At 45.0% G+C, this 115,343-nt stretch carries 106 protein-coding genes, 11 tRNA genes, 6 rRNA genes and 2 riboswitches (1 of these 125 running past the window's edge); of the genes, 79 read left to right on the top strand and 44 right to left on the bottom strand.

Annotation, left to right across the window (positions count from 1 at the left end; all coding sequences use genetic code 11):
- Positions 1-71: 71 nt before the first annotated feature.
- The 34 genes from ACF3OH_RS13535 (at position 72) to rrf (ACF3OH_RS13370) (ending at position 27,537) form a co-directional block, all read left to right on the top strand.
- A complete protein-coding gene (locus ACF3OH_RS13535; RefSeq protein WP_392455124.1) occupies positions 72-464 on the top strand; it encodes a hypothetical protein in 393 nt (130 codons plus the stop codon).
- A 19-nt stretch (positions 465-483) separates the two neighbouring features.
- Positions 484-1,842 carry a tRNA lysidine(34) synthetase TilS gene (gene tilS, locus ACF3OH_RS13530; protein WP_204591037.1) on the top strand — a complete coding sequence of 453 codons (1,359 nt, stop codon included), beginning with the start codon at positions 484-486 and terminating at the stop codon, positions 1,840-1,842.
- Positions 1,836-2,378 (top strand): hypoxanthine phosphoribosyltransferase, encoded by a 543-nt coding sequence (gene hpt, locus ACF3OH_RS13525; protein ID WP_204591035.1) that lies wholly within the window; start codon positions 1,836-1,838, stop codon positions 2,376-2,378. The genes tilS and hpt overlap by 7 nt, the downstream gene beginning before the upstream one ends.
- A gap of 177 nt (positions 2,379-2,555) precedes the next feature.
- Positions 2,556-4,532, top strand: coding sequence for an ATP-dependent zinc metalloprotease FtsH (ftsH, locus tag ACF3OH_RS13520; RefSeq protein ID WP_392455121.1), 1,977 nt, complete (start codon positions 2,556-2,558; stop codon positions 4,530-4,532).
- Between the two features lie 87 nt (positions 4,533-4,619).
- Positions 4,620-5,405, top strand: a complete 786-nt coding sequence (locus tag ACF3OH_RS13515) for a type III pantothenate kinase (RefSeq protein WP_204591031.1) — start codon at positions 4,620-4,622, stop codon at positions 5,403-5,405.
- A complete protein-coding gene (gene hslO, locus ACF3OH_RS13510; RefSeq protein ID WP_392455118.1) occupies positions 5,398-6,285 on the top strand; it encodes an Hsp33 family molecular chaperone HslO in 888 nt (295 codons plus the stop codon). Before ACF3OH_RS13515 ends, hslO begins: the two co-directional genes overlap by 8 nt.
- Positions 6,263-7,189, top strand: coding sequence for a peptidyl-prolyl cis-trans isomerase (locus ACF3OH_RS13505; RefSeq protein ID WP_392455116.1), 927 nt, complete (start codon positions 6,263-6,265; stop codon positions 7,187-7,189). Before hslO ends, ACF3OH_RS13505 begins: the two co-directional genes overlap by 23 nt.
- 71 nt (positions 7,190-7,260) lie before the next feature.
- A complete protein-coding gene (gene cysK, locus ACF3OH_RS13500; RefSeq protein WP_204591025.1) occupies positions 7,261-8,187 on the top strand; it encodes a cysteine synthase A in 927 nt (308 codons plus the stop codon).
- 108 nt (positions 8,188-8,295) lie between these two features.
- Entirely contained in the window at positions 8,296-9,708 is a 1,413-nt protein-coding gene (locus ACF3OH_RS13495) for an anthranilate synthase component I family protein (RefSeq protein ID WP_392456784.1), read from the top strand.
- Positions 9,705-10,295 carry an aminodeoxychorismate/anthranilate synthase component II gene (gene pabA / locus ACF3OH_RS13490; protein WP_204591023.1) on the top strand — a complete coding sequence of 197 codons (591 nt, stop codon included), beginning with the start codon at positions 9,705-9,707 and terminating at the stop codon, positions 10,293-10,295. Before ACF3OH_RS13495 ends, pabA begins: the two co-directional genes overlap by 4 nt.
- Positions 10,295-11,146 carry an aminodeoxychorismate lyase gene (gene pabC, locus ACF3OH_RS13485; RefSeq protein ID WP_204591021.1) on the top strand — a complete coding sequence of 284 codons (852 nt, stop codon included), beginning with the start codon at positions 10,295-10,297 and terminating at the stop codon, positions 11,144-11,146. Before pabA ends, pabC begins: the two co-directional genes overlap by 1 nt.
- A complete protein-coding gene (folP, locus tag ACF3OH_RS13480) occupies positions 11,143-11,985 on the top strand; it encodes a dihydropteroate synthase (protein WP_204591019.1) in 843 nt (280 codons plus the stop codon). The genes pabC and folP overlap by 4 nt, the downstream gene beginning before the upstream one ends.
- Positions 11,985-12,350, top strand: a complete 366-nt coding sequence (gene folB / locus ACF3OH_RS13475) for a dihydroneopterin aldolase (protein ID WP_204591018.1) — start codon at positions 11,985-11,987, stop codon at positions 12,348-12,350. The genes folP and folB overlap by 1 nt, the downstream gene beginning before the upstream one ends.
- Positions 12,347-12,853, top strand: coding sequence for a 2-amino-4-hydroxy-6-hydroxymethyldihydropteridine diphosphokinase (gene folK / locus ACF3OH_RS13470; RefSeq protein ID WP_392455113.1), 507 nt, complete (start codon positions 12,347-12,349; stop codon positions 12,851-12,853). Before folB ends, folK begins: the two co-directional genes overlap by 4 nt.
- Complete coding sequence (locus tag ACF3OH_RS13465) at positions 12,805-13,032, top strand: helix-turn-helix domain-containing protein (RefSeq protein WP_204591016.1); 228 nt, start codon at positions 12,805-12,807, stop codon at positions 13,030-13,032. The genes folK and ACF3OH_RS13465 overlap by 49 nt, the downstream gene beginning before the upstream one ends.
- 34 nt (positions 13,033-13,066) lie before the next feature.
- On the top strand, positions 13,067-14,041 hold the full coding sequence (gene dusB / locus ACF3OH_RS13460) for a tRNA dihydrouridine synthase DusB (RefSeq protein WP_204591123.1): 975 nt from the start codon (positions 13,067-13,069) through the stop codon (positions 14,039-14,041).
- Positions 14,042-14,188: 147 nt separating this feature from the next.
- The gene (gene lysS / locus ACF3OH_RS13455; RefSeq protein ID WP_392455112.1) at positions 14,189-15,679 is read left to right on the top strand and encodes a lysine--tRNA ligase; all 1,491 of its coding nucleotides are present in this window, start codon (positions 14,189-14,191) and stop codon (positions 15,677-15,679) included.
- A 518-nt stretch (positions 15,680-16,197) separates the two neighbouring features.
- A 16S ribosomal RNA gene (locus ACF3OH_RS13450) occupies positions 16,198-17,750 on the top strand.
- A 187-nt stretch (positions 17,751-17,937) separates the two neighbouring features.
- Positions 17,938-20,863 (top strand): 23S ribosomal RNA (locus ACF3OH_RS13445).
- Positions 20,864-21,137: 274 nt separating this feature from the next.
- Positions 21,138-21,253, top strand: a 5S ribosomal RNA gene (rrf, locus tag ACF3OH_RS13440).
- A 3-nt stretch (positions 21,254-21,256) separates the two neighbouring features.
- Positions 21,257-21,332, top strand: a tRNA-Val gene (locus ACF3OH_RS13435).
- A gap of 134 nt (positions 21,333-21,466) precedes the next feature.
- Positions 21,467-21,542 (top strand) — tRNA-Thr (locus ACF3OH_RS13430).
- Between the two features lie 8 nt (positions 21,543-21,550).
- Positions 21,551-21,626 (top strand) — tRNA-Lys (locus tag ACF3OH_RS13425).
- Between the two features lie 14 nt (positions 21,627-21,640).
- Positions 21,641-21,725, top strand: a tRNA-Leu gene (locus ACF3OH_RS13420).
- A 23-nt stretch (positions 21,726-21,748) separates the two neighbouring features.
- Positions 21,749-21,823: transfer RNA gene (locus ACF3OH_RS13415), tRNA-Gly, on the top strand.
- A gap of 29 nt (positions 21,824-21,852) precedes the next feature.
- Positions 21,853-21,941, top strand: a tRNA-Leu gene (locus ACF3OH_RS13410).
- Between the two features lie 11 nt (positions 21,942-21,952).
- A tRNA-Arg gene (locus ACF3OH_RS13405) sits at positions 21,953-22,029 on the top strand.
- Between the two features lie 5 nt (positions 22,030-22,034).
- Positions 22,035-22,111, top strand: a tRNA-Pro gene (locus tag ACF3OH_RS13400).
- 21 nt (positions 22,112-22,132) lie between these two features.
- Positions 22,133-22,208: transfer RNA gene (locus tag ACF3OH_RS13395), tRNA-Ala, on the top strand.
- A gap of 179 nt (positions 22,209-22,387) precedes the next feature.
- A 16S ribosomal RNA gene (locus ACF3OH_RS13390) occupies positions 22,388-23,940 on the top strand.
- Between the two features lie 89 nt (positions 23,941-24,029).
- Positions 24,030-24,106 (top strand) — tRNA-Ile (locus ACF3OH_RS13385).
- 25 nt (positions 24,107-24,131) lie between these two features.
- Positions 24,132-24,207: transfer RNA gene (locus tag ACF3OH_RS13380), tRNA-Ala, on the top strand.
- A gap of 110 nt (positions 24,208-24,317) precedes the next feature.
- Positions 24,318-27,243: ribosomal RNA gene (locus tag ACF3OH_RS13375) — 23S ribosomal RNA — on the top strand.
- Between the two features lie 178 nt (positions 27,244-27,421).
- Positions 27,422-27,537: ribosomal RNA gene (gene rrf / locus ACF3OH_RS13370) — 5S ribosomal RNA — on the top strand.
- The 16S, 23S and 5S rRNA genes sit together here with 11 tRNA genes alongside, the layout of an rRNA operon.
- A 272-nt stretch (positions 27,538-27,809) precedes the next feature.
- Here rrf (ACF3OH_RS13370) and ACF3OH_RS13365 read toward each other — a convergent pair.
- On the bottom strand, positions 27,810-28,934 hold the full coding sequence (locus ACF3OH_RS13365; RefSeq protein WP_392454494.1) for an IS4 family transposase: 1,125 nt from the start codon (positions 28,932-28,934) through the stop codon (positions 27,810-27,812).
- 500 nt (positions 28,935-29,434) lie between these two features.
- Between ACF3OH_RS13365 and ACF3OH_RS13360 the strand changes: the two genes are divergently transcribed.
- Positions 29,435-29,722, top strand: a complete 288-nt coding sequence (locus ACF3OH_RS13360; RefSeq protein ID WP_392455111.1) for a hypothetical protein — start codon at positions 29,435-29,437, stop codon at positions 29,720-29,722.
- Between the two features lie 959 nt (positions 29,723-30,681).
- Here ACF3OH_RS13360 and ACF3OH_RS13355 read toward each other — a convergent pair.
- Together ACF3OH_RS13355 and ACF3OH_RS13350 are read right to left on the bottom strand one after the other, a co-directional pair.
- Positions 30,682-33,342, bottom strand: coding sequence for an HAD-IC family P-type ATPase (locus ACF3OH_RS13355; protein ID WP_392455109.1), 2,661 nt, complete (start codon positions 33,340-33,342; stop codon positions 30,682-30,684).
- Positions 33,343-33,424: 82 nt separating this feature from the next.
- Positions 33,425-34,366, bottom strand: a complete 942-nt coding sequence (locus tag ACF3OH_RS13350; protein WP_204589854.1) for an IS30 family transposase — start codon at positions 34,364-34,366, stop codon at positions 33,425-33,427.
- A gap of 282 nt (positions 34,367-34,648) precedes the next feature.
- On the opposite strand from ACF3OH_RS13350, the gene ACF3OH_RS13345 reads away from it, so the two are divergent.
- Together ACF3OH_RS13345 and ACF3OH_RS13340 are read left to right on the top strand one after the other, a co-directional pair.
- Positions 34,649-35,359: a hypothetical protein gene (locus ACF3OH_RS13345; protein ID WP_204589855.1), complete on the top strand. Its 711-nt coding sequence runs from the start codon at positions 34,649-34,651 to the stop codon at positions 35,357-35,359.
- Positions 35,360-35,925: 566 nt separating this feature from the next.
- Positions 35,926-37,050: an IS4 family transposase gene (locus tag ACF3OH_RS13340; RefSeq protein WP_392454494.1), complete on the top strand. Its 1,125-nt coding sequence runs from the start codon at positions 35,926-35,928 to the stop codon at positions 37,048-37,050.
- Positions 37,051-38,215: 1,165 nt separating this feature from the next.
- Here the strand turns inward: ACF3OH_RS13340 and ACF3OH_RS13335 are convergent.
- Positions 38,216-38,557, bottom strand: a complete 342-nt coding sequence (locus ACF3OH_RS13335) for a GGDEF domain-containing protein (protein WP_392455107.1) — start codon at positions 38,555-38,557, stop codon at positions 38,216-38,218.
- Positions 38,558-38,917: 360 nt separating this feature from the next.
- Positions 38,918-39,118 carry a CsbD family protein gene (locus tag ACF3OH_RS13330; protein WP_204589856.1) on the bottom strand — a complete coding sequence of 67 codons (201 nt, stop codon included), beginning with the start codon at positions 39,116-39,118 and terminating at the stop codon, positions 38,918-38,920.
- 124 nt (positions 39,119-39,242) lie between these two features.
- Between ACF3OH_RS13330 and ACF3OH_RS13325 the strand changes: the two genes are divergently transcribed.
- From ACF3OH_RS13325 to ACF3OH_RS13305, 5 genes are read left to right on the top strand one after another with little or no spacing between them, the layout of a single operon-like run.
- Positions 39,243-39,446, top strand: coding sequence for a PLD nuclease N-terminal domain-containing protein (locus tag ACF3OH_RS13325; RefSeq protein WP_204589857.1), 204 nt, complete (start codon positions 39,243-39,245; stop codon positions 39,444-39,446).
- Positions 39,443-40,345 carry an ATP-binding cassette domain-containing protein gene (locus ACF3OH_RS13320; RefSeq protein WP_392455105.1) on the top strand — a complete coding sequence of 301 codons (903 nt, stop codon included), beginning with the start codon at positions 39,443-39,445 and terminating at the stop codon, positions 40,343-40,345. The genes ACF3OH_RS13325 and ACF3OH_RS13320 overlap by 4 nt, the downstream gene beginning before the upstream one ends.
- Positions 40,342-41,124 carry an ABC transporter permease gene (locus ACF3OH_RS13315; RefSeq protein WP_204589859.1) on the top strand — a complete coding sequence of 261 codons (783 nt, stop codon included), beginning with the start codon at positions 40,342-40,344 and terminating at the stop codon, positions 41,122-41,124. Before ACF3OH_RS13320 ends, ACF3OH_RS13315 begins: the two co-directional genes overlap by 4 nt.
- Positions 41,125-41,136: 12 nt before the next feature.
- The gene (locus tag ACF3OH_RS13310) at positions 41,137-41,853 is read left to right on the top strand and encodes a CBS domain-containing protein (protein ID WP_392455102.1); all 717 of its coding nucleotides are present in this window, start codon (positions 41,137-41,139) and stop codon (positions 41,851-41,853) included.
- A gap of 36 nt (positions 41,854-41,889) precedes the next feature.
- A complete protein-coding gene (locus tag ACF3OH_RS13305; RefSeq protein ID WP_392455100.1) occupies positions 41,890-42,693 on the top strand; it encodes a metallophosphoesterase in 804 nt (267 codons plus the stop codon).
- A 128-nt stretch (positions 42,694-42,821) separates the two neighbouring features.
- Here ACF3OH_RS13305 and ACF3OH_RS13300 read toward each other — a convergent pair whose 3' ends face one another.
- The gene (locus tag ACF3OH_RS13300) at positions 42,822-43,865 is read right to left on the bottom strand and encodes an acyl-CoA dehydrogenase family protein (protein ID WP_392455099.1); all 1,044 of its coding nucleotides are present in this window, start codon (positions 43,863-43,865) and stop codon (positions 42,822-42,824) included.
- A 22-nt stretch (positions 43,866-43,887) separates the two neighbouring features.
- Positions 43,888-44,415, bottom strand: a complete 528-nt coding sequence (locus ACF3OH_RS13295) for a DUF4242 domain-containing protein (RefSeq protein ID WP_392455098.1) — start codon at positions 44,413-44,415, stop codon at positions 43,888-43,890.
- 146 nt (positions 44,416-44,561) lie between these two features.
- Between ACF3OH_RS13295 and ACF3OH_RS13290 the strand changes: the two genes are divergently transcribed.
- On the top strand, positions 44,562-45,005 hold the full coding sequence (locus ACF3OH_RS13290; protein WP_392455097.1) for a winged helix-turn-helix transcriptional regulator: 444 nt from the start codon (positions 44,562-44,564) through the stop codon (positions 45,003-45,005).
- A 20-nt stretch (positions 45,006-45,025) separates the two neighbouring features.
- Here the strand turns inward: ACF3OH_RS13290 and ACF3OH_RS13285 are convergent, their stop codons facing one another.
- The 7 genes from ACF3OH_RS13285 to putP form a co-directional block, all read right to left on the bottom strand.
- A complete protein-coding gene (locus ACF3OH_RS13285) occupies positions 45,026-45,787 on the bottom strand; it encodes an ABC transporter permease (protein ID WP_204589865.1) in 762 nt (253 codons plus the stop codon).
- 6 nt (positions 45,788-45,793) lie between these two features.
- On the bottom strand, positions 45,794-46,756 hold the full coding sequence (locus ACF3OH_RS13280) for an ABC transporter substrate-binding protein (protein WP_392455096.1): 963 nt from the start codon (positions 46,754-46,756) through the stop codon (positions 45,794-45,796).
- A 30-nt stretch (positions 46,757-46,786) separates the two neighbouring features.
- Entirely contained in the window at positions 46,787-47,572 is a 786-nt protein-coding gene (locus tag ACF3OH_RS13275; RefSeq protein ID WP_392455094.1) for an ABC transporter ATP-binding protein, read from the bottom strand.
- 248 nt (positions 47,573-47,820) lie between these two features.
- Complete coding sequence (locus ACF3OH_RS13270; RefSeq protein WP_392455093.1) at positions 47,821-48,420, bottom strand: response regulator; 600 nt, start codon at positions 48,418-48,420, stop codon at positions 47,821-47,823.
- 5 nt (positions 48,421-48,425) lie between these two features.
- Positions 48,426-49,547, bottom strand: a complete 1,122-nt coding sequence (locus ACF3OH_RS13265) for a histidine kinase (RefSeq protein ID WP_392455092.1) — start codon at positions 49,545-49,547, stop codon at positions 48,426-48,428.
- A gap of 100 nt (positions 49,548-49,647) precedes the next feature.
- Positions 49,648-50,673 carry a fatty acid desaturase gene (locus tag ACF3OH_RS13260; RefSeq protein WP_204589870.1) on the bottom strand — a complete coding sequence of 342 codons (1,026 nt, stop codon included), beginning with the start codon at positions 50,671-50,673 and terminating at the stop codon, positions 49,648-49,650.
- A gap of 133 nt (positions 50,674-50,806) precedes the next feature.
- Positions 50,807-52,297, bottom strand: a complete 1,491-nt coding sequence (putP, locus tag ACF3OH_RS13255) for a sodium/proline symporter PutP (protein ID WP_392455091.1) — start codon at positions 52,295-52,297, stop codon at positions 50,807-50,809.
- A gap of 124 nt (positions 52,298-52,421) precedes the next feature.
- Between putP and ACF3OH_RS13250 the strand changes: the two genes are divergently transcribed.
- The 6 genes from ACF3OH_RS13250 to ACF3OH_RS13225 all read left to right on the top strand — a co-directional run bounded on the left by ACF3OH_RS13250 (position 52,422) and on the right by ACF3OH_RS13225 (position 59,061).
- On the top strand, positions 52,422-53,567 hold the full coding sequence (locus tag ACF3OH_RS13250) for an exonuclease SbcCD subunit D (protein ID WP_392455090.1): 1,146 nt from the start codon (positions 52,422-52,424) through the stop codon (positions 53,565-53,567).
- On the top strand, positions 53,567-56,614 hold the full coding sequence (locus ACF3OH_RS13245; protein ID WP_392455089.1) for an SbcC/MukB-like Walker B domain-containing protein: 3,048 nt from the start codon (positions 53,567-53,569) through the stop codon (positions 56,612-56,614). The genes ACF3OH_RS13250 and ACF3OH_RS13245 overlap by 1 nt, the downstream gene beginning before the upstream one ends.
- 7 nt (positions 56,615-56,621) lie before the next feature.
- A complete protein-coding gene (locus ACF3OH_RS13240) occupies positions 56,622-57,077 on the top strand; it encodes a YaiI/YqxD family protein (protein ID WP_392455088.1) in 456 nt (151 codons plus the stop codon).
- 63 nt (positions 57,078-57,140) lie between these two features.
- Positions 57,141-58,097, top strand: coding sequence for a rhodanese-related sulfurtransferase (locus tag ACF3OH_RS13235; RefSeq protein ID WP_392455086.1), 957 nt, complete (start codon positions 57,141-57,143; stop codon positions 58,095-58,097).
- A 180-nt stretch (positions 58,098-58,277) separates the two neighbouring features.
- Positions 58,278-58,631 carry a hypothetical protein gene (locus ACF3OH_RS13230; protein ID WP_204589876.1) on the top strand — a complete coding sequence of 118 codons (354 nt, stop codon included), beginning with the start codon at positions 58,278-58,280 and terminating at the stop codon, positions 58,629-58,631.
- A 115-nt stretch (positions 58,632-58,746) separates the two neighbouring features.
- Positions 58,747-59,061, top strand: coding sequence for a hypothetical protein (locus ACF3OH_RS13225; protein WP_392455085.1), 315 nt, complete (start codon positions 58,747-58,749; stop codon positions 59,059-59,061).
- Positions 59,062-59,226: 165 nt separating this feature from the next.
- On the opposite strand, the gene ACF3OH_RS13220 is transcribed toward ACF3OH_RS13225, so the two are convergent.
- The gene (locus ACF3OH_RS13220; protein ID WP_204589878.1) at positions 59,227-59,661 is read right to left on the bottom strand and encodes a peptidylprolyl isomerase; all 435 of its coding nucleotides are present in this window, start codon (positions 59,659-59,661) and stop codon (positions 59,227-59,229) included.
- 77 nt (positions 59,662-59,738) lie between these two features.
- Between ACF3OH_RS13220 and ACF3OH_RS13215 the strand changes: the two genes are divergently transcribed.
- Together ACF3OH_RS13215 and nhaC are read left to right on the top strand one after the other, a co-directional pair.
- Entirely contained in the window at positions 59,739-60,842 is a 1,104-nt protein-coding gene (locus ACF3OH_RS13215; RefSeq protein WP_392455084.1) for an amidohydrolase, read from the top strand.
- Between the two features lie 123 nt (positions 60,843-60,965).
- The gene (gene nhaC, locus ACF3OH_RS13210; protein WP_392455082.1) at positions 60,966-62,378 is read left to right on the top strand and encodes a Na+/H+ antiporter NhaC; all 1,413 of its coding nucleotides are present in this window, start codon (positions 60,966-60,968) and stop codon (positions 62,376-62,378) included.
- A 34-nt stretch (positions 62,379-62,412) separates the two neighbouring features.
- Here the strand turns inward: nhaC and ACF3OH_RS13205 are convergent, their stop codons facing one another.
- The gene (locus ACF3OH_RS13205) at positions 62,413-63,639 is read right to left on the bottom strand and encodes a hypothetical protein (RefSeq protein WP_392455081.1); all 1,227 of its coding nucleotides are present in this window, start codon (positions 63,637-63,639) and stop codon (positions 62,413-62,415) included.
- 82 nt (positions 63,640-63,721) lie between these two features.
- Between ACF3OH_RS13205 and ACF3OH_RS13200 the strand changes: the two genes are divergently transcribed.
- The 7 genes from ACF3OH_RS13200 (at position 63,722) to ACF3OH_RS13170 (ending at position 69,956) form a co-directional block, all read left to right on the top strand.
- Positions 63,722-64,837 (top strand): mandelate racemase/muconate lactonizing enzyme family protein, encoded by a 1,116-nt coding sequence (locus tag ACF3OH_RS13200; RefSeq protein WP_392455080.1) that lies wholly within the window; start codon positions 63,722-63,724, stop codon positions 64,835-64,837.
- A 35-nt stretch (positions 64,838-64,872) separates the two neighbouring features.
- The gene (locus ACF3OH_RS13195) at positions 64,873-65,508 is read left to right on the top strand and encodes a hypothetical protein (protein WP_392455079.1); all 636 of its coding nucleotides are present in this window, start codon (positions 64,873-64,875) and stop codon (positions 65,506-65,508) included.
- A gap of 46 nt (positions 65,509-65,554) precedes the next feature.
- A complete protein-coding gene (locus ACF3OH_RS13190) occupies positions 65,555-67,435 on the top strand; it encodes a putative bifunctional diguanylate cyclase/phosphodiesterase (RefSeq protein ID WP_392455077.1) in 1,881 nt (626 codons plus the stop codon).
- An 87-nt stretch (positions 67,436-67,522) separates the two neighbouring features.
- Positions 67,523-68,326, top strand: a complete 804-nt coding sequence (locus ACF3OH_RS13185; RefSeq protein ID WP_392456781.1) for a squalene/phytoene synthase family protein — start codon at positions 67,523-67,525, stop codon at positions 68,324-68,326.
- A complete protein-coding gene (locus tag ACF3OH_RS13180; protein WP_204589885.1) occupies positions 68,323-68,523 on the top strand; it encodes a hypothetical protein in 201 nt (66 codons plus the stop codon). Before ACF3OH_RS13185 ends, ACF3OH_RS13180 begins: the two co-directional genes overlap by 4 nt.
- A gap of 5 nt (positions 68,524-68,528) precedes the next feature.
- Positions 68,529-69,608: an AI-2E family transporter gene (locus ACF3OH_RS13175; RefSeq protein WP_392455076.1), complete on the top strand. Its 1,080-nt coding sequence runs from the start codon at positions 68,529-68,531 to the stop codon at positions 69,606-69,608.
- A gap of 27 nt (positions 69,609-69,635) precedes the next feature.
- Positions 69,636-69,956 carry a chemotaxis protein CheB gene (locus ACF3OH_RS13170; protein ID WP_204589887.1) on the top strand — a complete coding sequence of 107 codons (321 nt, stop codon included), beginning with the start codon at positions 69,636-69,638 and terminating at the stop codon, positions 69,954-69,956.
- Positions 69,957-70,549: 593 nt separating this feature from the next.
- On the opposite strand, the gene ACF3OH_RS13165 is transcribed toward ACF3OH_RS13170, so the two are convergent.
- From ACF3OH_RS13165 to ACF3OH_RS13135, 7 genes are all read right to left on the bottom strand, one after another.
- The gene (locus ACF3OH_RS13165; RefSeq protein WP_204589888.1) at positions 70,550-71,227 is read right to left on the bottom strand and encodes a hypothetical protein; all 678 of its coding nucleotides are present in this window, start codon (positions 71,225-71,227) and stop codon (positions 70,550-70,552) included.
- Between the two features lie 188 nt (positions 71,228-71,415).
- The gene (locus ACF3OH_RS13160) at positions 71,416-71,868 is read right to left on the bottom strand and encodes an efflux RND transporter permease subunit (RefSeq protein ID WP_392455075.1); all 453 of its coding nucleotides are present in this window, start codon (positions 71,866-71,868) and stop codon (positions 71,416-71,418) included.
- Positions 71,869-71,893: 25 nt separating this feature from the next.
- Positions 71,894-72,448, bottom strand: a complete 555-nt coding sequence (locus ACF3OH_RS13155) for a TetR/AcrR family transcriptional regulator (protein ID WP_204589890.1) — start codon at positions 72,446-72,448, stop codon at positions 71,894-71,896.
- Positions 72,449-72,535: 87 nt separating this feature from the next.
- On the bottom strand, positions 72,536-73,495 hold the full coding sequence (locus ACF3OH_RS13150) for a multidrug resistance efflux transporter family protein (RefSeq protein ID WP_392455074.1): 960 nt from the start codon (positions 73,493-73,495) through the stop codon (positions 72,536-72,538).
- Positions 73,496-73,511: 16 nt separating this feature from the next.
- Entirely contained in the window at positions 73,512-74,741 is a 1,230-nt protein-coding gene (gene pepT, locus ACF3OH_RS13145) for a peptidase T (protein ID WP_204589891.1), read from the bottom strand.
- An 11-nt stretch (positions 74,742-74,752) separates the two neighbouring features.
- Positions 74,753-75,592: an STAS domain-containing protein gene (locus ACF3OH_RS13140; protein WP_392455073.1), complete on the bottom strand. Its 840-nt coding sequence runs from the start codon at positions 75,590-75,592 to the stop codon at positions 74,753-74,755.
- 97 nt (positions 75,593-75,689) lie between these two features.
- Positions 75,690-77,390 carry a M3 family oligoendopeptidase gene (locus ACF3OH_RS13135; RefSeq protein ID WP_392455071.1) on the bottom strand — a complete coding sequence of 567 codons (1,701 nt, stop codon included), beginning with the start codon at positions 77,388-77,390 and terminating at the stop codon, positions 75,690-75,692.
- Positions 77,391-77,563: 173 nt separating this feature from the next.
- Positions 77,564-77,677, top strand: a riboswitch (SAM riboswitch).
- Positions 77,678-77,777: 100 nt separating this feature from the next.
- Between ACF3OH_RS13135 and ACF3OH_RS13130 the strand changes: the two genes are divergently transcribed.
- A complete protein-coding gene (locus ACF3OH_RS13130; protein ID WP_204589894.1) occupies positions 77,778-79,076 on the top strand; it encodes an O-acetylhomoserine aminocarboxypropyltransferase/cysteine synthase family protein in 1,299 nt (432 codons plus the stop codon).
- Between the two features lie 114 nt (positions 79,077-79,190).
- Positions 79,191-80,177: a homoserine dehydrogenase gene (locus ACF3OH_RS13125; protein WP_392455070.1), complete on the top strand. Its 987-nt coding sequence runs from the start codon at positions 79,191-79,193 to the stop codon at positions 80,175-80,177.
- Positions 80,178-80,819: 642 nt separating this feature from the next.
- Here ACF3OH_RS13125 and ACF3OH_RS13120 read toward each other — a convergent pair.
- From ACF3OH_RS13120 to ACF3OH_RS13110, 3 genes are all read right to left on the bottom strand, one after another.
- Positions 80,820-81,377: a hypothetical protein gene (locus ACF3OH_RS13120; RefSeq protein ID WP_392455069.1), complete on the bottom strand. Its 558-nt coding sequence runs from the start codon at positions 81,375-81,377 to the stop codon at positions 80,820-80,822.
- Between the two features lie 109 nt (positions 81,378-81,486).
- Positions 81,487-83,016 carry an AbgT family transporter gene (locus ACF3OH_RS13115; protein ID WP_392455068.1) on the bottom strand — a complete coding sequence of 510 codons (1,530 nt, stop codon included), beginning with the start codon at positions 83,014-83,016 and terminating at the stop codon, positions 81,487-81,489.
- A 166-nt stretch (positions 83,017-83,182) separates the two neighbouring features.
- Positions 83,183-83,413 carry an excisionase family DNA-binding protein gene (locus ACF3OH_RS13110; protein WP_392455067.1) on the bottom strand — a complete coding sequence of 77 codons (231 nt, stop codon included), beginning with the start codon at positions 83,411-83,413 and terminating at the stop codon, positions 83,183-83,185.
- A gap of 64 nt (positions 83,414-83,477) precedes the next feature.
- On the opposite strand from ACF3OH_RS13110, the gene ACF3OH_RS13105 reads away from it, so the two are divergent.
- On the top strand, positions 83,478-84,365 hold the full coding sequence (locus ACF3OH_RS13105) for a DMT family transporter (RefSeq protein ID WP_392455065.1): 888 nt from the start codon (positions 83,478-83,480) through the stop codon (positions 84,363-84,365).
- 168 nt (positions 84,366-84,533) lie between these two features.
- Here ACF3OH_RS13105 and ACF3OH_RS13100 read toward each other — a convergent pair whose 3' ends face one another.
- A complete protein-coding gene (locus tag ACF3OH_RS13100; protein ID WP_204589900.1) occupies positions 84,534-84,875 on the bottom strand; it encodes a LytTR family DNA-binding domain-containing protein in 342 nt (113 codons plus the stop codon).
- A 168-nt stretch (positions 84,876-85,043) separates the two neighbouring features.
- On the opposite strand from ACF3OH_RS13100, the gene aceA reads away from it, so the two are divergent.
- From aceA to ACF3OH_RS13035, 13 genes are all read left to right on the top strand, one after another.
- On the top strand, positions 85,044-86,327 hold the full coding sequence (aceA, locus tag ACF3OH_RS13095; RefSeq protein ID WP_204589901.1) for an isocitrate lyase: 1,284 nt from the start codon (positions 85,044-85,046) through the stop codon (positions 86,325-86,327).
- A 20-nt stretch (positions 86,328-86,347) separates the two neighbouring features.
- Positions 86,348-87,973, top strand: a complete 1,626-nt coding sequence (gene aceB / locus ACF3OH_RS13090) for a malate synthase A (RefSeq protein ID WP_392455063.1) — start codon at positions 86,348-86,350, stop codon at positions 87,971-87,973.
- The gene (gene yhfH, locus ACF3OH_RS13085; RefSeq protein WP_094944531.1) at positions 87,954-88,076 is read left to right on the top strand and encodes a protein YhfH; all 123 of its coding nucleotides are present in this window, start codon (positions 87,954-87,956) and stop codon (positions 88,074-88,076) included. The genes aceB and yhfH overlap by 20 nt, the downstream gene beginning before the upstream one ends.
- Before the next feature lie 168 nt (positions 88,077-88,244).
- The gene (locus ACF3OH_RS13080; protein ID WP_392455060.1) at positions 88,245-88,985 is read left to right on the top strand and encodes a DUF421 domain-containing protein; all 741 of its coding nucleotides are present in this window, start codon (positions 88,245-88,247) and stop codon (positions 88,983-88,985) included.
- Between the two features lie 117 nt (positions 88,986-89,102).
- Positions 89,103-89,795, top strand: a complete 693-nt coding sequence (locus ACF3OH_RS13075; RefSeq protein ID WP_204589904.1) for a response regulator transcription factor — start codon at positions 89,103-89,105, stop codon at positions 89,793-89,795.
- Positions 89,773-89,940, top strand: coding sequence for a hypothetical protein (locus ACF3OH_RS13070; RefSeq protein ID WP_204589905.1), 168 nt, complete (start codon positions 89,773-89,775; stop codon positions 89,938-89,940). Before ACF3OH_RS13075 ends, ACF3OH_RS13070 begins: the two co-directional genes overlap by 23 nt.
- Positions 89,937-92,060 (top strand): histidine kinase dimerization/phospho-acceptor domain-containing protein, encoded by a 2,124-nt coding sequence (locus ACF3OH_RS13065; RefSeq protein ID WP_392455057.1) that lies wholly within the window; start codon positions 89,937-89,939, stop codon positions 92,058-92,060. The genes ACF3OH_RS13070 and ACF3OH_RS13065 overlap by 4 nt, the downstream gene beginning before the upstream one ends.
- Before the next feature lie 2 nt (positions 92,061-92,062).
- Complete coding sequence (locus ACF3OH_RS13060; RefSeq protein WP_392455055.1) at positions 92,063-92,539, top strand: DUF4825 domain-containing protein; 477 nt, start codon at positions 92,063-92,065, stop codon at positions 92,537-92,539.
- A 32-nt stretch (positions 92,540-92,571) separates the two neighbouring features.
- Positions 92,572-92,943 carry a DUF2750 domain-containing protein gene (locus ACF3OH_RS13055; RefSeq protein WP_392455053.1) on the top strand — a complete coding sequence of 124 codons (372 nt, stop codon included), beginning with the start codon at positions 92,572-92,574 and terminating at the stop codon, positions 92,941-92,943.
- A 4-nt stretch (positions 92,944-92,947) separates the two neighbouring features.
- A complete protein-coding gene (locus tag ACF3OH_RS13050) occupies positions 92,948-93,316 on the top strand; it encodes an MmcQ/YjbR family DNA-binding protein (RefSeq protein WP_392455051.1) in 369 nt (122 codons plus the stop codon).
- A gap of 113 nt (positions 93,317-93,429) precedes the next feature.
- The gene (locus ACF3OH_RS13045; protein ID WP_392455049.1) at positions 93,430-93,882 is read left to right on the top strand and encodes a MarR family winged helix-turn-helix transcriptional regulator; all 453 of its coding nucleotides are present in this window, start codon (positions 93,430-93,432) and stop codon (positions 93,880-93,882) included.
- 18 nt (positions 93,883-93,900) lie between these two features.
- The gene (locus ACF3OH_RS13040) at positions 93,901-94,431 is read left to right on the top strand and encodes a GNAT family N-acetyltransferase (protein ID WP_392455048.1); all 531 of its coding nucleotides are present in this window, start codon (positions 93,901-93,903) and stop codon (positions 94,429-94,431) included.
- Positions 94,431-95,051: an FMN-binding negative transcriptional regulator gene (locus tag ACF3OH_RS13035; RefSeq protein ID WP_392455046.1), complete on the top strand. Its 621-nt coding sequence runs from the start codon at positions 94,431-94,433 to the stop codon at positions 95,049-95,051. Before ACF3OH_RS13040 ends, ACF3OH_RS13035 begins: the two co-directional genes overlap by 1 nt.
- Positions 95,052-95,634: 583 nt before the next feature.
- Here ACF3OH_RS13035 and ACF3OH_RS13030 read toward each other — a convergent pair.
- Genes ACF3OH_RS13030 through ACF3OH_RS13020 form a run of 3 tightly spaced genes read right to left on the bottom strand, consistent with a single transcriptional unit; the run spans position 95,635 to position 98,180 of the window.
- Positions 95,635-96,447, bottom strand: a complete 813-nt coding sequence (locus ACF3OH_RS13030) for an aldo/keto reductase (RefSeq protein WP_392455045.1) — start codon at positions 96,445-96,447, stop codon at positions 95,635-95,637.
- 60 nt (positions 96,448-96,507) lie between these two features.
- On the bottom strand, positions 96,508-97,302 hold the full coding sequence (locus ACF3OH_RS13025; RefSeq protein ID WP_204589914.1) for an ABC transporter permease subunit: 795 nt from the start codon (positions 97,300-97,302) through the stop codon (positions 96,508-96,510).
- Positions 97,299-98,180, bottom strand: coding sequence for an ABC transporter ATP-binding protein (locus ACF3OH_RS13020; protein ID WP_392455044.1), 882 nt, complete (start codon positions 98,178-98,180; stop codon positions 97,299-97,301). The genes ACF3OH_RS13025 and ACF3OH_RS13020 overlap by 4 nt, the downstream gene beginning before the upstream one ends.
- A gap of 122 nt (positions 98,181-98,302) precedes the next feature.
- Between ACF3OH_RS13020 and ACF3OH_RS13015 the strand changes: the two genes are divergently transcribed.
- Positions 98,303-98,884, top strand: coding sequence for a TetR/AcrR family transcriptional regulator (locus ACF3OH_RS13015; protein ID WP_392455043.1), 582 nt, complete (start codon positions 98,303-98,305; stop codon positions 98,882-98,884).
- Between the two features lie 18 nt (positions 98,885-98,902).
- Here ACF3OH_RS13015 and ACF3OH_RS13010 read toward each other — a convergent pair whose 3' ends face one another.
- The 6 genes from ACF3OH_RS13010 to ACF3OH_RS12985 form a co-directional block, all read right to left on the bottom strand.
- On the bottom strand, positions 98,903-100,345 hold the full coding sequence (locus ACF3OH_RS13010) for a hypothetical protein (protein WP_204589916.1): 1,443 nt from the start codon (positions 100,343-100,345) through the stop codon (positions 98,903-98,905).
- A gap of 63 nt (positions 100,346-100,408) precedes the next feature.
- The gene (locus ACF3OH_RS13005; protein ID WP_204589917.1) at positions 100,409-101,044 is read right to left on the bottom strand and encodes a response regulator transcription factor; all 636 of its coding nucleotides are present in this window, start codon (positions 101,042-101,044) and stop codon (positions 100,409-100,411) included.
- Complete coding sequence (locus ACF3OH_RS13000) at positions 101,041-102,060, bottom strand: sensor histidine kinase (protein WP_392455041.1); 1,020 nt, start codon at positions 102,058-102,060, stop codon at positions 101,041-101,043. The genes ACF3OH_RS13005 and ACF3OH_RS13000 overlap by 4 nt, the downstream gene beginning before the upstream one ends.
- Positions 102,057-102,755, bottom strand: coding sequence for a cell wall-active antibiotics response protein LiaF (liaF, locus tag ACF3OH_RS12995; RefSeq protein ID WP_204589919.1), 699 nt, complete (start codon positions 102,753-102,755; stop codon positions 102,057-102,059). The genes ACF3OH_RS13000 and liaF overlap by 4 nt, the downstream gene beginning before the upstream one ends.
- A 50-nt stretch (positions 102,756-102,805) precedes the next feature.
- Entirely contained in the window at positions 102,806-103,471 is a 666-nt protein-coding gene (locus ACF3OH_RS12990; protein ID WP_204589920.1) for a PspA/IM30 family protein, read from the bottom strand.
- A 12-nt stretch (positions 103,472-103,483) separates the two neighbouring features.
- Positions 103,484-103,825 carry an ABC transporter permease gene (locus tag ACF3OH_RS12985; RefSeq protein WP_204589921.1) on the bottom strand — a complete coding sequence of 114 codons (342 nt, stop codon included), beginning with the start codon at positions 103,823-103,825 and terminating at the stop codon, positions 103,484-103,486.
- Between the two features lie 220 nt (positions 103,826-104,045).
- Between ACF3OH_RS12985 and ACF3OH_RS12980 the strand changes: the two genes are divergently transcribed.
- The 4 genes from ACF3OH_RS12980 (at position 104,046) to ACF3OH_RS12965 (ending at position 109,361) form a co-directional block, all read left to right on the top strand.
- Entirely contained in the window at positions 104,046-104,657 is a 612-nt protein-coding gene (locus ACF3OH_RS12980; RefSeq protein ID WP_204589922.1) for a DedA family protein, read from the top strand.
- A 9-nt stretch (positions 104,658-104,666) separates the two neighbouring features.
- The gene (locus ACF3OH_RS12975) at positions 104,667-105,494 is read left to right on the top strand and encodes an undecaprenyl-diphosphate phosphatase (protein ID WP_392455038.1); all 828 of its coding nucleotides are present in this window, start codon (positions 104,667-104,669) and stop codon (positions 105,492-105,494) included.
- A 286-nt stretch (positions 105,495-105,780) separates the two neighbouring features.
- A riboswitch (cobalamin riboswitch) is annotated at positions 105,781-105,965 on the top strand.
- Positions 105,966-106,093: 128 nt separating this feature from the next.
- Positions 106,094-108,310: a ribonucleoside-diphosphate reductase subunit alpha gene (locus ACF3OH_RS12970; RefSeq protein ID WP_392455037.1), complete on the top strand. Its 2,217-nt coding sequence runs from the start codon at positions 106,094-106,096 to the stop codon at positions 108,308-108,310.
- Positions 108,311-108,323: 13 nt separating this feature from the next.
- The gene (locus tag ACF3OH_RS12965) at positions 108,324-109,361 is read left to right on the top strand and encodes a ribonucleotide-diphosphate reductase subunit beta (protein WP_392455035.1); all 1,038 of its coding nucleotides are present in this window, start codon (positions 108,324-108,326) and stop codon (positions 109,359-109,361) included.
- Between the two features lie 37 nt (positions 109,362-109,398).
- On the opposite strand, the gene ACF3OH_RS12960 is transcribed toward ACF3OH_RS12965, so the two are convergent.
- From ACF3OH_RS12960 to ACF3OH_RS12925, 8 genes are all read right to left on the bottom strand, one after another.
- Positions 109,399-110,052: a hypothetical protein gene (locus ACF3OH_RS12960; protein ID WP_392455034.1), complete on the bottom strand. Its 654-nt coding sequence runs from the start codon at positions 110,050-110,052 to the stop codon at positions 109,399-109,401.
- A 52-nt stretch (positions 110,053-110,104) separates the two neighbouring features.
- On the bottom strand, positions 110,105-110,977 hold the full coding sequence (locus tag ACF3OH_RS12955) for a hypothetical protein (protein WP_392455032.1): 873 nt from the start codon (positions 110,975-110,977) through the stop codon (positions 110,105-110,107).
- Between the two features lie 118 nt (positions 110,978-111,095).
- Positions 111,096-111,566: an RNA polymerase sigma factor gene (locus ACF3OH_RS12950; protein WP_392455031.1), complete on the bottom strand. Its 471-nt coding sequence runs from the start codon at positions 111,564-111,566 to the stop codon at positions 111,096-111,098.
- A 99-nt stretch (positions 111,567-111,665) separates the two neighbouring features.
- On the bottom strand, positions 111,666-112,568 hold the full coding sequence (locus ACF3OH_RS12945) for a DMT family transporter (RefSeq protein ID WP_204589929.1): 903 nt from the start codon (positions 112,566-112,568) through the stop codon (positions 111,666-111,668).
- A 49-nt stretch (positions 112,569-112,617) separates the two neighbouring features.
- Positions 112,618-113,325, bottom strand: coding sequence for an energy-coupling factor transporter transmembrane component T family protein (locus ACF3OH_RS12940; RefSeq protein WP_392455029.1), 708 nt, complete (start codon positions 113,323-113,325; stop codon positions 112,618-112,620).
- Positions 113,288-114,682, bottom strand: coding sequence for an ABC transporter ATP-binding protein (locus ACF3OH_RS12935; protein ID WP_392455028.1), 1,395 nt, complete (start codon positions 114,680-114,682; stop codon positions 113,288-113,290). Before ACF3OH_RS12935 ends, ACF3OH_RS12940 begins: the two co-directional genes overlap by 38 nt.
- Positions 114,675-115,253, bottom strand: coding sequence for an ECF transporter S component (locus ACF3OH_RS12930; RefSeq protein WP_204589931.1), 579 nt, complete (start codon positions 115,251-115,253; stop codon positions 114,675-114,677). Before ACF3OH_RS12930 ends, ACF3OH_RS12935 begins: the two co-directional genes overlap by 8 nt.
- On the bottom strand, positions 115,243-115,343 hold the 3' portion of the coding sequence (locus ACF3OH_RS12925; protein WP_392455026.1) for a YkoF family thiamine/hydroxymethylpyrimidine-binding protein. 493 nt of this gene lie beyond the right edge of the window; 101 of the gene's 594 nt are visible here — the last part of the coding sequence; its start codon lies off the right edge, out of view; the stop codon is at positions 115,243-115,245. Before ACF3OH_RS12925 ends, ACF3OH_RS12930 begins: the two co-directional genes overlap by 11 nt.

Raw genomic sequence — 115,343 nt, 5'->3', positions numbered from 1 at the left:
CCCCGCACAGCATGACAGATTTTTTCCGTCTAACGCCGTATGCTTTTGTATAACAGAAAGGGGAAATTGTTATGCGTTTACTTTCAGTACCACAACCATTCCATCGATTGGCGTCTTGGAAGGGGCATCTTGTCCAAAAAGAAAAGTGGGTGGTGACAGCATTTTTTTATGGTTATCATTCTTCTGCACTCGTCGAACAAAGTATGGAGTTGAAACACGGCGACCAAATATGGATGATTTCTGATGGAGTGTTCCAAGAAACGATTGAACTTGATGTGCAGGAACAACACTATATGGCGTGGTGGACAGAAGAGTCTCCGACCGCTGCTGAATTTATGGAATGGAAAACGCGATTTTTTGGAACGGCGACGGATGATCAAACCGTCATCTGTCTGCATGTCTCGAAGCGTTTGCCAAGTGGGTCTCTTTTTACTCCCCGCCAAGTGACCCGCGTGGTAAACTGAACAAAAAGGAGGCGTGACAATGGAGCAAGAGGTACTGACTTACATGACCGAACATCACATGATGTACCAAGGGAAGCGAATCCTTCTGGCCTGTTCAGGGGGGGCTGACTCTGTTGCGCTTGTCCGCTTTTTTCATCACTATGCGCAGCAAAACAATTGGATGCTCGGTATCGTGCATGCAGACCACGGATTACGAGGAGACGCATCAACTCAAGACCGAGTATTTGTGGAAGCTCTTGCTGAACAACTCGACATTCCTGTTTATAGTAAAGAGCTAGCTGTGAAAGACAAGCTTCAAAATGGTGGGAATACACAGCAGGTATGCCGCGAAGAGCGGTATGCCTATTTTGCATTTATCCTAACAACATACGGTTACGACGTGTTGGCACAAGGGCATCACGGGGATGACCAAATTGAGACCGTATTGATGGAGCTAGTCCAAGGCCAAGGGATGCGGGGAATACCGGAACAGCGGGAATTCGCTGGGAAACCTTTAATCCGCCCCTTGCTCAGTGTGAACCGCACAACAATCGAACGCTACTTACATACCCTTCATCAACCGTATAGAGAAGATGCAAGTAATGAATCTACTACGTATATGCGAAATCGCTTCCGGCAACGGGTCCTGCCATCTTTATACGAAGAAAATCGCACACTTGATCAACAGGTGCGGCGGTTAGTCGAAGAACGCAAGCAAGATGAAGACATTCTCCAAACACTGGCACGAACAAAATTTGACGAGCTCGTGACATTTCAAGAAGGTTCTCTAACCCTTGATACGACTGAATTTTGCGAAATGGCGATTGCTTTACAACGTCGGTTCATTCTTTTAGTATGGAAGTACTTGCAACCGCATGCCTCTGCCCTATCCGCTTCAACTGTCGCTTCCATCATTCAAGTGACAGAACGGCGAGAGGGTACGCAATCGGTCTCTCTTCCAAATGGCTACGTGTGGACACGTGCTTATACAACGGTGACGGTGGCGAAGGGAGATCAAAAACCTATCCCACTTTCCGGTGCGCTGCCAGTTGATGAATGGGTTTCAATTGGTCAAGACATGCAGCTCCTCATCACGCAAAGTGACAAAATGTATGAAGGAGAACGGTGGTATGCAGTACTCGAAAACGAGGATTTCCCGCTTCATATTCGCACGAGACGAATGGGTGATGTACTCGATCTAGGAACCCATCACAAGAAGGTATCACGACTTTTCATCGATTCAAAAATCCCGCGTGAAAAACGTGAGGGCTGGCCCCTGCTTGTCACACAAAAGAATGGTATACTAGGACTAATCGGCCTACGCCATAGCAGCCGGCTGACAAAAACGAAAAAAACCCCTTGGGTGATATGGATAAAACAGGAGGATTCCACATGTTAGAAAAGGATATTCAAGAAATTTTATTAACGGACGAGCAAATTCAGGAGAAGGCAAAAGAACTTGGTGCAGTTCTCTCACAAGAGTACGCAGAAAAGTTCCCACTTGCGATCGGTATTCTGAAAGGAGCTATGCCGTTCATGTCTGATTTAATGAAACATGTGGACGCATACGTTGAAATGGACTACATGGACGTTTCTAGTTACGGAAACGCAACTGTATCTTCTGGTGAAGTAAAAATCGTGAAAGATTTGAACACAAGTGTGGAAGGTCGCGACATCATCATCGTAGAAGACATCATTGATAGCGGAAAGACACTTAGCTACTTAATCGACCTCTTCAAATACCGCAAAGCAAAATCCATCAAAATTGTGACACTTCTCGATAAACCATCAGGCCGTAAAGTGGATCTAGAAGCAGACTATGTAGGCTTTATCGTTCCGGATGCTTTCGTGGTCGGCTATGGTCTTGACTATGCAGAACGCTACCGCAATCTGCCATACGTAGGTGTATTGAAAAAAGAAGTTTACTCGTTTTAAGTTGAACATCTTGGAATAAAGGCATTTCATTGTACGTGCTAATTTTCCTATGATAAGATATTCTATAGTTTTTTGAACGACAAGAAAGTGGAAAAACTTTCTTTCATCACCTAAAAACACCTCATCTCGACCGTTTTGAGATGTGATTTTTTGACTAAGTCCGTGAGGAGGCTAGGAATGAATCGAGCACTGCGCTACGCGATATTATATTTATTGATCTTTTTTGTGATCGTTGGGATATTTGCTACGTTTAATCAAAGCGGAGCGCCAACAGAAGATCTGACAACAGATCAGTTTATTACGGCCATGGAAAATGGTGAAATTGAAACGTTTACATTACAACCTATGAACAACGTGTATGTAATCACAGGTGAAAAAGTCGGTGCAAAAGAAGGCGAGACTTTTAATGCCCGCATTCCATACAACGGTCAGTTCTCAGAGCAAGACATCTATGAGATTGCTGATGCGAATGGAACAGAATGGAATACTGAAGAAGCTCCACAAACAAGTGGATGGGTACAGTTCTTAACGGGACTTCTACCATTCCTAATCATCATCATCTTGTTCTTCTTCCTATTAAGCCAATCACAAGGTGGCGGAAACCGTGTGATGAACTTCGGGAAGAGCAAAGCGAAATTGTACGATGATAAGAAAAAAGCAAAATTCGAAGACGTTGCAGGTGCTGACGAAGAAAAGGCGGAACTTGTAGAGGTCGTTGACTTCTTAAAAGATCCAAGTAAATTCGCAGAACTTGGTGCACGTATTCCAAAAGGGATCTTACTAGTTGGTCCTCCAGGAACAGGGAAAACGTTACTTGCTCGTGCTGTAGCCGGGGAAGCTGGCGTACCATTCTTCTCGATTTCCGGTTCGGATTTCGTTGAGATGTTCGTAGGGGTCGGGGCATCCCGCGTACGTGATTTATTCGAAAACGCGAAGAAAAACGCACCGTGTATCATCTTTATTGATGAGATTGATGCAGTAGGTCGTCAACGTGGCGCCGGCTTAGGTGGCGGTCACGATGAGCGTGAACAAACATTGAACCAATTATTAGTTGAGATGGATGGTTTCGGGGCGAACGAAGGAATTATCATCGTTGCCGCAACGAACCGCCCAGATATTCTTGACCCAGCTCTTCTTCGTCCTGGACGTTTTGACCGTCAAATTACGGTTGGTCGCCCGGATGTAAAAGGTCGTGCAGCGGTACTTAAAGTACATGCGCGTAACAAACCTTTAGCAGAAGGCGTAGATTTAAAAGCAATCGCACAGCGTACACCAGGCTTCTCGGGTGCAGACCTTGAGAACTTGTTAAATGAAGCAGCACTAGTTGCAGCACGCCGTAACAAACGTAAGATTGATATGCATGACATTGATGAAGCAACAGACCGTGTTATCGCAGGTCCTGCGAAATCAACAAAAGTTATCTCTGAAAAAGAGCGCAAAATCGTGGCATTCCACGAAGCTGGTCACGTAGTTATCGGCTTATCGCTTGATAACGCAGAGACAGTGCATAAAGTGACGATTGTCCCTCGTGGACAAGCCGGCGGATACGCAGTAATGCTTCCGAAAGAAGATCGTTACTTCATGACAAAACCTGAACTTCTTGATAAAGTTTCCGGACTTCTTGGCGGTCGTGTAGCAGAGGACATCGTGTTTGGCGAAGTCTCGACAGGTGCACATAATGACTTCCAACGTGTGACGGGCATTGTCCGCAGCATGGTTACAGAATACGGAATGAGTGACAAGCTTGGACCGATGCAATTCGGTCAATCGCAAGGAGGCAACGTCTTCTTAGGACGTGACTTCAATTCGGAGCAAAACTACTCCGATGCGATTGCCTATGAAATCGACCAAGAGATGCAGCGTATGATCAAAGAGCAATATGCGCGCACAAAAGAAATTCTAACGGAAAAACGTGATCTTCTAAACTTGATTGCTGAAACATTGCTTGAAGTGGAAACACTAGATGCAGGGCAAATCATTCACTTGAAAGAGCACGGCACACTTCCTGAACGTAAGTTTGAAGAGCCAGCAGTTGAAGAAGAAACGACAGATGCAACAGGTGCACCGTCTGATCCGACGACGGGTGACTTACCATCTGAAACATCTTCTCAAGATGCAGGTCCTGACAATCCAATTCAAGAAGACCGTAAATAATAGAAAGCGTAAGTGCCGCTCTGGTGCTTACGCTTTTCTTTCTCTTAATTGGCTGTGGTATGATTCAAGGTGAAATGAGGGACATGTATGATACTCGTAATGGATATCGGAAATACTAACATTGTGCTAGGCGTCTATCATAACGACCAGTTGCAACACCACTGGCGAATGGAGACGGATCGCATGAAAACGGAAGATGAATATGCGATGCAGGTGAAGGCCTTGTTTCAACACGTAGGTCTTGCATTCGAAGATATCGATGGCATCATCTTATCGTCTGTCGTACCGCCGATCATGTTTTCGCTAGAAGCCATGTGCACCAAATACTTTAAACAAAAACCTCTTGTTGTAGGACCGGGTGTCAAGACGGGCCTCAACATCAAATATGAAAACCCTCGAGAAGTGGGTGCAGACCGCATTGTCAACGCAGTGGCTGGCATACACTATTACGGAGCACCCCTCATCATCGTAGATTTTGGTACGGCAACGACCTATTGCTATATCAATGAACGCGGAGATTACATGGGTGGTGCAATTGCACCGGGCATCGGGATTTCGACAGAAGCGTTGTTCTCACGTGCGAGTAAATTACCGCGGATTGAGTTGACGACGCCTGGTCATATCGTTGGCAAAAATACGGTTTCTGCGATGCAGGCAGGAATCGTCTACGGCTATGTTGGCCAAGTCGAGGGAATCGTCAACCGCATGAAGCAAGCGGGTACGAAAAACGCAAAAGTCATTGCAACGGGTGGTTTAGCGCCGCTGATTGCTGCAGAAACTAAAGTCATTGACCAGATAGACCCCTTTTTAACTTTAAAAGGCTTGTATTTACTTTATAAACGAAATGAGAAAGTAGGAATAAACAATGAGTGATTATTTAGTACGCGCTTTAGCGTTTGATGGACAAGTACGTGCATTTGCAGCACGGACAACAGACATGGTAGGAGAAGCGCAACGTCGCCATGACACATGGCCGATTCCTTCAGCGGCACTTGGTCGTTCGATGACAGCCGCTGTTATGATGGGTGCGATGTTAAAAGGAGACGACAAATTGACGGTCAAAGTGGAAGGCAATGGCCCCGCAGGACCGATCATTATTGATGCCAATGCGCACGGAGAAGCACGTGGATACATTACCAATCCACATGTGCATTTTGATTTAAACGAGCAGGGCAAGCTTGATGTGCGTCGCGTAGTTGGGACAGAAGGTGCGCTAACAGTTGTAAAAGACCTTGGCATGCGTGACTTCTTTAGTGGCCAGGTGCCTATCGTATCGGGGGAGATCGCAGAAGACTTCACGTATTACTACGCAACGTCTGAGCAAGTGCCATCTTCTGTAGGGCTCGGTGTTCTTGTAAACCCAGACAACTCAATCCTTGCAGCAGGTGGATTCATCATCCAATTAATGCCTGGCACAGAAGATGAGACGATTACAGAAATTGAAAACCACTTGGTGCGTATGGAGCCTGTTTCTAAGCTGATTGAACGTGGTTTGACTCCAGAAGAACTGTTACAAGAAATTTTAGGAGAAGACAATGTCACGATTTTGAATAGCCAACCAGTATCCTTTAGCTGTAACTGTTCGAAAGACCGCTTTGGTGCAGCGATTATTTCTCTCGGACCAGACGAAATTCGTGCTATGATTGAAGAAGATGGCGGTGCTGAAGCGCAATGTCATTTCTGTATGGAACAGTATCACTATAACGTAGATGAACTGGAGACAATGATTGATGAGGCAAAACGTCCAAACTGAACCACGTAAATCAAAACGATTAAAAACAAAACCAGCCCTTCTTGTCATGGGAATCCTACTACTTGGAAACTTACTGTGGTTTATTGCTTGGCTGATTCCAAACGATACCGGCAACACGGAAACTGTTGCAGAAGTAGAAGGAGAAGCGATTCGCCATGAGGAATGGGTGGCTGAGATGGAATCGCGAGTCGGTCGTGAGTCATTAGAAGCCTTGGTGAATGAAAAAGTAATGGAAGCGGCAGCGGAGAAACATGCGATTGAGGTCACGGATGAAGAAATTGAGCTTGAGCTCGCTCTTTACCGCAGCGCAACAGAAGCTACAGACCAAACCTTTTTAGGGTTGAATGAAGAGCAGATGACCAAGAAAATTCGTGCACGGATCATCTTGGAAAAAGTGCTTGCAAAAGATGTCGTAGTGGAAGACTCGGCACTTGAGGCCTATTATGAGCAAAATAAGACACTATATGAAATACCAACTTCCTATGATGTCAAAGCCATCTTTGTACCTTCACAAGAAGAGGGTGACTCTGTTCGACAAGAACTTGAAAATGGATCGTCTTTTGAAGGGTTGGCACGTGAGCGCTCGACAGATGCAAGCACAGCGTCTCTTGGTGGCTCCCTTGGCTTTATCAGTGCGAATACAACAGCGCTCGACCCAAATCTCGTACGTGCAGCGGGAGAACTTGAGCCGATGGAACTGAGTCAACCCCTGCCACTTACGGATGGAAGCTTTGCAATTGTTCAGGTGCAGAGTGTATCTCCTGGCAACAGTTTTACATTTGAACAAGTAAAAAATCATATTCAACGAGAGCTGGCGCTTGAACAACTTCCACAATCCGTGACACCACGTGCTTTTTGGGAAGAATTTGAGGCAAGCTGGGTATATGATGGTAATAGGAATTAGTTGACAGACAATTTAGAGTATTGGTAAGCTAAATAAAACCTATCAAAAAACTAGGAATTAGGAGTGAGCGTATGGCGAGAACAGCACAATCCATTACAGAACTAGTAGGGCATACCCCTATTGTGAAATTGAATCGTGTCACAAATGAAAATGATGCAGAAGTCTACGTGAAATTGGAGTATTTTAATCCAGGGAGCAGTGTCAAAGATCGTATTGCCCTTGCAATGATCGAAGCTGCCGAAAAATCAGGCGACTTACAACCAGGTGCTACGCTCGTGGAACCTACAAGTGGAAACACAGGGATCGGACTTGCGATGGTAGCTGCTGCAAAAGGCTACAATTCTGTACTTGTCATGCCAGATACAATGAGTATGGAACGTCGCAACCTGTTGCGTGCGTATGGTGCTGAACTTGTGTTGACACCAGGCGCTGATGGGATGAAAGGGGCTATTGCGAAAGCAGAAGAACTAGCCGCTACAGAAGGCTACTTTATGCCGCAGCAGTTCAATAATGAAGCAAACCCTGAAGTGCACCGCTTAACAACAGGCCCTGAAATCGTTAAAGCCTTCGATACACTCGATGGTTTTGTTGCAGGGATTGGTACTGGTGGAACAATCACAGGAGCGGGTGGCGTCTTAAAAGAGAGCTTCCCGGGCATTCACATCGCCGCTGTCGAGCCAAAGGATTCCCCGGTCTTATCGGGTGGATCACCAGGTCCTCATAAAATCCAAGGAATTGGTGCAGGTTTTGTTCCAAACGTATTGGATACTGAGATTTATGACAGTGTCATCCAAGTATCGAATGAAGATGCCTATGCGACAGCGCGTGAAGTTGCAAAAGCGGAAGGGATTCTTGGTGGAGTTTCATCCGGTGCGGCTGTCTATGCGGCACTTGAACTTGCCAAGAAACTTGGAAAAGGCAAGAAGGTCCTTGCCATCATTCCATCAAACGGAGAGCGCTATTTGAGCACACCTCTTTACAACTTCGAAAACAATTAATTCTCTAGTTACTAGACCGTCCGAAGGGGCGGTCTTTTTTCTTTTCTAACGTCTCAAATACAGGTACACTTAAAGCACATTCTGGTGAAAAAAGGAGTAACCTCAGTGATCCAAACAACCGAAACTATCACATTCTCAGCATCCAAAGATGAATTTTATTATGGCTACCAAGAACTCGCAAAAAAAGCGAGCCGCCATGCGTTACTGGAAAGTGCGCGCGGTGGTAACTTGAGCACCGCGGCTTTCCACCCATTCGCAACTGTGCACTCTACCGAAGATGGCATACATATTGAATGGTCGGACGGGCGTATCGAAGCGCAGCAAGGGGAATCGCTTACGCTAATTGAGCAGCTCGTCAACCGTTACGCTATTTCTTACAATCCAGAGCTTCCCGATTTTCAAGGGGGCGCACTTGGCTTTGTGACCTACGATTATGCACGTGTCATCGAAGTATTACCAGAGTCTACAGAAGACGACTTGGGAATTCCGATGAACTTCTTTTATTTATTTGATCATTGGGCGGTCTATGATATCGCACATGAGCAAGTAGTGTTGATGAAGTTACCGAATGCAGAGGTCGACTTAGCAACTTGGGCAGATGAATGGAAAGCAGCCATTCAACAAGGAATCGCTACGCGTCTATTTGAAGCGGGAGCTGCTCGCGAAGTTGTTCAAGACGACAGCACGTTGCATGTCTCAATGAGTGGTCCTCAATTTGAAGCGGCTGTTCGTCGTATTCAAGAGTACATTGCGCAAGGAGATGTATTCCAAGTCAATTTATCTGTGCGTCAGTCGAAAGAGCTTGGTGTCGAGCCGGCTGTGATGTATGAAGCGCTGCGCACATTCAACCCATCTCCTTATATGTCATACATTCAAGCGGACGAGTTTGCAGTGGTTTCTGGCTCGCCAGAACTTCTTGTGAAGAAAAAAGGAATGGAGCTTTCTACGCGTCCAATTGCAGGCACACGCCCACGAGGTAAAGATGAAGCAGAAGATATCGCGCTCGCGAAAGAGTTGATTGACAACGAAAAAGAGCGAGCGGAACACGTCATGCTCGTTGACTTGGAGCGTAATGATCTGGGGAAAGTGTCACGGTATGGAACAGTGGAAGTAGATGAGTTCATGGTGATCGAGCGGTACTCACACGTGATGCATATCGTTTCAAACGTCAAAGGAGAACTTGGTCAAGAAGTGACGAGTGCTGCAATCGTTCAAGCCATGTTCCCAGGGGGTACGATTACGGGAGCGCCGAAGATTCGTACGATGGAAATCATTGAAGAACTTGAGCCTGTTCGCCGCGGTCTATATACAGGGTCTATCGGGTGGTTTGGCTATACGGGCGACCTTGAGTTCAACATCGTCATCCGAACGGCTTTTGTCAAAGACGGTATGGCGCATATCCAAGCGGGCGCGGGAATTGTGATCGACTCCATTCCTGCGGCAGAGTATATTGAATCCTTAAACAAAGCAAAAGCATTGTGGCAAGCAAAAGCCATGGCGGAAGGGACGAAACAGGCATGATTTTGATGATTGATAATTACGATTCATTCACGTACAATCTCGTTCAGTACATGGGCGAGATGGGACGCGAGATTCGCGTTGTTCGCAATGACGAAATCACGCTCGACGAAATCGAAACGTTGCAACCGGATATGATTGTTGTTTCGCCTGGACCGTGCACACCAAATGAGGCTGGCATCAGTCTAGATGTCATCACGCACTTTGCTGGCAAAATCCCGGTGCTTGGTGTGTGTCTTGGTCACCAATCTATTGGGCAAGCGTTCGGCGGGAAGGTCATCCGCGCGGAACGTCTGATGCATGGTAAGACATCGCCTGTTTTCCACGACGGTAAAGGTGTGAATGAAGGGATGCCGAACCCATTTCAAGCAACGCGCTATCATTCGTTGCTGGTCGAAAAAGACTCGTTACCAGAGTGTCTCGAAATCACGTCTTGGACAGAAGAGGGCGAGATTATGGGGCTGCGTCACAGGGAATTTGCGGTGGAAGGTGTGCAATATCACCCCGAGTCGATTATGACCGAGCAAGGGAAGAAGCTCATCCGCAACTTTATTGAAACGTATTGTGAACCGAAGGAAGTGTCGGTCTGATGGACTGCTGGAAAAACGGTGAATTTCTCACAAAAGAACAAGTCACGATTTCTCCCTATGATCACGGGTATTTATACGGACTCGGTTTTTTTGAAACATTTCGCACATACAATGGAGAAGTGTTCCTTTGGGAGCAGCACTGGGAGCGTCTCGAGAAGACGCTTTCTGCTTTTCGAATCGAGCTTACGTACACGAAACAAGAATTGCTTCAGGTTGTGCAGGGACTGACGCGACGAAATGGTGATGAAGACGGGTATTTTCGGTTAAATGTCTCAGCTGGTGTGCATGATATCGGATTGCAACCTGACCATTATCCGAATCCGACAGTACTAGTCATGCGCAAAGCGCTTCCGCCGACCGTGCGTGGTACAGAAAAGACAGCGAGTTGGATTGCAACACCGCGCAACTCACCGGAAGGGCCGACACGAGTGAAGTCGCATCATTACGGAAACAATGTGCTCGCGCGTTTCGAACTGCCTTCGCTTGCCGAGCAGGAAGGCTTTATGTGTACAGCTTCCGGAATTGTAGCTGAAGGTATCACTTCTTCTATTTTCTGGGTACAAAACGGGATGCTCTATACACCTTCCCTGGATACAGGAATTCTCAATAGCATTACGCGCCAGTGGTTGATTGACTACACGCACACAACTGGAATTCCAGTCAAAGAAGGGCATTATTCACGTGAACAAGTCGAACAAGCAGATGAACTTTGGGTGGTGAATGCGGTACAGGAAATTGTACCGATTCGAAAGCTCGAAACCTATCATTTCCCGGGAAATAATGGCGAAATCTATCGAAATGTACATGCAGCTTATGTGGATGCACTACCGAAAGGGGACGAACTAGCATGACAAAGAATTGGACGGCGCACGGTGTAACGCTCGATTTCTCAAAAGAGACGATTGTTATGGGGATTTTAAACGTCACACCGGACTCCTTTTCAGACGGGGGGCAATACAACTCTGTAGCACAGGCCGTTGCGCGTACGCGTGAAATGGTGGAACAAGGAGCTAAAATTGTAGACATTGGCGGAGAATCGACACGTCCTGGCTACACACCGATTTCTGATGAAGAAGAAATCGAACGGGTCGTTCCAGTTATCCGTGCCATTCGTGAGGCCAAAATTCCAGTCTTTCTTTCTATTGATACATATAAATCTGCTGTTGCAAAAGCGGCACTAGATGCAGGAGTCGACATTTTAAATGATATTTGGGGTGTGCGACGCGATCCGGGCATTGCGCAACTAGCTGCGGAGTACGGAGCACCATTGATTTTAATGCACAATAGAGAGTCGGCGAATTACCAAGACTTCTGGTCAGATGCGAAAGCGGACTTGGAAGAGTCGCTGAAGATTGCGAAAGACCACGGTGTTCATGATGAACAAATTTGGTTAGATCCAGGCATCGGGTTTGGGAAGAACACGACTCAAAACATTTTCATGATGCAATACCTTCCGGAACTTGTGGCAATGGGGTATCCCGTGTTACTTGCAACTTCACGTAAAAGTCTGATTGGCAATGTCTTAAAATTGCCTGTAGAGGAGCGAGTTGAAGGGACAGCTGCGACTGTAAGCTTCGGTATTGATAAAGGGGTGCACATGGTGCGTGTGCATGATGTAAAAGAATTGGTACGGACAACACGTATGATGGATGTCCTCGTTGGCAAAACACACTATGTGGAGGAAACCTAATGGATAAAATCTACTTAAATGATATGCAATTTTATGGCTATCACGGCGTGCTTCCGGAAGAGACCGTCCTTGGACAGTTGTTTCGTGTCACGGTCGAGATGGCAGTCGATTTAAGACAAGCGGGCGAGACGGATGATTTGGCTGCGACTGTTAATTATGCGGAAGTGTATGCGTTGTGTAAGGAGATTGTAGAAGGCCGTCCCTATCAATTGATTGAGTCGGTCGCTGAAAAGATTGCAGCTGCGATTCTCGATGGATACGCGGAGCAAGTGAAGGGATGCAAGGTGTTGATTGTGAAGCCAACACCTCCTATTGCTGGGCATTACGCATCTGTGGCTGTTGAAATTACACGAGGTGAGGTATGAAGAAAGCGTACTTGTCAATCGGCTCGAACATGGGCGACCGCCTACAGTTCTTAAAAGACGCCGTCCAAATGGTGCAATTTGACCCAGAAATCACAGTAAAGACGGTTTCTTCTATATTTGAAACAGATCCTGTCGGCTATACGGACCAAGCTGCTTTTCTAAATATTGCAGTCGAACTTGAGACGACACTGTCTCCGCATGAACTGCTCGCCGCATGTCAACGAATCGAACAAGAACTTGGACGTAAACGTATCATTCGCTGGGGGCCACGGACTGTGGACCTTGACATTTTATTGTATAATGATGAAAATATAGAGTCGGATGATTTAGTCATTCCGCATCCGCGCATGGCAGAACGTGCTTTTGTAGTAATCCCACTGGCATCGATTTCTACGGACCCAGCACTTCATCAACTGGCAGCGGAATTCGATCCCGAGAAAGAAGGCATTCGCTTATGGACAGCATTCGATGGGGACGACGCATTCGTGCATACCGAAAGTTAAAACGGATGAGCCAGATTGAATTGGCGAGAATCCTGCAAGTGGCTCCAGCGACGCTTGGTAAGATTGAACGAGGTGTCAATGAGCCGACAGAAGTACAATGGACACAGATTGCCCAAGCCCTTGATATAGAATTAGAAGAACTTAAAGGTAGTAAGGAAGGTGAACAACGTGACACATAAGCCAACGAAGCCGTTCTCGATCGGCGGCATCGAGATGGACAACCGCGTTGTACTAGCCCCGATGGCGGGGATTTCAAACTCGGCATTCCGTTTGACGGTCAAAGAGTTTGGCGTAGGACTCGTATATGCTGAGATGATCAGTGACAAAGGAATTGTCCAGAAGAATGAGAAGACACTGAGCATGCTGTATATCGATGAGCGAGAAAATCCATTGTCTCTCCAAATCTTTGGAGGCGAAAAAGACACGCTCGTTGCAGCCGCTCAATATGTCGACCAAAATACAACCGCTGACATCATCGATATCAACATGGGATGTCCGGTCAATAAAATTATCAAGTGTGAAGCGGGTGCCCGCTGGTTACTTGACCCAAATAAGATTTACGAGATGGTCTCAGCTGTTGTCGACAAGGTATCCAAGCCCGTAACAGTTAAGATGCGTATCGGTTGGGACGAGGACCACATCCTTGCCGTAGAAAACGCGCAAGCAATCGAACGTGCAGGGGGCGCAGCAGTTGCTGTTCATGGACGCACACGTCAACAGATGTATGAAGGTCATGCAGACTGGAACGTCATTCGCGATGTGAAGCAGTCCGTTTCTATCCCGGTCATCGGAAATGGAGACGTGGAGACCCCGCAAGATGCGAAGCGAATGCTCGATGAGACAGGTGTAGATGGTGTGATGATTGGCCGCGCAGCTCTCGGTGACCCGTGGATGATTTACCGTACAGTAGAGTACTTAGAGTCAGGTGTACTGAAACCAGAGCCCTCTGTTCGTGAAAAGATTGATGTTTGCTTACTTCACTTTGAACGTCTTGCACAATTGAAAGGTGAGAAAGTAGCTGTACGAGAAATGCGCAAGCATGCCTCGTGGTACTTGAAAGGTATTCGCGGCAATGGTCGCGCTCGCACCGTCATCAATCAACTCGATGATGCAACAGAGATGAAAGCGTACTTGAATGCATTTGCAGAAGAGGCGATGACATCACAAGAAGAAATCGCGTATGTCTAAACAGAGCTATCACCTAGAGGTGGTAGTTTTTTTCATGGTAATAAACTGAATTCGCAGACTTCAGTTCAACGAGATGAAGTTTAAACGGAATTTGTGTACAATAGAACTATTGCAATCTGGCGTAGAACAGAGCGAAGGAGTGACACTATGTCGAACATGGAAGAATTAAACGATCAATTACAGGTGAGACGTCAAAAGATGACGACAATGCAAGAGCAAGGCATGGATCCATTTGGAACACGTTTTGACCGCAGTCACCTGAGTCATGAAATAAAAGAGGAGTTTGAAGGATACACGAAAGAACAACTCGACGAAACACTATATGAAGTCATCGCTGCAGGGCGCATCATGACAAAGCGTGGAAAAGGAAAAGCTGGCTTTGCGCACATTCAAGACCTGGGTGGCCAAATCCAGATTTACGTTCGTAAAGACGCAATCGGTGACGAGGCGTACGCAACATTCCTTACAGCTGATCTTGGAGACATCGTCGGTGTGAAAGGTTTAGTGTTCCGCACAAACGTTGGAGAACTTTCTATTAAAGCGACGGAATTTACGTTTTTGACGAAATCCCTTCGTCCGATGCCGGAGAAGTTCCACGGCTTAAAAGATGTTGAACAGCGTTACCGTCAACGGTACCTAGACCTGATGACAAGTGACAGCAGCAAAAACACATTCATCACACGTAGCCGTATCATCCAAGCGATGCGTCGTTACCTGGATAACGAAGGTTTCTTAGAAGTAGAGACACCAATGATGCATTCCATCGCAGGTGGAGCAGCGGCTCGTCCGTTCGTTACGCACCACAATGCATTAGATATGGAACTCTACATGCGTATCGCAATCGAACTTCACTTGAAGCGTCTGATTGTCGGTGGTCTTGAAAAAGTATATGAGATCGGTCGTGTCTTCCGTAACGAGGGCGTCTCGACTCGTCACAACCCAGAATTCACAATGATTGAATTGTACGAAGCATACGCAGACTATCAAGACATCATGAACCTTACAGAAAACCTGATCGCCCATATCGCACAAGAAGTACTTGGTTCAACGACTGTTCAATATGGCGATGACCAAGTCGATTTAGCACCAGGCTGGAAACGCTGGCACATGGCAGATGCAGTGAAAGAAGTGACAGGTGTAGACTTCTGGCAAGAGATGACCAAAGAACAAGCGCATGCTTTGGCAAATGAGCATGGTGTAGAAGTGAAACCTTCTATGGAAGTAGGCCATGTATTGAATGAGTTCTTCGAGCAAAAAGTCGAAGAGTTACTTGTACAACCGACATTCATTTACGGACATCCGGTAGAAGTATCTCCTCTAGCGAAGAAGAATCCAGAAGACGGTCGCTTCACAGATCGTTTCGAATTGTTCATCGTTCGTCGTGAGCATGCGAATGCCTTCACGGAATTGAATGATCCAATTGATCAACGCGAGCGTTTTGAAGCGCAGCTTGTGGAAAAAGAAGCAGGAAACGACGAGGCGCATGAAATGGATGATGATTTCATCGAAGCGCTTGAATACGGAATGCCTCCAACAGGTGGACTAGGGATTGGTATCGATCGTTTAGTGATGTTATTAACGAACTCACCATCGATTCGTGACGTCCTTCTCTTCCCATTAATGCGCCACAGAGAATAGTTTAATAAATGAAAGAGCCCTTGCCCCAAGGAATATCGGGGCAAGGGCTTTTGTTTTGTTTGAGATAGAAGTTGCGCGAATTGTTTTTCTTCTTGTAAGTATTCAGATGAAAGCACAATATCTAGTGAACAGTAGCAAGCATTCGACTAAATGTTGAATGCGGGAAACTTTGTTGAAAAAAGTTGAGTGAAAGTGCTTGTCTCTATCAAAATCCCGTGCTATAGTAATCAAGTTGCTAAATTACGAAATGCATCGAGAAAACTTTTTCAAAAAAGTGATTGACATCACGATTCGTAATTTGGTATCATAGTAAAGTCGCCAAAACGAGCGGCGCATAAAATGAACATTGAAAACTGAACATGCAAGACGTCAAGATAGAGCGTCACCGCCCCGACCCCCGTTGGGTGTGCGTGACGCAAACACGAACCAAGTCACTCCCTATAAACGGTTGTGATGGACGTTCAAAAATGGACATCATTATGATGCCAGCAACAAAATGAGCTTCTATTAAGTTCTCTTTTATGGAGAGTTTGATCCTGGCTCAGGACGAACGCTGGCGGCGTGCCTAATACATGCAAGTCGAGCGGATGAAGGAGGAGCTTGCTCCTCCAGATTCAGCGGCGGACGGGTGAGTAACACGTGGGCAACCTGCCCTGTAGATTGGGATAACTCCGGGAAACCGGGGCTAATACCGAATAATCCACCAGACCACATGGTCCGGTGTTGAAAGGCGGCCTCGGCTGTCACTACAGGATGGGCCCGCGGCGCATTAGCTAGTTGGTGGGGTAACGGCCCACCAAGGCGACGATGCGTAGCCGACCTGAGAGGGTGATCGGCCACACTGGGACTGAGACACGGCCCAGACTCCTACGGGAGGCAGCAGTAGGGAATCTTCCACAATGGACGAAAGTCTGATGGAGCAACGCCGCGTGAGTGAAGAAGGTTCTCGGATCGTAAAACTCTGTTGTGAGGGAAGAACAAGTACCGGAGTAACTGCCGGTACCTTGACGGTACCTCATTAGAAAGCCACGGCTAACTACGTGCCAGCAGCCGCGGTAATACGTAGGTGGCAAGCGTTGTCCGGAATCATTGGGCGTAAAGCGCGCGCAGGCGGTCCCTTAAGTCTGATGTGAAAGCCCACGGCTCAACCGTGGAGGGTCATTGGAAACTGGGGGACTTGAGTGCAGAAGAGGAAAGCGGAATTCCAAGTGTAGCGGTGAAATGCGTAGAGATTTGGAGGAACACCAGTGGCGAAGGCGGCTTTCTGGTCTGTAACTGACGCTGAGGCGCGAAAGCGTGGGGAGCAAACAGGATTAGATACCCTGGTAGTCCACGCCGTAAACGATGAGTGCTAAGTGTTAGGGGGTTTCCGCCCCTTAGTGCTGCAGCTAACGCATTAAGCACTCCGCCTGGGGAGTACGGTCGCAAGACTGAAACTCAAAGGAATTGACGGGGGCCCGCACAAGCGGTGGAGCATGTGGTTTAATTCGAAGCAACGCGAAGAACCTTACCAGGTCTTGACATCCCGCCGACCGCCTAGGAGACTAGGCCTTCCCTTCGGGGACGGCGGTGACAGGTGGTGCATGGTTGTCGTCAGCTCGTGTCGTGAGATGTTGGGTTAAGTCCCGCAACGAGCGCAACCCTTGATCTTAGTTGCCAGCATTCAGTTGGGCACTCTAAGGTGACTGCCGGTGACAAACCGGAGGAAGGTGGGGATGACGTCAAATCATCATGCCCCTTATGACCTGGGCTACACACGTGCTACAATGGATGGTACAAAGGGCTGCGAACCCGCGAGGGGGAGCCAATCCCATAAAACCATTCTCAGTTCGGATTGTAGGCTGCAACTCGCCTACATGAAGCTGGAATCGCTAGTAATCGTGGATCAGCATGCCACGGTGAATACGTTCCCGGGCCTTGTACACACCGCCCGTCACACCACGAGAGTTTGTAACACCCGAAGTCGGTGGGGTAACCTTTATGGGGCCAGCCGCCGAAGGTGGGACAGATGATTGGGGTGAAGTCGTAACAAGGTAGCCGTATCGGAAGGTGCGGCTGGATCACCTCCTTTCTAAGGATTATTTCGGAACAGACCCTTTGGTCTGACTTGACGTCTTGCAGTTCAGTTTTGAATGTTCATACATTCAACAACCTGTTCTTTGAAAACTGGATAGAACGACATTGATTGTAACAAAACACAACGTCAAGCAATTGACGTGTGACCTGAAGTCTCTTCTTTAATGGAGAGCACTAACTTAGGTTAAGTTAGGAAGGGCGCACGGTGGATGCCTTGGCACTAGGAGCCTATGAAGGACGGCACTAACACCGATATGCTTCGGGGAGCTGTAAGTGAGCTTTGATCCGGAGATTTCCGAATGGGGAAACCCAGCACGCGTAATGGCGTGTTACCTTCCAGTGAATACATAGCTGGTCGGAGGCAGACCCAGGGAACTGAAACATCTAAGTACCTGGAGGAAGAGAAAGAAAAATCGATTCCCTGAGTAGCGGCGAGCGAAACGGGAAGAGCCCAAACCAAGAGGCTTGCCTCTTGGGGTTGTAGGACACTCTATACGGAGTTACAAAGGCAAGGGGTAGACGAAGCGGTCTGGAAAGGCCCACGACACGAGGTAAGAGTCCTGTAGTCCAAACCCATTGCCCTCCAGAGTGGATCCTGAGTACGGCGGAACACGTGAAATTCCGTCGGAATCCGGGAGGACCATCTCCCAAGGCTAAATACTCCCTAGTGACCGATAGTGAACCAGTACCGTGAGGGAAAGGTGAAAAGCACCCCGGAAGGGGAGTGAAAGAGATCCTGAAACCGTGTGCCTACAAGTAGTTAGAGCCCGTTAATGGGTGATAGCGTGCCTTTTGTAGAATGAACCGGCGAGTTACGATTCCATGCAAGGTTAAGTCGAGGAGACGGAGCCGCAGCGAAAGCGAGTCTGAACAGGGCGAATGAGTATGGGGTCGTAGACCCGAAACCAGGTGATCTACCCATGTCCAGGATGAAGGTGAGGTAACACTCACTGGAGGTCCGAACCCACGCACGTTGAAAAGTGCGGGGATGAGGTGTGGGTAGCGGAGAAATTCCAATCGAACCTGGAGATAGCTGGTTCTCTCCGAAATAGCTTTAGGGCTAGCCTCAGATGAAGAATCTCGGAGGTAGAGCACTGTTTGGACTAGGGGCCCATCCCGGGTTACCGAATTCAGACAAACTCCGAATGCCGATGATTTGTATCTGGGAGTCAGACTGCGAGTGATAAGATCCGTAGTCAAGAGGGAAACAGCCCAGACCACCAGCTAAGGTCCCCAAGTAACCGTTAAGTGGAAAAGGATGTGGCGTTGCTTAGACAACCAGGATGTTGGCTTAGAAGCAGCCATCATTTAAAGAGTGCGTAATAGCTCACTGGTCGAGTGACGCTGCGCCGAAAATGTATCGGGGCTAAACGGTTCACCGAAGCTGTGGATGCATACCTAGGGTATGCGTGGTAGGAGAGCGTTCTAAGGGCGTCGAAGTCTGACCGGAAGGACAGGTGGAGCGCTTAGAAGTGAGAATGCCGGTATGAGTAGCGAAAGATGGGTGAGAATCCCATCCACCGTATGACCAAGGTTTCCTGAGGAAGGCTCGTCCGCTCAGGGTCAGTCGGGACCTAAGTCGAGGCCGATAGGCGTAGACGATGGACAACAGGTTGATATTCCTGTACCACCTCCCCGCCATTTGAGTGATGGGGGGACGCAGTAGGATAGGGAAGCGTGCCGTTGGATGTGCACGTTCAAGCAGTGAGGTGTGATGTGAGGCAAATCCCGCATCTATAACACCAGGCTGTGATGAGGAGGACATAGTCCGAAGTTTCTGATTTCACGCTGCCAAGAAAAGCCTCTAGCGAGGCGGGAGGTGCCCGTACCGCAAACCGACACAGGTGGTCGAGGAGAGAATCCTAAGGTGAGCGAGTGAACTCTCGTTAAGGAACTCGGCAAAATGACCCCGTAACTTCGGGAGAAGGGGTGCTCTGACAGGGTGAAAGCCCGAGAGAGCCGCAGTGAATAGGCCCAGGCGACTGTTTAGCAAAAACACAGGTCTCTGCAAAACCGTAAGGTGACGTATAGGGGCTGACGCCTGCCCGGTGCTGGAAGGTTAAGAGGAGTGCTTAGCGCAAGCGAAGGTGCGAATTGAAGCCCCAGTAAACGGCGGCCGTAACTATAACGGTCCTAAGGTAGCGAAATTCCTTGTCGGGTAAGTTCCGACCCGCACGAAAGGCGTAACGATCTGGGCACTGTCTCAACGAGAGACTCGGTGAAATTATAGTACCTGTGAAGATGCAGGTTACCCGCGACAGGACGGAAAGACCCCGTGGAGCTTTACTGTAGCCTGATATTGAACTTTGGTGCAACTTGTACAGGATAGGTAGGAGCCTAAGAGCCCGGAGCGCCAGCTTCGGAGGAGGCGTCGGTGGGATACTACCCTGGTTGTATTGAAGTTCTAACCCATGCCCGTGACCCGGGCAGGAGACAGTGTCAGGCGGACAGTTTGACTGGGGCGGTCGCCTCCTAAAGTGTAACGGAGGCGCCCAAAGGTTCCCTCAGAATGGTTGGAAATCATTCGAAGAGTGTAAAGGCAGAAGGGAGCTTGACTGCGAGACCTACAAGTCGAGCAGGGTCGAAAGACGGGCTTAGTGATCCGGTGGTTCCGCATGGAAGGGCCATCGCTCAACGGATAAAAGCTACCCCGGGGATAACAGGCTTATCTCCCCCAAGAGTCCACATCGACGGGGAGGTTTGGCACCTCGATGTCGGCTCATCGCATCCTGGGGCTGTAGTCGGTCCCAAGGGTTGGGCTGTTCGCCCATTAAAGCGGTACGCGAGCTGGGTTCAGAACGTCGTGAGACAGTTCGGTCCCTATCCGTCGTGGGCGTAGGAAATTTGAGAGGAGCTGTCCTTAGTACGAGAGGACCGGGATGGACACACCGCTGGTGTACCAGTTGTCTTGCCAAAGGCATCGCTGGGTAGCTATGTGTGGACGGGATAAGTGCTGAAAGCATCTAAGCATGAAGCCCCCCTCAAGATGAGATTTCCCATTACGCAAGTAAGTAAGATCCCTCAAAGACGATGAGGTAGATAGGTTCGGGGTGGAAGCACGGCGACGTGTGGAGCTGACGAATACTAATCGATCGAGGACTTAACCAAAAAACGAGATGTGAAGTGACCTGCGCAAGAAACTCCGAGTAGATCGGACGTGCACGAGAAGACGGTCTTCGTCTTATCGGGTGCGGCCGGTCTGGGAGCGTGTTTCTAGGTCACGGAACTCGACAACATTTAGATGTGGATTCGATTCCATATCTGAACACAATCAATTGTCATTCTATCCAGTTTTGAAAGAACAAATTTTATTGAGAAAACACTTGTAATACCGGGTGGGTTTGATATAATAAAGCTTGTCTTTCAACAAATGAATAGCCAGTCTAGTGATGACGGCGAAGAGGTCACACCCGTTCCCATACCGAACACGGAAGTTAAGCTCTTCAGCGCCGATGGTAGTTGGGGGTCTCCCCCTGTGAGAGTAGGACGTCGCTAGGCAATGGAGGATTAGCTCAGCTGGGAGAGCACCTGCCTTACAAGCAGGGGGTCGGCGGTTCGATCCCGTCATCCTCCACCATTTATTTAAAAAGTGAAATAGCCTGAGGTAGAAAGTCCGAGGAAATCAGGCGTGCACAAGAAGATGTTTCATCTTATTGGGTGCGACAGATTCCGGAGTGGGTTTCTGGGCTATGTAACTAGATTCAACACCGTGCCGGTGTAGCTCAACTGGTAGAGCAACTGACTTGTAATCAGTAGGTTGAGGGTTCAAGTCCTTTCGCCGGCACCACTTCAAGAGAGCCATTAGCTCAGTTGGTAGAGCATCTGACTTTTAATCAGAGGGTCGAAGGTTCGAGTCCTTCATGGCTCACCATTTTATATGAACATGCGGGTGTGGCGGAACTGGCAGACGCACTAGACTTAGGATCTAGCGCCGCAAGGCGTGGGGGTTCGACTCCCTTCACCCGCACCATTTTCATATGACATCTATACAATGCGGAAGTAGTTCAGTGGTAGAACACCACCTTGCCAAGGTGGGGGTCGCGAGTTCGAACCTCGTCTTCCGCTCCATTTATTTTTTTTTGCCTTACAACACCCTTGCCGGGGTGGCGGAACTGGCAGACGCACAGGACTTAAAATCCTGCGGTAGGTGACTACCGTACCGGTTCGATTCCGGTCCTCGGCACCACTTATAGTAATGCGCCCGTAGCTCAATTGGATAGAGCGTCTGACTACGGATCAGAAGGTTGTGGGTTCGACTCCTGCCGGGCGCGCCATAATACGAGAAGTAGCTCAGCTTGGTAGAGCACTTGGTTTGGGACCAAGGGGTCGCAGGTTCGAATCCTGTCTTCTCGACCATTTTTAATTTAATACCCTTTTGGGGCCTTAGCTCAGCTGGGAGAGCGCCTGCCTTGCACGCAGGAGGTCAGCGGTTCGATCCCGCTAGGCTCCACCATTGAACATTGAAAACTGAACATGCAAGACGTCAAGATAGAGCGTCACCGCCCCGACCCCCGTTGGGTGTGCGTGACGCAAACACGAATCAAGTCGCTTCCTATAAACGGTTGTGATGGACGTTCAAAAATGGACATCATTATGATGCCAGCAACAAAATGAGCTTACATTAAGTTCTCTTTTATGGAGAGTTTGATCCTGGCTCAGGACGAACGCTGGCGGCGTGCCTAATACATGCAAGTCGAGCGGATGAAGGAGGAGCTTGCTCCTCCAGATTCAGCGGCGGACGGGTGAGTAACACGTGGGCAACCTGCCCTGTAGATTGGGATAACTCCGGGAAACCGGGGCTAATACCGAATAATCCACCAGACCACATGGTCCGGTGTTGAAAGGCGGCCTCGGCTGTCACTACAGGATGGGCCCGCGGCGCATTAGCTAGTTGGTGGGGTAACGGCCCACCAAGGCGACGATGCGTAGCCGACCTGAGAGGGTGATCGGCCACACTGGGACTGAGACACGGCCCAGACTCCTACGGGAGGCAGCAGTAGGGAATCTTCCACAATGGACGAAAGTCTGATGGAGCAACGCCGCGTGAGTGAAGAAGGTTCTCGGATCGTAAAACTCTGTTGTGAGGGAAGAACAAGTACCGGAGTAACTGCCGGTACCTTGACGGTACCTCATTAGAAAGCCACGGCTAACTACGTGCCAGCAGCCGCGGTAATACGTAGGTGGCAAGCGTTGTCCGGAATCATTGGGCGTAAAGCGCGCGCAGGCGGTCCCTTAAGTCTGATGTGAAAGCCCACGGCTCAACCGTGGAGGGTCATTGGAAACTGGGGGACTTGAGTGCAGAAGAGGAAAGCGGAATTCCAAGTGTAGCGGTGAAATGCGTAGAGATTTGGAGGAACACCAGTGGCGAAGGCGGCTTTCTGGTCTGTAACTGACGCTGAGGCGCGAAAGCGTGGGGAGCAAACAGGATTAGATACCCTGGTAGTCCACGCCGTAAACGATGAGTGCTAAGTGTTAGGGGGTTTCCGCCCCTTAGTGCTGCAGCTAACGCATTAAGCACTCCGCCTGGGGAGTACGGTCGCAAGACTGAAACTCAAAGGAATTGACGGGGGCCCGCACAAGCGGTGGAGCATGTGGTTTAATTCGAAGCAACGCGAAGAACCTTACCAGGTCTTGACATCCCGCCGACCGCCTAGGAGACTAGGCCTTCCCTTCGGGGACGGCGGTGACAGGTGGTGCATGGTTGTCGTCAGCTCGTGTCGTGAGATGTTGGGTTAAGTCCCGCAACGAGCGCAACCCTTGATCTTAGTTGCCAGCATTCAGTTGGGCACTCTAAGGTGACTGCCGGTGACAAACCGGAGGAAGGTGGGGATGACGTCAAATCATCATGCCCCTTATGACCTGGGCTACACACGTGCTACAATGGATGGTACAAAGGGCTGCGAACCCGCGAGGGGGAGCCAATCCCATAAAACCATTCTCAGTTCGGATTGTAGGCTGCAACTCGCCTACATGAAGCTGGAATCGCTAGTAATCGTGGATCAGCATGCCACGGTGAATACGTTCCCGGGCCTTGTACACACCGCCCGTCACACCACGAGAGTTTGTAACACCCGAAGTCGGTGGGGTAACCTTTATGGGGCCAGCCGCCGAAGGTGGGACAGATGATTGGGGTGAAGTCGTAACAAGGTAGCCGTATCGGAAGGTGCGGCTGGATCACCTCCTTTCTAAGGATTATTTCGGAACAGACCCTCGGGTCTTGACTTGACGTCTTGCAGTTCAGTTTTGAATGTTCAACTACAATTGCATTCTTTTGGGGCCTATAGCTCAGCTGGTTAGAGCGCACGCCTGATAAGCGTGAGGTCGATGGTTCGAGTCCATTTAGGCCCACCATTTTTTTAATTAGATACCCATTCTCGGGGCCTTAGCTCAGCTGGGAGAGCGCCTGCCTTGCACGCAGGAGGTCAGCGGTTCGATCCCGCTAGGCTCCACCAATTCTTGTTCTTTGAAAACTGGATAGAACGACATTGATTGTAACAAACACAACGTCAAGTAATTGACGTGTGACCTTAAAGTCTCTTCTTTAGTGGAGAGCACTAACTTAGGTTAAGTTAGGAAGGGCGCACGGTGGATGCCTTGGCACTAGGAGCCTATGAAGGACGGCACTAACACCGATATGCTTCGGGGAGCTGTAAGTGAGCTTTGATCCGGAGATTTCCGAATGGGGAAACCCAGCACGCGTAATGGCGTGTTACCTTCCAGTGAATACATAGCTGGTCGGAGGCAGACCCAGGGAACTGAAACATCTAAGTACCTGGAGGAAGAGAAAGAAAAATCGATTCCCTGAGTAGCGGCGAGCGAAACGGGAAGAGCCCAAACCAAGAGGCTTGCCTCTTGGGGTTGTAGGACACTCTATACGGAGTTACAAAGGCAAGGGGTAGACGAAGCGGTCTGGAAAGGCCCACGACACGAGGTAAGAGTCCTGTAGTCCAAACCCATTGCCCTCCAGAGTGGATCCTGAGTACGGCGGAACACGTGAAATTCCGTCGGAATCCGGGAGGACCATCTCCCAAGGCTAAATACTCCCTAGTGACCGATAGTGAACCAGTACCGTGAGGGAAAGGTGAAAAGCACCCCGGAAGGGGAGTGAAAGAGATCCTGAAACCGTGTGCCTACAAGTAGTTAGAGCCCGTTAATGGGTGATAGCGTGCCTTTTGTAGAATGAACCGGCGAGTTACGATTCCATGCAAGGTTAAGTCGAGGAGACGGAGCCGCAGCGAAAGCGAGTCTGAACAGGGCGAATGAGTATGGGGTCGTAGACCCGAAACCAGGTGATCTACCCATGTCCAGGATGAAGGTGAGGTAACACTCACTGGAGGTCCGAACCCACGCACGTTGAAAAGTGCGGGGATGAGGTGTGGGTAGCGGAGAAATTCCAATCGAACCTGGAGATAGCTGGTTCTCTCCGAAATAGCTTTAGGGCTAGCCTCAGATGAAGAATCTCGGAGGTAGAGCACTGTTTGGACTAGGGGCCCATCCCGGGTTACCGAATTCAGACAAACTCCGAATGCCGATGATTTGTATCTGGGAGTCAGACTGCGAGTGATAAGATCCGTAGTCAAGAGGGAAACAGCCCAGACCACCAGCTAAGGTCCCCAAGTAACCGTTAAGTGGAAAAGGATGTGGCGTTGCTTAGACAACCAGGATGTTGGCTTAGAAGCAGCCATCATTTAAAGAGTGCGTAATAGCTCACTGGTCGAGTGACGCTGCGCCGAAAATGTATCGGGGCTAAACGGTTCACCGAAGCTGTGGATGCATACCTAGGGTATGCGTGGTAGGAGAGCGTTCTAAGGGCGTCGAAGTCTGACCGGAAGGACAGGTGGAGCGCTTAGAAGTGAGAATGCCGGTATGAGTAGCGAAAGATGGGTGAGAATCCCATCCACCGTATGACCAAGGTTTCCTGAGGAAGGCTCGTCCGCTCAGGGTCAGTCGGGACCTAAGTCGAGGCCGATAGGCGTAGACGATGGACAACAGGTTGATATTCCTGTACCACCTCCCCGCCATTTGAGTGATGGGGGGACGCAGTAGGATAGGGAAGCGTGCCGTTGGATGTGCACGTTCAAGCAGTGAGGTGTGATGTGAGGCAAATCCCGCATCTATAACACCAGGCTGTGATGAGGAGGACGTAGTCCGAAGTTTCTGATTTCACGCTGCCAAGAAAAGCCTCTAGCGAGGCGGGAGGTGCCCGTACCGCAAACCGACACAGGTGGTCGAGGAGAGAATCCTAAGGTGAGCGAGTGAACTCTCGTTAAGGAACTCGGCAAAATGACCCCGTAACTTCGGGAGAAGGGGTGCTCTGACAGGGTGAAAGCCCGAGAGAGCCGCAGTGAATAGGCCCAGGCGACTGTTTAGCAAAAACACAGGTCTCTGCAAAACCGTAAGGTGACGTATAGGGGCTGACGCCTGCCCGGTGCTGGAAGGTTAAGAGGAGTGCTTAGCGCAAGCGAAGGTGCGAATTGAAGCCCCAGTAAACGGCGGCCGTAACTATAACGGTCCTAAGGTAGCGAAATTCCTTGTCGGGTAAGTTCCGACCCGCACGAAAGGCGTAACGATCTGGGCACTGTCTCAACGAGAGACTCGGTGAAATTATAGTACCTGTGAAGATGCAGGTTACCCGCGACAGGACGGAAAGACCCCGTGGAGCTTTACTGTAGCCTGATATTGAACTTTGGTGCAACTTGTACAGGATAGGTAGGAGCCTAAGAGCCCGGAGCGCCAGCTTCGGAGGAGGCGTCGGTGGGATACTACCCTGGTTGTATTGAAGTTCTAACCCATGCCCGTGACCCGGGCAGGAGACAGTGTCAGGCGGACAGTTTGACTGGGGCGGTCGCCTCCTAAAGTGTAACGGAGGCGCCCAAAGGTTCCCTCAGAATGGTTGGAAATCATTCGAAGAGTGTAAAGGCAGAAGGGAGCTTGACTGCGAGACCTACAAGTCGAGCAGGGTCGAAAGACGGGCTTAGTGATCCGGTGGTTCCGCATGGAAGGGCCATCGCTCAACGGATAAAAGCTACCCCGGGGATAACAGGCTTATCTCCCCCAAGAGTCCACATCGACGGGGAGGTTTGGCACCTCGATGTCGGCTCATCGCATCCTGGGGCTGTAGTCGGTCCCAAGGGTTGGGCTGTTCGCCCATTAAAGCGGTACGCGAGCTGGGTTCAGAACGTCGTGAGACAGTTCGGTCCCTATCCGTCGTGGGCGTAGGAAATTTGAGAGGAGCTGTCCTTAGTACGAGAGGACCGGGATGGACACACCGCTGGTGTACCAGTTGTCTTGCCAAAGGCATCGCTGGGTAGCTATGTGTGGACGGGATAAGTGCTGAAAGCATCTAAGCATGAAGCCCCCCTCAAGATGAGATTTCCCATTACGCAAGTAAGTAAGATCCCTCAAAGACGATGAGGTAGATAGGTTCGGGGTGGAAGCGTGGCGACACGTGGAGCTGACGAATACTAATCGATCGAGGACTTAACCAAACATTTAGATGTGGCGGCGACTGTCCAGAAATGCCGAGATAAGATGGCAGACACAGCGAGGTTCTACCTCGATGGGGCTGACAGCTTGTGGAGTGTATTTCTAGGAGCCAGAACTCGATTCCATATCTGAACACAATCAATTGTCATTCTATCCAGTTTTGAGCGAACAGGCTCAAGGTCTAGTGATGATGGCGAAGAGGTCACACCCGTTCCCATACCGAACACGGAAGTTAAGCTCTTCAGCGCCGATGGTAGTTGGGGGTCTCCCCCTGTGAGAGTAGGACGTCGCTGGGCAACAGAGAAGAAGGTCATCCCGTCAGGGGTGGCCTTTTTTGTGTGCAAAAAAGTAGACATAATCTTTTCCCGCGCTGTTTGTTCATCTGAATTCATCATTTTGATTTTCATGAAAAGTCTTTTTTCACTAGTGTCGCATAAATTAGTTGAGAAAATTCAGTTTTCTTTTATTCGTTGAAAAAATTAAAAACGAACAGACATACCGAAAAAGGTAGTTAACATCCATTTTTTTACTATAAACTGTGGCATTTGCAGTTAGAAGCTATTCACCCTTACGGGATTGATCCCCCTTTGATCTTTCGTAGCCAGATGTAGGCGGATTTCCAAGGTGCCGCTCGTAGCCATCGACTGATCTGTAGGTAACTCCTTGGACTGTTCGTCTCAAGCTGTGCGAGAACATGGAGGCAATAGACGATCATGGCGATATACACCTGGTTATGCACAGCCTGTTCGCTCTGTCCGTAGAACTTTTTGATGTTCAGGTGCTGTTTCATCCACTTGAAGAACAGTTCGATGGCCCACCGTGACCTATAGAGTTCCGCTAGCTCGTCTGCGTCTATATCAAAGCGATTGGTGATTAGTTCCAATGGATTCCCCTTGGAATCCAAGACTTTGATGCGTCGAAACACATTCTCTGCTCGATTTTGCGCCGTACCGATCAAGATCATCTCATCAGACAAGACCTCGGAAGCCTCTAGACACTCTAACGGTTGTATCACACGTGTGACAGCGTTCTTCCGTAGACGTGATACGAAGAAGAACCCTTCATCTGTCATGCGGTCGAACCGTTCATAGTCCAGATAACCACGATCAAAGACGTACATGCATTCTCTATCATCGACGAGGACTTCTAACTGGCCACGGTCGTGCTCCTTTGCGTTAGTGAGCACTGCCTTGTCGGGATATGAACAACCTTTTTCTAAGAATACCAGCCGCAGATGGAGCTTGACGCCTGACTTGGTCTTTCTGAACTCTGCCCATCGATGACGATTCAGATTCAGTGGCAATGTGGTCGAATCAATGATCTTTAGAGGCGTCGTCGCCTTTTGGCGAATTTCAAAATGACTCATCTTATGGATTTTCGTGACCAAGTCGAGGAAGAGTACCTGAAACACATGCGTGGGAATCTCGCTCAATCGACGTCCTAGTTGCGAGAAGCTGATCGACTCTAGAGCCGTTGCTCGTTGAAGGTCGTCTGAGAACAGCGTGTCGCTTAGAGCCCGGAGGCTCTCTGTCTCATTGAGCTGTGCGAATACAAGCAGTTTGAGAAACGATTCGAAATGTAGCTTCTTTGTATAGTGATTTAACTGATGGGCCTCGACCAGTCCTTCAATTTTTCCAGAAGAAATTGGCGAGAGCCATTGTTCAAATGATGTTTTCCGTGTAAACTTATCCATGCGATTGTCCTTTATTTTGGATTTGGATGGTTTACTACCCGAATCCATTATAGAGGATTTTTTTACGTTTAAATAAATTTACAGACAATTCCGCTTATCGGACAAGACCTACTTATTTTAATGCGACACTAGTAGTCTTTTTTCATTAAAAAGAAATGCATCCTCTACAAACTTCTACCTAACAAAAGTAGAAATTTCCCTTTTTGTTAGATAGTCTACTTATTTTCTTGATAAGATTTTCATTACTAAAACTGCTAATTTGCATGCGTTGTATAAGAATCGTTTAGAATAACAAAAGTTAAAGAACTTTATTAGTAAAAACTTGAATGTCAAAGAACTCTTTCTAGGAAGACCTTAAATGTTCCAATGCCTTTCTATGTACCAACACAAACCGGATCTTACCTATCGATGAGTTGACGGAGCGTTATCATGTAGTAAATGTGTTAGAGAATAAGGGACAGCTCGCCACTGAATACAAAAAGGTAGAGGATATCGTAGAAGTGACGAAACTTGATGAAGGAAAATACGCTGTGACGATCGAAGGTGGAGAAAGCTCGCAACGGACGTTCTTTAAGAAATCCGAGGCTGAACGTTTCATCGATAAATCAGGTATTGCACAGTCTCTCAATACAGACAAATTCTTGAGTCAGACAAAGCACAAAGATGTACCAATACTTGAACAACTCAACTCGAATCATCTGAATGCTCAACTTGCGAAGGTTATTAAAGCAACCAAACCTTCAAGCCAAATCGAAACACGGGATCACGATAGGCTGGCAACTTGTTAAGAATCCTCAGATTCAATCAAAGATGGATTTTGAGAAACATTTAGAGGGTTTAAATCCCCATCTAAGCTCGACTAAAGAGTTGAAGCATACATTTTTACAATTAAATCGAGATACTAAAGAACAAGAAAGAGAGCTTGAAAGATAGTTTTCTCCCCTCAGAAAAAAATTCTGAGGGGATTTTTTTACAGATAGCTAAATCCGCTTATTCATCTAAAAGTTTAATAAAAAGATTTTATAGTAACCAAATAACAATATATAGATTTCAAGTTATATCTAGTATTCAGTTAGAGGTTATAGTTGATTATATTCACAATTAGTTTCATTATAAAATAATAATCAATGAGTTAAATAGAATTCATAATGAGAGCGTAAAATATCTTGTGTAAATAACTATGCAAGGAATTCTTATAGTGTATGAAGTTAATATATGAGGAATTATCGATAGGGAAGTGATTTTATTGAGGTCACTTCCTTTGCTGTTCGTTTAAGTGTACTTATACGAATTGTTTACTTTCAAATTAACTTACTAGATTTCAACAATAAACCGGTTCGTTCAAATTTAATCAAGTGAACAGCAATGAAGAGACAACACTATCAACTGTCTATCTTAATAAACGCTAAGTATGTGATGGTAAGCATTAAATGACGTTGCTGCGCTTACAACAGTAATCTGTGTAGTTTGTTCAATGTACATAGGAGCCCTTTTAACATTTTCATCATCTAAACAATATACATAAGATTTCCTCACAAAGTTAAACTATAGATGTTCTGTGAATTATTCAAAGCTGTATCCGCAAAATTAAAATTTTCACATTTTTTTATACATAACTTAAAGTAAAAGCAAGCTCAAGAATAGCAAGACGACTCATCTAAAACTGAAAACCAATGAGTTCATCCCTTCTATTCCAGAACTTGCTGTTAACTAAAACCAGTATTTTGTTTCATTTCTCTGGAGTGTATCAAGTCCTTCTTTTCATAATTAATCGAGTAATCGCTTTCTCTAACTCGATGATACTGAAAATCACAACTCCGAGTGCTGCTGGAATTATCCAGTACTCAATTCCAAGCGGTACGGTTCCAAATGCAGTGTTCATAAAAGGCACGTAAAGGATGAGCACCTGCAGGAGAATAAGCACTCCAGACACGAGAAATGCAACTTTGTTTTTGAAAAAGTTCTTGTTAAACGCGAAACCTGTTTCATTTCGTACATTATACAGATGGAACAACTGCAGAATGACAATCGTATGCAGCACGACGGAATTGAGCAGTGCCTGATCATTCGTTTCATTTAGCAGCAATCTATAAAACCCAAAGGCAGTACCACCGATTAAAAGAGAGACGAAGATGATGCGGAAAATATAATAAGGTGTAAGGAGCGGTGTTTTTATTGGGCGTGGCGGCTTGTCCATCGCTCCTTTTTCCAGGGGCTCAAATGCTAAAGCAAAAGAAACGGTAATTGCAATCACCATGTTAATCCAAAGAATCTGCACCGGTGTAACCGGCATAACAGTGGCTCCGATTAAAATCGCGATGATAATTAAGAGCGCCTGCGCACCGTTAGTTGGCAGTAAAAACAGAATCGTTTTCTTCAAATTTGCATAGACTCTGCGTCCTTCCTCGACTGCTCCAACTATCGTTTCAAAGTTGTCGTCTACAAGGACCATTTGTGCCGATTCCTTTGCAACTTCTGTTCCTTTTATACCCATCGCAACTCCGATGTCCGCACGCTTCAGCGCAGGGGCATCGTTTACTCCATCGCCTGTCATTGCAGTAACATTGCCTTTTTTCTGTAATGCTTTAACGAGGCGAAGTTTATTATTGGGACTTGTTCTCGCAAACACATCGTTAGATAGAACAGACTCTTCCAGTTCTTCGTCCGACATTTTATCAATTTCTCTTCCTTCAATTCCATTTTTTCCATCACCAATACCTAACTGGCTGCTGATTGCAAGTGCTGTATCAAGATGGTCCCCTGTGATCATCTTGACGCCGATACCTGCTCGGTGGCAGTCTGCAACAGCGGAAATTGCTTCCTCACGTGGCGGATCGATGATGCCTGTCAATCCAAGCAAACGAATGCCGCTGGTGAGGTCCGCGTGCTCAATCTCCTCTTTCATCTTGTCCACTTCAATGACCCCAGCTGCAAGTACACGCTCTCCTTTGGATGTTCTGCTGTACATTGCTTTTTCCCAGGGCTCACGTGTGAAGTCCCCAGCTGCTTCTGCCATATCAAACAGACGATCTGGTGCACCTTTTACAAAAATCCGCTTTGTATCCGCCACTTCAATTAACACAGCCATGTACTTATAGTCAGAATCAAAGGGAATTTTAGAAATGATGGAATGTCTCGGAATTGGAGCAGAAGCTTTTTCAGCAACAGTTAATAGGCAACCCTCTGTCGGCTCTCCGCTCATTGTCCACGTTCCGTCCTCTTCTTGCTGCAGAGAAGCATCGTTACATGTTTTCATTGCAGTCAGTAGCTCATATATCTGCGCGTGTTCCTTTACTTGCAATACAGACCCATCCTCGAGTATTTCTCCATTCGGATCGTAGCCAGTGCCAGTCACTTCGTACATTTTTTCATTTGTAAGCAGGGTGGTGACAGTCATTTCGTTTTTTGTCAGTGTCCCGGTTTTATCTGAGCAGATGACAGAAACAGCGCCAAGCGTTTCCACAGAAGGAAGATTCCGCACAATGGCGTTGCGCTTCACCATATTCTGAACTCCGAGAGCCAAAATAATCGAGATGATTGCCGGGAGCCCTTCCGGAATCGCTGCTATAGCGAGACCGATAGTGTAGAGCAGCAAGTCCGTTGGAGCATAGTCGCGGAAAAAGAATCCGAATGCGTAGATGAATAGTGAAGCACCGACGATAAACAAAGCAATTGTTTTACCGAAGCGGTCCGTCTGATTCATAAGCGGCGTTTTCAACTCATCTACTTCACTGACTGACTCATTAATTTTTCCTATTTCCGTATCTTTACCGGTAGCTATGACGACACCGGTTCCGCTTCCTGACGTGATCGATGTGCTCGAGAAAAGCATGTTTGTTTGGTCACCTAATACAGTATCTTCACTCAAAGGACCGGTCTGCTTTCTTGCAGAAACAGATTCACCGGTAAGTGCGGCTTCTTCTGCCCCTAAATTCGCAGCAGTTAGAATTCGAATATCTGCCGGTACTTTATCTCCTGCATTCAGTATCACTATATCCCCTGGAACCAGATCTGCAGCTTCAATTTCCTGGCGTTTTCCTTCTCTGATAACTACTGCATCAAGAGACAGCATGTTTTTTATTCCTTCAAGCGCTTTCTCTGCCTTGCTTTCCTGCAAAAACCCAATGGTGGCATTAATTACGGCTACTAATACAATAATCCCCGTGTCAATGTAGGACCCGAGCAGAAATTTAATAACTCCTGCTACAAGCAGAATATAGATCAGAATATCATTAAAGTGTTTGAAAAATTTAACGAAACTATTCTCCGCTTTTTTTTCAGGCAGTTCATTTTTTCCATACGCTTCTAATCGCTCTTCAGCATTTGAAGCGGTGATCCCCCGATCAAAATCCGTCTTTAACTCTTCTACAACGTCTTCTACTGATAGAGAAAACCACTTTTTGTTCATAACTCCTCCTTATAGTGAATTTGACTTTTGATATAATTAACCGAGTATATACAATATGCCCGTATATTTGTAAATTGTCAACTCAAGTCGAACGAGGCAAGAAACTCATGAATACCTCAAATGGCGTATTGTAATTCAGTACTTTCCGGGGGACCTGATTGAATACTAGGAGAAAGTCCATAATCTCCTTCTGGGTCATTCGGCTGAAGTCGGTTCCTTTTGGATAGGTGCGGCGAACACGGCCATTGCTGTTTTCGTTGGTGCCGCGTTGGCCCGGCACGCCAGGATCGGAAAAGTAAACGGGAAGTTCCAGGGCCTTCTCCACCTCGACCCATCCGTGGAATTCCTTGCCCCGGTCGGCGGTGATGGATTTCACCATTTTCTTTGGCAGGTTTTTCAACACATGGATGATTGCCTGCGTTGTTTCACTTGCCGTCTTCGCAGCCAGCTTGTAGATAATCTCAAACCGGGTGGTGCGTTCAGTCAATGTGAGGATCTGGCTCTTGTGCGACTTGCCGATGACGGTATCGACTTCCCAATGTCCCACCTGGCTTCGTGGCGCCAGACGTGCATGAATCTTTTTCAGACGGGGCATCTTGCCTCGCGTCTCCACTTCATTGTTCTTTAACTTTCTCCCTTTGCGGATCAGAAGCTTTTGGGACAGCTTGAACAGGCCGAGTGCAGCGTACCGGTAGATGCTCGAGACACTGATAGGAAAGGGTTTCTTATGCGTTTTCCAGTACCGTCCAACGATGCTTTCGGGCGACCAGCCCAACTTCAGTTTGGACAGGATATAATCGACGTCTTCTTGATTAACCGATCGTCTGGAGCCGCAGTTTTCACGTTTGGCATCGTAGTCAGCCTGCGCCAAAAGGGCGTTATACGGCTTACAGTGTTTCAACTCATAGTTGATGGTGCTTTTACTTCGTTTCAACTGTTTCGCCATGTAGGACAGCGATTTTTCTTCTAGGCAATAACTCTCGATTAGCACACGTTCCCGTGATATAATGTGGGCATAGCTCATTTGGGGACACTCCTTTAGTTGATTCGCGTTAACTATTGTGTACCCATTTGAGCTATTTTTAATTTCTAACCGTTCGACTTAATATGATAATCTACAATTAATTAAATAATATTCATGTTTTTTGAAATGTGTGAATTTTTTATGACGTTAGAGTGCTCTTATAACAGGATTTCCAATTTAGAGTGACGCTTTTATTCGAAATAAACGAACTGCAAATGTATAATATATGTATACATATTCCTTGAAGAAAAAAGGGATACCATTCTGACTGGAGGTATAATAATGTCATTTATTCCGTTTGTCGTCGGGATCGTTTATATCATCATTCATTTTTTTGCTAATGTACTCCTCCCGTCAGAAAGATTAAAGCGGATCAGATGGTTTTCTTTTTCCGGGGGACTTGCTGTTTCTTACATTTTCGTATACCTACTCCCAACGCTACATAAAGAGCAGGCTAATATTGAAGAGCCTTACCGTCATTTGACCATGGAATCGGAGATTTATTTTGTTGGACTTATCGGCGTCGTTGTTTTCCACGGACTTCAGATTGTTATCACACAGAATTATGTATCCCATACCTCCTCGTTTTGGTCCGCGATTTCTTTTTACGCATTATATAATGCCCTCGTTTCCTTTACAGTTCTTTCTTTTGAAGTTTCTGTTATTCAGGCAATCTTTTACTGTATAGCGATCGGCCTGCATTTCATTGCAGTAGCGCATGATATGTGGAGAGAATTCCCTGTAGAATATAATAAATACGGAAAATACGTACTTGCATTGGGAATCGTCGCCGGCTGGATTTTTGCCCTTACTGTAAACCTAAGCCCTATCCTAAATTCAATTGTTTTCGCTTTTATCGCTGGAGCAATGATGTTTCACGTATTTACACATGAGTTGCCAAGCGAAAAAGAAACTCACTTTCCTACTTTCGCAGTTGCTGTCGTCATGTACTCTGCCCTTACGATGTCTTTGAAATTTTTCTTCGAGTGGTAGAAAAAGTGCGATCGGTTTTCGTGTTGTTTTATGTACCTAAGAAAAAGGCTGTTCACATCCCGCAAAAAGCCCTACTATAATTAAGCAGACATCCTTAGAGAATGATAATCATTAAGGCAACCTGCTTATTTATATAATGCTTGTAAGAAATTATCTTAATATCACTCAGAATTTTTAAATATTAGGTTTACATATGATAATTTATCGGTAGTAGCGTTAAATGGAATAATAGAACAAAAGAGGAAGACGGATGCTGATTAGCGCCCGCCTTCCTCTTTTGTCTGTAAAAGTATACTTTTGCGAACACTTTCATAAGGAAAAACTCTATTGTTATCTTTTGTTGCTGCCATAAAATCAGATAAGAATATTCGTTGAGAGCTTTCTTTTGGTTTTTATTAATAATCCTTAAATAGTTTTATATTTAAGGATTATCACTAGTGTCGCATTAAAATGAGTAGGTCTTGTCCGATAAGCGGAATTGTCTGTAAATTTATTTAAACGTAAAAAAATCCTCTATAATGGATTCGGGTAGTAAACCATCCAAATCCAAAATAAAGGACAATCGCATGGATAAGTTTACACGGAAAACATCATTTGAACAATGGCTCTCGCCAATTTCTTCTGGAAAAATTGAAGGACTGGTCGAGGCCCATCAGTTAAATCACTATACAAAGAAGCTACATTTCGAATCGTTTCTCAAACTGCTTGTATTCGCACAGCTCAATGAGACAGAGAGCCTCCGGGCTCTAAGCGACACGCTGTTCTCAGACGACCTTCAACGAGCAACGGCTCTAGAGTCGATCAGCTTCTCGCAACTAGGACGTCGATTGAGCGAGATTCCCACGCATGTGTTTCAGGTACTCTTCCTCGACTTGGTCACGAAAATCCATAAGATGAGTCATTTTGAAATTCGCCAAAAGGCGACGACGCCTCTAAAGATCATTGATTCGACCACATTGCCACTGAATCTGAATCGTCATCGATGGGCAGAGTTCAGAAAGACCAAGTCAGGCGTCAAGCTCCATCTGCGGCTGGTATTCTTAGAAAAAGGTTGTTCATATCCCGACAAGGCAGTGCTCACTAACGCAAAGGAGCACGACCGTGGCCAGTTAGAAGTCCTCGTCGATGATAGAGAATGCATGTACGTCTTTGATCGTGGTTATCTGGACTATGAACGGTTCGACCGCATGACAGATGAAGGGTTCTTCTTCGTATCACGTCTACGGAAGAACGCTGTCACACGTGTGATACAACCGTTAGAGTGTCTAGAGGCTTCCGAGGTCTTGTCTGATGAGATGATCTTGATCGGTACGGCGCAAAATCGAGCAGAGAATGTGTTTCGACGCATCAAAGTCTTGGATTCCAAGGGGAATCCATTGGAACTAATCACCAATCGCTTTGATATAGACGCAGACGAGCTAGCGGAACTCTATAGGTCACGGTGGGCCATCGAACTGTTCTTCAAGTGGATGAAACAGCACCTGAACATCAAAAAGTTCTACGGACAGAGCGAACAGGCTGTGCATAACCAGGTGTATATCGCCATGATCGTCTATTGCCTCCATGTTCTCGCACAGCTTGAGACGAACAGTCCAAGGAGTTACCTACAGATCAGTCGATGGCTACGAGCGGCACCTTGGAAATCCGCCTACATCTGGCTACGAAAGATCAAAGGGGGATCAATCCCGTAAGGGTGAATAGCTTCTAACTGCAAATGCCACAGTTTATAGTAAAAAAATGGATGTTAACTACCTTTTTCGGTATGTCTGTTCGTTTTTAATTTTTTCAACGAATAAAAGAAAACTGAATTTTCCCAACTAATTTATGCGACACTAGTGGATTATTAATAAATAAAAAAACAAGCAAGCAAGGAATTCTTTACAGCCGAGAAAAGAGATAAAACAATTACTAGAAATAAGGCTTAATAAGCTCGAGGGAATTGTATTTTTCTTATAAAACACGAAAAGGCAACCTCCAAAGAGATTGCCTTTTCTCACACAATATCAATAAGCAAAAGGTTTGCCTATTTCTAATATCAATAATATATCAAAGTGAAAAAATAGTAAAGAAAAAGACTTCCGGCATTATAGTCGCCGGAAGCCGTTTCTATAAGGGTTTGATTTCTCTATATAACTTAGAGCTTCCAGATAAACCTTCCGTAATTTCTTCTTCCATTTGATGTAGATATTCATTTCTCATTTCTATAATTTCGTCATAGTTGTAATTATCTCGAAAATCCTCTAGGTAGTTCCTTCTTTTTGAAAGAAACTATCAAGCCATTTAACCGAAAATGGAATGGATCTAACTTCATTTCCTTCTATTCATAATATCACTACCACATTTAATAGTATATTCTTCTCACTAAAATAAGACAAAGTTCTACAATTTTAGGCATATAAGGTTTTTTTCATACATTAACTTTACTGATTGGGATGAAGTAGAACTATATTTGCTACAATTCGACTATCTTGGATAATCAGTGGATGGAATAAAGCAAGTGAAGGGAGTTTCTCGTTATCAGAAGCTTACTTCGTTTGTTTTATTCCAAATCTTCTTTTACTATGAATCAATCTTCTTAGAGTCTTTAGAAAGATGTTTTTCAATTAGTTCAGCTAATTCACTGACTTTCTCGGCAAGAACTTCTAGCTCATCCTCTGTAAGTTCTTAGTTTAATTGAGTAACCAGTTCTTTGAACTCCGATATGCTGTCGTTCAGACTTTTACTCATTAGAATTTACTCCAATCATCAGACTGTGTCCTTCTAAATAAGATCATGTAAAAAGATATGAGTATACAAGTGATCCTAAAAACAACGTCTCACCTCTTTCTTCTCAAGTCACAACAAAATCCAGCATCTTCACCCTATTTTTCTTGTGTGTTCGGCCAATTCAAAAGTTTCCTTTTCGGAGGTAGTAGTTATCAGGACCCCAAATTCTTCCCCACCTAAGCGGATTGCCGTTGCATGAGGCGGAAGATTGTACTTCAACAAATCCGCCAAGCGTATCAGGACCTCATCTCCACTTGCGTGACCATATGTATCATTGACCCTTTTAAAGTTATCAATGTCTAACGTAAAATAACCGAACAGTTCTTTATGTGATTCTATATTTCTAGTAAGTACTGATCTGTCAGTGGTCGAACGCCAGTCTACAAAGTTTAAATAAGAAATTAAGAGGGATAACTTCTCAGTGGCAATCAATCATGGAGTCCAGGTCGTCATTTCCCGGGCCATCTGAGTTTTCCCGAGACCCGGCAACGAAGATGAAAGTGCTCTTCTTTCAGCTTACATGGGGAGGCACGTGGAAACTCACCCAGGAAATGGCGGCCTGGATGGAGGGATTGACAGCTAAGAAACACCTCCACCTGTCCTCTTCGTTTTTACTTTAATCTTTAGAACAAGCACCGTAAGATGGATCTGGCTTTTTGAAATACATTTCGCTATACCAAACGTCTTAAGATGAATCTAGCAGTTGTTTTTATTCAAAAATAAAAAGCACAAGACACGCTACTCAACGTGTCTTGTACTGAAAACATATAGTGAGAGAAACATATCCGTCAATTAACGACGATCTTTTGTAACATCTTCGAAATCTTGTTGTACTTTTCCTGCCTTTTCTTGAACATTCCCTTTAAGCTGCTCTTTCTTCCCTTCACGCTCCAGTGAACGGTTATCTGTAGCATCTCCTACCGCTTCTTTAATTTTACCCGAAACTTTTTCAAGTTTACCTTCAACTTTATTTGTGAATCCGTCTTTAGCCATTGTAAAATCCTCCTTAGAAGTTCATTCTAGTTTTATTAATACCCTTCTTACATGAAATCAAACGAAACGAACTGACATCTAAAACGTATACTTAAATAAGTACTAGACTTAGGGGGGAAGAAAAATGCAAATGACACTTAGTGAAATACCGTGGGGATTGGTAGCACCTATTCTAATTTTGCAATTTATTCTTATAGTAGTTGCGCTTATAGACTTAGTTCGAATTGAAGCAACAAATGGCCCGAAGTGGGTGTGGGCGATTGTGATTGTTTTAGGTAACTTGATTGGTCCCATCATCTATTTTGCTGTAGGGAGGAATGCGCAATGACAGGAACGATTCATGTAGAGAATTTAACAAAAAAGTTTGGCCAAGAGACGGCTGTAGAAGATGTTAGTTTTACATTGACACCTCATACAGCAACGGCATTGATTGGTCCGAACGGCGCTGGGAAGACGACGACATTATCAATGCTGACGAAACTATTGGATCCGACATCGGGAACAATAGTTGTAGAGGGACGATCAGATTATGATTACCGGGATAAGATTGGTTTTCTATCACAATATCCAAAGTTCTATGGGTGGATGAATACTTTAGAATATTTGGAAATGGCCGCTCGTTTAAGCGGTGTCGATGCAAAATCGGCGCGAGTAGAATCTGAAAAAGCATTGCAATTTGTTGGCCTTGGCGATGTCATGAAGAAGAAAATTGCTGGGTTTTCTGGTGGGATGCGGCAACGACTAGGTCTAGCACAAGCTATTGTACATAAGCCACACTTTTTATTTTTAGATGAGCCTGTATCTGCGCTTGATCCGATTGGTCGAAGAGAAATGCTGAACTTAATCAAAGAATTGCAGCAATCGACCACCATTTTATACTCCACACATATTTTAAATGATGCGCAGGAGATGACGGATCAATTGCTGTTCATGCGCAAAGGGCAACTAATTGAGCAAGGGTCTTTGCGTGATATTCAGAAAAAATACGAAGATGCACATTATGAAGTGCATTTCACAACGGCGGAAGATGCGGCGAGCTTTGTAGACGCCTCGCTCCTTCCCGCACGTCAAGAAGACCATATTGTGTATATCGCAATCGAGCAGGAACAACCTACGATGCAGGAAGTTCTTCATCAACTCGTTACACAACAACATGCGATTACAAAAGTAGAACGCGCACGTGTTAGTTTAGAAGACATTTTCTTAAAGGTGGTGAACGGACGATGAACCAGTTCTCAGTGTTGGCTTTAAAAGAATGGCGCGAAGTCGTCCGCAGTTTCAAATGGCTATGGATTCCAATTGTTTTTATTTTGTTAGGGATCATGGAACCTGTGATTACATATTTTCTTCCGCAGATTTTAGAATCTGCCGGAAACATGCCGGAAGATGCGGTTTTTCAGCTTCCTGATATGACACCTGAACAGATTTTCTTGTCGACATTAGGACAGTACCAATTTATCGGGATGCTTGTAGTTGCTTTTGCTTTCTCAGGATTGATTGCGCGAGAACGAAAGAATGGCACGGCTGCATTTTTATATGTACGGCCTTTGTCGTATCCATCTTATGTTTTAAGCAAATGGGCAGTTAGTAGTGTCGTCCTTATCGGCAGTTTCATTCTCGGTATCAGTGCGAGTGCCTACTACATCATGCTGTTGTTTGGCGAGTTTTCGTTCACGAACTTTTTGGGGCTAGTAGGCGTCTACTCATTATGGATTGTGTTAGCGATTAGCCTAACCCTTCTCATGAGTGCTCTATTTACTCCTGGAATCGCGACAGCCTTGTCCCTGTTTCTTATTGTATTCTTTCCAATGATCGACGGTTTAATTTTCCGGTATTGGCCGTATACGCCTTGGAAACTTGCCAACTATGCCGGAATGATCATGGTCGGTGAAGCGTCAACCTCGGATGTTGTCTGGACGATTGCTATTGCTGTACTTCTAATTGCTGTTTGCGTTACGCTATCCATACTTATTTCAAAACGACGAGCTGCAAGCGTCACTATCTAGGGTGGGATGAAATTGGCACAGAAGAGTCCGGAACGTAATTCAGACCGATTTATTTCGGCATACAATCGAATCGATCAAGAGATGAAAGAGATAGCAGGGGCAAAAGAACACCATTCTTTTTTCCGTTTAATCGATATGGCCAAAAAGAAAAGCGCTGTTATTCGTCGGTACGAGGCAGATTTGCGCGAATATGGGGACTTGCGAAATGCGATTGTCCACCACCGTACATCGGTAGAATATGTGATTGCGGAGCCACATGATGATGTTGTAGAGAAAATGGAAGAAATCGAGCAAGCTCTTCTTCATCCAAACTCAGTAGGTGAAATTTTTCAGCGAAACGTTCTTACATTTCAATTGGGAGATTCGTTAAGCTACGCTCTTAAAATCATTCGTGAGAAAAAATTCAATCAATTTCCGGTCTATTTAGGCTCAGAATTTAAAGGCTTGATTACGCCTGTCGGAATCACGGCATTTTTGGCCAGCAATATTAAGGAAGACACCATTTCTCTGCGAAAGACAACACTTGCAGATATTCTGGTACATGAGAACAAACGAGATAATCACCGTTTTGTCCGATCGAATACTTCAGCTTATGTGGCGGAGGAAATTTTTAAATCGGAACTTTCTAGAGGCCATCGTTTAGAAGCTTTGTTAATCACTGAAGACGGTGCGTCAGCAAGTGAACTGATTGGTATCGTCACCCCGTTCGACATATTAAAACTAAATTAGCTATTTCCCGGGAAATAATTCAACAAGGAATGACATATGAAAAAATTAGCAGTGTTCATAGCAGTACTAGCAGTTTTAGTTGGTAGTTTTTATTACAGCAATACAGGTCTTTCGGTAACAGAGATGACATTACAGGTTGGGGAAGAAGGTGCTTCCTTAGAAGGTCTTCAGATTGCGCATGTTTCGGACTTACATGACGCCACATTTGGTGAAGAGCAAGTAGATCTGATTGATGCAGTAAAACAGAAACAACCAGACCTCATTTTTATAACAGGCGATTTAATTGATAGTAATCGGTATGATTTGGAGCAAAGTCTAGCGGCAGTTCGGGGATTTGTTGATATTGCGCCTATCTATTATGTCACGGGGAATCATGAGATTGCTACAGATGAAGAAAACGCCATCAAATCAAAATTGTCGCAACTTGGCGTAACAGTGCTATCAAATGAACTCACGACAATCTCTTATCAAGGACAGTCAATTGAGATTTTAGGAATTGAAGATCCGCTGAGTGGCACCTCTGTTTCAGATGTATTATCTCTTCATCCACGGAGTGAGCTTCCAAGACTTACATTGTCGCACCGTCCTGAAGTGTTTGAGGACTATGTCGCAGCTAGAGAGCAGCTCGTGTTTTCAGGTCACGCACACGGGGGACAATTGCGCATCCCTGGAGTTGGTGGATTGATTGCACCTGGACAAGGGTTCTTTCCGTCCTATACAGCAGGTGTTTATGAAGAACAAGGGACACAAATGATTGTCAGTCGCGGGCTAGGAAACAGTCTTTTTCCATACCGTATTTTCAATCGACCAGAAGTCATTTTCATTACACTAGAACGTTAAAAGGCTAGTTCTCATAATTCCAGTTCTACTATTTACGATTTACCTCACAAAAAAGGCAAAGAACTTTGTAAAGAGTTCTTTGCCTTTGAATTTACCTATTGAAATACTACTAGCTGCCTTCTTCAGAATCAGTTTGAGTGAAGGAGTTTTTCTAAATGTTTTACCGTAGGAGTCAGGTTTAACAAGAAATAGGACTCACGCAATCTCCGTGACGGACCACTAGACATTAAATAACCTGCCCCTCCTTGATGCAACATCGTACCGTGAGTAGCTTTGGCTGCCAAATAAGCGACATCAAGCCTTAGCTTGAGTAACTCTTTCCAATCCTCAACACTAGGACCGGCTTTTGCTATAGCGTAGACGCTGTTTTTTAGCGTAACCAATTGTTCCTCAAGTTCTTCAGACTGGATCGGCAAGTAACTATTACACCCCATCTGTTTATTGCAGACTTGGAGAATCGAGTCAATGGATCCTCTCGTGACCCCAAACCCTAAGGGAGTTTGATAAAGAACAAATGCAGGTCGGATTATAGGGATGAATACGTCAGCATCTTCTGCCACAATCCAATTGTCCGGAATCCAAACCTCTTCAAACGAACATGCAAAAGTAGCACTACCGTTGACTCCCAAATACTCCGCTTTTGCCTTTAGAGACAAGCCCTCTGTTCGACAGGGAACAATAGCCATTATGCGTCTCGTGTCATCCACTTCGGCCACTATTCCAAACCAGTGGTCGTCACCTAAGTTCGAGACTGAAGGTAACTTCCCTGAAATGATATAACCGCCGTCCACCTTCTTCGCCCGCAAATGTAGCTTTTCAAGTCCTGCATAATATTTCATCGGGTTTGAGAGCCCTGTGGCACCTAAAATTGAGCCGTTTTCAAATTGTGGCAGTAGATGTTCCTTCAGATGAAGGTTTGTACTTTGACGGATGTAGGTCATCGCAGCCAAATGGCACCAAAAATTAAATGCCGTGGTCATACATACCTTCGCAATCTCCTCTACCATCATCACCTCACGTGAATAGGGAATACCTTCAGAAGAATCGAGGAACCCATTTTGCCCTAAACTTTTTAAAAAGTCAGATGCATAATACGCCTCTGTATCGATTCTCTTCACATACGGCTTTAATTTTTCAGCAATCAGCTCTTGCAAACGGTCTGTGTGTGCCACAGGAACTCCCCCATTTCCATACTTACGATAGTTCAGTCAATGTATCAATCGGTGCCATTACAGCCTCACGCGCCTTCTTAACGGTTGATTCATCAGGAGAATCATAGAAGCATAGACATTTCGTCATATCTTCACACACATAAGTGCGGGAGAACTTCACTTCAGGGACCTCATCATAGTGAACCGAGTTCTTCGATTTTCTTTCTAAGTAAGCATCCATTGTAAGGTTCTCTGGAAGGTTCCACTCTACCAAATAATTTACCGTTTCCGCCTGTTTTTTCACTTCTTCTAGTTCCGTACCGACCAGTCGAACCGGTTTGATCAGAGTGACCGGAACTTCTAGTTTGCGTAATGATTCATTCACTAAAGTTCGCTCTTCAGCTTCGATAATGAAAAAAGCACGTGATAAGTCTTTTGCTACCTGGACTTCGATCAAACCAGCACCTTGAGTGCCAATTTCGTCACGAACAGCTTCTACTTTTTGCTCGAAGGATGCCTTGTCCGTGATAGTGCCATTAAAAACAGATTCGACTAGATATAAAGTGGTCATTGAAATTCCTCCTTTGGATTCAAAATCCAACCATTGAAGTGGGATTTAGATTAAAGATTATTTTAAATGACTTAGTAATAAAAAACAACTCAGTTGTATCAAAATTTTCTATATGATTAAATTAGTAATAATGGAGGGAGCACAACATGCGCGAAACACGATACAATTTGCCTTGCAATATAGCACAGACTTTAAACTTGATTGGGGACCGCTGGACGTTACTCGTCCTCCATGAGATTTTGGTGGGCACAAAGACTTTCAATGATTTAAAAAAACAACTGCTAGGAATCTCATCGAATATACTTTCTGACCGATTGAAGCACTTAGAAAAATCGGGACTCGTCCGTTCATCTCTTTATTCGGAGCATCCACCTCGATACGAATACGCTCTCACAGAAAGCGGGAAGGCACTAGAACCCGTATTTAATGCCATGGTTCTATGGGGGAGCGAGCACCTGGACCCTTGCTATAAAAAGCTAGTCCATACTACTTGTCAACATGAAGTGGAGATTGCCTATTATTGCCCCCATTGCGAAGAAAATGTAACACAGCTCGAAACGACTGTTTTGAGAGATGAAGTAACAGAGTAGAGCAGAGATGCTCTACTTTTTCATGTGGCCCGAATACCCCATTGTCTATTGATCCATCTTTCGAATACCCCTACTACCTTATCTAAAAGCAAACCTAAGACCCCTATAAATACAATTCCCGCCATCACAAAGTCTAGCCGCATGGAATTTCGTGCATCCACAATGAGATAGCCAAGTCCAGATTGTGCCCCGACCATTTCACCAGCTACTAAGAATATCCACGCTGTTCCCACTGCTATATGAAGTCCATTCGCAATGAATGGAAAGGCTGCAGGGAAGATCACCTTAAAAAGGAGCGGAAACCCTTTCACCTCAAAATTCTCAGCCACCTTTAGATAACTGGCATCTACTTTACGGACTGCCCCAACTGTTGATAACAGAACAGGGAAGAAGGCAGCAATAAAGATGATGACGATGGCTGGAATATCCCCGATTCCAAACCATAGGACAATAAATGGGGACCAGGCGATGGGAGATACAGGTCGAATCACTTGGGCAATCGGGTCGAGTATGCTCCAAAGCAGTGGTAGTCTTCCCAATAGGAGTCCTAGACCGACAGCAATAACAACAGCAGATAAATATCCTAGCAGGAAACGATAGAGGCTAACTTGAATGTGTGTTATCAGTGTCCCATCTTGTATGAGACTCAAAATGGCTGCACCCACTGCTAGTGGCGGTGGGAACAATACAGCATCGTAATTGCCAAAGGTATAGACCATTTGCCACACAGCGATGAGGAGTATAAAGCCAATCCCTGCCGGCGCTAAAAATTTTAGTTTCATTTGTCGTCACATCGCTTCATCTAGTAATGAGTGGTCTACAAAATCAGTGTAACTTGGTGGATTGTCCATAAGCCCCATTTCTATGAGACTTGCACGTAATGCTTCATACTCATCTTCTCGAATCACCAGATCATCATACGCGATCCACTCAAATGATAAATCCAATACCTCTTCTTCGACGTTCATATATTTTGATGACATTTCATGTGTATGTTCATCTTTTGCTTCTGCCACTTCGCCGGCAGCCACATAGTAATTGACGAACTCCTGAGCGACCTCTTTCTCGTTTTGAATGAAATCATTACGCAGCACAAGAGTACAATCGATGGAGTTTTCCCAGACATCTTGATCCTGATACAGGACTTTGCCCTTTTCAAGCGAGACGGAAATAGCACCAAATGGCTCAGCCACCACGTAGCCGGCAATACGACCCTCAGCAAGAGCTGCTGGCATCTCTGCAGGTGGTAGTTCGATGACATTCACATCTTCATACGCCATCTGGTTTTGCTGTAGCATTTGGTACAGCAACACATTATGCGTAGAAAATTTATGAGGTATGGCAAAGTTTTTTCCTTTCAAGTCCTGAGCTGTATCGATTGAAGGGTCTGTAACAAATACATTGCCGTCACGATGTCCCAGTGCTACTGCTTTAAGGTCGATTCCCTGCTCTTTTGCTCTCATCGCTAGTGTGACGAGGACAGAAGCCCCATCAATACGGCCTGTATTCAAGGCATCCATCAACTCAGGCCATGAACCAAACTTCACTAATTCCAATTCGAAATTTTTATAGTCTTCTAGCTCTTTTTCGATGTACAACGGTACAGCATGAGTTATGGGTAAATACCCTATTTTGACCACGCGTTTTTCATCGTCTGAACCAGAGGATGAGCTATTCTCCGTACCGCAAGCCGTGAGGACCAGGGCAGATACCAAAAGTAGTGTGAGTAGCAATGTGAATGATTTTTTCATCGGATTCTCCTTATTGAGTTTAGTCATTGGTCAAATATGAAATTCTATGGCCGATTCCTGTCGGCTGAAATGGAATTCATCCAAAATTTGTTTGCGGTATGCATAAAAATCCGGATGACTTCGATCGCGAGGTTTCGACAGTTCAACATGGATCTCATGGTGAATACGACCTGGATTCGAATGCATAATAAAGATGCGATCAGCTAGATAGATAGCTTCATCAATGTCGTGAGTCACCAACACGATAGTAGTTTGTTCCTTGGCTTGTATGTTGAGTAGTTGATCTTGCAGATGGTATCGATTAAATGTATCCAACGCAGCAAATGGTTCGTCCATCAAGATCAGTTCGGGCTGTGGTGCGAGTGCTCTCGCTATCGCGATACGTTGTTTCATACCGCCTGACACTTCATGGGGAAACATTTGGCTCTTGCCTGAAAGACCTACCAGGTCGAGATAATGGCGTGCTCTTTCTGCGCGTTCTTTGGCTGATAGAGAAGAACTTTCGAGACCGAATTCCACATTTTTTAATGCGGATTTCCACGGAAGCAATCCGTAGTGCTGAAAAAGCATGATTGCTTTTCGGCTAGGTTTTGTAATGGGCTCATTCTGCAGCTTCACAAAGCCGTGATCTGGTTTTTCAAATCCTCCAATAATATTTAGAAGGGTACTTTTCCCACATCCACTCTCTCCCAACAGAGCAATAGTCTCTCCCCGTTGGATAGTGAATGAAATGGAGTCAAGAACCTGGTTCACTACTTGGTCAGAGTGAAAAGTCTTTGAAATTTCTTCTACCGATAAAAACGGTGCATCTCCCATACCTATGATCCCAACCTCCCGTTAATTTATTATTCCTATTGATATACTATGATTTAACTTTAGGTTATTTTATTATACTCTGTTGTTTTTTACAACTCATTATTCAGAATATATTAATTAATGTATTAAAATAACCCTAGGGTCTAACGAGGTCTAGGTGTAATCAAGACTTCGGTAGACTCTAGGGTCTTACTGTAGTTATGGGTATATTTGTATCTTCTATAATTCTTTGTTTTTCATCGCCCACCTCATTTGAACCAGCCTTTTTCTTTTGCGCGGGACAGGGCTTCGATTCGGTTGCTGACTTGCAATTTATCGAGGATGACAGATATATAGTTGCGTACAGTTCCGGAAGATAAGAAAAGTACTGAGGAGATTTCTTTTGAACTTTTTCCTTCTGCCATCAGTTCCATAATTTGAAGCTCGCGTTCGGTCAAAGGGTTTGGCGCATCGAAAGCAAGCTCCATCAGTTCTGGAGAATACATCTTGCGGCCGTTTAGGATAGAACGGATTGCGTAGGCGAGCTCTTCACTCGGGCTATCTTTGATCAAATACCCGTCGACATCCGCTTGTCGGGCTTTTTCAAAATAGCCAGACCGCGCAAACGTTGTCAAAATCAGGACTTTGCATGAATGGCCCTTTAACTTCTCTGCAAGCTCTAGGCCGGTCATTTTCGGCATTTCAATATCTGTAATGCAAATGTCTGGAGAGAGGTCTTGAACGAGCTGTAAGGCCTCTTCTCCGTCGCGTCCAAGGCCTACAACTTCCATATCTTCCTCAAGCTCGAGTAAGGAGCCTAATGCGCCTAACAACATACGCTGATCTTCGGCTAATACAATTCGAATCATTTTCTCTACTCCTTCCGTGGGGCAACATGTGGAACAGCAATTGTGAGACGTGTTCCGTGATGAAGTTCAATCGTTAATGAGCCGTTTACGAATTCAATTCGTTCCCGCATACCAGCGAGACCATTGCCTTCTGTAAAACGTTCTCTATCACCGCTACCTACACCATCATCTTCAATCTGCAGGACGGTCAGTTGTGGGGAGCTGTTTAAAACTACACGACAATAGGTCGCTTGACTGTGCTTGACCACGTTTGTCACGGCTTCTTTTAAACACATACTTAAGATAGACTCCATCAATAGGGGTAAATTTTCATGGACGCGTCCACCTTCTCGGATGAGCTGGATATCTGCGGCTTCGAGCAGTTGCGCGGCAGATTCCACTTCATCTTCAAAGTGGATGGTGCGGATTGTGGAAACGAGCTCACGTACTTCTTTTAATGCAAGACGCGCAGTTTGATGCACTTCTTTTAATTCTTTTTTCGCGCGGTCGGGATCTTTATCTATCAATTTTGAAGCTAGCTCACTTTTTAAACCAATCAGAGAAAGTTTTTGACCAAGCGTATCGTGAAGGTCTCGGGCGATCCGTTGACGTTCCTCGACTACACTCATATGGGCGATTTGTTCATGTGCAGTTTCAAGTTCGCCCGTAAGATAGTCTTGCCGTGCTTTTGAAAACGTCGCAAATGGCAACAAGACGATTCCAATTAATGTAATGATAACAAAAGGCAAGTAGGACATAAAGACATCAAATTCTAAAAAGAAGCCAAACACGACGCTAAGCGTTACGATTAAAACATGAATCCCGTAGAGAATAAAAAATCTTGTCTTGCTTTCTATAAAGCCGATAAAGAAGGACAAGAAGATACTCAAATAGACGTACCCGAACAATAAGGTCATCGCGGCGGCTATTGCCATTTCCAAAAAAACAGCTATGTAAAAGAGTGTGCCTTTTAAAAAGAACGTAAATCGGTACAACAAGAAAAACAGACCAAGTAGACTTAGGCCTAAAACGATTTCTTCCCAGCCTGTTGAACGAAACAGGAAGAAGAAAGGCAAGACACAAAACACGATCCAGGCGTAGAGACTGAGCCATGGGGACCGAGGGAATAGCTGATACCATTTGGGCATGATTCGGACCTCCAACTAAAAATTGCCTGGCCAGAGAGCGGCCAGGCAAGCAATTCTCTGCTTCCTCTAGTATACGTTTTGCTTCTTGGGAGGGAAAGGCTTAGCTCTTTACCCCTGAAGTGGAAGTGCGTAGTTGACGTTGCTTCCAGTCTTTGAACGAAATGAATGTTTTTGCTGCTTCGTCATAGAGACGGAACTTTAAAGATGTCAAACTAGTTGCCAAAGTGATTGTTGTCGCTTTGTGTAGAGGTGGAGTCTTTTCATGCGCTTCTTCAAGTAAGTAGTTCGGGACACGCGGGCTTAAGTGATGCACATGGTGGTACCCAATATTTCCTGTCAGCCACTGAAGGACTTTCGGTAGTTGGTAGAACGAGCTTCCGTCTACAGCTGCTTTGACGTAATCCCACTCTGACTCTTCTTCGAAATACGAATCTTCGAATTGATGCTGGACGTAGAATAACCAGATACCAAGAACTCCAGCAACATAAACTGTTGTACCTTGGATAATCGCGAACTCTTTCCAGCCTAATAAGAAACCAGCTAGTGTGTAAAGAATAACCACACTTAGTGTGATGAAGTGTGTGTTCCAACGCTCTTTTGGACGTGCATCCTTACGGTTGATACGGCTTGATACTAAGAATAAGTAAAGGGGTCCAATCCCAAACATGACGATTGGATTGCGGTAAAGACGATACGCTAAACGCAAACCTGGAGAGGCTGCAGTATACTCTTCAACTGTCATGACCCACATATCGCCAGTGCCTCGTTTGTCTAGGTTACTGCTCGTTGCGTGGTGAATCGAGTGCTCGCGTTTCCATTTCTCATAAGCAAATAGAGTCAAAATTCCTGTGATATTTCCCATGATGTTGTTGGCTTTTTTGTTTTTAAAGAATGATCCGTGTGTACAGTCGTGGAAGATGATGAATGTACGTACCATGAATCCTGCTGCGATGACTGCAAGTCCAAGGCTTAGCCAGATTGATACGTCGAACGCCATATAAGCAAGTGCCCATACTAAAAAGAGGGGCGGAATTGTGTTTAGGACCTGTGTAACACTTTTGCGAAGCTGTGATTTTTCAAAGGGAGCGACTTGTTTGCGTAGCTCACGAATGCGTTGCTTATCCATGTGAAGCCTCCTGGTCGTAATGTAGTACTCTAAGTTTACGAAAGATTAGGACCAGATAGTAGAAACAGATGTAAGCAAAGGGAGATGACAGTTGTCATAAAAAAATCTCCGCCGGGGCGGAGATTAAGAACAATTATTTATTTTCGTTGATTAAACGGTTTGTTTCATCAAACTCACGTTCAATCTCTAGGTTTGGTTTATACGTTAAGATACTTACTATGATTGCAACAAGTAAGCTTAGGATGAAACCAGGGACAATTTCATACATGGCGTCTTTCAAGACAGGTACGTTTGCCCAAATGATAACAACAATTGCACCAACAAGCATCCCTGCTAATGCACCTTCAGACGTCAGCTTTCTCCAGTAAAGAGAAAGTAGGATGACTGGACCGAATGAAGCACCGAATCCTGCCCATGCAAACTCAACTAAACCTAAAATTGTTTCATTTTGTTCCCAAGCAAGAGCTCCGGCAACAAGTGCTACTAGAAGAACAGCGATACGTCCAAGTAAGACGTATGTTTTATCCTCTGCATCTGATTTCACAACTTTTTTATATAAGTCTTCAACTAAAGCTGAAGACGTCACAATCAATTGAGATGCAATTGTGCTCATGATTGCCGCTAAAATTGCCGCTAGCATAAGCCCAGCGATGAATGGATGGAATACAGCTTGTCCGAGGACGATGAAAACTGTTTCAGCAGTCGTCTCTGTTAGAGGTGTTTGCCCAGCTTGGTTGAAGTAAGCAACCCCAACTAATGCTGTAGAAATCGCACCTAGTAAGCTGAAAATCATCCAACCAATTCCAATGCGACGAGCAGATTTTGCTTCGCGCACAGATTTGATAGCCATGAAACGTACGATAATGTGTGGCTGTCCAAAATAACCAAGACCCCAAGCGGCTGTTGAAATAATGCCAAGTACAGTTGTACCTGCAAATAAGCTAAAGTGGTTTGGTTCTACAGCTTGAATCGCCTCTACAGTTTCGCTAAATCCACCGAGTGCAATTACACCAATAGATGGTACCAAAATCAAAGCTATAAACATCATAAGACCTTGTAAGAAGTCCGTGTAACTTACAGCTAGAAATCCACCGAACAATGTGTACGCGACTACAACAGCCGATACAATCAGAAGTCCTGTGTGGTAATCGAGACCAAATGAACTGTCGAAGAATTTCCCACCAGCTACCATTCCAGACGATACATAGAACGTAAAGAATAGTAAAATGATGATACCTGACGCAATTCGAATAAGAGAAGATTTACCTTTTAGACGGTTATCCAAGTAACTTGGGATCGTGATAGCGTTACTGGATACTTCTGTGTAGACACGCAGGCGAGGGGCTACATACACCCAGTTTAAATAAGCTCCGATTGTAAGTCCGATGGCAATCCAAGCACTTGTTAAACCAGATAGATAGATTGCTCCTGGTAGACCCATGAGCAACCAAGCGGACATATCTGCTGCCCCGGCACTTAATGCAGTTACTGCTGGACCAAGATCACGTCCACCTAACATATAGTCATTTAAGTTTGTTGTTTTGCGGTAAGCGTAGTAACCAATAGCAAGCATTGCGACCATATAAATGATAATGGCAATAATTTGATAAGTTTCTGCTGACATGATAATACCCTCCTTTTCAAATTTCATAGTAACAAGTATAGTGCATTCTGTATAGAGCATTTTGACTATTATAGTCATATAGGAAATAACCCGATAAAATCTACCTGACAGAAGGAGACATGATATGAAAATTTTACATACAGCCGATTGGCATTTAGGTAAATGGTTACAGGGAATATCATTACTTGATGATCAGCGCCACATGTTGTGGAAGTTGTTAGAAGTTATCGACGAAGAACAACCGGACGTCATTGTAATGGCGGGTGACATTTATGACCGAGCAATTCCTCCTGTAGAAGCGATTCAGCTCTTTGGAGAGTGGTTGCAGGAAGTCATTGAGGTGCGTAAAATCCCTTTCTTAGCAATTACGGGTAACCATGATAGTCCGGGGCGTGTCCATTTCGGTTCGGCATTTATGAAATCGACGGGGCTGCATCTTGCTGGAGACTGGCTACCCGGAAATCATATCGTCCGTCTTGAAGACGAAGCAGGACCAGTAGACTTTCACCTCGTTCCGTATATGGACCCCGCGCAAGTCAAATTTCGTTTGCAGCAAGAACAATCGATGAGCCATCAACAAGCGATGGAGAATATCCTGGAGACATGTCTGCCGCTAGATAAAAATGTACGGCATGTATTTGTCGGTCATGCGTTTGTCACGCCATACGGAGAGCCGGAAGACAACACGAGTGAAGCGGAGCGACCCCTCGCAATCGGCGGGGCGGAATATGTCTCTGCTCAACTGTTCCATGACTTCAACTACACTGCTCTCGGACATCTTCATCGTGCCCATCATTGTGGGACGGATCATGTACGCTTTGCCGGAAGTCCGATGACCTATGCCATCTCAGAAGCAGGAACCGATAAAGGTGTTTTGCTCGTGGACTTAGCAGCAGATGGAAAAGTGGACGTCTCGTTTCATGCCCTCGAACCGCGTAGAAAAATGCGTCGGATTGAAGGGAACTTACAGGAGGTATTGCAACATGAAGTCAGTGAGGACTATGTCATCGTTAAATTACTCGACGACGGGCCTATCCTTTCCCCGATGGAGCAACTACGCACGGTGTACCCGAACACGCTTCATGTCGAACGCCAATTGGTGGCGATGGATGCTAAACCGTCTGTTGCACTTGCTGAACGAAAGCAGTTAAGTGAAAAAGCGTTGTTCACAGCGTTTCTTCATGAACTGGCGAGTGAAGAGCCGGATGAAGATACAATGGCTCTCTTTCAAGAGGCATGGCACCATGCAGAACAGGAGGGCGACAACTGATGCGACCACTTCATTTAAAAATGACCGCTTTTGGTCCTTACCGCGAACAAGAGACAATTGAATTTTCGGAGCTAGGCGGGCATACATTATTTGTGATTGCAGGTCCAACTGGTGCTGGGAAGACGAGCATTTTTGATGCGCTGTCTTTTGCGTTGTTTGGTACAGGAAGCGGGGAAGACCGACAAGATACGCGCATGTTACGTAGTGACTTTGCACCAGATGATTTGCATACAGCAGTTGAGCTAACGTTCGAAGTCCGTGGACGCACCATTCGGATTTATCGGCAAATGGCTCATATCAAAGCTGGAAACAAGACAGCGACTGGTGAGAAATATGAACTTGTCGAAATTACAGAAGAAGGTGAAATTCCTCTTGTCGAGCGGTATACGATTCGGGAAATCAATGCAAAACTGATGGAACTTGTGGGGATGACAGCCGATCAGTTCCACCAAATCGTCATGCTCCCTCAAGGAGAGTTCCGCAAGTTCTTGACGTCGTCCACCGATCAAAAAGAAGTGATTTTACGGAAACTCTTCCGAACAGAACGTTTTCAAAAGATGACCGATTACTTGCGGGAGAAGCGACAGCATCTCGTGGACGTATCTGCACAGCACCGCGCTGTTCAAAGTACACTCGTCAGTCAAGCAGCAGGTTTGTTCCCAGAAGAACCTATATTTATGCAGCAAGAAGTGAACTTGTATCAAATCGAGACCGCTTTGCAAAAAGGAATGGATGAGACGACTGCGCAACACGCCACTTCCAGACAGCAAGAAGAAAACGCATGGAACCTGTTTCAGTCGGAACAAAAAAAGCTTCAACAGCTCGAATGGTTAGCTGCTAAACAAGCGAGACTTCAGGACCTTTTAAAGAAGCACGAGACACTTACGAACCAACAACCGCTCATGAAGAAAGTACAAGTGCGTATCGAAGCAGCTGTGCGTGCCGCCGCCATTTCGCATATTCATGGGATGAAACAAAAAGCTTCTAAAGAGTTGTTGGAAAAACGTACACATGTTGAAACTCTTCGCCAGAAGCTTGCACAGACAACGGACACCTTTACAAAGCTGGAAGAAGAATTTCAGGAGTTAAAAAACCAAGAACCAGCACGTCAGGCTTTGCGCCAACAAATCGAGCGATTAAATGAACGGATAGGGCAGCTTGAAAAGCTTGAACACCTCATGAAACAAGAACAAGAACTCGCCACCACTGTTTCGGAAAAACAGGCAGAACACAAGAAGCTTCAACAGACTGTCGAGCACAAAGAGCAGCGACTACAGCATTTGCTGGATCAGTACCAAGAGCTGCACAGCGAGAGTAATGCATTACCGGAAGTGAAAGCAGCGTACCAGTTTCTCGGTGAACAGATTCGATTGGTCGACCGGTACAATGAACAAATGATGGAACGAAAAACAGCCCAAGAAAAGGTAGAACGTGCGACCGCAGCTAAACAACAAGCCCATCACGACTGGCAAGCCTTTCAAGCAGAGCAAGCCAACCAACTTGCACTGCAGCTTGTGGGACACCTTCATGATGGAAAAGCCTGCCCAGTATGCGGATCTATAGAGCATCCGGACCCGGCTCGGCCAACCACTACTGCGGGGAACGGTGATGGACGCGCCCTCGAGCAAAAGCTAGAACAAGCTAAAGCACAAGAGCTACGCTTTACTTTAGAGATGGAACGGCTTGACCAAGATCTTACCAATTTTCAAGCCAACCATTCCGAACTCGTTGATAGTCGGGAACAGGTAGTACTAGAGCAGGAACAAAAAGCGCAACAGATTCAAGTGCTTGAAAACAAGCGCCAACAAGCAGAAGCCTGCATCAAAGAAGGCAAGCCACTTCGTCAAGAAGTAAATGACTTAAAAAAGGCGCTTCCTGAAAAAGAACACCAACTGGCAACCGTCATGCAACAGTGGCAGCAGTTACAAGGCCAACTAGTGGCGCTCCAAGAGTCACAGGACGGGGCATCCCTTCAGGAGACGAAACAACTGTCTGCTTCTAAAACAGCGGAACTGAATGAACAATTGACACGTTGGCAGCAAACGGAGCGGTCTTATGGGGAAGTGCGTGATGCCTATCAATCTCTGACCCAACAAGTGAGCTGGGAGACCGAGCAACTCAAGCGTGTTGAAGCGGAAGGCACGCAACTTGAAACAGACTGGGAGCAAGCCCTTGCCGAGCAACACTTCCAGACAGAGGACGACTACCGACAGGCTGTCCTGCCAACTGGAGATATTTCACGTTACCAGAAGGAGCTTCGGGACTATGAACAACAAGTGCAACAAGTCACAACCGAACGTCAACTATTAGAGAACGAACTGGAAGGATACAAAGAAGACGGCTCTCTAGAAGTACAGAAAGGCTTGGTGAGCCAAGTCAAAACGCAGTGGGAAACGTACAAACAGGAGACGCAACAACTAGCGAACAAGCTACAAACGGCGAATCGCCTCGTTGTTCAGTTCGTTGAATTGAAAGAGAGAGTCGGGGATACAGAGAACAAACTTGCGACAACCACAGCCCTATACGATGCACTCCGGGGACAAAACGCAAAGAAGCTTTCATTTGAGCGCTATATGTTGGTTGCCTACTTGGAGCAGATTACAGAAGCTGCCAATCAGCGTCTAGAGTCACTTTCCGGTGGGCAATTCCGTTTGGTCCGTAGCGAGAGACAAGAAAGTCACGGCAAGCAAAGTGGTCTGCAACTCGATGTCTATGACGGATATACGGGCCAGTTCCGTGATGTCAAAAGCTTGTCAGGTGGCGAAAAGTTCCATGCTTCCCTTAGCCTCGCACTTGGTATGGCGGACGTTATGCAAGAGATGAACGGTGGTATTCAAATCGATACGATGTTTATCGATGAAGGCTTTGGTTCACTCGATGAAGAATCGCTTCAAAAAGCAATCGATGCACTGGTACAACTGCAACGAACCGGCCGTTTGATTGGTGTCATTTCACACGTCAAAGAATTACAAGCGGCCATTCCAGCCAAACTGAAAGTCCACAAGTCTGCGAGTGGGACGAGTTCTACTCGCTTTGAAATAAGCTAGGGGGAAAATGATGCGAATTATTGTAGATGCAGACGGATGCCCCGTCGTTTCAGAAGTCATTGAAAGTGGGCAAAAACTTTCTCTACCGGTTCTCTTGATTTGTGACACAGCACACGTCATGGAACGAGAAGGAGCCGAGACGCTTACTGTTTCAAAAGGGGCGGATGCCGTCGACTTTGTACTAGTGAATCAAATGAACAAAGGAGATGTCGTCGTCACCCAGGATTACGGGCTTGCAGCGATGGTGCTAGCACGGGGTGGCTATGTCATGGATCAAAATGGGCATGAATACACGAATGACAACATCTTGGGTATGCTCGAAAGACGACATGTCGCGAAAAAGATTCGCCAAGCAGGAGGGCGAATGAAAGGGCCGAAAAAACGGTCTAAAGAAGCCAACGCACATTTTCAACAAAATTTTGAACACTTGCTTTTGCGCTTACAAAATGAGGAATACATCTAGAAATTTTGATAAACCTTTGGTATACTGTTTTGATGAATAAAACTAAAGGTGGAACAAGCTAACATGAAAGAGTATCGTGTATTACTTTATTATAAATATGTCGCAATCGAAGACCCGGAAACATTTGCAGCAGAACATTTGGCTGCGTGTAAGGAAATCGGATTAAAAGGACGCATCCTCGTGTCGCATGAAGGAATCAATGGAACGTGTTCAGGAACAATTGAACAAACCGACGCCTACATGGATATGATGAACAACGATGAGCGCTTCAAAGACATCATGTGGAAGATGGATGACGCAGATGAGCATGCCTTCAAAAAAATGCATGTTCGTGCGAAAAATGAAATCGTTCACCTCGGCCTTGAAGAGGACATCAATCCAAATGAATTAACAGGCACGTATCTGTCGCCTAAAGAATTCTTCGAGCAGATGCAACAAGAAGATACGATTGTATTAGATGCACGCAATGATTACGAATATGACCTTGGTCACTTCCGTGGTTCTGTGCGTCCGGACATTCGCAATTTCCGCGACTTGCCACAATGGATCAAAGACAATAAAGACAAATTAGAAGGTAAAAAGATCCTTACGTATTGCACAGGCGGAATTCGTTGTGAAAAATTCTCTGGCTGGTTGAAACGTGAAGGGTTTGAAGATGTGGGTCAATTGCACGGTGGAATTCACACATACGGGACAGATCCAGAGGTGAAAGGACAGCTTTGGGATGGTCAAATGTACGTATTTGATAACCGTATTGCTGTACCCATCAACCGCGTCGAGCATGTGATCGTCGGGAAGGACCACTTTGACGGAACGCCATGTGAACGCTACGTAAACTGTGCGAACCCAGAGTGTAATGACAAGATTTTAAGTTCAGAAGAAAACGAACACAAATACATGCGTTCTTGTTCACACGAGTGCCGTACGCATCCACGCAACCGCTATGTCGTCGAGCACAACATGACACCGGAGCAAGTGGAAGAGCGTTTAGCAGCAATTGAAACAGCAGACGTAAACTAATACTGCTTAGGAAGCCCCTCTTATTTGGAGGGGTTTTTCTTATAACCTAATTTATACCGAATTGTCAGAAAAGTGGCTTATTATACACAAGTGTTTGATAAATTGCAAATGCGGATATAATAAGAGTGCTAAGCGGGAATAGACCCTCCGCAACATAAGGGTCTGGCAGGAGTGAACGCAATGGAGAAAATCGGATTTTTTATTCAAAATTTTATGGAAGTGCTAATGGATCAAGCGGCAATTGTAGACCCGGACGGCACGATACTATACACAAATCCTGAATGGGATCTTTACCACTTAAATCAAGTGGAAACAGCGCCGCTATTTACTGGAGAGAATATCTTTACATTGACAACATCACGGCAAGTGGAGGAATTATCAGTAGGGTTAGAAGGTCTGAAACAGCGCAAGATTGATGAAGTGAGGATTGACCTCGATTCTGCACACCAACTGATTGCACGACGTTGTCTACTAGACTCAGACAAGGAAGGATTTGTACTTTTCAACCGTGAACACACATCATATCCAAATTAATCGAACCTAGCTCTTTCTCATGAATTCATTCATGCTGAGGGAGCTATTTTTATTTTCTTAAAAATAGTAAATATGTTGGAAATCATCATATAATGAGACAAAAGGAGGGGGGATTATGGATCAAGTGTTGCTCGACTCTTTTCAAGAGAACCTGGCGCTTATACACCCAGACGGCAAGATTTATGCGACAAATTTGGCATGGAAAAAATTTGCTCTAGAAAATGGTGCGGACCCTTCTTATTCTGATATTGATCGCAACTACATAGAATTATTGTCTGCTGTCCAAACGAAAGAAATAGTTCCTTACTTCCAGCCGGAAATTGATACGGTGATTAATAAAGTGGTTTTTTTAGGTACCTGTCCCACAAACTATTCTGATATTCATGACTATTCACTAAGTATGCATTGTGAACCCGCATTCCTGCGTTGATTTCTACATTTTCATAAATTGTGTTGGAATTGTGCGGGTACCAGGTACCTTTTGGAAGTTGATTCCAATTATTCACAAACGACTACTTAGCTAACAAAAAAACTCCGACACACACCAAATCGGTGTATGCCGGAGTTTCTAGAGTGGCGTTCTCCACATCTAAATTTAAGCGTGAACGCGTACTTCTTTCATTTTGTCGCCATTCGACATATTGCGTGCAACATCCACGCCAGACGTTAATTTGCCGAACACTGTGTGGACGCCATCTAAGTGTGGTTGTGACTCATGCACGATGAAGAATTGGCTTGACCCAGTATCACGGCCAGCGTGTGCCATAGAAAGGCTGCCTGGCTCATGCTTATGTGGATTGCCTTCTGTTTCACATTTAATTGTTTTGCCGCTGCCTCCCATACCTGTACCAGTTGGGTCGCCACCTTGTGAAACGAAACCTGGGATAACGCGGTGGAAGATGACACCATCGTAGAATCCTGAGTTTGCAAGTTGTTCAAAGTTTGCTACTGTGTTTGGTGCTTCGTTTGGAAATAGTTCGAATTCTAGCTTGTCGCCAGATTCCATTAAAAAGTAACCTGTTTTCGCCATTGAAAAGTCCTCCATTTCAAATTATCATCAGTACTAGTATAGCACGGATAGAGAGCGATACAAAAAGGGGGAGCACGATGACAAGAGAACAACAGATTTTAGAGTGGTACACACACTTTCACACACATGCTGAGGTCAGCTGGAAGGAAATCAAAACGACGAACAAGCTTGCGCAGATCATGGAAGAGCTTGGTGTTCGCTATCAAACATTCGACGATGTGACAGGACTTGTTGCAGAAATCGGCCAGGGGGAGGAGGTCATTGCTATCCGAGCGGACATCGATGCTTTGTGGCAGGAAGTGAACGGCGCCTTTCAAGCCAATCATTCCTGTGGTCACGATGCCAATATGGCGATGGTGCTGGGTGCGCTCGCAGAACTCAAAGATGAAGACTTCCAAAAAACAATCCGGTTCATTTTCCAGCCGGCAGAAGAAAAAGGGAACGGAGCGAATGCGATGATCGATCGCGGTGCTGTAGACGGCGTAACACATCTTTTTGGTGTGCACTTGCGACCTGCAGAAGAGCTAGACTTCGGTAAGTTTTCACCAGCCATCCATCATGGGGCCGCGATGTTCTTGAAAGGAAAAATACATGGTGTGGATGCGCACGGTGCACGACCGCATCAAGGGAAAAATGCGATTGATGTCATCGTAGCGATTCATCAGATGCTGAATACGATTTACTATTCTCCATTCGAGTCGTACTCTGTAAAACTGACAAATATTCATGCCGGTGGAGAGAGTTTAAACATCATTCCAGGGCAAGCATCTTTCGCTATTGATGCGAGGGCACAAAAAAATGAGGTGCTGCATCAGATGAAAGAGCAACTCGAGCGCAAGTTACGTGCAATCGGACAACAATTTGACGTGACGATTGACTGGGAATGGCAAGACATTACACCAGGAGCAGAGGTCGCGGATGAAGCAGCTAGTCTGGCACGTGAAGGAATACTCGACTCAGTTGGAGACGAGGCCTTAGAACCAGAAGTCCACACGTCGGGAAGCGACGATTTCCATTGCTATACGGTGCGACGACCTGACTTGAAAGCAGCTATGATTGGTGTGGGTGCTGGTATGACACACGGTTTGCATCATCCGGACATGTCGTTTGATACATCAATTTTACCGGAAGCTTCGCGTGTACTAGCGCAAGTACTCCGTCACGCAACAAAATCGGGCTAGAAAGGAGGTCCCTGAATTCACGAAACAGGGACCTTTTTTCTGCATATTTTCTATTGACAAAATTCTGTCACACTCGTATGATTACTCCATTACCGACATATTACCGACATAAGGGGTGTTGAAATGGAAAAACCAACAATCGAGAAAAAGGAAATGGCACTGGGATGGGCTGTTCTTCCTCTATTTCTCATGATTCTTGTGATGTTTTACACGATTGTTGTCCTCGAACAAGGACCGCATATTCCATTGATTATTGGAACATCCATAGCTGCATTAGTAGCATGGAAACATGGCTTTAAGTGGAAAGAAATCGAAGAGATGATGTATAAAGGGATTCGCTTAGCGCTCCCAGCTGTCGTCATCATTATTTTGGTAGGGCTTACAATTGGGGCTTGGATTGGTAGTGGCGTCGTTGCTACGATGATTTACTTCGGGCTGAAAATTATTTCACCGGCGTTTTTCCTTGTCACGATTACACTCATCTGTGCGGTCGTCGCGCTTGCGATCGGTAGTTCGTGGTCAACGATGGGAACGATCGGTGTAGCCGGTATGGGAATTGGTCTTAGTATGGGGATTCCTGCACCGATGATTGCAGGTGCAGTTATTTCTGGTGCTTATTTCGGAGATAAAATGTCTCCGCTTTCCGATACGACGAACTTGGCTTCTGGACTGACTGGAACTGATCTCTTTGTACATATTCGACACATGTTGTTTACAACGATTCCGGGAATTTTGATTGCTCTTGCGGTGTATTGGGTACTTGGTCAGAACTTTGCAGACGGAGCAATTGACCAACAGGCGATCAATCAAACGATTATCGAATTGAATCAGCAGTTTGATATTTCCGCTTGGTTACTCTTGATTCCTTTAGCGGTTATTGTACTGGTCGCTCTAAAAGTACCAGCTATTCCAGCGCTGATTGTTGGGATTGTGCTCGGTGTTCTCGCTCAAATTTTTGTGCAAGGTGGATCTTTAGCTGGGGCAGTTTCGGCACTGCAAGCAGGTTATGTGATTGATAGCGGGAACGAACTCGTAGATGATTTGTTCAACCGTGGTGGTCTTGATTCCATGATGTATACAGTATCCATGACCATTGTTGCGATGACGTTTGGTGGGATTCTTGAATATTCAGGAATGCTTCAGTCCATCATGACGCACATTCTTCGTCTGGCGAAATCGACCGGATCTCTTATTGCGACAACGATTGCTGCTGCAGTCACAACGAATGCAACGTGTTCTGAGCAATATATTTCGATTGTTGTTCCGGCACGTATGTTTGCAGATTCGTACGAAGAGAAAGGTCTCGATTCACGTAACTTGTCTCGTGCGCTCGAAGACGGTGGAACATTGACATCTGTTTTCTTCCCATGGAATACGTGTGGTGTGTTCATACTTGGAACACTAGGCGTTGGTGCATTTGAATACGCACCTTACGCAGTACTAAACTTTGTTGTTCCAGTAATTTCAATCTTGTATGCATTTACTGGATTTACAATTGTCAAAATCCAACAACAAGTCGCGGTTCAAAGCGCATAAAAAAATCCGGCCCACTAGTGGGTCGGATTTTCTCTCAACTAAGGTAATCAGGTAGTGTAAACGTGTAAATTGTACGAGGTCGTCCTTGTTGGTACGTCATTTCCTCACCGCTAGCTATAATAAGGCCATGATCTACACATTTTTTGATGATTCGTTCCGTGGAGCGACGCGTGACTTGTAAATGGTTTTCGAGATCTTGCGCTGTAAATTGATTTGACGGATGAATCGCATGGAATCTGAGAAGTTTGGATAAGTTTGCAGGACTCAGTCCCATTCGTTTGGCAAGTTGCACTTGATTCGGTTCCGTGAGCTTCAACGAAATGCGTGCGGAAGAGATCGGACTGGATAAGTTCTTTTGGGCATCCATCATGAAAATTTCGCCAGGTCCACTGTAATCAAGTGCGTCCTCTGCGTGTTTTGTGGCAGAAAGAATATCGAGTCCATAGCCGATTCCGGTCTGTGCTCCAGAAGTTTCAAGGTACTCACGAAACTCGGAAAGGCCGATGACATAATCGACATGCTTACGTGTCGTAATGAATTGAGCCGTATCCGCGTCGTAGGAAAACCAAGGACTTTGGAGATACTGACGAAGCATTGTTGTAAAATGTGGATCGTTTCCGGAATGACGAGCAAGTAAGACCGCTGGCTCTGCTTTTTGGCTTTTGGCTAGTCGTGCAAGATACGCTGTTTGTGCAAGTGCTCGTGACAATGTGCGACGCAATTCATGCATGAACAGAGAAGGCATTCCTCTGCTTGAGAGTTCTTCATGCACCGCATGTATGCTCGTAACAGCGACTTTTGCGCGACCACTCGTTTGCGCGCGTGTGTGAAATTGAACGATTGCTGATAAAGGCATTTCCGGCGTGATTTGCAGCACGGGGCCAACAGGGCGCGAAGGAGAAATTTCTCCGATTATTTCATGAACTAGTTGTGGCTCCGTCACATCAATTGAAATTTCATCAGACGAAACTTGATAAGCCCAGCTCGCTTGTAACAGAGACGCCGTGATGACCGCTTCATCTTGACGCATCACATAGACGGGAATACCTCGTTCTTCAATAATAGGTTTAGCGTGGTAGTACGGAAACGTTCCTGCAAAAAAGATAGCATCTACTTCACGCATCGTTTGGGCAATCTCTCTTGCGTCGGAGGCTTGTTTATACGTATAATAATAAAAGTGAACATCAGAAAATTCTGAAGATACCTCCTGAATTCTTGGAACAAATAACTCAGAACTGACAATGCCGATTGCAAATGCCATGAAAAGACCCCTTTCTTTTTATATAACGACTATTTAACGACAACTATAAACAACCCAACTCTTTTTGTAAAGGATGATTGTTATGAAAATTACTCAAATTGACCTCTATGCTATTCGACTGCCACTCATCAGTCCGTTTATTGTGAGTTATCACACGTATGATGATATGCCATCGATTATCGTGAAAATTACTACAGATGAAGGGATTGTGGGCTACGGAGAAGCTGTTGCGGATGATCATGTGACGGGTGAATCTTGGGAGAGCACATTCGCACTTCTTCAACACTCCTTGGCACCAGCTCTGATTGGCCACAATCCGATGCACTTTGAGACGCTTCATGACAAGATGGATGCCATCGTCTATCAAGCACCTGCTGCAAAAGCTGCACTGGATATTGCATGTTATGACGTTGTCGGTAAAAAACTAGGTGTACCCGTTTATGATTTACTAGGCGGACGCTACCATGAACGTTTCCCTATTACACATGTGCTAAGTATCGGTGAGCCAGAAGCAATGGCACAAGAAGCTCGTGAGCGAATGGAACAAGGGTATTCCTCATTTAAAATGAAAGTGGGACGTGATGTGACAAGTGATGTCGCGCGCATTCGTGCTGTACGTAATGAAGTGGGACCTGATATCGCCATTCGCGTAGACGTGAATCAAGGATGGATCAATGCGTCGTCCACATTGCAAGCTATTGAACAGATGAAAGACCTAGGCATTGATTGGTTAGAGCAACCTGTAAAAGCGGATGACTTAGACGGAATGGTGGAGATCAAGTCGAAGTCTACGATTTCATTGATGATTGATGAAGGGCTCAAATACAAACGGGAAATGTTGCAAGTTATTAAGCTGGGAGCAGCACACAAAGCGAACATCAAACTCATGAAGTGCGGTGGGATTTATCCAGCGATGAAGCTAGCGCATATGGCGGAGATGGCAGGAATTGATTGTCAGATTGGCTCGATGGTCGAGTCTTCAGTGGGGTCAGCAGCTGGTTTCCATGTGGCCTTTGCTAAAAAGATTTTCTCTAGTGTAGAACTGACTGGCCCATTAAAATTCTCAAAAGATATTGGCAATCTCCACTATGACGTTCCGTTTATTGCACTAAATGACCAAGCAGGCCTTGGCGTCGATGTAGACGAGTCGGTGCTTGAGGAGTTAACAGTACGTCACCAAACGGTCATTGCGCCATGATATCACTAGGTGACAAAAAAGGTGTTATGAGACTCTTGGGAAATCAAGATCGAGATGCACTGTATGAACTGCAAGAAAAAGTAGCGCAGTCCTTAGATGATCCGTCGAGACTGCAAAAGCTCACCACGGATGAAATAAATACGATTATTGAACAAAAGTTATTTGCAGGTGTGTGGGAATCTGAAAAATTAGTCGCAGCACGGGCCTTTTTAGTACCACCACCAAATGACCCGGAACACTTAGCACTCGATGCACACATTCCCAATGAGTTGTGGCCCCAAGTGATTTATTCTGAAATCTCATTAGTTGATCCAGACGTACAAGGATTTGGTCTACAGCGCCAGATGGGAGAGTGGTGGATGGAGCAACTTACCACTACTCCGTACCGCTACGTTTGTGCGACGGTTGCACCTTTTAATATTCCCAGTTTAAAAGACAAATTTTCACTCGGCATGCACATTATCGCATTGAAAGAAAAATACGGCGGGAAGATGCGCTATGTATTTTTAAAAGATTTCCAGAACAAAGTGGAGGAAGCCTTTTTCGAAGACATCCCGATGGCAGACATAAAACGCCAACAACAGCTGTTAAAACAAGGCTATGTTGGACTAGCACTTTTACAAAAAGATTCTGAATGGGTTGTACGCTATTCCCACTACCCAATTTCATAACAATCCGGTAAACTGAAGCTAAACGCAAAAAGGCGGTGGCAAACGAATGACGACCCGATTCTCGATGGTGATGTTTGGTCTTATTTTGTCTGTTGCTGCCTTTTTCTATTCTTTTTTTGGAGCGGATCTTTCTACGTATCACATCGCATTAGATGTTGCAGGGGCAGGGGCAATTGGAGTGGTGATTGGGTGGTTGGTGTCTTCCCGAAATCGCTTGTCAAAAGAGAAGATTCTGACCTTTTACGACTTGGAAGGTAAACAGGCCGAACTAAAAAAAGTTCAAACAGAACTGGATGCACTTTATTTTAATTCAAGTGCTTGGATTTGGAGCATAGATGTAGCGACCAAAAAACTAAAAGTATCTACAGGTATTGTGCAATTGTTTGGCTATTCAGAGGAAGAAATAGATGAAGATTACCAGATTTGGTATACCCATGCTGTAGAGGCTGACAAGCATATCGTGAAACGTCAATTTGATCGATTGTTGAGTGGCGAGCGCTCGGAAGCAGAGTGGCGTCTTCACAAAAAAGACGGATCAATTGCCCACGTTCGTTCTGTTGGAGAACCTATTAAAGATGATGCAGGGAAGGTCATACGAATTGTCGGCGTTACATTTGATTTCACGAAAGAAGTTGAACTGCAAGAAACGATGCGTCGAATTGCGATGACAGATACATTGACGCAACTACCGAATCAAGTCTTTTTTAATCGCCAGTTAGAGCAGCAATTAGAACGAGCAGAAGATGGAGAGCAAATTGCACTTCTTTATTTCAATGTAGACCGATTAAAGTTTATTAATGAAATGATGGGCTTCGAGACAGGCGATGAAGTTTTACAACTTATTGCAGAACGAATCCCTATGTATTTTGGTCAAGAGACATTGATGGCGCGTTATGGTGGAGATGAATTTATTATTGCTTATCCATTCTATGACCGGGAAGCAATGGGACTGAAAATCCAACAGTTTATGGAGTCCTTTCAAAGCCCGTTCCTTGTGAAGCAAGAGGAGTTATTTGTTAGTGTAAGTATGGGGGTTGCAAGCTTCCCTGAGGATGCTACAAACGTAGATAGCTTATTATCGAAAGCAAATGCAACACTTAAGAGAGCCAAGCGAAAAGGAAAAAACAATGTGCAATACTACGTACGGGAAAATGAAGAGCTACAAAAACGACGCTTGCGTATCGAACACGATTTGAAGCGGGCGCTTGATTTTCAAGAGTTTGAGCTGTACTATCAGCCGAAAGTGTCTTTAGTCTCCAATAAAATTCAAGGCGCTGAAGCACTGATCCGTTGGCACCATCCGATACTCGGAGAAATCTCACCTGCAGAGTTTATTCCGATTGCAGAAGAATCTGGCCAAATTGTAGCGATAGGAGAATGGGTATTAAAACAGGCTATTCGCCAAGTGAGCATTTGGGATAAAGTGGGAACACCACTCCGTATAGCAGTAAACGTATCGAGCGCACAGTTAGAAGTGTCGAACTTTATGGACCGATTGGAATTGATGCTGATTGAAAGTGGCATTCCCCCAAAACTGTTAGGCATCGAATTAACGGAAGGGATGGTACAAAATATTGATGCGGCAATTCCTATTTTGTTTAAACTCCGTCAACTTGGTGTGAGGATTTACATTGATGACTTTGGGACAGGGTATTCATCGCTCGGTATTTTGAATCAGTTACCGATTGATTTTATCAAGATCGATAAGTCGTTTATTAAAGAAGTACCCGCTAACAAAGGACAAGCTACCCTAGTTAAAACAATTATTGAAATGGGTAGAAATCTTGGATTTGAACTGGTCGCAGAAGGAATTGAGCGTGAAGAGCAAGCCGAATTCTTATTGCAAAACGGGTGTACAAAAGGGCAGGGCTTTTATTTTTCGCATCCACTGCCCGTTCAACAATTTGAGCAGCGCTACCTAGGCTGACCTCTCCGTCTGGGGAGGTTTTTTGGTACAATGAAAGAGATGAAGGATATAGAACGGAGGATTCACTTGACTAGTACACGTGATGCGATGCGTGTCTTAAAAGAGACGAGCCGCACATTTTACATACCGATTACCTTTTTACAACGTGATTTAAAAAAAGCAGTTGCATCCGCTTATTTATGTATGCGGGCAATTGATGAAATTGAAGACCATGAAGAGATTCCGAAAGAGCTAAAGGCAGATATCTTGATGAAAACTGCTGCCTTATTAGAAGGGTCGTTTGATGACGTGGCTTATCAACAAGTACTACAACCCATTCTACCTTTGATGCCAGAAGTGACACGCCGTCTGGGAGATTGGATCGACTACTGCCCAGCAGGAGCTCGGATGCGAATGCAACTGGCAACAGCTGAAATGGCAGAAGGTATGGCCAAATGGGCACTAAAAGAATGGAAAGTCGAAACACATGAAGATTTAGACGATTACACGTACTACGTCGCAGGTCTTGTAGGGGTCATGTTATCGGATTTATGGGAATGGGATTCCGGGGTCCGTACAGACCGTGACCTTGCCATTGGTTACGGACGTGGCCTACAAGCCGTGAATATTTTGCGCAATCAAGAAGAAGATTCTGAACGTGGAGTAGGTTATTTTCCGAAAGAATGGACGCGAGCGGATATGTTTTCTTATGCAGAAGGGAACCTTGCGAAGGCGGATGCGTATATGGAGGATATCTCAAAAAGGAGTATCCGCTTGTTCTGTCAATTGCCACTGACGTTTGCGCATAAAACATTAGATGCGATGAAGTCCGGTCGCGAGAAGATGACGCGCGCTGAAGTCGAACGAACTGTGCAAGAAGTCGCAGGCGATGATTGGGAGGAGAACGCATGAAAAAAGTGAAATGGCTCGTTCCAATCATGGTGATTTCTGCATTTTTCTCTGTCTTAATCTTACGTGATCATCCGGACGTAACTTTTCAAAACAAAGTACTCATTACGATGGGTGCATCTTTAGTATCTGCAGTCATTGGCTTTATCTTATTAAAACAAGATATTGATAAAGTGGACCCAAAACCACCAAAGGAGTAGATGGAATGACAAAAAAGCTTTGGTTCCAAGTAGGCGTCGCGATTCTTTTGACGCTTCTGATTATTCGAATGGTAATAGAGGTGCAAGCGATATTCAGTCCGCTGTTTATTGTCCTTAGCACAATTTTCATACCTGCCTTATTAGGTGGCGTATTATTCTATCTGATGCGCCCGTTAGTCAAATTTTTAGAAAAGCGTAAAGTCCCTCGTTGGGGATCTATCTCGATTGTTCTGCTTTTACTTGTAGGTGCGATCTCTGCATTTGTTGCTGTAGTCGCTCCTCCACTTACAAAACAGGTGAATCAATTAGTAGAAAACACACCTGTTATTATACGGGAAGTAGAGAATATGGCGGCCTATTTGTTAGATCAACGTGATCGACTCCCTGAAAATATGCAAGACTCTATTCAAGAAGCAATTGGTCGTGTGAACGAATTTGCAGTTATGGGTGGATCCGTACTAATCAACTTCTTCCAAAGCTTGTTCCAAGGAATCTTTATGCTTGTCTTAGTTCCGTTTTTCCTAATTTATATGTTGAAAGATCATGAACGCTTTGCACCGTTTGTTGCAAAGTTCTTCAAAGGTGAGCGCAAGACATGGATTCGCAAAACGCTAGCGGACATTGATGAAACATTGAAAACATACATACAAGGTCAGTTACTTGTTAGTTTTTTAGTAGGAGTTATGCTGTACATCGGATACTTGATTATCGGATTAGAGTACTCTCTACTGCTTGCTCTATTTGGAATGCTGACGAATGTTATTCCGTTTTTAGGACCATATTTAGCTGTTATTCCAGCAATGGTGATAGGGTTTATCCAAGACCCGATTATGGCCGTTTGGGTAGCGATCATTATGCTCGTGGCACAACAGATTGAAAGTAACTTGATTACACCGAACGTCATGGGGAAATCTTTGGACATCCACCCATTGACAGTCATCACAATTATCTTGTCTGCAGGAAGTTTAGCGGGTCTTTGGGGAATTATTTTAGCTATCCCAACTTACGCGGTTATCAAAGCAATTTTAAGTAATATTTACGCACATCGAACGGAAATACGCGACACAGCGAACAAAGACGTTTAGACCTATAGGAGAGATGGAGGAAAGACGATGACACATGTACCGGAGTATTACATTGGTATTGGCGCATCTGCTGGTGGGTTAGAGGCACTTGAACAATTTTTTCGAAAACTTCCATCCTCAACGGGAATGGCGTATATCGTTGTGCAGCACTTGTCCCCTGACTTTAAAAGTTTAATGGATGAATTACTCGCCCGCTATACAAAAATGCCGGTCTTGCTCGCAGAAGCCGGAATGAAAGTAGAAGCCGATCACGTCTACTTGATTCCGCCCAAAAAGAATTTAACGATTTTTCATGGCAAGCTCGATCATGCTGGATATGTTTCGCTAGAAAGGCGAGCTGGGGAGTAAGCAGCTTGAGCTTGGCAAATTAGTTTCAATAAAACGACTTCGGGCACAAAGTCGCTCGATCAGGGCACAAAACCTTTAGCTACCCAATCCGTTACTAGTAAGATTTTAAGAAATTAAGGGTTTGACTTGCGAATTAGTTTCCATAACATGACTTCGGTAGAAGAAATGTGGATTTGGGTAGAATAAATCTCAGTTTCGGTAGAAGAAAGTATGGTTTCGGTAGAAGAACGACCGCTCAGTTCGCAAACAAAAAACCGGCATACACAAAATCGGTGTATGCCGGCGTTCTCCACATCTAAATCTAAAGTTGAGTGGAATGGAGGGGTTGACTCCAGTGGGATTCCAGTCTGCCGTGAGATCCCGCAGGAGCCTGCGACGAGGAAGCTCACGCAGCGCCCACGGAAAGCAGCCCCGCAGTGGAACTCAACGTCTTACTTTGCACAATTTCTGAACAGTCGGCTCCACATCTGAATGGAATCGAGTTGCGAACGCCAGAAACACGCTCCGGAATCAGCCGCACCCGCAAAGGCTGAAGAGCGCCTTCACGGGCACGTCTGATTTCCTCGGAGTTTCTAGAATGGCGTTCTCCACATCTAGTTAGGTAATGGGCAAAAGCCACAAGTAAGTTGCCCAGGAATATCTTTTGCAAGACAACAAGTAGAGCGTACCGGCATGCGGACGAGTTCACCCGGTGTGCGACCTTGAACAAACGCTTCAAATGGATTGTCCGTTACCCAGGAATCGGCATGTTGAAGCAATAACCAATCGGTCAAAGCTTTTTCACGTAAATCGGATTGCTGCATGAAAACAGAGTAGTGCCAAACGATATACCCAAAAACATTTTCCCAGTGAATGCGCTGCAATGCCTTCGAGCTTGACAGAGATTCAATACAAATCCGAGCAAACTTCCAAATCTCAGCTACCACTTCTTGCCGACTCTGATCAGAAGCAAGAGACCTCCACTCTTCCTCCTCACAAAATGCACTAATTGCAGGATAGCCATACTCTCTGACGGCAATCCAATTTAAATCTTCTGGTCTACCACTCCAATACTCATCATAAAGAGTGAGATTCCAAAATTGCATCGAAACAAACATCCCTAAACGGCGTGTCAGATAGGAGGCTGCAGCCGTGCGGTGAGGGGCCTGGATGATTTCTTGAACGACTGTAAGATGCTCTTTCCATTCTCCTGTATGAAAGAGTACCGGACCTGCTGGCTGCATATAGACACTGTATTGTCGGAGTTGTTGGCGTTGGTATGAGGTTAACATAGCTTCAGTATAAGGGATTTTTAAGAAACTTGCTTGACTTTATAATTGAAAATGATTATCATTACCATAAGGTCAACAAACCATCGTGCTTTTCTCCAAAAAACACGATTCTCACACCCCCCTCAGATGTGAGAAAGGACGCTACCCATTATCGGTTAGCGTCCTTTTATTAGGCTTTTTTTGTTTGCTTACGTACCTACAGAAACAGAATTGATGCCTGGAATTTTCTCAAGAGCTGGGATAACTTCTGAATCTAGAAATTCATCTAAATCTACATCGTCTTCCCCGAATAAGGAGATATTGAAAATTGGGAAGGCACCGAATGATAAACGACTTACTTCAACCGCTGCTTCATCTGGAAGACCCGCTTCCGCAATCGTGTCGTAAGAAGCACTCTGTATTTCTTGAACACCTTCTAGACCTTCAAACGCCTGCTCGAGCGGTGTGATCACTTGTTCATTTACCGCATCAAGAGAAGCTCCTGGATAGACGATTTGTGCAGAGAGTTGTGGAAACTCAATGTTTGGAAGTAGATCGATTTTCAAACGACTGAATGAAAAGATTCCTAGCAAAATTAATAAGAACGAAAAGATAAAGATAGCTACAGCATTGCGTAAGCTAAATCGCGTGATCCACCCCATAGTGGCTCCTTCTTAAAGTGAAAGTTTAAAATCCGTTGATAACAATTTGATCGATTTGATTTTGAATTTCTTCTAACCTGGCTTCGTTGAAGGTAGGGTCCATAAAAATCTCATTACGAAAACTATCAAGCATTCCCGTATACAGTCTGGCCTTCATGTCTGCGTTTTCAATCCCGTGTTTCTCAAAAAATTGCTGAATAACAGCGATGTACTCTTCAATAAAGGCCATGAGAGCATCCATCGCCTCTTCATGTTTATGATTGAGTTGCAGATACATACCAGACCGGTGTCGCTGTTTCCACGTATTTTGAAGATGTGTCTTTGTAATGGCTTGAAGTGTCTCTTCAAATGAATGGTTTTGATTGATCTGGTGCTGGATGTTGGATAAAAAAAGTGAAAATGTAAATTTCATCATCTCCGTATAAAGGTCTTCCTTTGAAGGAAACATGGCATATAAAGTTGATTTTGAAATTTTGGCGAGCTTGGCGATCGTCAGCATTTTAGCCTCGAAAAACCCTTCTTTTCCGAAGGTTTCAAGAGCTGCAAAAAGAATGCGTGAACGCAGTTCTTGCTCGGTCATTAAACTCCTCCTTTCTTATCAGTACCCATGAGTACTCTGAATGTACACCCTCTGTATAACTCCTGTCAAACAAAAACCACATTTCTTTTAAGAAGAAATGTGGTGACTTGTCGACATATTAATTTTGCGCTGTTCCCAAACCGTATGAAGACTGTGTGCCACTAAACCGATGATGATAATGCCCATCCCTGCGAGTGCGATCGGAGCAGGAAGCGGGAGGCTTAGTAGGAGCATTTCACCCGCAACGACGAACAAGATTTCTGTAGACTGAGTAGCTTCAACAGAAGCAAGGCGGCTCTGGTTGTGTCGTGCTAAATCAGTTGCCATGAAAAACAAGACAGTCGCAATGATACCCGAGCTAATTCCGACTAAAAATGATTGGAAAACTTGACTGCCAGAGGGGAGGCCGACTGTAAACAGTGCATAGCCAGCCAGCACAAGCCAAGCAGGAAGCGAAGCAATCGTCATTCCTAAAACCCGTTGGTAGGAGTCCAGGCGACCGCCGACGTGTTGCATCATCTTCCGGTTCCCAAGTGGATATGCAAATGCGGCGACTAGAACCGGCAAAGCACCTAGGGCTAAAGTTGAAAGGGGAACAGATTCAGCTTGAGGAAGATGCAACAACACGATTCCGACAACAATGATTCCTGAGATGAGTAGAGCTGCTCGTGGAACTGTCTCGCGCTTTCCATTTGCTGATAGAAACAGTGGAGCCAAAAGAATACCCGCAATAATCGTGAATTGCCACATGCCAGCTACTAGCCATCCAGGGCCAAATGCTGCGGCATACGTAAGAGGTGCGTAAAACAGCACAAATCCAACAAAGCTCCAAAGCAACCAAGGCTTTGGAGCGGATGTCATATCGTTAGTAAGGGCAGGTAGTCCTTTTCGGAAGTAGACGATGGCAATCAGAAAGGGCACCATGAAGAAGTAGCGTAGAGAAGCGCTCCACATCCAACTTCCTCCTGACAGCTCCATTGCATGATTTAAAATGAATGTCACTGCAAAAAACAGTGCGGACAAAATTCCTAAGCTGATTGCCTTCATTGCTTCATCCCGTCCTTTAATTTGTTGGTTGTACGGCGCGTTTCACGATTTCTTGTACGACTTGTGTCGCTTTTTCCATGTTTTCAATTGAAATATATTCATATTTGCCATGATAGTTTTCGCCGCCTGTGAAAATGTTTGGCGTCGGCATGCCCATGTAAGATAGTTGTGAGCCATCCGTACCACCGCGGATTGGAATAATAAGAGGTGCAATTTCTAAATCTTCCATGATTGCTTTCACATGATCGACGATATGCATAACAGGCGTGATCTTCTCACCCATGTTGTAGTACTGGTCGTTTAGTTCAACTGTGATTGCGTCCTCTCCGTACTGTGCACGGATTGCATTTGCCGCATCATGGAAACGTTGTTTTTTCTCTTCAAATTTTGCTTTATCAAAGTCTCGGATGATATAGTCCATCACAGTTTTTTCGACTTTGCCGTGAATGTCCATCAAGTGAACGAACCCATCATAGCCATCCGTCTTTTCTGGTACTTCTTGTGGAGGCATATGCGACTGGAATTTCATCGCCATCGTGATGGCATTGACCATCTTATCTTTCGCAGAACCTGGGTGAACGCTGACTCCATGTGTTGTCACGCGTGCGCCTGCTGCATTAAAGCTTTCGAATTGTAGTTCGCCAAGAGGGCCACCGTCCATCGTGTACGCATAATCTGCACCAAATGCTTCCACGTCAAACTTGTGCGGGCCTCTACCGATTTCTTCATCCGGTGTAAAACCGACACGAATCTTACCATGCGGAATATCTGGGTTTTGTAAAAAGTAATCCATCGCTGTCAAGATGATGGCGATACCTGCTTTATTATCTGCACCTAGAAGGGTTGTTCCATCCGTCGTCATCAGTGTGTGGCCTTTGTAGTTTTTGAGTTCTGGGAAGTCGGCCACTTTCATGACCGTTGAGTCGTTTAACGGAAGATCTTCGCCATCATAGTTTTCGACGAGTTGAGGCTTCACATCTTTCCCCGTGTAATCTGTCGCAGTATCCACGTGTGCTAAGAAGCCGATCGTTGGAACGTCTTCAGTAGTTGTCGCAGGAAGAGTAGCAAATAGATAGCCGTTGTCATCAAGCGTGATCTCTGTCATTCCCATCGTTTCAAGTTCTTCTTTGAGTACATGAAGCAGATCCCATTGACCTTCAGTTGAAGGGGTGGACGTGCTTGCTGCGTCAGATTGTGTATCAATTTTCACGTAACGCGTCAGGCGTTCGATTAATGTGTGTTTCATCTAAATCCTCCTTATTTTTCAGTGAACAGACGTTGAACAGCGCGTTCAATTGTAGAGATTGTGTTGACATCTTGGAAGCTGATGCCGAGTTGAACAGCTGTTTGGGCAATCTCTGGACGAATTCCCGATAGTGTCGATTCAACACCTAGAAGGCGTAAAGCCTCAATCAATTGGAAAATCTGTTGAGCAACCATTGTATCGATGATGGCCACTCCAGAAATATCTATGAGTAAGCTGTGGACACGCTTTTGTGTACATTGAGAAAGTGCGTTTTCAAATATGTATTTCGCGCGGTTTGTATCAATATCGCCAACGAGTGGTAATAGAGCAACCCCATTACTGAGCGAAATAACTGGCGTGCTGAGCTCATTGATCATCTCTTGTTGTGCACGTAACTTAGAAAGTGAGTAGTTATGATGCTCTTCTGTGAACCATGTCATGAGCTTGCCAAACATTTTTGTGACACTTGCAATCCACTTCTGTACAGTCTCATGCGAAAGGTCTTCAGCTTGTCGTTCATATTTAAACAATAACTCTATATATTGTTGTTGGGTATTGAAAAATTCTTGCAGGATATGGTGAAGCGGTGTGTTTAGATGTTCTGGGTCACGTGCAATCTCTAACACCCATTCTTCAAAATGTTTTACGAATACCTCTTCGTCTTCAATAAAGAGTTTACAAAAACGCTCATGAAATCCGTGGTTTTGCTCTTTGATTGTCTGGATCACTTTAGGGTCGTTCGATGCGTAGACCCCGCTTGTCGAGTTTTTATCAAGGGCTGCATACCACGCTTCTGTTAAGTCCCATGTGTTGTTCACTAGATAGTCGTAAAGCTTTTGTTCGGGTGTCATTACACAATCTCTCCTTTAAGGTAGAATCACTTAACTCCTAGTGTAGAGGACAATCATGAAAATAGGCAAGTCCGCGCGGGACCTGCCTACTTACAAGTTAAAGTGCCTCGTCATTCACGCTGTTTAAATACGCTTCGATTTCTTCAATGACGCCTTCGATGCTGCCTTGTTCAAACGGTGATTTCAGGTTTGCCGCTTCTACTAACTTTGTGAATGGAAGAGATCCTCCAAGAGTACAAAGGTGAAGGTAGTCTTTCCAAGCGCCCTCAAAATCTTCACGTGAACGTTTCCAGAACTGGAATGCACAGATTTGCGCGAGTGTATAATCAATGTAATAGAAAGGTGATGCATAGATGTGGCCTTGGCGCTGCCAGAATGACCCTTCTTCTAGATAGGCATTCCCATCATAGTCGCGATGAGGCAGATACGTTTGTTCGATCTTTTTCCAGGCTGCTTTACGCTCAGCTGGTGTCATTTCAGGATTTTCATAAACAACATGCTGGAATTCATCGACAGCTACCCCATAGGGTAAGAACAATAGCCCGCTCATCAAGTGCGAATACTTATATTTTTCTGTCTGGTCTTTAAAGAAGTTTTCCATCCATGGCCATGTGAAAAACTCCATACTCATCGAATGAATTTCTGCAGATTCATAAGTCGGCCAAATGTACTCAGGAATTCCAATGTTGCGGCTTGAGAATACCTGGAATGCGTGACCCGCTTCGTGTGTTAACACGTCGATGTCCCCAGATGTCCCATTAAAGTTTGAGAAGATGAACGGAGAATCGTGGTTTTCGATAAATGTACAATATCCGCCTGCTTCTTTCCCTTTTTTCGCGACAAGGTCCATCAAATTACGGTCGAGCATGAACTGGAAAAACTCGTTTGTCTCAGGAGACAGCTCTTCGTACATCTTCTTTCCACCATCAATGATCCATTCAGGCGAACCTTGTGGCGTTGCGTTTCCTGTTAAGAAGGTTAGTGGCTCATCGTAGTGTTTTAATTTCTCTACACCGATGCGCTTTGCTTGTTTCTCATACAGTTTAGTCGCGACAGGTACAATATAGTCGCGCACTTGGTCGCGGAACGTCTTTACCATCTCCGCATTGTAATCGATACGGTTCATACGGATATAGCCAAGTTCGACGAAGTTTTTATAGCCCATCTTGTGCGCAATCTCTGTACGTACTTTTACAAGCTCATCATAAATTGCATCGAATTTCTCTGCGTGAGATGCGAAGAAACCAAACGATGCTTCTTTTGCCTTTTTACGCGTTTCACGGTCTGTCGATTCTGCAAACGGTCCTAGTTGAGCAAGTGTCAGCGTCTCGCCGTTAAATTCAACTTGAGCAGAAGCCACAAGCTTTGAATAATCCGATGCCAATTTATTTTCTTTTTGAAGAAGTGGCATGATCTCTGGTGAGAACGATTTGATTTGGAACTCGGCTAAATCAAACAATTGTTGTCCCCAGCGTTCTTCTAAATTTGAACGAAATGGTGAGTCTACAAGGGCTTTGTAATAGTCTGTCACGATCTCTTCCATCTCAGGAGAGATTTCATCAAAATAATCCCGTTCACTTTGATAAAATTCATCGTTCGTGTCAATGGATGCGCGGATGTAGACAAGGTTTGCCATTGTCGAAAAGTCTGCACGCAGTGTGTTGAGAGTTTGAATCGCTTCATTTTGCTCTTCATAAGAAGACGCGGCCTTGAATGCTTCTACTGCCTCTTTTGCGCGTGATTTGAGAGCAACCATATCCGGACGTTCATATGTATACTCTTGGAATTGTGTTGTCATGCAAAATCCTCCTTGGATTCTTCGATAATCGAAGGTCTCACCGTCTATTCTTTCGCAATTCAGAGTGTTTGGCAAGCGATTTCTGGCTGAAAAAACAGAAAATTTCAAATGGGGTGTTGACAGATGTTTCCTTGCTGTTTTATACTTCAATGCAATAGACAGACGTATATGTACTCTTATCCAGAGTGGCGGAGGGACTAGGCCCTGCGAAGCCCGGCAACCAACAAGCAATTTTGCTTGGAAAGGTGCTAATTCCTACAGATCGATTTCGGTCTGGAAGATAAGAGGAGGACAAGCTGAGGCTCCTCTTCTTAATTGAAGAGGGGCTTTTTCATTGTCTCTTCCTCTCTGGATGTCTGCTCTACCCAACAAAAAGGAGGAAGAACAATGACAAACTTACGACCAGAAACGATTTTACTTCACGGAGGCCAACAACCAGACCCCGTCACAGGATCACGCGCGGTACCCATCCATAAGACCACTTCATTCGTTTTCCAAAACACAGAGCACGCGCAAAATTTATTCGCACTGAAAGAGGCAGGCAACATTTACACACGTATCGGCAATCCGACAGTCGATGTGTTTGAACAACGCGTCGCCCAACTTGAAGGAGGGACAGCTGCCGTTGCATTATCCTCTGGAATGTCTGCAATCGCCTTTTCTATTTTGAATATTGCAGGGGCAGGCGATGAAATTGTTGCCGCATCGAACCTGTACGGTGGAACATACAACTTATTCGCCCATACACTTCCACGCTACGGAATCACTGTGAAGTTTGTCGATTCCACAGATCCTGAGAATTTCCGTGCAGCGGTCACTTCGAACACGAAAGGTTTCTTTGCTGAAACGATTGGAAATCCAAGTTTGAACGTACTGGATATCGAAGCAGTCGCGCAGGTTGCGAACGAAGTGGGTGTACCTCTCTTGATCGATAACACATTTGCTACACCGTACGGAACACAGCCGATTCGCCACGGTGCCCACGTTGTCATCCATTCCGCTACAAAATGGATTGGTGGGCACGGGACTACAATTGGAGGTGTAGTGGTCGATGGCGGAAATTTTGACTGGAACTCAGATAAATTCCCGGGATATACAGAGCCAGACGTGACCTACCACGGTCTGCGTTACGGAATTGACGTACCACAAGTAGCATTTGCTATCCGACTTCGCGTGCAATTGCTGCGTGATTTTGGACCCGCTCTAAGCCCGGAATCGGCTTTTTCTTTCCTGCAAGGTCTGGAGACACTTCACTTACGCGTCCCAAGGCACAATGAGAACGCACAAGTTGTGGCAAACTATTTGAAGCAACATGAAGAAGTAGAGTGGGTGAACTATCCGGGACTTGAAGAGCATCCTTCTCATGAACTGGCGAAGAAGTATTTAGGACAAGGTGCCGGCTCGATTCTAACGTTCGGAGTAAAAGGTGGGAAACAGGCAGGGCAATTATTAATTGATTCCATTCCATTGTTCTCGCATGTAGCAAATGTAGGAGATGCCAAATCATTGATTATCCATCCGGCCTCCACGACACACCAGCAATTAGGTGAAGGTGAAGAACTTGCGCGAACAGGTGTGACGCCAGAACTTGTTCGTTTGTCGATTGGATTGGAGCATATTGACGATATTTTAGAAGCACTAGATGCAGGATTACAAGCTGTTAAAAAAGCCGCTCTTCCCGTCTAATTTGTCCATACAAGAAAAACAAATGTATCCTCAGGAAAGATTTTTCTTGTTTTCTTTAAAATCTTCCTCTAAAATAGGAAAAATACTACGGTGAATGGACTTGGAGGAATGAAGATGGCAAAACTACGAGCAGCAATTTTAGGATACGGGACAGTGGGACAAGGAATCTACCGCATTTTGCAAGATAAAGGAGAAGAGTTGCAACGCTCTCTTGGCCTCGACATTGAAGTTGGCGCAATTCTTGTGAATGATTTGGAAAAACCTCGTCCTGCAACCCCGGGCGTTCTCATCACAGATAAGTTCGACGACATCTTGGCCATTCCTGGATTGCAGGTCGTATTTGAAGCGATTGTAGGGGAAGACCCAGCCTATGGGTATTTATGCCGGGCAATTGACAAAGGGTGCCATGTCATCACAGCAAATAAAGTCATGTTCTCGCGCTATCATATCGATCTTCATGAACGAGCGAAATCAAAGGGTGTCTATATCGGGTACGAAGCCACTACAGCAGGGGGCGTACCGGTCATCAAGACCCTCAAGAACCTGTTGCAAGTCAACACGGTCCATCGCATTCAAGGGATTTTGAACGGGACGTCGAATTATATCCTGACTTCAATGCGCACAGACAATAGTGCCTTCGACGCTGCACTTCGTGATGCGCAAGCACTTGGCTATGCAGAAGCAGATCCTTACAACGATGTATCCGGAATGGATGCGTTTCATAAGCTGATGATTTTGAGTGCGCTCGCATTTGATAAACAACCAGAACGAAGCGAGGTGGATGTAAGAGGAATCGATACAATTACATTAGACGATATTCAGCGCGCACAGTCGGAAGGCTTACGCTACCGTCATGTCGCTGAAATCGTTCAGCACCCCGATGGACGTTTAGAAGCTTCTGTAGGCCCACAACTAGTGGGACCAGACCACCCACTGTATGCAATCGAAGGAGTGAACAATGCAGTGGCAGTCGATACAAACTACATCGGCACATTGACACTTGTTGGCCCTGGAGCAGGGATGTACCCGACGGCGAGTGTGATGGTAGAAGATTACGCGGAGATTATTGGGAAGCGGGCTGGGTTTATGATTTCGATTTAGTTTTAGATGTGGAGCCGACTGTTCAGAAATTGTGCAAGATGACAGCGGAGCCCGTGAAGCGCTCTTTGCTTCATGGGATGCGATGGCTTCTTGCGGGATTTCTAGGAGGCGCAACTCGATTCCATTCGAAGTCGAAACCACAACCAGCCTTTGCGGGCGCGGCTGATTCCGAAGCGTGTTTCTGGCGTTCGCAACTCGATTCCATTAAGATGTGGAGCCGACTGTTCAGAAATTGTGCAAAGTAAGACGTTGAGTTCCACTGCGAGGCTGCTTTCCGTGGGCGCTGCGTGAGCTTCCTCGTCGCAGGCTCCTGCGGGATCTCACGGCAGACTGGAATCCCACTGGAGTCAACCCCTCCATTCCACTCAACTTTAGATTTAGATGTGGAGAACGCCGGCATACACCAATTTGGGTGTATGCCGGTTTTTTGTTTGCGAACTGAGCGGTCGTTCTTCTACCGAAACCATACTTTCTTCTACCGAAACTTAGATTTATTCTACCCAAATCCACATTTCTTCTACCGAAGTCATATTATGGAAACTAATTCAAATCCCAAACGTCCACTATCCCAAAATTTTTCCTAGCAAGGGCATGAATCCAGCGAAAAAACAGTATCCTCTCTTTCGAGAAGATACTGTTTTTTTAGTTCTCTATAATTTGTTCAGCAAAGTTGAATGCTTCGTCAATCGTTTGGTTAACTGCTAGATAGTACGTAATCATATATCCAGCGCCATCTTTATCGAACCCGATCACCGCTGTGTCGCGTACAGGGCCAGGAATCACTTTATAGGCCACTTCTTTGCCTGCAATTTCCTGCGTTTCCGCGTCAGCTAGTTCTCCAAAAGTTTCTGGAAAGATATCAAGTTCTGCTAATGGTGCGTCTTTAAATAAGTCACCGTGTAATACTTCATACTCATTTTGCTCACTCCACGTATCTACGTTGAATCCATCTGCTGGCTTCGTCGTTGTTTGATAAATCAAGTGAGCCGACGTAGACTCAGCCGCCGAGTCCAGATACGCAAGACCGATATCATGATTTTGCATAGTAGGGATTGAAACGTCTGTCCCCAATGCTTCTTCAATTTTTGTTTCAACTTCTCCAGCAGGACCTGTCGCTTCTGAGGATGGTGTCTCTACTGTTTCATCTTGACACCCAACTAAAAATGCGAGGGCTGCCATAGGTAAAAGCCATTTCTTCATAATCTGATAATTCCTCCTCTTCTCTTCGTTACTTTATCACTGATTGAAAAATCTGAAAAGAGGGCGAGAGAACTAAAAAACCGACTCTCAAAAGAGAGCCGGCTAGTAATTATTCAGGCATATAAATTCCAGAACCAGGACCTAGGTCGATTCCGAACGCCATCCATACAAATAACATGATTGTCCAAACGACAAAGAATGCAATGGAGTATGGAAGCATAGTAGCGATCAACGTACCAATTCCTACTTTTTTGTCATACTTCTGAGCAAACGCGATTACGATTGCGAAGTATGGCATTAGTGGCGAAATGATATTTGTTGAAGAGTCAGCGATACGGTAGACAACTTGTGTCAATTCCGGTGAGTAGCCAAGCTCCATCATGATCGGCACGAATACCGGCGCCATGATTGCCCATTTTGCTGAAGCACTTCCGATGAAGAGGTTAATGAAACCAGTAATTAATAGGAAGGCTAAGATTAACGGGAAGCCTGTAAATCCTGTACTATCTAAGAATTCAGCCCCGTTTACTGCGAGCACAAGGCCGAGATTCGACGTTGTAAAGTAAGCAACGAATTGAGCAGCAACGAAGGCAAGAACGATGTATGAACCCATTGTTTCCATCGTTTCAGACAACTGATTCGCTACATCTTTGTCGTTGCGGATTGCTTTTGTGATGACACCATATACAAACCCAGGGACAATGAAGAGAATCAAGATAACCGGAACAAGTACTTGGAAGAATGGCGCGTTGACGATTTCTTCAGCACCTGCACGAAGTGGCCCCCAAGAAGGAACAACTAGTAGAGCGATTCCGATTGAAACGACGATGATGGAAGCAAGAGCTCCCCAAAGTCCTTTTTTCTCAAGAGAAGAAAGTGTATTGACTTCTTCTGTAACCGTTCCTTTGTATGCACCTAAACGTGGCTCAACAATTTTCTCAGTTACAAGTGTACCTACGATTGTGATCATGAATACAGATGCAATCATGAAGTAGTAGTTCATTGCGTAGTTAATGGACTCTGCGTATTCAGGATTCAAAATTGCAGCTGCATCTTGCGTGATTCCACCTAACAATGGATCAAGAGATGTTAGCAACAAGTTTGCACTGAATCCACCAGATACCCCAGCGAACGCAGCAGCTAGACCTGCAAGTGGGTGACGACCCATCCCAGCGAAAAGAACGGCTCCAAGTGGAGTTAGAACAACATACCCAGCATCTGCAGCCATGGATGACATAACACCACCAAATACTAATGCAGCTGTAAGAAGTTGTTTTGGCACAGACGTGACTAGTCCACGAAGAGCGGCACTGATCAAACCTGAACGTTCAGCAAGACCAATTCCGAGCATTGTGACAAGAACAGTTCCAAGGGGTGCGAATCCTGTGAAGTTTGTGACCATGCTCTGGAACAGGTACAAGATTCCTTCTGAATTAAGTAAGTTTCTAACCGTTAACGTTTCTCCTGGATTCATCGGATCTTCTACACTTACGCCGAGTGTTGAGAAGATAGCGGAAAGCACTAAGATGAGAACAGAGAAAATCGCAAATAACGTAACCGGGTGCGGCAATTTATTTCCTGTACGCTCGATACCATCGAGGGAACGAAGAATGAAGCCACGGTTTTTCGTGTTTTCCATTTCAAAACCTCCAAATCATATCACTATTCTGACAATTACCTGTATAGGCATTTGTTTATTATAAGAAGAAATGCTCCGAATAGAAAGTCATCTGCAAATATCCGGAATTGCAAAAGGATTGTGAATAGGGGGAACAGTAAAAATCCCAATCGCATCAGGATTGGGATTAGTCTTCATCTTTTATGTCCGGATCTTCAGGGATTGGGGTATTCCGCCACTCCTCAATTAAAGCTTTGACATGTTCCAGCTGTTCAAAGTGACGTGTGAATTGTTCGTCATTAATCAGAAACTGTTCCCCGTCATGTAAAGCTTTAATGCGTCTTTCGAGAATATAGCGCCGAACTTGTTCTTCTGGCATACCGAGGTAAGCGGCTGTTTCTTCAAGAGTCCTATACATTTTTAGGTGACCTCCTTGTATACTGAATAGATAGAGTGATTACTAGCTGCAAGGAGCGATTTCATTGTCTAGTTTACCATACATACTTGTTTTACTTGGCGCAATCTTATGGGGAACGACGGGAACTGCGCAAACATTTTTACCTGAAGATGCGCATCCATTTGTTGTTGCGGCAGCACGTTCTGCAATTGGGGGATTTGCTTTGTTGATTCCGCTCGTCGTGATGCGGAAAATTGATTTTCGGAATTGGTCGTGGAAAGAAACAATTCTCGCAGCGCTTTGTATCGGTCTCTTTCAAATGCTGTTCTTTAGCAGTGTTAAACTCACTGGTGTTGCGATTGCGAGTGTAGTTGCAATCGGGAGTGCGCCCGTGTTCTCGGGTCTTGTCGAGTGGTTCATCTTTAAACAAAGACCGACTCGTATCTGGATGGTGTCGACATTGTTTGCACTTGTCGGATGCGGTTTTTTGTTCTTAAATTCTGGTGCAGTCACCGTAAATCCAGTGGGCGTGATGCTCTCTCTTGGAGCCGGAATCGTGTTTGCAATCTACACGATGTCGAGCAAAGTACTTGTTGCGAAACAAGATGCCATGTCAGCAGTCGCCATGACATTTAGCGTCGCGGCTATTTTGTTGAGTCCATTCTACGTAGTGAATGGAGCAGCGTGGACCGTTGAACCTACAAATGCAGGGATTCTTCTGTATCTTGGGATTGGCACGACGACTATTGCCTATGTGTTTTACACGACAGGTCTGAAAAAGATTCCGTCGAGTTCCGCACTTACATTGTCCCTTGCTGAACCGACGACTGCCGCTGTGCTAGGAGTGTTAGTTGTTGGAGAAATCTTTACATGGAATTCATGGGTGGGGATTGTTCTTCTTCTCGGAAGTATTGTTGTTCTAACTATAGGTGCGAGGTACCAACGTCCACTAAAAAACCCTGAGGCTGTTTAAGTGCTCAGGGTTTTCTTCTGTCTTATAGCGTTTGTTCACCAATTGTGTCGGGAGATTCGCAGTCTAATGCTTGCCGTTCACCAATTGTGTCGGGAGATTCGCAGTCTAATGCTTGCCGTTCACCAATTGTGTCGGGAGATTCGCAGGAAGGTGATGTTATGGAAACTATTACATCCCTAAAATCCGCTTCACGTCCGCTAAATACGACTGGCCCACGGGCAACTCGCTGCCATCTTCAAGTACCATGATGAGATTCGAGGCGAGGTCCCGCGTGATTCGATCGACCGCTACTAGATTTACAATAAACGACCGGTGGATCCGGACAAAATCTTCTGGCAGTCGTCGCTCGAGCTCCTTCAGCGGATGTGTGACAGAATAGGCTTCCCCGTCTGCGTACACCCACGTCTTCTTATGTAAACTCTCCACGTGTGTTATAGAAGAAAGGCGCAAAGGCTTCCAATCCTCCTCTTGTCGAACCGTTAAAAAGCGAGTTGCAGTGAGCTGTTCCATTGTGTTCCTCCTTTGATTTTCAAGTTTATCGCGAAAAAAAGTGGGTTTATCCAAAAATTTCAGCGGTTTATCAAAAAGCCGTGTCATTTTGAATTATCTGTTATATATTAATTTACAAGAACTATAACTGTTATGCAACAGAAACTTACGCGAAGGGTGAGATACAGGATGATGACACGACAAGAGCAGGTTGAACAACTACGTAAAGAATGGAACGAAAATGAACGTTGGCAAGGAATTGAACGTCCATATTCTCCGGAAGAGGTTGTAAAGCTACGCGGTTCGGTTGTAGTAGAGCAGACGCTGGCACGACGTGGAGCAGATCGACTTTGGAACTCACTTCATACAGAAGATTTTATTAACGCGCTGGGTGCACTTACTGGGAACCAAGCCGTTCAACAAGTGAAAGCAGGCTTGCAAGCTATCTATTTAAGCGGATGGCAGGTAGCAGCAGATGCAAACCTTTCCGGTCAAATGTATCCAGACCAGAGCTTGTACCCGGCAAACTCAGTCCCAGCAGTGGTGAAGCGGATCAACCAAGCACTACAGCGCGCGGATCAAATTGATCATGCAGAAGGACGCGAAGATGGATTTGACTGGTTTGCACCAATCGTTGCAGATGCAGAAGCAGGATTTGGCGGACCACTGAACGTATTCGAATTGATTAAAGGGATGATTGAAGCCGGAGCAGCGGGCGTCCACTTAGAAGATCAACTCGCTTCAGAGAAAAAATGTGGACACTTGGGCGGGAAAGTTCTTCTCCCAACACAGAATGCTATCCGCAACTTAGTGGCAGCTCGACTAGCAGCAGACGTACTAGACGTTCCAACCTTGATCGTAGCACGCACAGATGCAGATGCAGCGGACATGGTGACAAGTGATATCGATGAGCGCGATCACGCATTCATCACAGGCGAGCGTACACCAGAAGGATTCTTCAAAACAAACCCTGGTATCGAACAAGCCATTGCACGTGGACTTGCGTACGCTCCGTATGCAGACCTTGTCTGGTGTGAAACGTCTCACCCGAGTTTAGAAGAAGCGAAACAATTCGCAGATGCAATTCACGCGCAGTTCCCAGGAAAGATGCTCGCGTATAACTGTTCACCATCCTTTAACTGGGAAGCAAACCTAGACCAGGAGACAATTGCGAAATACCAAGTCGAACTTGGCAAGATGGGCTACAAGTTCCAGTTCGTGACACTTGCAGGTTTCCATAGCTTGAACCACGGTATGTTCGAACTAGCGCATGCTTACAAAACAGAAGGAATGGCTGCTTACTCTCGCTTGCAACAAGCTGAATTTGATTCAGAAGTAAAAGGATACACAGCGACGAAGCACCAACGCGAAGTTGGAACTGGATACTTTGATGAAGTATCACAGATCGTTTCAGGTGGTATGTCGTCGACAACCGCAATGAAAGGCTCAACAGAAGTCGCGCAATTTGCGTGATTCGGGAAGGAGGGAAACTGATGACGCAACTGACTACTTCGATTGAAATCAAAGCGCCTCAGGATGAAGCCGTCCACCAGGTGCTGACACCGGAAGCCCTGCAGTTTCTAGAAGGACTCCACCGGACATTCAATGCACGTCGAAAAGAGCTTTTAGAGGCACGTGAAGTGCGTCAAAAAGAACTAGAATCGGGCAGCAAGCTCGACTTTTTACCAGAGACGAAAGAGATTCGGGAAGGCGACTGGACGGTCGCCGAACTCCCGAAAGATTTACAAGACCGCCGTGTGGAAATCACGGGACCTGTTGACCGGAAGATGGTTATCAATGCCTTGAACTCAGGGGCAAAACTATTCATGGCTTGTTTCGAAGATGCGACAGCACCGACGTGGCATAACATGATCCATGGTCAGATTAATATGTACGATGCGATTCGGAAGACAATTTCCTACACGCAGCCTGGGACTGGCAAGACCTACGCATTAAACGACGAGGTCGCAGTACTACAAATTCGCCCACGTGGGTGGCATTTGCTAGAGAAGCATGTGGAAGTAGACGGAGAGCCTATGTCAGGGGGACTATTCGATTTCGGACTCTATTTCTTTCACAACGCCAAAGAATTGTTGGCCCGAGGAAGTGGCCCGTATTTCTATCTACCGAAGCTCGAGCATCATTTAGAAGCGCGTTTATGGAATGACGTGTTTAGATATGCACAAGATACACTTGGGGTTCCCCAAGGCTCGATTCGTGCAACGGTGCTGATCGAGACGATACCTGCAGCTTTCCAAATGGACGAGATCTTGTACGAATTACGTGACCATTCAGCTGGTTTGAACTGTGGGCGTTGGGATTATATCTTCAGCTACATTAAACGTCTGCGGAATCAACCGGACGTTATCTTGCCGGATCGTGGTCAAGTCACGATGACCTCACCATTCATGCGCGCGTATACATTACTTGCCATTAAGACGTGCCATAAACGTAATGCGCCGGCGATGGGTGGGATGGCTGCTCAAATCCCGATTAAAGGAGACGAAGCAGCAAACGCGGCGGCATTTGATAAAGTACGAGAAGACAAACGCCGTGAAGTGACGGATGGGCATGACGGCACATGGGTTGCACACCCAGCGTTAGTTGCCGTGGCACTCGATGAGTTCAACGAGCATATGCCAGAGCCGAACCAGATTTCGCGAAAGCGAGACGATGTAACTGTAACAGCTGAAGACTTAGTGGAAGTATTGAAGGGCACTATCACAGAAAATGGTTTACGTGTGAACTGCTCAGTAGGTGTCCAGTACATCGCTTCATGGTTACGAGGGAACGGAGCAGCACCTATCAATCACTTGATGGAAGACGCTGCAACAGCCGAAATCTCTCGCACCCAAGTCTGGCAATGGATTCGCCATCCGGAAGGGAAGGTAGAGGATGGGCGTAAAATTACAGCTGACCTTGTAGACCAAGTCCTCGAGGAAGAATTGCACAAGCTACAAGAGCAATTTGGAAACGATGTATATGCCAACGGACGATTTGAAGAGGCTGCTAGTCTCTTTAGACGATTAGTTCTAAACGATGAGTTTATCGAGTTTCTCACAGTACCTGGCTATGACCAGTTGGAGGAGGTGACTGACCATGAATCAACCGAATCGTGAAGCGAACCCAAAAGTATGCCGCGAGTGTGGCACTGTCATTCGTGAGCAAGTCGAGTCTCAACTATTTGAATGCGAGCGTTGCTTGAACAACCAACCGGAATAACTTAGAGTGCCCCTTCTGCTTCAGCAGAAGGGGTTTTTTCTAAGGAAGGCCGAATTTAGTTTCCATAAAATCATTTGGGGCGTTAATCAAGGAAGTACGGGCGTTAATTCAAGCTTACAGTCTAACGCCTACTACTTCCGCTCATACTATCCACAAGAGGTGATCCCCATGTGGACCGAAGACATCAACGCACTTGAAATGATCCCCATGTGGACCGAAGACATCAACGCACTTGAAATGATCCTAAGAACTACCGTAACGTTTATAGCTCTACTTCTACTCACCCACTTTCTAGGAAAAGAACAACTTAGCCAGCTCACTATGTTCAACTATATTACCGGCATCACCATCGGATCCATTGCTGCCGATTTGGCCGGGCAAGCAGAGACACCATTCATCGACGGTATGATTTCACGCATCATCTGGACGCTGCTCACACTTCTCGTTAGTTGGATCTCTTTAAAATCCATGCGTGCAAAAACCTTACTAAATGATGAACCATCCGTTGTCATTCGAAAAGGAAAAATTCTGCATCGTGAACTGAAAGCCAGTCGTCTTCCGGTAGAAGATTTGAAGATGCTGCTCCGCCTTCAAGGAATTTTCTCCATAACAGAAGTCGAGCACGCCATCCTTGAAACAAATGGAGAACTGAGTGTTTACAAAAAATCGGCGAACCAACCCGCCACCAAAAAGGATATGCAGTTGCCGACGAAACCGACATATTATATTCCCACTCAACTCATCACGGACGGGGTGATCATTGAACGTAATTTAGTGGAACTTGGTCTTTCGAAAGGCTGGCTTTTGAAGGAACTCAAAAAAGCGGGGTACCAAGAACCCGATCAAATATTCTATGCGGAACTTCAAGAGAACGGTAAACTCTATATCGACAGTGGCAATGACGAGTAATCTCTTCGCAAACGCGAGGGGATTTTTTGATTTCTTAAGAATTTCTTCAGAAATCTCCCCCTTACTTGTTAAGAATTGAGAGGTACAATAGAAATAGATGGAAGGAGGCGGTCGAACATGACACCATTTACAGTACTCGTCACAGATGATGACCAAGAAATTCGAGATGGGATTGAAATCTATTTAAAAAATGAAGGGTACCAGGTGCTAAAGGCCGCTAACGGACTAGAAGCACTTGCACTATTAGAACAGCAGGAAGTTCACTTGATGATTATGGATATTATGATGCCTCAGATGGACGGAATCCAAGCGACATTTAAAGCGCGGGAAACACAAAACATCCCCATCATCATGCTCTCTGCAAAATCAGAGGATACCGATAAGATTCACGGCTTATCCGTTGGTGCAGACGATTACGTAACAAAGCCATTCCACCCGATGGAGCTCGTTGCTCGCGTGAAATCACAGCTACGTCGGTACACAAAGCTGGGGACCTATGAAGGTTTGCAGTCGGTAATTGAGAAAGATGGTTTAGTGTTAAACCAAGAGTCGAAAGAGGTTACGCTCGAGGGAGAACCCCTAAAGTTGACACCAACGGAGTTCAAAATCACGGAGCTGTTCATGCGTAACCAAGGGCGTGTGTTCTCGATTCCGGAAATCTATGAACGTGTGTGGCAAGAGCCTGCGTACAATGCAGAGAACATTGTGGCGGTACATATTCGAAAGATACGTGAAAAAATGGAAGCGGATCCGAAAAATCCGCGCTATATAAAGGTGGTGTGGGGCGTTGGCTACAAGATGGACAAGTAAATGGGAGACGATTCTTTCGGTGGTTGTCATGTTAATCGGCCTCGCCACCATTGGCTATTGTGCGTACTGCTTCACTCAAGCGGCGGAGACATCGAGCTGGCTTGCTCAGTTGAAGCGTTTTATTGATCGAGGGGGATTAGGATGAAGACAAATAAACAAAGGGCCAAGTGGGGCTTGTTAGGTTTACTCGCTTTTTTAGTCTTACTAGCAATACACTCTTGGTCAGGATTCTCAAGAGAACTGATTGGTCAAGAGTTTAGAGACACTATGCAATTTGACCATACTGTTTACTATGAAATAATCGAAGAACTTCCTGGAATGATGGTGGAACCTGTTACAAAGGAAGAATTGATAGAAGGCTATCGTGTAACGGAAAGCACAATTGAAGAGTATCGCTATCGCTTTGGAGATTTACAAACACAACTTGACTCGATTCGCAGTCAATACGAACCTGCTGAAGGTGAGGAGTTGAGCGAAGACCTTCAAGAAGAACGTGATCAAAAGTTAGCAGACATTCGACGAAACTTTGAAGATGATGCATATGTAGAAGAAAAGTTGCTTGCAGAATGGGAGCGTAAAGTCGATTCCTATATCGTGGCGCAACAGAAACAAAGAAATCAATTTAGTATTAATTATCCTGGTATTGGTTATTTATTGACCAACACAGCCACGGGTGAAACCTTTGAAAAAGAGGCTGGAGTGGCAGATGCTTATGCAGTGGATTACGGTTCAAATAGTCGTTGGTTACAAGCGAGTCGACTCGAGCCAACTAATGACGAAGGATATGAAATCCAAGGAGAGTTGGATGAGTTCATGGCCAGCTATAGTGGTACTGTATTTATTCCAAGTTCCTATATTGGGCCCGCGCTCGAAGAGTATAAAAACCGGCAAATTGTGTTTTGGGTCCTTACATTAGCAGGGGTTGCAGCGGTAATGGCTGGAGTGATTTTATGGAGAAGGTGGAAAGGTATCCTGCTGAACAGTGATATACTAGTGCCAATTAACAGACAGCCACATGAGTTACGCTTGTTAATTGGTGGAGTACTACTATTTATGGCGTATTTCATGACCGCTGAAATCACAAGAGGCATGTTTTACTATTATGGATTTGATGACTTTACATTTTTTACAGCTTTTTTTGCAGTAGGGATAACTACAATTTTTTTACTTTACTTAATAAGCTTAGTAACTACATTAAACTTGTACTCGTATGAAACTTCTTTAGCGAAAAGAGTGGTTGAAGGCTTAAAAGGTTTATTCCTAAACCGAAGTCTTGCTTGGCAAGCCATCATTATCTTGGTCATTGTCTTCTTCTGGGGATTTGGAACAGTATTGTCTGGTATAGTCGGCGGAATGATTCTCGTATGGATTCCTGCTACGGTATTCATCGGGATTCCAGCTCTTTACTTCCTATTTAGTCGGATTGCGTACTTGAATCGGACAATGGCGCAGACGGCCCGATTAAGCGATGGTGTGGTGAATGAGCCATTTGAAATCAAGGGGCGTTCCCGATTAACAGAGCATGCAAAAGTGCTGAATGGCTTGCGCGACCAACTAGTGACGTCACAGTCGTCTCAAGTGAAGAGCGAACGATTAAAGTCCGAGCTGATTACAAACGTGAGTCATGATTTACGTACACCATTGACTTCTATCATTACGTATACAGATTTACTGAAGAATCCAGAGTTAACTGCTGAACAGCGTGAGCAGTATGTAGGTGTTCTGGAACGGAAATCCGCGCGTTTAAAAACATTAATTGAAGATCTATTCGATGTGTCGAAAATGGCTTCCGGCAATATCGAATTGCACAAAACAAAAGTCGATGTCGCTTCCTTACTGCAGCAAGCCATTGCAGAGCAACAGGAAGCACTGGATAAACAGAATTTAGATGTGCGTGTCAGCATCGCTTCTCAGCCGGTACATGCATATATGGATGGACAGAAAGTATGGCGTGTGTTTGATAATTTACTTCTAAACATTAGTAAATATTCGATGCCTGGAACGCGTGTATACGTGGCGTTACAAGAAACACCAACGCATGCAGTCGTGACTTTCAAAAATGTTTCGCAATATGAGCTAGGGGACGATACGGCGGAACTAACAGAACGGTTTAAACGAGGGGATCAAGCGCGTCACACAGAAGGATCTGGTTTAGGTCTTGCTATTGCGCAATCGATTGTGACGTTGCATAACGGTGAGTTTGATCTGAGCTTGGACGGAGATTTGTTCAAAGTGACGATTCTGCTTCCTAAAGGGGCGATGTAGGTATGAAGAGAGTGCTGATAGTGCTAATGTCAGTAGTACTACTAGCTGGATGTGCCAATGAAAGTGCTGGGGAAACGAAGGTGGAACTGTTTGACTATGAGGGCTCCTATGTAGGATCTCCAATGTCGACAACCAATATTTTAAAGCTTCTACCGGACTATGGCCTCGAGTGGAAACAAATGGCCCTAGAAACAAAGAAAGAACCTTATGGCATTGAGCTCTATTACGAGAAAGCAGAACCGGAAATTGCGAGGGAAGCGGCTCGAACTTACAGCCTGCACTTGCTACGATTGATTACGAATGCTGACTTCGTAACACTACATGCAGGAACTACTTCCTATACGTATACACGTGAACAATGGGAATCGTGGCTCGGGCTTCCTCTTGAACGCTACGCATCAGAAAAGGAACTGAAGCAAGCGGTTCAAATGAAAGTGGAGCAAGATCCGGGCAGAGAAGGTCTCAACGAAACCTCATAATGTGGTACGATGGGGAAAAGGAGGCGGTTCGGATGAAAAAAGAATTGCATGAACTGACACGTCTACCAGCAGATACGCGGTACGAGGTCTTTTTACACACAGTAGTAGAGAACAAAGAAGTGTGGGGACTGTTCCAAGAAGGCTGGGCAACAGCTGAAGATACAAAAGGTGCTCAACGTATTTTCTTCTGGCCTTCAGAAGAATTTGCCAAGCACCAAGCGGCAAAAGAATGGCCCGGGTTCACACCTAAACCGATTGCGCTGGATGATTTTATAGAAGCGTGGCTACCAGGTCTTGAAAAGGACGAGATTCAAATTTCAGTGTTCTCAACTGCAAAAGATGAAATTTTGGTTGAGGCAGAGACGTTGCTTGAGGATTTGGAAGATCTAGAAAGCGAGGCGTAATCAGATGCTGAACGATAACGAAGCTCTCCATGCGTTCTTTCTATCCTTACCAGGGACTACTCATGATTACAAAGAAGAGTGGACCGCTGACCGCTATATGATTGGTGACAAGATGTACGCGATGCTTGGCGGAGACAAGGAAGGGAAAGCGATTCTTACTGTCAAAGCGGAACCTTCGTATGCAGAAGAACTTCGCACAGAGTATGCAGCAATTGTTCCTGGCTACTACATGAACAAAACACACTGGAACTCGATCTATCGTGACGCAGGATTACCAGATGAATTGATTGCAAAGTTAATCCGACATTCGTATGAACAGGTTTTGGAAAAGCTTCCGAAGCGCACGCAACGTGAAATTTTAGGCGATTATTAAACTCAACCCCCTTTCTCTTTTCGAGAGGGGGATTTATTTTATAAAAGTTTTGTTGCATTTGCAATAAAATGCATTTACAGTGAATAGAACGACTAGTAAATAGGGGTGGCAAGGTGGCAGAGATTTTAAGAGAGATTGGAATGATTGCGAGGGCCCTCGATTCCATCAGTAATAGCGAGTTTAAAGAGTTTGAATTAGCAAAAGGCCATTATTTGTACTTAGTCCGAATCTGCGAACAGCCAGGAATTATTCAAGAGAAGGTGGCCGAACAAATCAAAGTGGATCGCACTACGGCAGCAAGAGCTATTCAGAAGTTGGAACAAAATGGACTGATTGAAAAACGACTTGAACCGTCGAATCGTAAAAATAAATATTTATATCCGACTGCAAAAGGTTTACAGATATATCCTCAGATTTTAAAAGAACATAGACACTCAGAGAATGTTGCGCTAAATGAATTAACTGAACGTGAAGCCGAGCTATTAGAACAATTGTTGGTTCGAGTAAGGCAGAATATTGAGAAAGACTGGGAAGCCGTAAAAAAAGGACAGAAACGAATCTATTGAGAAGGGTGGAAGGAAAAGATGACAGTGACACTACGAAAATGCAGTATAGAAGACATTGAAACGATTCAACAGATAGGCCGCCAAACCTACTTTGAAACATTTGTTGCTTACAACACGGAAGAAAACATGAATGATTATTTGCAAAAGGCATTTGCAGATTCAAAACTTCATAAAGAACTAAAGAACCCTGACTCAGAATTTTATGTGGCAGAAAAAGACGGGAAAGTCGCCGCTTATTTAAAAATCAACCAGTCGGGCGCACAAACTGAACCTATGGATTCTGATCATCTAGAAATTGAAAGAATCTATGTATTGAAGGAATTCCAGAAGCTCGGATTAGGAAAATTACTTTATGATAAAGCGCTTGAAAGAGCGAAGGAACTTGCGAAATCTAAAATCTGGTTGGGTGTCTGGGAAAATAATCACAATGCGCTCGCCTTTTATTCAAAGATTGGATTTGAGCGAATTGGACAGCACTCCTTCTTCATGGGAGACGATGAACAAATTGACTACATCTTACTCAAAGTAGTGAAAGAAGAGGTGTATTGATGTATATCCCTAAACGATTCAACGTAAAAGATCCCGAAGAAATCTTTTCTTTTTTGAGGACGCACAGTTTTGCCACACTCATCACAACTAAGGATGGACGACCCGTAGCAACCCATATTCCTGTAATCGTGCATCAAGAAGGTGGGAACTTGCTAATCAGTGGGCATGTCGCTTATGGAAATTCACAATGGCGGACGTGGGAAGAGATAGAAGAAGCATTGCTTATCTTTCAAGGACCACACTCCTATATTTCATCCTCTTGGTATGCTGAAGAACAAGTCCCAACCTGGAACTATCAAGCAGTACATATCTACGGGGCCATTCGTGAACAGACAGATGAAGAGTTGCGAGCAGATTTGAAACAATTGATGTTTACATATGAACAACAGCGAGAAAACCCTGTCTTGTGGGAGACCGTAACACCGGAACTTCTTGAGCGTGAAATCAAAGGAATCGTAGGGTTTGTAATGGAAGCAAGCCAAGTACAAGCTGCCTACAAGATGAGTCAAAATCGAAAAGATCACGACTACGCGAACATCATCGAGCAATTAAAGGAAGAACCCGATGCTGGGTCTCACCAAGTTGCTAGTGAGATGGAGCGACTGCGAGAAAAAGATTAACAGTATTAGAAGGTGAATGCTGCTTTCTGGAAACCAATCCTTTTTAGTGTCAGTCAAATTTTCTAATTTAGAAAGAAGGAGCACCTACGCGTTGGCGTAGGTGCTTTTGGCATTTAGAGGGAGTTCCCGGGCTTGGTACTGGGTTTCGATAGATTCTGTGCGACTTTTTTACGTTACACTTTTGAGTTTCTGGAAAGATAAGAGAAATAGAGGTCCGTTCGTCGCTAGAATTGCGGTTTGCGTCGCTGGATTTTCATGACTCGTCGCTGGATTCGTAACTTTCGTCGCTCACGGGGACTAGGTTCGCTCGTGCATCGCTGGAATTGAGATTTGCGTCGCTGAAATCGGCGCATTCGTCGCTCAAAGTAGGATTTGCGTCGCTGGAAACACGATACGAGGTCCGTTCGTCGCTAGAATTGCGGTTTGCGTCGCTGGATTTTCATGACTCGTCGCTGGATTCGTAACTTTCGTCGCTGGAAACACGATGGCGATTCTGAACAGGTGATGCCTGTAGCCTGTTTAAAATGAATTACAAAACCCCCAAATCTATGCAAGATTCGGGGATTCATTTCTATACATTTACTTAAAAATCAATTTCGTCTGGATCTGGACCTAAACGAACATCTGTTGCAATGGCATCAATTGCTGCCATGTCGTCTGCAGAAAGCTCGAAGTCAAATACAGCTAAGTTTTCGTGGATACGAGCAGGTGTCACAGATTTCGGTAAAGCGATGTGACCATGCTGCAAGTGCCAGCGAAGAACCACTTGAGAAGGGGCTTTGCCGTGTTTTTCTGCAAGCTCTTCAAATAGTGGAAAGTCTAAAAACTTCCCTTGCATCAATGGACTCCATGCTTCCACATGAATTCCTGCCTCTTGTAGAGACGTCACAAACGCACGCTGTGGGTTTTGTGGATGCAGTTCGATTTGATTGACCATAGGTTTCATCAGTCCAGCTTCTTCTAATTGATCCAAGTGATGTTGCTTGAAGTTTGAAACACCAATCGACTTGATTTTGCCTTCTTCATAGAGGTCAACAAGTGCAGCCCATGCTTCAACGATGCCATCTACTGGCCAGTGCAATAAGCAAAGGTCCATATAGTCCGTCTGCAGACGCTCAAGGGATTCAGCGAATGCTTCTTTTGTGCGACGTGCACGGATATCGTCGTTCCAAATCTTACTCGTCAAGAAGATTTCTTCACGGGCAACGCCAGAAGCTGCAATTCCTTTAGCAACGCCTTCTTCATTTTTATAAACAGCTGCTGTATCAATGTGACGGTAGCCTGCACGCAACGCTTCTTCTACAGCTGCCGGTGCTTCTGTGTCATTGTCGACACGCCAGACGCCAAACCCGATTTGGGGAATCTTTGTACCATTGCTTAATGTAACAAAATCCATGAAAACCTCTCCTTTCGGTTCGGTCTTCATTTTACCACTAGTATTTCGATTATCAAAACATTAAAGCGTGAGGTTGCGACGTTTAAAAGTAAACAATGAAAGACTAAAAAATATACCTGCAACTAACACTAATAAGCCACTGTGCCATATCCAATCGGGTTGGTCTTTAAGAATGCCGTTCGCATCAAACAATGTAAATAAAGAGAGAATCTTCAACCATTCCAAGTCGCTACTCAAGCCACTCATAATAACGGAGATGACCATGAACCCGAATACACCAGCCCCGAGCATATACGATTTTCCGCTTTCATTGAACAATGTTGCGAAGAACAGGGCGATCGCTCCGAGTGCTAAAAGTAAAGTAAAGCTATTGATGAGAAGCGCGAGTACATAGGAGTAGTTCAGATCTAAATTCCAAAGAATATCTGCTAGAAATAAGAATGCTCCGTTTAAACCTGCTACAAGTAACGATGCACTGACTAAAATGCCTCCTACAGCTACTACGTACGTGTTTCGAGATATAGGGGCACTCAAATACAACATGAGTTCACCGGAGTCAATTGGACGCGCTAAAAGACGAGAGGCCATCGTTAGTGCAAAGAGTAACGCAACAATTTGAAAAATAAGCCCGTAGTAGTTACCGGATAAAATGTTCAGGACACTATCCATCATCGTGGCAGGATCATATTGAAAGATATCGAGCAACTCTTTCGGGAGTGAATCAATCTTAGCGTCAATCAAGCCAGTTTCCGCGATAGAAGGATAAATCGCTGCAATCATAAAAATGTAAAGGCTTGTCCCAATACTATAGCCTAGAATCCAACCAAGGTTGTCTTTCACAAGTGCGCGAATCATACGGACTCCTCCTCTGCATAATAATGGATGAAGACAGTTTCAAGGTCCGCTGGTGCTGAACGGAACGAGATGACTCGGTAAGTAGCAAGAGATTGAAGTAAGGTGTTCAATTCATCTGTCGTAGAAACCGAAACGTCGACTCGAGTTCCCATAGATTTTCCGTGCATCGCCTCAGAGAACTGTTGGGCAGACTGAGTATTCTCAAACTCAATGTGAAACAGTTTTCTGCTAGAAGCAATTAGGCCATCGATTGAATCCGACACGACAATCCGCCCATTGCGAATCAAAGCGGCATGATCACATGTCTTTTCCATCTCAGGAAAGTGGTGAGAACTCATCAAAATCGCTTTGCCGGCCTCTTTCTCGCGGAGTACAAGTTCTAAAAATCGTTCTTGCATGAGTGGGTCGAGTCCACTGGTCGGTTCATCCAACAAGTAAACAGGTGCATCTTTCATAAAGCAGCGAATGATTGCGAGCTTTTGCTTCATACCTTTAGACATCTTACGTACTTTAACTTTTGTATCAAGCGGAAAAAGTGCGAGTAATTCGTTTTCACGTTCCGGAGATGTACGATCCATTCGGCGTGTAAGCGTCAAGATGTCGTCACCCGTCAAATCAGCAGGAAAGCTGATTTCACCCGGAAGGTAGCCGACGAGTTTTTTCACGTTCGGGGAAGAAGACCAACAATCGTAGCCACCAATCGTTGCTTTTCCAGAATCGGGTTGCAGAAGACCCATGAGATGGCGAATAGCTGTCGATTTTCCAGCACCATTTGGTCCGATAAAGCCAAATACGGTTCCAGGTTCAACAGTAAACGACACATCGAATACGCCTCTGTCCTTTGCAAATTTCTTGGTGAGTCCATGAAGCTCAATCATTCAAATCACCCCTTAAAGTTTTGAAATATAATAAGCTTATTGATTACAAAACAAGTATACAGCAGACATTTTGAAATGTAAATGATATATTGAATACAAAACTAAACGGGGAGGTTCGGTTTGTGGACGGGTATAAGCAACGGACAACGAAGAAGAAGCAGGCCATTCTTCTTGCGACTGAACAATTACTTATAGAAAAACAATCTTCAGTTACTATACAAGATATTGCGAAACAAGCTGGAGTATCTCCTGTTTCGATTTATAACTATTTTGGTTCAAAGGAACAAGTCATCTTGCGTGCTATTGAAGATATGGTAGACCGCCAGCTGAAGCGCGTAGAAGCAGCATTCGAAGACCAAGATCCTTTTGCCAAAGTCCTTGAAGATTTGCTGACACTTAAGATTCAATCTGCACAGATGTTGGATGCCACGTTGATTGAACAAATCATCCACGCCCCTGAATTTCAACTTTGGGCGAAACAGGGGATGGCCGCATTTGAAAACTTGGTGCAATACGGGAAAGAACAAGGCGCTATATCACAACAGCTTTCTACAGAGCGATTCATGCGTTATGCCCAAGTTATGCAAGACGCCATCATGGCAGATATTTTAAAAGAAAGTAGACCATTAGAAGAAGCGATGCAGGACTACTTCGAATTCTTTTTATATGGTTTAGTGCAACGCGAAGACCCCTCTACGAAATAAATTCGTAAAGGGGTTTTCTTAAAATTGACTCCGTCGATAGCGACGGTATTTTTTCTTAATAGTTGTAGCAATAGTCGTCACGATTAATAGGAATGAGAGAGCGATTCCCGAGAGTGCAACTACTAGTGCGACCCACTCGAAGAAGGAATACCCAGGTGCTTTGCCCCAATCCGTAAATCCTTTCCAATCTTCAATGACGAGATTCATTCCGTAAATCCCAGAGACTACAGTAAACGTTGTGAGCATAAATAGTAAAAAGTTTTGTTGTTTGTCTGCTTGGTTTTCTTGCGTTCGGTAAAGCTCTTGTAATGTATCCCGTACTTCTTGGAATGTTTCGTCAAGGTGAAAGACGTCGACAAATGTCTTTGCGTGTTCCTTCCCAGTAGTACGGACGGATACTTCTCCAAAATAGTAGCGAGCGGAAAATTTAGAAATCATCTCAATCAACTCTTCCACATACGCCTCGTCCTTCTTCCAGCTGACGTTACTATGTTCGAAAGAAAGACGAAGTAACATGATACGGTAGAAGTAATGTAAGAGCAAATTGTAATAATGTGTACTCATAAACTGACGTAATTCATCCTGCATATCAGATGGATCACATACGGTGACTGTCGAGTGCGTGTACTCGGAAGTGACCGTATAGGTAAAGGGCGCAGATCGGTCATTTGCATGGCGCTTTAGGTAACGTTCTACATAATTAGGGGATGTGCTAGAAATGAAAGGCTCGCCTTTTAGGTTAATGCCGTCTAATTGCCCTAAACGATAGATCTGATCATTCGTTAGTTGTTGTCCAGATTTCGCAAAGATGAAGGCCGAACTATACATTCGTTCATCTTCAAAATATGGCAGTGTGCCAAAATAGCCTGGTAAGCGGTGTTCTCGTAAAATAAACGGATGCAAACAAGGAATCATATGTTGAAAAATATAGTCATTTGTCGAATTGAATGTGCGTTCTGCAGCACGTATAATAGCCCCTTTTTCTTCATCAAGTTTTGCTTCAACTACACGGAAATGATGAATGAAATTTAGCATATGATGCAAAGCCATCTCATTGTTTACTTCTAATCGAATTGTTAAAAGACCGATACCAAATGGGCACAGGGTAATGTCTAAACTATGTAATTGGAAAGGTGTAGTAGACCCATCAACCAAGAGTTCTCCGTGCTCTTCAAAAGAGCGGGAAAAGCGACTAAAGCTATTGTCGTGTGGAGAGGAAGGGAACAACTTGTCTTCGACGAATGGAAAAAAGAATTGTTCGAGCTCTGCATGGCGAACCGCGATATCAGGTCCATAGAAGGCATCTTCCAATTCCGTTTTATTCAAGCAAAAGAATGTATAGTCCTCTCGCTCCAATTCATCAATCAGCTCTTGGCGTTTTTTCTCATGAAACGCAAAAGGGAATAGAAAATTCACATACCCATGTTCAATGTCTAATGGTGTAATTTCCACAGGTTTCATAAGACTACCTCCAATTCGTCAAGTCTTTCCTCACTTTTCCACTCTTCCGTCAAACGTAAACGTCTAACTACGAGAAATGAGCTGATGTTCATAGGCATAAATAACAGCTTGTGTCCGGTCTTGTACATCGAGTTTTGATAAAATGTTGCTCACATGTGTCTTGGCTGTTTTGAGTGTGATATAGGCTTGATCGGCGATTTCTTGATTGCTTAAGCCTTTTGCCATGAACAGTAAGATCTCCATTTCACGCTCGGTTAGGGAGTCGTGTAACGCATGTTGAGGAGAGCGCATACGTTGCATCATTTTTGTCGTCACTTCTGGTTCTAACACCGCTTGACCTATATAAGTCTTTCGAATGGCTTCTGCGATATGAGAAGCTTTTGAGGTTTTTAAAAGATAACTGACAGCACCCGCTTCAAGAGCAGCGTACACTTTGTCGTCATCAATGAAACTGGTCACCATCATGATGCGAGCTTCCGGCCAAGCTTTCACAATTTCAGCAGTCGCTTCTGCACCCGTTAGAATGGGCATCACCATATCCATCAAAATCACATCAGGTTTATGTTCAAGAGCCAAAGACACGGCTTCTTGACCATTAGAGGCTTCTGCTACAACATCCATATCGGGTTGCGCTTGAAGATACGCAGCGACACCGATACGGACCATTTCATGATCGTCTGCGAGCAATATTCGAATCATTGGATTTCCTCCTGACGTTTTGGTACTTGAACTTCAACAAATGTTCCTTGGTTTGGGACAGAGACGACTTTTGCTGTAGCACCCATCTCTACTGCACGTTCATACACATTTCCTAATCCATATGCACCTGGTTTTAACTGCGTGGAATGAAAACCGACTCCATTGTCTTGTACCCGGAAAATCACGAGTTGGGGTTGATCCATCAAGCGAATCTCCATCTCTGTTGCTTGCGCGTGACGCAGTGTGTTAGACAAAGTCTCTTGCGCAATACGAAATAAATGGTCTTCAGAAGCTTTGGTTAACTTCACAGGGTCTAACTTCCATTTCAGTTGAAGCTGCACTTTTTGTTGGAGTTCTTCTAAAAGTTCCTCCAGGCCTTCTGCTAGCGTCCGGTCATGCAATCCTGCAGGACGTAAGTGAAGCAAAAGGGCACGCATTTCGAGTTGCGCTTGGTGGATAGCCCGCTCCAATTGTTCCATACTGCGCTTCGGCGGATTTTCGAGTTCCACCATACTAGAAGCGAGCATCGATGCACCAAACAGCTGTTGAGAAACCGAGTCATGTAATTCACGAGCTAAGCGTTGGCGCTCTTCTACCACTCGCTCTTGAATGAGCTTCGCTTGCGAATCTGCTTTTTGCTCGGAAATTCGTGTGAGTGTCTTTCGTTGTGTGGCCAGAAGATGAGAGGTTTTTTCAAACGCCTCGTTTAGACGTTTACTAAAGTTTGGTTGTAAACGTTTCGGGAATCCATCTCCTTCATAAAGAGAAACAAGTCCTGTTTGAACAGATCGATCCAAACTCCGCGTGCTTTGGCGAGCGAGTAAATAGGATAAAAAGCTGAATGCAAAAATTGAAAAACTCAGCCAAAACGCGAGTGGCAGGTCTGCAAATGTGATGTCATAGAGTGGAGCCCATGTTTCAAAAGTAGGCGTTCCCCACAGAACGACAAATAAACTGACGAGGAGAAGGTGCCAAAGCAGTGCAAAGCCAAGGAACAGCGTTGTAAACTGTCTCATTTGCGCAGCACCTCCAAATCCCCAAGCCAGCTAGCTACAGTAATTATCAGTTCAGGTGAATCCGCGTCTGTCGAACTGCGGTCTTCTTTATAAAAACTCTGATTCCAAAGTCGTGTTACGGGTTCATCGAATACACAGACTTCCCCAATGATAGTTGAGTAGTAAACTCGGACGTTCACGCCATATGGGACAAGGATAGTCGTCTTGCCGACTACTTTTCGAATCGATATAAAACAAGTATCTTTTGGCAAGATTGTGTTCGTAAGATCTAAATCATATTCTCCAAACACGCTTTGGATATGCACATCTTTCCATGCGTATGGTTCGGAAGAGGTGACTTGAGTTGAAAACATACGTTGTTGTAAAACAGGTGAATCCGCTGTCGTATCTGAAAAGTGAAGTTGTTCCCAAGTCGGAATTGGTTCCTTTTTCCAGACTTTATAAAGGATATAGAGAACAATTCCAAAGAGTAGTAAGCGCGTGGTGACCATCGAGAATACCGAGATAAACAATAACACGAGACCGATCCAAAACAATACGCGATTGTCTCTGCGTAATCCCATGTAAATCAGCACACACCCAATGATGACGACCACGATTGAGCCGTTTTCAAACAGCAATGTCTCGGCTGCAAGTAATGTGAGGAAGCCGATTAGAATAAGCGAGTACTGGTTGGTCTGGTTGTCTTTCGTCATTTGTGTTCCCCCTCTCGTTGGAAAAAACAGAGGGGAGTTCCCTCTGCTTTCTATTCTACACGTGATTGTTCATTTGTCTCTTGCTTTTTTGATAGGTTCTCCAGGCGTTCTTCTAAAGTCGAAGCTGGTGTTGTCTCCTCAGCAGGTTCTTGCGCTTTCGGTGATTCAAAATAACGCTCCATTTCTTCGTGAGAAGCAAGTGGGCGAGCGTGCAATGATTCCTCAATCACTTGATCCATGTCCCGGTGTGCTTTTGCAACATTTTCCGTGCTCATCAGTTGTAGTTGACGCACTTTCATATTTTTCACTTTATGCTTCATTTCCTCATGCTTGCGTTCTAGAATAATTAATTCATCCGTCGCGCGTTGAATGCTAGATGTTAGCACGTGGATACGGTTTTCATACGTGTCTACTTCCATTTTCGCAAAGTCAATCAAGTCCTGCTCATTTGTAAGAAGAGCCAGTTCATATTGTTCTTGGCGTTTCGTCAACAAATCTTGTGCCTGCTTTTGTTCTTCTTCCAGTTTTGCTTTTAAGTGAGCTTGTCGGTCGACCCATCGTTTGGTCTGTTCTGTACGTTTTTCTGCCTCCCGTACATAGACGTTTAAGGCCTGAATAGGGTTGTCACGTCGCTCCTGCTCAGTTTTCGGTCTGTCGAAAAGTTGGCGTACATCGTGTTCAAAGGTTTCAGCTAGTCGAGTAAAAATGTTTGTCATGGAAGTTCCTCCTTAGTTTTTGTTGATTGTTTTCCATTCACGTTCAAAGTTTTCAAATGGATCGTTTGAGCTGCGTGTAAGTGGTGCGTCACTGCATTTGCGGATCGCATACCAGACAAGTGCTAGTGCTGCGATGCCGATGAAAGCTGGGATGTTTGAAACAGCTGTCAGTAATCCGACGATTCCAACAGTTGCCCAAAAGACCTTACCAAGCGTGGAATGACTTTGAAGGAAGTAGTGAAGTCCTCCGATAACGAGTAGTGCGGAAAAGGCAAGTCCGATCAGCGAGCCTAAGTTGGCTAACACGACGATTGCGCCAGTGATGCCGAGTAAAACGTATAGAAATTTTTTCATCATGTTTCCCTCCTTGTTTGTATAGTCTAAGTATAGAAGGGTTTTTCGTTTGACCAAACGGGCGCTAAGCCGATTTTCCTATCGGTCTTAAGATGTAGAGGCACTACACCTTGTCATCTGCTATACTATTTCGGGGAACCTTTATATATAGGAGACGTTTCATGTATTGTGAATTCGGGAACAGACTCGAAGGTCAAGTACAAAGTAAAGGCGGCTTATTATGGAGCAATGGATTACCGATTGGCTCAGTGAGTTTGGTTACTGGGGCGTTTTTCTCTTAATCATGATTGAAAATGTATTTCCACCGATTCCTTCCGAGATCATTTTGACGCTTGGTGGGTTCATGACAACGACGACATCAATGACAATTGTCGGTGTGATTACAGTGGCTACGCTTGGTTCTGTAGCGGGTGCTGTAATTTTATACTTCATCGGACTGCAGTTAGATGTCGAGCGACTTGAGAAAATCGTTGAAAAACATGGTCGTTGGTTACGTGTCACGAAAGAAGATATTCACCGGGCAGAAGCCTGGTTTGACCGCATTGGCCCGTGGGCTGTATTTTTTGGTCGTTTGGTTCCACTTGTGCGCAGTTTAATTTCGATTCCTGCGGGGATGTCGAATATGCGATTTAGTGTGTTTTTACTTTTCACAACGCTGGGGACTGTGATTTGGAATACGATTCTCGTGTCCGTAGGTGCGGCACTCGGGGAAAATTGGCATACGCTCGTCGGCTATTTTGATATTTATTCGAATGTTATCTACGTAGTCCTAGTTTTGGTAGCCATTGCTTGGTTTATTTGGTTTATAAATAAGAAAAAGAAACATTCATAAGGAGATCTCATGGAAATTATTGAATTATTAAAAGCATTATTACTTGGTTTTGTGGAAGGGATGACGGAGTTTGCACCGGTATCTTCTACGGGTCACATGATTATCGTGGATGATTTGTGGCTGCAGACGAAAGAGTTTTTAGGGCAGAGTTCAGCGAATACATTTAAAGTCGTCATTCAGCTCGGCTCGATTTTAGCGGTTGTGTTTATTTTCTGGAAGCGTCTTTTAAGTCTTGTGGGTCTACATAAGATGGAAGGCACAGCTCCAGGGCATCGCTTCAACATTGCGCACGTGTTGGTGGGGATTTTACCAGCAGGTGTCTTAGGGTTGTTGTTCGAAGATATTATCGATTCGTATTTATTCACGATTGAATGGGTAATCGTCAGCTTATTTGTCGGAGCCATCTTCATGATTATTGCGGACAAGTTCGGACCGAAAAACCCAAGTATTACAACTTTGGATGACATGACATACGGCAAAGCATTGAAAGTCGGTTTGATTCAGTGTTTATCGTTGTGGCCAGGATTCTCGCGCTCAGGCGCAACGATTTCAGGGGGAGTTTTACTTGGTCTTGACCACAAGACGGCAGCGGACTTTACATTCATCATGGCGGTACCGATCATGTTCGGTGCTAGTGCGGTATCGTTGATTTCGAACATGGAAGAAATCAATATGAGCCACATGGGCTTTTATGCCGTTGGATTTGTCAGTGCATTTGTGTTCGCATTAATTTCTATCAAGTTTTTCTTGAAGTTAATCGCGCGCGTGAAACTGACACCGTTTGCGATTTATCGTATGGTACTTGCAACGGTTCTAGCCTTCATCGTATTTTTATAAGATCTGATTGGCCCGCTCCTATTTGAAGGAGCGGGTTTTTGTTTGGGGTGGGGTTAGGCGTGGAATTAGTTTCCATAATATCAGTATCTGGTGAACGGAAGGAATTAGAAGTCGAAACTCGCCAAACAACCCTCGAATCTCCCGACACAATTGCCAAAACGCCCGACACAATTGCCGAACTCCCATCCAAATCCCGAATCTCATACTTTCGACCTTATTTCCCAAATGTCAAGACTTCCTTTCTCCAAATATCTATGGTTTAATAAACACAAGTACACAACATTTAGTGATGAAGCGAGTTACAGGTACCATATCTATGGTTTAATAGGGAATCCAGTGAAAAACTGGAGCTGTCCCCGCAACTGTAAGTGCGGACGACTGCCAACACAAGCCACTGCGTGAGAACGTGGGAAGGCACGGCAGAAGGAAGATGCACAAGCCAGTAGACCTGCCTGTTCTCGCATGAGCTTCACCTTCTTCGGGGATTGAGAAGGGAACGCGAGACGCCTTTAGGCATACGCGTTTTTTTGTCGTTTATAGCGACGGTTTCCCTGAAAAGGAGAGCCGTCGCTTTTTTGTGTCAAAAAGGAGGAATTCCGATGACGACGCATACCCTCTTCCGCAGCGAAGAACGACTCAAGCAGCTGTTTACTGCTGAACAATTAGACGAATTTTGGCGTCTCTCAAAACGCTGGAAAATTCGTCACCCGCAAGGCGCGGAGGACGCATGGCTACACGCTATGAGTCTAGAAGCATTAAATTTACTTGATGAACAACACCCGTACTACACATTTGTCGCCGCTACACTCTATGAAGAACAACTCTATACGCAAGTTGCTACTAAACGAAATGTAGCTGTAGAAGACGTTCATACCGTGTTTGGCAAAGAAGCAAACCGACTTGCTGCACGCGGACTCTATCAAGCAGAAGTGATTACGAGTTACAGTCAACAAGAACTGACCGAGATGAGTAGCTGGCTCGACCGATCGCGTAATCAGTTATTCACCTATATTGGTTTGAAAACACTCGTTGACCGCTACGTGACTCGAGACTTTAACCGGGAAATCGTAGAACTTCCACAAGAGCGATGGCTTATGATTGCGATGACACTTCATCGTCAGGAAAAAACCAATCGGTTACAAAAAGTGAAAGACGCCTATTGGGCACTTAGCAATCTCTACATGACAGTGGCAACTCCTACATTAGCTAACGCCGGGAAACCGAATGGACAACTCTCTAGTTGTTTCATCGATACAGTCGACGATAGCCTGCAAGGGATTTATGACAGTAACACCGACGTTGCGAATCTTTCCAAATATGGTGGAGGTATAGGTGTATACATGGGGAAAGTTCGGAGTCGAGGGTCAAGCATCCGCGGATTCAAAAATGCTTCAAGCGGTGTCGTTCCTTGGATCAAACAACTGAACAACACAGCAGTCAGTGTGGACCAACTCGGGCAGCGGCAAGGTGCAATTGCTGTGTACCTCGACATTTGGCACAAAGATATTCTGGCATTTCTGGATTTACGTCTAAACAATGGGGATGAACGGCTGCGTGCGCATGACATTTTTACAGGTGTTTGCTTGCCAGACTTATTCATGGAGAAAGTAGAGGCGCGTGAGGAATGGTACTTGTTCGACCCTCATGAAGTACGCACACTTATGGGCTTCTCTTTAGAAGACTGCTATGACGAGCAGGAAGGACGCGGAACATTCCGTACGCGATACCAGCAATGTGTGGAAAATGAAGCACTTTCGAAAGATACGATTCCAGCCATTGATATTATGAAGCGTATCATGAAAAGTCAGTTAGAGACCGGCGTGCCATTTCATTTTTACCGAGACGAGGTCAATCGACAAAACCCGAATGCCCATGAAGGCATGATTTACTCCAGTAATTTATGCACGGAAATTATGCAAAACATGTCGGCGACGAAGTTTGAGTCGACGACCATTGAAGACGACATCATTGTTACAAAACGTCACCCAGGGGACTTTGTCGTTTGTAACCTGTCCTCTATTCATTTAGCTCGCGCGGTGGAAGACGGTGTACTCGAACGGTTAATTCCTATACAAGTTCGTATGCTAGATAACGTCATCGAGCTTAATGACCTCCCGATTCCACAAGCCAAGCGTACAAACCTTCGTTACAGGGGAATCGGACTTGGTACATTTGGCTGGCATCATCTCCTTGCGAAAAAAGCGATTCGATGGGAGTCGAAAGAAGCGGTAGAACTGGCGGATGAACTTTATGAAGAAATTGCCTTCCTGACAATTCAAGCGTCAGCCGACCTTGCACAAGAAAGAGGGAGCTATCCGCTCTTCACAGGCTCTGATTGGGAACAGGGGACGTACTTTACAAAGCGTGGCTACACGTCCGGGCGTTGGAGACAATTGAAAAAGCAGGTTGGAGAGACGGGCATTCGAAACGGATACTTGATGGCTGTAGCTCCGAATTCATCGACTGCAATCATTGCGGGAACGACAGCAAGTATTGACCCGATTTTCCAGAAGCGCTACTCAGAAGAAAAGAAAGACTACAAGATTCCCGTAACAGCGCCAGAGCTCAATGAAGAAACGACATGGTATTACAAGTCGGCGTACTATATCGATCAACACTGGACGATTCGACAAAATGCAGCACGACAGAAACATATCGATCAAAGTATATCTTTAAACTTCTATGTACAAAACACGATACAGGCAAAAGAGTTACTCGCACTCCACTTAGAAGCCTGGAAACAAAAAATGAAATCTACGTACTATGTTCGATCAACATCCATAGAATTGATTGACTGCGATTCGTGTTCAAGTTAAGGGGGAGACAAAGTTGGAACTAAAACAACGTATACTACTAGACGAACAAGCACCTAACCGCTCGACTGGAATCGTGAACGGCGAATCCTCGAACATATTAAACTGGGATGACGTCCGTTTTCGCTGGGCGTATCCAAAATATAAGAAAATGCTCGGGAACTTTTGGACGCCTTTCGAAATCAATATGAGCCAAGACATCCGACAGTTTCCAGAGTTGTCTGCAGATGAACGAGAATCCTTTTTAAAAATCATCGGGCTTTTAGCACTTCTCGATAGTGTCCAAACAGACTTCGCAGGAAAAGTGGCTGACTACCTCACAGATTCAAGTTTGTCCGCACTGATGATCATCTTGGGGCAGCAGGAAGTAATTCATAATCATTCCTATTCATATGTACTCTCAAGTCTCGTCAGCGAGTCGGAGCAAAAGCGTGTATTTGACTACTGGCGAACAGAAGACAGTTTGAAGGAACGCAATCGATTCGTAGTTGAAGGGTATCAATCGTTTGCGGAAAGTCCAACTGTGGAGGGTCTTTTAGATGCTGTCATTTATGATGTAATCCTAGAAGGGTTGTTCTTCTATTCGGGCTTTGCGTATTTCTATCATCTGGCACGTCATCAAAAGATGGTCGCAACAAGTACAATGATCAATTACATCAACCGAGATGAACAGCTTCACGTCGACTTGTTCGTTAAAATCTATCAGTCGTTATTGGAAGAACACCCATATCTCGATACACCAGAACAGCGAGCCAAAGTCACGGCAACGTTCAAACAAGCAGCAGAACTTGAAATTGACTGGGCATATGAAGTAATCGGGAATAAGATTGAAGGTTTAGAAGTAGACGATGTGGAAGAGTACATTCGTTTTATGGCCAATATCCGATGTAACCAACTAGGTGCTGAGAAGCCATATCCGGAAGTACGTCAAAATCCGATTCGATGGATCAAAGCGTACGAGGAAGTCGATCAAGGAAAGACAGATTTCTTTGAGCAGAAGTCGAGACAATATGTAAAAGTAAATGTTGTTGATAATGGATTTGATGAATTATAAGAAAGAGCCTTTGTTCAGTAGTGAACAAGGGCTCTCTTTATTCGGTCTCGCGCATATCTTCCATCTGAAATGAAGATATCATAGCCTGTAAGCGCGGCGCATAGTTTTCTTCGGCACCTTCTGGGTAGCGGAGCGTTAAAAGAAAAGTAACATCTTGCATAGGATTCATCAAAAGATAGACATCGAGTTCTTCTGTCTCTGAAGAACCTTCTAAATGAAGTGCGCCGAGTGGGTCAGTGACTTCTACAGGAGCTTTCACACTGAAGTCTTGGCGATATTGTTCGGCTCTAGTTCGCGCCACTTGTTGCGGTGTTTGATCAGGTACACTTTCAATTGTCAGCGTGATCAATGGGCTTTCTTTGGCTGTGATCGTTTGAGAGAGACCATCTTCTACTGTGAAGAGAGACTCGTCTACATAGATAACGTACGTATTCAGTTCATCTGAAAAACGTGTCATCTCGACAGTTTGTTGCACACCCTCAATTTCTAATGCGATTTCTTTTGTTTCTGGATGATTGGATACCTCAGGAAGTGAAGCGATCGGCTGTTCTGTAGGTTCAAGGTTTTCATCGATTTGTTGCTCATCGACTAAGTCACCTTCTTTACCAGGGAAGAGGCCAGAAGAAAGAAAATAAATGAGCGCAATCATAGCGATTCCGAGAATAGCAGCGTACCCTATTGATTTTCGCATAATCCGATGCCTCCTTTTTCACTTTCTATTCCCTCAATCAAAAAATTTACACTCAATCGAGTACTTGCAATGTTTTTAGCATAGAAAAGAAACGGGCACCGTGGCCTTCTTGTGCTTCTAAAAATACGGTTTGAGTTACTACAATTGTAGATTCATCATGTTGTTGGTCGAGTACATAGATAGTAGTGACTTCACTAGAAGGGGAGTCGCCTTCACGCGCATGAAGCTTATAACCCACTACTGGTTCTGTTACAAGTTCAGAGTCAATTGTGGCGCCTGAATACTTTTCTTCTAAAAGAGCCGCTTTCTCAGAAGCTAGTTCTGTAGGCTTTTTCCCAGGAATTGTATCAATTTGTAGCTTCACCTCCGGATAAGCAGTGCCTAATGAATTACGCGCCACAATAGAAGCTGAAGATTCATCTGTAGTGTTGGAGTCGAAACGAGAATCAAAGGAAATCTCATAAAGCTCTTCATCTGCGTATAGAACATAAGCAAAATTCCCAGGCACGACGCGGCTCATAGCAATCATTTCTTCTGTGCCTTCAATTTGAAGCGGGACCTCTTTCGTTTCTGGGAAACGCGCATCTATCTTGGTTAATTCCTGTTCCACAAATCCAGGCTCACCTCTTGTCAGCTGATCATCTCCAGCAGTAGTAGTCGAATCTGAATTAGACGTACTGGGTATCTCTGGAGAGGGGGGTTGTGAAGTCATTTCTGGTGATTGATTGTTTATAGAAAAATAAATGAGAGTCCCAAGTACTACTACCATTGTAGCTACAGCACCTATCCAGGAACGCTGCATCATCAATCGCCTCCTTTCTTTTCGTAAATCTCGATCCATTTCCCCATTAATTCGCTCCCAAACATCTTCAATATCCTTCTGTTCTGTAGAAAGTTTCTTTAATTCGTTCTCCCATTTCTCCATTTAAACACCCTCCCCGTAACTCGTACGCATTAGCTCCCGGGCTTTTGCGAGACGAGATTTTAATGTATTGACATTCACGGATAAAAAGTTTCTTTAATTCGTTCTCCCATTTCTCCATTTAAACACCCTCCCCGTAACTCGTACGCATTAGCTCCCGGGCTTTTGCGAGACGAGATTTTAATGTATTGACATTCACGGATAAAAAGTCGGCAATTTCGTATTCTTTCCAACCATCCATATATTTGAGAAGGAAGGGTACACGATAGGTTTCTGGTAATTTTGAAACAGCATCCATCACATCACTAAACGGTTCTCTAGAAGGAGTGGATTGTTCGATTTCGAGTCCGTTTGAAGGAAAACTTCGTGCTTCTTTTTTCTGTAGACGTCGACATTCATTGATAAGTATTCGATACAACCAAGGCTTCACAGGTTGGTTGGAATCGTATGTGCTCGAAAATCGGTAAACGCGAAGAAACGTTTCCTGCAAAGCATCTTTTGCTAGTTCACGGCGTCCCGTAATAGCAAGAGCCATCCGATAAAGGTCAGGGGCAAAGTCTGTATACAGTTGTTGGAATTGTGACCGGTCCATACAAGTCCTCCTTCGTGTTACACCTATACTACCCGAGACAACTGGAAAAAGTTGATGAGAAATGAAATAAAATAAAAAAACCACCGCACAGGGTGGTTTTTAAGAACGATTAACCGTATAAATTCCGAAAGCTACGAACACCAGAGCTAACAAAATTGGCAATGTGAATGTCTCACCAGGGAGCAATAGAACAGACAAACCGACGCCACTTACAGGAACAAAAAACTTATAGATCCCGACGTGACTTGCTTTATGATACTGCAAAATTGCAAACCATAGAGCGAATGCAATCGCGGACAAAGCTACCATGTAGAGAAGTAAACCTATAGCTAAAGGTGTCCATGTAAGCGAGGCTGTATCGGCAAATGGAAAAGCGGTTATGAGAAGTAAAATCGCACCAAGTGTAAGTTGCCAGCCGGATAACGTGAACGGATGAATGCCTTTCCCCATTTCTTTCGCCATAATCGTTCCTACCGCACTCGTAAATGCAGAGAGAAGTAAAAAGCCTTCCCCCAGAAATTCAAAGCTTCCATCAAACGATTGGCCCCAGTTGGCGAAAAAGATTCCTGTAAATCCGGCAGCAAGACCTAACCATTTCTGCCACCCGAGTCGATCATTCGCATAGATAAAATGAGCAAGCAAGATTGTGAAGAACGTATTGCTCGAGATGATAATAGACGCCTGAACCCCTGATGTGTTCGAAACTCCAACGTAAAAAAACAAATACTGAAGAGTCGTCTGAACGATTCCGAAAATCAGCAAGATGCCGTATTGTCTACGCGTTAGTTTTAATGCACTTCGCTTGATTAGTAGTAAACCACCAAGGACTAGTAGACCTGCAAATAAAAAGCGGAGTCCAGCAAGCCACATCTGTTCCGCGATTCCAGTACTTGGGATGCCGAGTTCACTATACGATAATTTTAATGCAGGGAACGCGCTTCCCCATAATAAGGCACAAAAAATCGCAATGACGACCATGACCCATTTCTTTTGTAAATTCATATGTACCCGACCTTTCCTGTACGAATTGTAGCAGGCAGGTCAGGGGAAATCAAAGAGTTGCGCCTACAACTAAACAACTTGTGAAAATCACAATCAGGACCACGGAAAAATAGAAATCAAACCGCTCTAAACGCACTTCATGGAAGTACGTTCGGTCACGTGTGCCTGTAAATCCTCGCGCTTCCATTGCAAACGCTGTTTTCTCCGCTTTTCGAACAGCGCCAGCGAGTAAAGGGATTGCCACACTTGGAAGTGCTCGTAGCTTTGCAAGAGTTGACTTCTGAACTTGTGGCTTGCGAAGTTGCTGCACTTGACGAATCTGGATGAACTCATCTTTTAGAACCGGAAGAAACTGATAACCCACTAGAAGGCTATAGGCAAGCTTTGGAGAAAGCTTCAATTGTTGCATCACACTCATGATGAATTGCATCGGAGACGTCGTCAGAACAAACAAGAGAGATAACGACGAAAAGGCAAATACACGAAAGCTCAGCGATAATGCGGTTTCCAGTCGATCATCAGATGTACCGAAAACGTACGTCGTCCAAAAGTACCCGACCGCTCCAAGTGAGAACGGCAACATGAGTAGCGCCCAACGTTTCCAGTTGATACGGGAGAACAGTAACTGAACTACTAGCACGGCAATAAATACAAAAAGCGGTGTCCATGGGTCAAAATAAAAAGCGAGTGCAAATATAAACACAAATGTCACAAGCATTTTAATGGACGGATTCAAGCGATGAAGCCACGTCGACATCGCGAGCACCTCCTGTCGGTTGGACTAAACGATACGTCCTGAGTAAGCTAGGGTCTGAGAAGACGTTTGCTGGATGGAACGGGCCACTAAGTACACCATCTTTCAATAAGAGCATCGAGTCTGCAATACGCTCTGCAAAATTCATATCGTGTGTAACCACAACAACGGCGGTACCTTCTGCTGCAACTTGAAATAAAGCGTCTTCAAGCTCATGCAGTGCAAACGCATCCTGACCCGCAGTCGGTTCATCAAGAAGCAACACGGGTCGCCCATCGTTCAGCATCGCCGCAATTGCTGTCCTACGTTTTTGTCCCTGACTGACGGCGAAGGGATTAGAATTTGCTACACCTTCTAATAGAAGTTTAGTTAAGAACTCTTCTGTACGAAGACCTCCGCCAAAACTAACTTCCTGTCGAACGGAAGGTGTGATAAATAAAAACTCAGGTGACTGTGGGACATATCCAATCGTTTCATCACTTTGTTGTCTATCTGCTTTTGGAATCAGTCCGGCCAGTGCCTTCAAGAGAGTCGACTTCCCAGCTCCATTCGGTCCGGCAAGTACTGTGATACTTCCCGCTGCTAGCTCTAGCTTTGCTTCATGCAAAATGCCAGGGACGCGCACTTCTGCGCGGAAGTCTTGTTGACTTTTCACTTCTTTAACATAAGCACTTTTTGCTTTCAAAGGAGGCATACTCGTTTCTTCCAACACAAGTGTGTAATCGAAGAAGGATTCCCAAATCGCATCTTGATGGTCGATCACAAGAACTGTCCATCCATTTTTCACTTGTAAGTCAGAAAACCAGGCAACATATTCTCTCGCAGTTACGGGATCTAGATGTGCGAGTGGTTCATCGAGTAATACAATTTTAGGGTTCATCAATAATGCACAGGCAGTAGCGACGCGCTGTTTTTCACCACCAGACAACGTCTGAATAACACGTGTCCGGAACTGAGTGAGACCTGTCTCTTCTAAAATTCGAGTAATCTGCAGATCCATCTCCTCACGTGGTATAGACCGGTTCTCTAAAGTGAACGCGAGTTCTTCTTCAACTGTCGGCATACAAAATTGGCTGTCGGGATCTTGGAAGACGGTGGCAATCGACTGACTGATCTCACCAGGTCGGTACTCATCGTAGGGTTTCCCGAATAGTAGACGCGTCCCATCGACTTCGCCATCACAAGCTTCCGGATACAGCCCGTTCAACAAGAAAAAGAGTGTCGACTTCCCGCAACCACTTGGTCCTTTAATGAGCCATTTTTCTCCTTCAGAAAGTGTTAATGACATATCAGAGAGAACGGGTGTGTCTTCATCAGGATAATGAAATGTTACGTTGTGAAACTCAATCCATTTAGACACGTACATCACGCTTTTGACGTGCAATCGCATAGCCACGGAGTGAACCTGTTGCATACAGTCCGTTTACGATTAAACTTCCACCGTATCCAGCAATCACAGCACCACTTAAGATGCGAATTCCGAGCATCAGTGCTACGTACCATGGAGACAAGGCAGAGAATCCACCAAGAAGATATCCATACGCAAAACTGAAGAGAGAGGCTCCAACACCTGCCATAATCAATACGGGTAAATCAAAACGACGATAACGCGTCGCTGCAAAAGCTGCCTCTGCACCGAGACCTTGCACAAGACCAGCTAAAATCAGACGAGGACCTACAGCATTACCGAGCATGACCTCGATTGCAGCGGCCATTACTTCCGGAACAACAGCAGCCCCTGGTTTGCGAATGATAGCCATTGCGACGATTGAGACTAAGAACCAAACACCGAAAATCCATTCATAGGCAATCGGTCCAATCAGACTCGACCAAATATTCCCGATGTGTAAAAACACTAAATAGATAATCCCGAAAACGACTGCAAGCAGGGACATCAGTACGACTTCTTTCAATTTCCAATTAGCGAGCATGGTCAGGACCTCCGTGAGAAGGACTGTGAATACTCATGTTGATTGTCATGACGACGTGGGGGTGCTCCCCAATTTGCGCCTCTGTGAACG

Origin of the sequence: Chryseomicrobium aureum (assembly GCF_043182735.1) — a bacterium.
GTDB lineage: Bacteria > Bacillota > Bacilli > Bacillales_A > Planococcaceae > Chryseomicrobium > Chryseomicrobium aureum.
This window is presented reverse-complemented; position numbering and strand designations above follow the sequence as displayed.

What these genes read in the sequence shown, in the direction of transcription:
- ACF3OH_RS13535 (WP_392455124.1), top strand. Translation starts at nt 72, where the DNA reads ATGCGTTTACTTTCAGTACCACAACCATTCCATCGATTGGCGTCTTGG.
- tilS (WP_204591037.1), top strand. Translation starts at nt 484, where the DNA reads ATGGAGCAAGAGGTACTGACTTACATGACCGAACATCACATGATGTAC.
- hpt (WP_204591035.1), top strand. Translation starts at nt 1,836, where the DNA reads ATGTTAGAAAAGGATATTCAAGAAATTTTATTAACGGACGAGCAAATT.
- ftsH (WP_392455121.1), top strand. Translation starts at nt 2,556, where the DNA reads ATGAATCGAGCACTGCGCTACGCGATATTATATTTATTGATCTTTTTT.
- ACF3OH_RS13515 (WP_204591031.1), top strand. Translation starts at nt 4,620, where the DNA reads ATGATACTCGTAATGGATATCGGAAATACTAACATTGTGCTAGGCGTC.
- hslO (WP_392455118.1), top strand. Translation starts at nt 5,398, where the DNA reads ATGAGTGATTATTTAGTACGCGCTTTAGCGTTTGATGGACAAGTACGT.
- ACF3OH_RS13505 (WP_392455116.1), top strand. Translation starts at nt 6,263, where the DNA reads ATGAGGCAAAACGTCCAAACTGAACCACGTAAATCAAAACGATTAAAA.
- cysK (WP_204591025.1), top strand. Translation starts at nt 7,261, where the DNA reads ATGGCGAGAACAGCACAATCCATTACAGAACTAGTAGGGCATACCCCT.
- pabA (WP_204591023.1), top strand. Translation starts at nt 9,705, where the DNA reads ATGATTTTGATGATTGATAATTACGATTCATTCACGTACAATCTCGTT.
- pabC (WP_204591021.1), top strand. Translation starts at nt 10,295, where the DNA reads ATGGACTGCTGGAAAAACGGTGAATTTCTCACAAAAGAACAAGTCACG.
- folP (WP_204591019.1), top strand. Translation starts at nt 11,143, where the DNA reads ATGACAAAGAATTGGACGGCGCACGGTGTAACGCTCGATTTCTCAAAA.
- folB (WP_204591018.1), top strand. Translation starts at nt 11,985, where the DNA reads ATGGATAAAATCTACTTAAATGATATGCAATTTTATGGCTATCACGGC.
- folK (WP_392455113.1), top strand. Translation starts at nt 12,347, where the DNA reads ATGAAGAAAGCGTACTTGTCAATCGGCTCGAACATGGGCGACCGCCTA.
- ACF3OH_RS13465 (WP_204591016.1), top strand. Translation starts at nt 12,805, where the DNA reads ATGGACAGCATTCGATGGGGACGACGCATTCGTGCATACCGAAAGTTA.
- dusB (WP_204591123.1), top strand. Translation starts at nt 13,067, where the DNA reads ATGGACAACCGCGTTGTACTAGCCCCGATGGCGGGGATTTCAAACTCG.
- lysS (WP_392455112.1), top strand. Translation starts at nt 14,189, where the DNA reads ATGTCGAACATGGAAGAATTAAACGATCAATTACAGGTGAGACGTCAA.
- ACF3OH_RS13365 (WP_392454494.1), bottom strand. Translation starts at nt 28,934, where the DNA reads ATGGATAAGTTTACACGGAAAACATCATTTGAACAATGGCTCTCGCCA.
- ACF3OH_RS13355 (WP_392455109.1), bottom strand. Translation starts at nt 33,342, where the DNA reads ATGAACAAAAAGTGGTTTTCTCTATCAGTAGAAGACGTTGTAGAAGAG.
- ACF3OH_RS13350 (WP_204589854.1), bottom strand. Translation starts at nt 34,366, where the DNA reads ATGAGCTATGCCCACATTATATCACGGGAACGTGTGCTAATCGAGAGT.
- ACF3OH_RS13345 (WP_204589855.1), top strand. Translation starts at nt 34,649, where the DNA reads ATGTCATTTATTCCGTTTGTCGTCGGGATCGTTTATATCATCATTCAT.
- ACF3OH_RS13340 (WP_392454494.1), top strand. Translation starts at nt 35,926, where the DNA reads ATGGATAAGTTTACACGGAAAACATCATTTGAACAATGGCTCTCGCCA.
- ACF3OH_RS13330 (WP_204589856.1), bottom strand. Translation starts at nt 39,118, where the DNA reads ATGGCTAAAGACGGATTCACAAATAAAGTTGAAGGTAAACTTGAAAAA.
- ACF3OH_RS13325 (WP_204589857.1), top strand. Translation starts at nt 39,243, where the DNA reads ATGCAAATGACACTTAGTGAAATACCGTGGGGATTGGTAGCACCTATT.
- ACF3OH_RS13320 (WP_392455105.1), top strand. Translation starts at nt 39,443, where the DNA reads ATGACAGGAACGATTCATGTAGAGAATTTAACAAAAAAGTTTGGCCAA.
- ACF3OH_RS13315 (WP_204589859.1), top strand. Translation starts at nt 40,342, where the DNA reads ATGAACCAGTTCTCAGTGTTGGCTTTAAAAGAATGGCGCGAAGTCGTC.
- ACF3OH_RS13305 (WP_392455100.1), top strand. Translation starts at nt 41,890, where the DNA reads ATGAAAAAATTAGCAGTGTTCATAGCAGTACTAGCAGTTTTAGTTGGT.
- ACF3OH_RS13295 (WP_392455098.1), bottom strand. Translation starts at nt 44,415, where the DNA reads ATGACCACTTTATATCTAGTCGAATCTGTTTTTAATGGCACTATCACG.
- ACF3OH_RS13290 (WP_392455097.1), top strand. Translation starts at nt 44,562, where the DNA reads ATGCGCGAAACACGATACAATTTGCCTTGCAATATAGCACAGACTTTA.
- ACF3OH_RS13285 (WP_204589865.1), bottom strand. Translation starts at nt 45,787, where the DNA reads ATGAAACTAAAATTTTTAGCGCCGGCAGGGATTGGCTTTATACTCCTC.
- ACF3OH_RS13280 (WP_392455096.1), bottom strand. Translation starts at nt 46,756, where the DNA reads ATGAAAAAATCATTCACATTGCTACTCACACTACTTTTGGTATCTGCC.
- ACF3OH_RS13275 (WP_392455094.1), bottom strand. Translation starts at nt 47,572, where the DNA reads ATGGGAGATGCACCGTTTTTATCGGTAGAAGAAATTTCAAAGACTTTT.
- ACF3OH_RS13270 (WP_392455093.1), bottom strand. Translation starts at nt 48,420, where the DNA reads ATGATTCGAATTGTATTAGCCGAAGATCAGCGTATGTTGTTAGGCGCA.
- ACF3OH_RS13265 (WP_392455092.1), bottom strand. Translation starts at nt 49,547, where the DNA reads ATGCCCAAATGGTATCAGCTATTCCCTCGGTCCCCATGGCTCAGTCTC.
- ACF3OH_RS13260 (WP_204589870.1), bottom strand. Translation starts at nt 50,673, where the DNA reads ATGGATAAGCAACGCATTCGTGAGCTACGCAAACAAGTCGCTCCCTTT.
- putP (WP_392455091.1), bottom strand. Translation starts at nt 52,297, where the DNA reads ATGTCAGCAGAAACTTATCAAATTATTGCCATTATCATTTATATGGTC.
- ACF3OH_RS13250 (WP_392455090.1), top strand. Translation starts at nt 52,422, where the DNA reads ATGAAAATTTTACATACAGCCGATTGGCATTTAGGTAAATGGTTACAG.
- ACF3OH_RS13245 (WP_392455089.1), top strand. Translation starts at nt 53,567, where the DNA reads ATGCGACCACTTCATTTAAAAATGACCGCTTTTGGTCCTTACCGCGAA.
- ACF3OH_RS13240 (WP_392455088.1), top strand. Translation starts at nt 56,622, where the DNA reads ATGATGCGAATTATTGTAGATGCAGACGGATGCCCCGTCGTTTCAGAA.
- ACF3OH_RS13235 (WP_392455086.1), top strand. Translation starts at nt 57,141, where the DNA reads ATGAAAGAGTATCGTGTATTACTTTATTATAAATATGTCGCAATCGAA.
- ACF3OH_RS13230 (WP_204589876.1), top strand. Translation starts at nt 58,278, where the DNA reads ATGGAGAAAATCGGATTTTTTATTCAAAATTTTATGGAAGTGCTAATG.
- ACF3OH_RS13225 (WP_392455085.1), top strand. Translation starts at nt 58,747, where the DNA reads ATGGATCAAGTGTTGCTCGACTCTTTTCAAGAGAACCTGGCGCTTATA.
- ACF3OH_RS13220 (WP_204589878.1), bottom strand. Translation starts at nt 59,661, where the DNA reads ATGGCGAAAACAGGTTACTTTTTAATGGAATCTGGCGACAAGCTAGAA.
- ACF3OH_RS13215 (WP_392455084.1), top strand. Translation starts at nt 59,739, where the DNA reads ATGACAAGAGAACAACAGATTTTAGAGTGGTACACACACTTTCACACA.
- nhaC (WP_392455082.1), top strand. Translation starts at nt 60,966, where the DNA reads ATGGAAAAACCAACAATCGAGAAAAAGGAAATGGCACTGGGATGGGCT.
- ACF3OH_RS13205 (WP_392455081.1), bottom strand. Translation starts at nt 63,639, where the DNA reads ATGGCATTTGCAATCGGCATTGTCAGTTCTGAGTTATTTGTTCCAAGA.
- ACF3OH_RS13200 (WP_392455080.1), top strand. Translation starts at nt 63,722, where the DNA reads ATGAAAATTACTCAAATTGACCTCTATGCTATTCGACTGCCACTCATC.
- ACF3OH_RS13190 (WP_392455077.1), top strand. Translation starts at nt 65,555, where the DNA reads ATGACGACCCGATTCTCGATGGTGATGTTTGGTCTTATTTTGTCTGTT.
- ACF3OH_RS13185 (WP_392456781.1), top strand. Translation starts at nt 67,523, where the DNA reads ATGCGTGTCTTAAAAGAGACGAGCCGCACATTTTACATACCGATTACC.
- ACF3OH_RS13180 (WP_204589885.1), top strand. Translation starts at nt 68,323, where the DNA reads ATGAAAAAAGTGAAATGGCTCGTTCCAATCATGGTGATTTCTGCATTT.
- ACF3OH_RS13175 (WP_392455076.1), top strand. Translation starts at nt 68,529, where the DNA reads ATGACAAAAAAGCTTTGGTTCCAAGTAGGCGTCGCGATTCTTTTGACG.
- ACF3OH_RS13170 (WP_204589887.1), top strand. Translation starts at nt 69,636, where the DNA reads ATGACACATGTACCGGAGTATTACATTGGTATTGGCGCATCTGCTGGT.
- ACF3OH_RS13165 (WP_204589888.1), bottom strand. Translation starts at nt 71,227, where the DNA reads ATGTTAACCTCATACCAACGCCAACAACTCCGACAATACAGTGTCTAT.
- ACF3OH_RS13160 (WP_392455075.1), bottom strand. Translation starts at nt 71,868, where the DNA reads ATGGGGTGGATCACGCGATTTAGCTTACGCAATGCTGTAGCTATCTTT.
- ACF3OH_RS13155 (WP_204589890.1), bottom strand. Translation starts at nt 72,448, where the DNA reads ATGACCGAGCAAGAACTGCGTTCACGCATTCTTTTTGCAGCTCTTGAA.
- ACF3OH_RS13150 (WP_392455074.1), bottom strand. Translation starts at nt 73,495, where the DNA reads ATGAAGGCAATCAGCTTAGGAATTTTGTCCGCACTGTTTTTTGCAGTG.
- pepT (WP_204589891.1), bottom strand. Translation starts at nt 74,741, where the DNA reads ATGAAACACACATTAATCGAACGCCTGACGCGTTACGTGAAAATTGAT.
- ACF3OH_RS13140 (WP_392455073.1), bottom strand. Translation starts at nt 75,592, where the DNA reads ATGACACCCGAACAAAAGCTTTACGACTATCTAGTGAACAACACATGG.
- ACF3OH_RS13135 (WP_392455071.1), bottom strand. Translation starts at nt 77,390, where the DNA reads ATGACAACACAATTCCAAGAGTATACATATGAACGTCCGGATATGGTT.
- ACF3OH_RS13130 (WP_204589894.1), top strand. Translation starts at nt 77,778, where the DNA reads ATGACAAACTTACGACCAGAAACGATTTTACTTCACGGAGGCCAACAA.
- ACF3OH_RS13125 (WP_392455070.1), top strand. Translation starts at nt 79,191, where the DNA reads ATGGCAAAACTACGAGCAGCAATTTTAGGATACGGGACAGTGGGACAA.
- ACF3OH_RS13120 (WP_392455069.1), bottom strand. Translation starts at nt 81,377, where the DNA reads ATGAAGAAATGGCTTTTACCTATGGCAGCCCTCGCATTTTTAGTTGGG.
- ACF3OH_RS13115 (WP_392455068.1), bottom strand. Translation starts at nt 83,016, where the DNA reads ATGGAAAACACGAAAAACCGTGGCTTCATTCTTCGTTCCCTCGATGGT.
- ACF3OH_RS13110 (WP_392455067.1), bottom strand. Translation starts at nt 83,413, where the DNA reads ATGTATAGGACTCTTGAAGAAACAGCCGCTTACCTCGGTATGCCAGAA.
- ACF3OH_RS13100 (WP_204589900.1), bottom strand. Translation starts at nt 84,875, where the DNA reads ATGGAACAGCTCACTGCAACTCGCTTTTTAACGGTTCGACAAGAGGAG.
- aceA (WP_204589901.1), top strand. Translation starts at nt 85,044, where the DNA reads ATGATGACACGACAAGAGCAGGTTGAACAACTACGTAAAGAATGGAAC.
- aceB (WP_392455063.1), top strand. Translation starts at nt 86,348, where the DNA reads ATGACGCAACTGACTACTTCGATTGAAATCAAAGCGCCTCAGGATGAA.
- yhfH (WP_094944531.1), top strand. Translation starts at nt 87,954, where the DNA reads ATGAATCAACCGAATCGTGAAGCGAACCCAAAAGTATGCCGCGAGTGT.
- ACF3OH_RS13080 (WP_392455060.1), top strand. Translation starts at nt 88,245, where the DNA reads ATGTGGACCGAAGACATCAACGCACTTGAAATGATCCCCATGTGGACC.
- ACF3OH_RS13075 (WP_204589904.1), top strand. Translation starts at nt 89,103, where the DNA reads ATGACACCATTTACAGTACTCGTCACAGATGATGACCAAGAAATTCGA.
- ACF3OH_RS13065 (WP_392455057.1), top strand. Translation starts at nt 89,937, where the DNA reads ATGAAGACAAATAAACAAAGGGCCAAGTGGGGCTTGTTAGGTTTACTC.
- ACF3OH_RS13060 (WP_392455055.1), top strand. Translation starts at nt 92,063, where the DNA reads ATGAAGAGAGTGCTGATAGTGCTAATGTCAGTAGTACTACTAGCTGGA.
- ACF3OH_RS13055 (WP_392455053.1), top strand. Translation starts at nt 92,572, where the DNA reads ATGAAAAAAGAATTGCATGAACTGACACGTCTACCAGCAGATACGCGG.
- ACF3OH_RS13050 (WP_392455051.1), top strand. Translation starts at nt 92,948, where the DNA reads ATGCTGAACGATAACGAAGCTCTCCATGCGTTCTTTCTATCCTTACCA.
- ACF3OH_RS13040 (WP_392455048.1), top strand. Translation starts at nt 93,901, where the DNA reads ATGACAGTGACACTACGAAAATGCAGTATAGAAGACATTGAAACGATT.
- ACF3OH_RS13035 (WP_392455046.1), top strand. Translation starts at nt 94,431, where the DNA reads ATGTATATCCCTAAACGATTCAACGTAAAAGATCCCGAAGAAATCTTT.
- ACF3OH_RS13030 (WP_392455045.1), bottom strand. Translation starts at nt 96,447, where the DNA reads ATGGATTTTGTTACATTAAGCAATGGTACAAAGATTCCCCAAATCGGG.
- ACF3OH_RS13025 (WP_204589914.1), bottom strand. Translation starts at nt 97,302, where the DNA reads ATGATTCGCGCACTTGTGAAAGACAACCTTGGTTGGATTCTAGGCTAT.
- ACF3OH_RS13020 (WP_392455044.1), bottom strand. Translation starts at nt 98,180, where the DNA reads ATGATTGAGCTTCATGGACTCACCAAGAAATTTGCAAAGGACAGAGGC.
- ACF3OH_RS13010 (WP_204589916.1), bottom strand. Translation starts at nt 100,345, where the DNA reads ATGAAACCTGTGGAAATTACACCATTAGACATTGAACATGGGTATGTG.
- ACF3OH_RS13005 (WP_204589917.1), bottom strand. Translation starts at nt 101,044, where the DNA reads ATGATTCGAATATTGCTCGCAGACGATCATGAAATGGTCCGTATCGGT.
- ACF3OH_RS13000 (WP_392455041.1), bottom strand. Translation starts at nt 102,060, where the DNA reads ATGAGACAGTTTACAACGCTGTTCCTTGGCTTTGCACTGCTTTGGCAC.
- liaF (WP_204589919.1), bottom strand. Translation starts at nt 102,755, where the DNA reads ATGACGAAAGACAACCAGACCAACCAGTACTCGCTTATTCTAATCGGC.
- ACF3OH_RS12990 (WP_204589920.1), bottom strand. Translation starts at nt 103,471, where the DNA reads ATGACAAACATTTTTACTCGACTAGCTGAAACCTTTGAACACGATGTA.
- ACF3OH_RS12985 (WP_204589921.1), bottom strand. Translation starts at nt 103,825, where the DNA reads ATGAAAAAATTTCTATACGTTTTACTCGGCATCACTGGCGCAATCGTC.
- ACF3OH_RS12980 (WP_204589922.1), top strand. Translation starts at nt 104,046, where the DNA reads ATGGAGCAATGGATTACCGATTGGCTCAGTGAGTTTGGTTACTGGGGC.
- ACF3OH_RS12975 (WP_392455038.1), top strand. Translation starts at nt 104,667, where the DNA reads ATGGAAATTATTGAATTATTAAAAGCATTATTACTTGGTTTTGTGGAA.
- ACF3OH_RS12970 (WP_392455037.1), top strand. Translation starts at nt 106,094, where the DNA reads ATGACGACGCATACCCTCTTCCGCAGCGAAGAACGACTCAAGCAGCTG.
- ACF3OH_RS12960 (WP_392455034.1), bottom strand. Translation starts at nt 110,052, where the DNA reads ATGCGAAAATCAATAGGGTACGCTGCTATTCTCGGAATCGCTATGATT.
- ACF3OH_RS12955 (WP_392455032.1), bottom strand. Translation starts at nt 110,977, where the DNA reads ATGGAGAAATGGGAGAACGAATTAAAGAAACTTTCTACAGAACAGAAG.
- ACF3OH_RS12950 (WP_392455031.1), bottom strand. Translation starts at nt 111,566, where the DNA reads ATGGACCGGTCACAATTCCAACAACTGTATACAGACTTTGCCCCTGAC.
- ACF3OH_RS12945 (WP_204589929.1), bottom strand. Translation starts at nt 112,568, where the DNA reads ATGAATTTACAAAAGAAATGGGTCATGGTCGTCATTGCGATTTTTTGT.
- ACF3OH_RS12940 (WP_392455029.1), bottom strand. Translation starts at nt 113,325, where the DNA reads ATGTCGACGTGGCTTCATCGCTTGAATCCGTCCATTAAAATGCTTGTG.
- ACF3OH_RS12930 (WP_204589931.1), bottom strand. Translation starts at nt 115,253, where the DNA reads ATGCTCGCTAATTGGAAATTGAAAGAAGTCGTACTGATGTCCCTGCTT.